We start from the raw sequence: 115,343 nt of genomic DNA, 5'->3' as shown, positions 1-115,343 counted from the left end.
TCCCGATGAAGCGTGACCTTCTTCAGACGCGGACAATATTTGCGGAGCTCGATCCGTTCCGGGTTGTTCCTTTTGTTTTTGGTCGTCGTATAATTGCGGTCCCCGGATTCCGTGCAGGCAAGCGTAACTGTGACTCTCATGTCCATTTTCCTCCTTGAATTTTCGATTCCGAATACTGCCCCAAAGAGCTCCCGCCCTCATTCTCTCCAAAACAAGCCATGCGGATCGAGCTCCACCTGCTCGAGCTGATGCTCAAAGTCGCCATGAAGAGGAATCATCGGGACCTCGCTCCAAGTTCCTTTTGCTTTCATGCATACCGCCCATTTGCCGTTCTTCAGCCGAAAATGCGCGATGTCCCTGCTGCGCCATCCCGATTCTGGCAGGGCGGGCCTCAGCTCGCTGAGCGTAAGGCCGTTCTCCTCCCAGCAATAGGCCAGCCGGATGTCGCGGGACATGCTGCCGGGAACTTTGAGCTGGATGTAGCCGTCCAGCAGCTTGCCGATCCGATACCGGCTGAGTTCATCCCGTTCAATGGCCGCCATGGCTCCGACTTACCAGCTGGCCTTTTTGACGCCTGGGATATGCCCCTTGTAAGCCAGCTCCCTGAAGGCGATTCGGGATACCTTGAACTTCCTGAGGTAGGCATGCGGCCTGCCGGTCATGGCGCAGCGGTTATGCAGCCGGGTCGGCGAAGAGTCGCGCGGCAGCTTCGCCAAAGCTTCGTAATTGCCCTCTTCCTTCAGCTTTTTCCGAAGCTCGGCATATTTTGCGACCAAAGCCTGCCGCTTGAGCTCTTTTGCGACCTTGGATTTCTTTGCCATGATCAATCTCCTTTAATCGTAAATTTTACTTATTATACCAGGGGATCCTCTAGAAGAAAAGACGATCATGCTCCCATGAAAGCGGCATGTTCACCCATCCAGCCATTGGAAGCCTTCATTTCCATCCGCCCCCGCGAAGCGAGCGCTCCTCGCCGTCTTCCTGCCGCTCAAGCAGCCTCGGCTTATACTCGGCATAGGAATCCTCAAGCATCGGCAGGGAGATCGACGCCTCCTCAATGATCGCCTTCCGCTTGGCTTTGAGCACGATTTGCTCCATATCGGCAAAGCTGCAGCCTTCCAGCAGCCGAGTGGCCGGCTCCAGCAGCTCTTCGCCGCCGGCGAACATGCCCATCAATTGGGTCAAATACGCCTCCCGCGAAGCTCGGTTCGGGTTGTCGTACCTCATCTTCGTATCGAAACGGCGCCAGATGGCATGGTCCAGATCCTTCTCCAGATTGGTGGCCGCCATGAAAACGCTGCTTCCGTCGAACTCGTCCAGGCACTGGAGGAGGGTGTTGACGACACGGGTCATCTCTTTCACTTCATCATTGTTTTCGCGGGTCCGGGCTATGGCATCGAACTCATCGAGAAACAGCACGCATGGGCTGGATCGCGCATGATCGAATATCTTCCGGAGATTCGTCGCCGTCTCGCCCAGATGGCTGTGGATGACGGAATCCAGCCGGACCAGAAGCAGAGGCATGTTCAGCCTTTGCGCCATGTAGAAGGCGGTCAGCGTCTTGCCCGTTCCCGGCGGGCCGAACATGACGATCTTGTTCGGAATAGGCACGTCATGCTCCTCGAATTTCTCCTTCATGTCCAGGATCCGGATGAATTCCTCCACAATGCGGTTGTTTTCGGCCTGTAGCACGATGCGCCTCACTTTGCGGGCGCAATCCTTCGATGAATAATAGGTAGCGATGTCTGTCCCCTTGGAACGGGGAAGCCTGCTCGCCGCTGCTGTCTTGCTCATGAAATGAACTCCTCTTACGGATGGATTAGACTCTGCTTGATTCGGCTTGGAACGACGGCAAAGGGTCCTTGAAATGGCGCCAGACGCTTTGCATTTCTTCTTCCGTGAGAAGCGCCCGGTCCAAGGAGCCGCAGATCCGCTCTTTGTCGAGGTCAATGCCGATGAACACGAGCTTGGTTACCCGGTCTCCCCATTGCTCATCCCAATCCGGCGATTTGGGGAAGTCGCTGCCGAAATAGGCATAACGCTCTTCCTCCGACAACGCCGCTACCCACAGTCCCGCAGGGGACAGCTGCCGGGAGACGCCGGCCTGGCTGAAGGATACGGCGGTATGGTTGCGGGTGGCGATCCACATGACGCCTTTGGAGCGGATCACTTCCTGAGGCCAGCTGGCGAGCTGCTGAAGCAGCCGCTCCGGATGGAAGGGGAGCTTCCGGGTGTAGACGAACGAACCGATTCCATACGCCTCCGTCTCCGGCGTATGCTCCTCCTTCAACAGCTCCTGGATCCAGCCCGCCGATTGGCTGGCTTTGTCGAAGTCGAACAGATGCGTGTTCAGGATGGCCTTCGGATCTACGTTTCCATAACTCGTCCGAATGATTTTCGCCGCAGGCTGCAGGCCCCGCAGCGCCTTCTCCAGCTTGTCGAGCTCCTCCGCGCCGACCATATCGCATTTGTTCAGAATCAGGACATCGCAAAATTCGATCTGGTCGGTCAGCAGGTGGACCACTCCCCGAGTATCATCGCCGCCCGCTTCCTGGCTGCGGTCCTTCAGCGATTCCCGGGTATTGAAATCCTGCCAGAAATGATAGGCGTCCACGACCGTCACCATGCAGTCCAGACGGGTGAGCTTGGACAAGTCGATATTCTGGTCCTCATCGACATACGTAAAGGTTTGGGCGACCGGAAGAGGCTCCCCGATCCCCGTCGATTCGATCAAGATGTAATCGAACCTCTGCTCCCTGGCAAGACGCTCGACCTCCTGCAGCAGATCGTCGCGCAGCGTGCAGCAGATGCAGCCGTTGGACATCTCCACGAGCTTTTCTTCCGTACGGCTCAGTCCTGCGCCGTCCCGGACCAGCTCCGCGTCGATGTTCACCTCGCTCAAATCGTTGACGATCACGGCGACCCTAAGGCCCTCCCGGTTGTTGAGCACATGATTCAGCACGGTCGTTTTCCCTGCGCCCAGATAACCGCTGAGCACGGTCACCGGTATTTTCTCCGCCATCTCCTGCGTCATTCCTCCAACTCCTTTATGGCTCCAAGGGCTTCATTGGATTTCTGAGAGTCACCCTTGATTGTAATAGTAATTATTACGATTAAAACCATCATACCTTCCGTTCCCTGGACCTGTCAAGCATGCCGGCCAAGGAAGTCAGGGAGGCGTATGCGGCCAATGCAAAAAAAGCCGGAGTCGTCCGGCTTTTTGTTTCCTATTCCTGCACCCTAGAGGACGGTCGTACGGTTTCTCCCGTTGGCTTTGGATTGATAAAGCGCCGTATCCGCCCTATGAATGAATTCCTTTGCCGAACCCCATTCCGGGCTGCAATGGGCGACCCCGACGGAAACCGTCAGCCGGCCTACAGGGTCAAATGCCGTCGCGGCAATCTCTTCGCGGATCCGCTCGGCCAGCAGCTCGGCCAGATGGACATCCGAGGTTCTGACAAGCACGCCGTATTCTTCGCCGCCATATCGGAATGCAACATCCCGAACTCCGGCAAGCGCGCGAATCTTGGATGCCAGCTCGATGAGCACCCGGTCGCCCATGACATGTCCGTACGTATCGTTGATCCGCTTGAAATGATCGACATCAAGCAGAATCAGCGAGAATCGAGTCCCCTCGTCGATCCATTCCGCGATCGTAAGATCGAACATTTTGCGGTTCCAGAGCCGGGTAAGTCCGTCCAGATGGGCTTCATCGGATAATACCTTCACATAATTGTCAAAGCTTTGCGCAAGCTGCTGAACCTCGTAAATGTACGTTCCGCGCAGCTTGGTCCTCACGGAAGGAACATGCCGCGAGGAGACAGCCGCTTCCTCCGATATTCTGGCGAGCTTATAGAGCGGAGATGAAATTTGTCTGGAAATCCACAACGCTGCGATCAGGATAAGAATGAACAACGGCAGCGCCTGGAGGATCATGGACTTTTCAAGCGTCCGGATAGGCTCGTCCAATATGGTTCTTGGGGTTTGGGATATAATTCCCCAACCGCTGTCAGGCTCATAGGCATACCCGGCGAAATAGCTCTCGCCATCGGCATTCTCGATCGTTTTGTAGCCGCTGTTGCCCGACTTGACCCGTTCGATGGCTTCATTGCCTTTCACGTATTCATTGATCTGGAATGGATTCGGATGGAAGATCAATCTGCCGTGCTTGTCCACGACGTAGACGTACGAGCCGTTGCCGTAGTAATGCTCGCTCAGCTGCCGGCTGAGCACATTATCCTCTTGAAGATAGATGGTGCCGCCGATAAAGCCCTCGTACTCTCCGTCCTTGTCGAATACAGGCGTCGAGATCAGCACAATAAGACGGCCGGATGCCCCTACATACGGATCGGAGATGAACGCCGTCCGCTCCGAAGCAGCCTGTCCGGAGGCGCTCGACGTCAGCTTCGTGCCGGCTCCGATGCCGACATTCGTCGGGCTGATGGCTTGGATCGTCTGATTGGCGTCGGCAAAAAACACGGAGTTGAAGTAGCGCCGGTTCGTTTGAAACCAAGTATCCAGCTCATTTTGATTGATCTTGTTCCGCCAGGATACCGCTGCCAGCGACACCAGGTTGCTGTGCATCAGATCGAGCAGCTCCTCGGTATTGGAAGCAAGCTTCTTGGCATATTGAGCGTTGTTTTGCAGGTAGCTCGAAGAAAGGGAGGCGCTGCTCGCGCGCACAGCCGCATAAACGCCGACGGATGCGGTAAGGAACATGGCACTGATCACCAGAAGGCTGAGTATATGGCGGAGTTTGATTTTTTTGTAGGGTCGCATAACCTTCAATATGAGCCTCTTTGCTGTCTAATTGGATGGAAACAAGTTCATGATGAACGGGATAGAGGAGAACCTGCCATCCCTCTTATTCATTGTATCTTATTCAAGCGTATTATCGGAAGCCGCGACGAGAATATGAATAACCATGGCGTTGGAGCAGCCATTACATTTCGATCATCGGCTTCCCGACAGCCATTATCCAACCCAAAAGCCGCCTAACTACCCATCGGGTAGTTAGGCGGCTTAATGAATGATAGAAGCATTAGTTGCGGATCAGATAGTCGAACGCGCCCAAAGCGGCATTTGCGCCCGATCCCATCGAAATGATGATCTGCTTGTACGGGCTGTTCGTGCAGTCGCCGGCAGCGAATACGCCCGGCAAGCTGGTAGCGCCGTGGTTGTTGACGACGATCTCGCCCATGCGGGTACGCTCGACGGCATCGCCGAGCCAATCCGTGTTCGGTACAAGTCCGATCTGGACGAATACGCCCTGCAGCTCGATATGCTTGACCTCGCCTGTTTCACGTTCGGTATACGAAACGCCGTTCAGCTTGTCCGTTCCGGTGAACTCTTTTGTCTGAACGTTCTTCAGCACCGTAACGTTGGGCAGGCTGTACAGCCGGTCTTGCAGCACGGCGTCCGCCTTCAGCTCCGAATTGTATTCGAGAACCGTCACATGGCTGACGATGCCTGCAAGGTCGATCGCCGCCTCGATGCCGGAGTTGCCTCCGCCGATGACCGCTACATGCTTGCCTGCGAACAGAGGACCGTCACAGTGCGGACAGTAGGCTACGCCCTTGTTCTTGAACTTTTCCTCGCCCGGCACGCCGACATTGCGCCAGCGGGCGCCCGTCGACAGGATGACGGTCTTGCTTTTCAGAACAGCGCCGTTTTCGAGCTCAAGCTCGATGTAGTCGCGCTTCTCCAGACGTTTGGCCCGTTGAAGCTTCATCACATCGACCTGGTACTCTTTGACATGCTCTTCAAGGCTTGCGGCGAGCTTCGGACCCTCGGTATATTTCACGCTGATGAAGTTCTCGATGCCTACCGTGTCCATGACTTGGCCGCCGAAGCGCTCCGCGACAATGCCGGTGCGGATGCCCTTGCGCGCCGCATAGATGGCGGCGCTGGCGCCGGCAGGACCGCCGCCGACGACAAGCACGTCGAACGGCTCCTTGTTGTCGAATTCCGATGCGTCCGGAGCTTCGACAATCTTGGAGAGGATCTCCTCGATCGTCATCCGGCCGCTTCCGAAGAATTCTCCATTCAAGAATACGGAAGGAACAGCCATGACCTCTCTGCTTTCCGCTTCTTCCTTGAAGGCGGAGCCGTCGATCATCGTATGCGAAATGCCCGGGTTGAGGATGCTCATCAGGTTCAGCGCCTGAACGACATCAGGGCAATTGTGGCAGCTGAGGCTGATGAACGACTCGAATTCGTAGCCGCCTTTGATGCCTTTGATCTGGTCGATCACGCTTTGCTCGACTTTCGGGGCTCGTCCGCTTACCTGCAGCAAAGCCAAGACGAAGGAAGTGAATTCGTGGCCCAAAGGAATGCCGGCAAACACGACGCCGGTCTCCTCTCCGATGCGATTGACGCTGAAGCTCGGCGTTCGGGTCAATTCGGCTTTCTCCACCGTAATCCTGGACGTCATGCCGACGATTTCATCCATGAGCTCCAGCATCTCTTTCGATACCGGATCGGATGCCGCGCTGACCTTGATCAGCACTTCGCCTTCCATAAGCTGAAGGTATTTGTTTAATTGTGACTTGATATCTTCGGTTAATACCATTCCAACAGCTCCTTAGATTTTGCCGACCAGATCAAGGCTAGGCTTGAGCGTCGCGCCGCCTTCTTGCCATTTGGCCGGGCATACTTCGCCTGGATTGCTGCGCACATATTGAGCGGCTTTGATTTTGTTGATCAGGGTGCTCGCATCGCGGCCGATGCCGCCGGCGTTGATTTCGACCGTCTGAATGACGCCGTCCGGATCGATGATGAACGTGCCGCGGTCAGCCAGGCCGTCCGCTTCGATCAATACGTCGAAGTTGCGGGAGATCGTATGGGAAGGATCGCCGATCATGATGTACTCAATCTTGCCGATCGTGTCGGTCGTGTCATGCCAAGCTTTATGGGTGAAGTGAGTATCCGTGGATACCGAGTAGACTTCAACGCCAAGCGATTTCAGCGTTTCGTATTGATCCTGCAGATCGCCGAGCTCAGTCGGGCATACGAACGTGAAGTCGGCAGGGTAGAAGCATACGACGCTCCATTTGCCTTTGAAGTCGGCATCGGAAACCTCGATGAACTTTCCTTTTTGAAAAGCGGATGCGTTGAACGGCTTGACTACAGTTCCAATTAGAGACATGAATGGTTCCTCCTGAGGATGATTATTTATTTGTAATTACTATAAACTAATAATAATTAACCGGAAATGACATGTCAAGTGTTTTGATGACTTTGTTCGACAAAATCTTGATTGTCGTAGGAAAAGCAGTTCGGGCCAGGCCGATTGAGTTCTAATGGCGATTTTCCCCGATAGAAAAGCTTCTCGCAGTTTCAGTTCTTTTCCCTCCTCATTCGCCCCCAATGAGTAATTACTCACTTTTTATTGACGAAAGGAATCGCCGAATGATATAACTGGATAATAAAAGTGATCACTCACTTTTTATGAGGTGGTGAATGATATTGATTCCGGCCCATTTGTTTCAGGAATTTCAATTGCCGCATTCCCCAAAACAAACCGAGAAACAGAAGCGGATTGCTGATGCCGCAATCAGACTGTTCGCCGAGAAAGGCTACTCCAACACATCGACAGCCGAAATCGCCAAAACGGCGAACGTATCCGAAGCGAGCATCTTCAAGCACTACGGAACAAAAGATAAGTTTTTGTTGTCCCTGATCATTCCCTACTTCAAAGAGATCTTCCCTTCTACAGCCGACGAGACGCTGAATAGAATGGTCAGCAGTTCGGACAGCTTTGAGGATTTCTTATTCTCCATGCTCAAGAATCGTTCGCAGTTCATTGCGGAGAATAAGGAGATCTTCCTGGTTCTCATAAAAGAACTCGTCTACAAAGAGGAACTCAAGAATGAATTCGTTTCTTATTTCTCGAGCTGCGTCACGCCACGCCTCATAAAAGCGATCGAGCTCTTCAAGGAACGCGATGAACTCGTTCCTGTCCCTGCGGAGCAAATCGTGAGGATGCTCTTCACTTTCGTCGGCGGATTTTTGATATCGCGCTATGCGCTGCTGAATGTGGAGTTCATTCCTGATGATGAGCTTAAAGATGCCGTCCGTTTCGTAATGGACGGGATCAGACAAAATTAGACTGGATGGTGGTCAACAATGAACCTATTCAAAAACAAGCTGGCGATTATGGCACCGATTATCGCTTTCTTGGTCATTTTCATTTTTTCCCTCACGCTTTTCCCTTCCGTCAAGGTCCAGCCCAAAAATCTGCCCATTGCCATTGTGAATGAGGATCAAGGCGTTGAAGCAGCGGGACAAACGATCCATATGGGGCAGACCATCATTGAGACGGTTAAGAAGTCGTCGTCATCGGCTTCCGGCGAAAGTCCCGCTGTAAAATGGGTGGAAGTAAAAAGCGCCGAGGAAGTGCGCGAAGGGCTCAACAACCAGAAGTATTACGGGGCGCTCGTCATTCCTCAAGACTTCAGCGCGAAGCAGGCATCGCTGCGCACGGCCGCTCCGGCTTCGCCGGAAGTTGAAATCTTCATCAACCAAGGCATGAATACGGCCGCATCCACTATGGCTGGGCAAATCCTGAATGGAATCGTGGACAATATCAACACCAATGTCCGTACCCAAGCACTGGAAGGTTTCAAATCTCAAGGATCGACGCTGACCGTTGAACAGGCCTCCAGCTTGGTGAACCCAATCACCAAAAAAGTGACCAATGTGAACGAAATCGGTACGAAGAGCGCCAACGGCAATGCGCCAATCTCCTTATTCCAGCCGCTGTGGATGGCATCCCTTGTATGCGCGGCGATTCTCTTTATGGTTGTAAGCAAGACCAGGACAACCAGCCGGGCGGAGAAATTCACCTTGGTCCTCATGCAGATTGTCATTGGTGCGGTCAGCGCGCTTGTCGTTGGATTCGGATTGACTTGGCTCGCTGAAAGCATGATCGGATTCCACATCCCGAGTTTCACGGATACCGCGCTGTTCCTGACGATCACGTTCTTCAGCTATTACCTGTTGATATCCGCCGTTGTGTCGTGGCTCGGCTTCAAGGGCATTCCCATTTTCGCTTTGCTGCTGTTCTTCGGCGCTCCGCTGCTCGCCTTGGCTCCGGAAATGATGTCCGCGTTCTATCATGACTATATCTACTCCTGGCTGCCGATGCGATTCATGGTGCAGGGACTGCGGGAGCTGTTCTTCTTCGGCAAAGGATTAAGCTGGAGCAGCAGCGTATCGACGCTTGTTTGGATCGGCTTGGCAAGCAGCGCTCTCCTGCTGTTATCAGCCCTGAAACCACAGAGAGGCCAGGAACTTCAAAACCAGAATGGATGACTATGAGCATGCGGATCGTTATGATTCGCATGTTTTTCTTCTTTTATGCCGGATACCTTTCTCCATATATAAGCCTTGACTTTGCCTCCTTTAATGAAGGCTCACCTTGACTGCCTGATTGATTTCGTTCCTTGCAGCCGCCCTCCGCGTTCATTGGTTACGCCGGGGTAACTATCCCACTTCAAAGTGCCTACTTACAAAAAGTGCGTAAAAATCCTAGAATGAACTGCATGCGGGAGCGAAAAGCCTGACTTGGGCTTATCGCCTGAAACCGACATTCATTCCGAAGGAGTGTTGAAATAGATGGAACTTCAACTTGCACTGGATCTGGTGGATATTCCGGAAGCCATAAAAGTCGTCGCCGAGGTGGCGGACTCTATCGATATTGTCGAAATTGGAACTCCGATCGTCATCAATGAAGGCCTTCACGCCGTCAAAGCGATGAAGGAAGCCTTTCCGCAGCTGCGGGTGCTTGCCGATCTGAAGGTCATGGATGCAGGCGGCTACGAGGTCATGAAGGCTTCCGAGGCGGGAGCGGACATCGTGACGATTCTCGGCGTATCCGACGATGCCACGATTCGCGGCGCCGTCGAGGAAGGGCGCAAGCAAGGCAGGCAGATCATGGTCGACATGATCAACGTGAACAATCTGGAGGAGCGGGCTCGCGAAGTGGATGCCATGGGCGTCGACTACATCTGCGTGCATGCAGGTTACGACCATCAGGCCGAGGGCAAAAACTCCTTCGAGCAGCTGCGCACGATCAAGAGCGTCGTGAAAAACGCGCGCACGGCCGTTGCCGGCGGAATCAAGCTGGCCACTCTGCCGGAGGTCGTGGCTGCCGGTCCTGACCTCGTCATCGTCGGCGGCGGCATTACGGGCCAGGAAGACAAAAAAGCGGCGGCGGCGCAAATGCGCGAGCTCATCGCTGCCGGAGCCTGAAGCCGTCATGAACACGACGGCTTACGCGAAGACTGTCGCCGCCGAGCTGGCCCTGTCGGCTGCCGGCATCGACGAAGCCGCTGCGGCGGCCTTCGCCGAAGCGGTGCTGCGCGCCGGACGCGAGGGCGGCGTATTCGTCGCCGGGGCCGGACGCTCCGGGCTGATGGGCCGCGCCTTCGCCATGCGGCTCGTGCATCTCGGGCTGACCGCCTATGTGGTCGGCGAGACGGTCACGCCGGGCATCAGCCCCGGCGGCCTGCTCGTCATCGGCTCGGGCTCCGGCTCGACCGCAAGCTTGCTGGCCATGGCCGCTCGCGCCGGCGAGCTCGGCGCCTCCGTCGCGCTAGTGACGACCAAGCCCGAATCGCCGATCGGAGCGTCCGCCGATCTGCTCGTCCAGCTGCCCGGAGCCGCCAAGGACGAGCAGGGCGCATCCACCATCCAGCCGATGGGAGCCCTTTTCGAGCAAGGACTGCTGCTGTTCTACGACTCCGTCGTGCTCCGGCTGATGGAGCTTCAGGAGCAGGACGGACGCCAGCTGTACGGCCGGCATGCGAACCTCGAATAGCCCCTTTGCAGCAGCCCGCACGGCGCCCCAGGCGCTGGCGGGCTTTTTGGCATGCAGAGGCCGTGATTAGGCCCACAGGGGCAATTGTAGTATGATTGGAAGTATAGAGACGAACAGACTGGAGGCCGGTGATATGGCCCATGAAGTGAAGGATCGCATCAACCTCAAGGAAATCAACTGCGAGAAGGAGCTGACGCTCGCCGTCATCGGCGGCAAGTGGAAGCTGATCATCCTGTGGCATCTCGGCACGGACGGGACGAAGCGCTTCAGCGAGCTGAAGAAGCTGATCCCCGCCATCACGCAGAAAATGCTGACCAATCAGCTGCGCGAGCTGGAAGAGGACCGTCTGGTCGCCCGCAAAATCTATCCCGAGGTGCCGCCGCGGGTCGAATACTCCCTGACCGGCTACGGAGAGAGCCTCATGCCGGTGCTGCGCCTCATGTATGACTGGGGCCGAAGGTACGGCGACGAAGTCATCGGCAACGGCCGGGGCTGGCCGGTCGAGCCTGCCTCATCGCAGCCGGCTTCAAGCCTGGACTAGAGCCTGCGGGCAGGTGCAGCGGGCAGGTGCACAGGCCAGCCGCCGAGGCTGAAATGCCCCCGGCTCGCATGAACGAACGGCAAAAAAGGGGACGCTATCCCGGAGATCGCGTCCCTTTTGCATATCTAACCATGACTTTGGCTGGTTCCAATTCCCCATCCGCTATCCGGCTTATACGCATAGCCGGGAAAACAGCTCTCGCTTTCTGTATTTTCGATCATTTGATAACGGCTCTTTCCTGACTTCACTCTTTCAATGACTCCCTTGTCTTCCAAGAGCTCATTTATTCGAATGGAATCCGGGGGACGAGTTTGCGTTCCTGTAATAAAAAAATTTTATTTATACAAGAGTTTCATGCCTATTCCGCCCTTGCTGCACCTTCTTTCCTTGATGCTTCATGTTCGGAGAAACGGAACCGCCTTTTTTAATCTCCTCTTGCGGTGTCGCTCTGATTGCCGCCATCCCTTGCATCATCTTCCGAGCATCGTGAAGGCGCACACAAGGCTGCGATGCGGAATAGGCTAGTGCAAATGCGAGGAGGTCAGGGCAACTATGCATCCGAACTATTCCTATCCAATGTATTATCCCTACTGGGGGCATCTTCACCATCAGCCGTATGCGCACAGATACGTCTATGGTCGCGACGGTTATTATCAAAGTCAAGGTGCGCACCATTACGGCCAGGGAACCCAAAGCTACAACGAACAGGGAACGCACAGCTACCAAGGCCATGTAGGCGCCTATGCAGGAGGCTACGGCATCGGTGGCCATGCGGGCGGCTTTTTCGGCGGACCCGAGCACCTCGGCATCAAGACAGGCGTTGATGTCGGAGGTCCCGCAGCCGGACTCAATGTAGACGGCCATCTGGGCGGGCACGGCGCAGGCGTGCAGGCGTACGGTCATCTGGGCTCCTACAAGTCCGGCCTGCAGTCTGGCCTCCATTGGGGACCGCACGGCGCCTACCATCAGGCTGGCGGCCATATCGGCTCCTATGAAGCGGGTTTAAACACCGGCCTGGATTGGCAGAAAAATGGCTTGAACGCTCATACGACCGGGCATGTCGGTCCCTATGAGGCAGGCCTGCAGGCCGGGGTCTCCGCAGGCGGATACGGTGAGCACGGCTACGGCATGAACGTGAATGCCGGCGGCCATCTCGGCAACCTGCAGGCTGGACTCGGCGGCGGCGCGCATGTCGATTCGCAGAGCATTGGCATCGAGGCCGAGTCCAGCTTGGGCAAGCACAAGCTCCACACGGGTTTCGGCTTCAATTGGGATTGACGGAGCATGCTTGCAATCGGCGATAAGGCCCTATTACCGTAGAAGCAAGGAGCGGTTTTCGCAGACGGCGGCTTCAGAGGAAGCCGGAATCTATATTTGCTCGCCTTGGCGGAGGACAGAATCGCTGCCAGCCATTCCAGCTTCCAGCTGCCGGACAACGCGATCCGCATCAACCATAGGGAATGTCATCCAGTTTTTGTCCATACATGTTGACATGTACTTGATTTCATAAAGCAAATAGCCGCAAGCTTTGCGGCTTTTCATGTTGCTATGTTCTTATTTCCCGGACTTGATGTTGCTATGTTCTTATCTCCGGACAATAGATTTGGTTATAATCTCATGCCTGTCGTTCGTCGCGATCCACTCCTTCTGGCAGGCCACGGCTTGGTCCGCATCCGGTCCGCTTGCCAACAGATCGGCCAGCTCCTCCGACTTTCCCCATTCCGCTCTCATCGATCCGAGTCCGATCCTACATCAAAGTTGCTAAGAGAATTCCTGAATCGTCAAGATATGTTGGGCGATGTACCTTGTCATGGCGCTTCCCCAGATTCTACACTTACAGCTATTGCTGAAAAATCACACGAGCTGTTAATCCATAAGTATGCTATACTCTATTTTAGTACCTGATACTAATACCTGATACCATAACAGGAGGTTGATTGCTTATGGCTAGCAAGGCCCCGATCACGACCGCCTACCGCACATCCGCCCGCATCACCGCAGTAGGCTCCTATTTGCCGGAGCGGGTGTTGAGCAATGACGATCTGGAAAAAATGGTCGACACCAACGATGAATGGATCGTTCAGAGGACGGGAATCCGGGAGCGCCGGATCGCCGCTGATGATGAGTATACCAGCGACCTGTGCTTCCATGCCGTGCGCGACTTGGTCGATCGCTACCCGGATCGGAGCCTCGAGGATGTCGACTACATTCTTGTCGCAACGGCAACACCCGACACCTTCTTTCCCCAGACGGCGGCGCGCGTTCAAGCCGAGTTCGGCATCCGGGCAGCGGGAGCAGCCGACGTTGCCGCCGCTTGCGCCGGCTTTGTCTCCGCCCTGCAGCTCGCCGGAGGGCTCATCGCATCCGGGATGCATCGCAAGATTCTGGTCATCGGCGCGGAAACCTTGTCTCGGATAACCGATTATGCCGACCGCACGACCTGCATCCTGTTCGGAGACGGCGCGGGAGCCGTGCTCGTCGAAGCCGGAGCCTCGGACAGCAAGCCCTCCTGGCTGCATTCCTATGCCCGCACGGATGGCGAGGACGGCCATCACCTCTACCGCTCCAGCCTGTCCCCCTCTATAGGCGATCATCGGCTCCAGCAGTCGGGCAAAATCGTCCAGAACGGACGTGCCGTGTTCCGCTGGGCGATCAGCCGCGTCCCCGAAAGCATTCTCGAAATGCTGGATGAAGCCGGAGCGGCCCCGGAGGATATCGACTGGTTCGTGCCGCATAATCCCAATATGAGGATTCTCGATGTCGTGAGCGAGAAGACGGGCATTCCTCTCGATAAAACGATCACGACTCTGGAGCGTACCGGCAATACGTCGGCGGCATCCATTCCTCTGGCTCTGAGCGAAGGCGTGCGCAGCGGCCGCATCCGCGACGGCCAGCTGCTGCTTCTGTACGGCTTCGGCGGCGGCTTGTCCCAATCAGGCCTGCTCATCCGCTGGATGGCTTGAGTTGGAGCCGGGTTATAAAATAACGCCATCCCGCAAGGGATGGCCTTAATTTATAGTGTTGGGTTACATTTACTCATGATATGGCTTATCTTATTATCGAAGATGAACCACTTATTCTTCCAACATATTAAAAACGGTTAGCAGGAAGCATTCACCCTGAATGAGGAGATGATACTATGACAGAAAATAAATTGCTAAGAATGGACAATGTCGGCATCGTTGTAGAATCCTTAGACAACGCAATCTCTTTCTTCGAGGAGATTGGCTTGAGTCTCGAAGGGCGGGCCCATGTTGAAGGCGAATGGGCTGGTCGCGTAACCGGACTAGGTTCTCAATGCGTAGAGATAGCTGTCATGGTCACCCCCGATGGCCACAGCCGACTTGAACTATCGAGATTTCTCACTCCATCGACGATATCCGATCATCGGACTGCTCCTGTCAACTCCCTCGGTTATCTTCGCGTCATGTTTACAGTCCAAGACATGGACGAAATGGTATCCAGACTCAGTAAGCATGGTGCTCAGCTCGTTGGCGAGGTGGTTCAGTACGAGGACTCGTATCGGCTCTGCTACATTCGTGGTATTGAAGGCCTTCTAATCGGTTTGGCGGAGCAACTCGGGAACAGAAAAGGGAGTGACGGTTTATAGAAAGACTTCTCTATGTTCGATATGATTTGATTTTCGGCACCTTGCCTTCTTTGATATCCAGTTCTGCAAGACAGATTGTGCGGCTGCCGCCGGGTACATGCCCTTCCCCCTCCTTACGCTTCGCCATACACTGCCTCAAAGAGCCAAAAGAGGGAGTGAAGGGTCCGTGCTGCCTTCGGTTACGGTCGTGATTCCGTTTTACAACTGTCCTTATATCGGCCAGGCAGTTGCCAGCGTACTGGGACAAAGCTACACCAACATCGAGGTCATTGTCGTCGATGACGGCTCCACGATGCATCAGCATCTGCTGGACCCCTACCGTTCCCGGATTGTCTACTTGCGGAAGAGCAACGGAGGAACCGCCAGCGCGCTGAATTACGGCATGCAGCGAGCGGCAGGACGCTACGTCGCCTGGCTCAGCTCGGATGACGTGTTCGTTCGCGACAAGATCGTGAATCAGGTTTCCTTCATGGAAGAGAAACGAGCGCAATACAGCTTCACCGACTACCACACCATCAATGCATCCAACCAGATCACGCAGTACTGCTCGACGATGAAGTTTCCGACGGAAAAGGCGTTCGTCTCCGCCCTGCTCGACTATTGCCCGATCAACGGCTGCACGGTCATGATGCTCCGGAACTTGGCCGAGGCGGTCGGCTGGTTCAATCCAGGCCTTCCCTACACGCATGACTACGACATGTGGGTCCGCATCGCGCTCAACGGCGTCGGCATGCACTTCCTGAATGAGCCGCTCACCCTGTACCGGAGGCATTCAGCTATGGGAACCATCCAACGCGGCAGCCAGGTCGCGGCCGAGTTCGAGTCCATGAGAGCCTATTATGCTCCAATGCTGAGACAGCGCCTGGCCGGCATGCCGGGTTGAGACAGAACCGTCCAATCGAAATTGGAGACTTATTCAAACATGAGCCTTCCGCATCCCCTAATCGGGATTCGCGAAGGCTTTTTCTTTAGGAATGGGAGTTCTTTGGGCGGCAGGAAGAGCCTATCCCAAAATGGCTGAACGTTACCGCACACTTCCCATCATTTCATATGGACTTGTTAAACATGGTTTGGCAGTCTAGATGGACTGGTAAAATCTGAGAGGAGATTGCCCATGACGTAACGATTAAAAGCAGCCGCGACCCTGCTGCTCCTGGCTGTTGCTCTTACGGCTTGCAGCCATTCCAATTCGGAACCATGGAATAAACTGAAAGCCAATGGGGACACGGCAATTCCCATCCGGATAGCCAAGAAAAGCCGATCGGATGTCGGAGCTGAGCTCCATCATGTCACGATCGAACCAACGAAAGAGGTTGATCATTCTTATGACCTTAAATACGATATCATGGTCAAAATATCGAATGAAAACAATGAGGTCAAGGACTATAAGGTTCCGGGTGAATCGACGGTCATTAGAGAAAAGGACCAATGGGTCATCAGCAGCATCGGGTCGGATCCGCGCGAGCTAAGCGTATTTTTCAATTAAAGAAGAGCCGCTCTCTCTGGAAGAGAACGGCTCTTTTTCGCGTCGTGAATCCGTGCTTCTAAAAGGAAGCTTGTGCAGCTGCCCGTCGAAAAGTCGGAAGCCGCTCCGGCATCAGGCTTGTCCGGCCAGCTCCTCCAGACGCTTGAACGCCTGATCCAGCTTCTCCGCCGGGATGCGGGCATAACGGTCGCCGATATGAATCTCACCTGCACAGGAGTCCGGGGAAGTCTCCTTCAGATAAGGCAGGAAAGCGACTCCGGTCTCCTTCGCCGTCTGCTCCAGCAGAGCGGATGCCTGCTCCATGGGAAGATCCAGATGCAGATGGAACATGTTGGACACCGGCTGCTCCGGCACGGTGCGCATGCGGCTGCAGCGGTTGAAGCGGGAGCTCAGATCGCGGGCTCCGTTCAGGTACGTCTCCATCAGCGGCAGACGCTTGTCCAGATAATGCTCTGAGCTGACGATGTACGGATAAAGGCTGACCAAATCCCCTCCATGGCGTCTTTTCCACACCTTCGATTGCTGCGCCAGATCGGCATCTCCTGCAAGAATGGCGCCTGCGATGCCGCCGACTCCCTTGTAGAAGGATACATAGACACTGTCGAAAAGGCTGCAGATCTCGGCTTCCGAACGGCCGTAATAAGGTACGATCTCGAACAGGCGCGCCCCGTCCAGATGGATCGGAATGCCCTGCTCCCGGCACCAGGCGGATATCGCCTGCAGCTCTTCATAGGAAGGCAGCTGGCCCCCGATCTCGCGCTGCGGCAGCTCCAGAAGCAGGCAGCCGATCTCCTCCCGGACCGCCTGGATATCCTCCAGCGTGATCAGTCGTTCCGAATTGCCCAGAAGGATGGACCGAATTCCATGCAGCTCATGCAGTCCCCTCTCCTCATGGATTTCCAGGTGGCATAGCGGGTGATAGGCCGCCGTGCGGAAGCCGCGGCGGTCGCACCAGATCCGAAGGGCGATCTGCTGAGCCATCGTGCCGCTCGGGAAAAATACGGCCGATTCCTTGCCTAGCAGCTTCGCCATCTTCGCCTCGAACGCTTCGATGACTTCTCCTCTTCCGTACATATCGCTGAACCGCGATCCATCTGCCTGCTCGAAAGCATCCAGCAGCACCTGCATGGAGCGCGGACCATGCCCGACGACCGGATAATCGGCCTCCTGATAGCTTAACGCCAAAGCGGATTCTTTCTTCATCCTGCACTCTCCCCTTCCGTGTACCCTCTATGCTGGTATATCAGAAAGGGGAGGTTGGGCGCAAGGACAGAATCAAGTTGTGATCAAGGTTTCAATCCCGCGATTTGTGATCAAGGTTTCAATCGGACACTGTTATTGGCCCATCCATCCTGTTCCCGCCAGCAGGCGGAACAGGGCTGCCGCGGTTTCGGCTCGGCTGGCCGCTTGGGCAGGAGCGAAGCGCCCGTCCGGCAAGCCGTTCATGACTCCGCTCGCCGCCGCCTGCCGGACGGAATCGGACGCCCATCCCGAGATGGAGGCGGCATCGGCAAATGCGGAGGTCTGAACAGCTGCATCCCCTTGCCGAAGATGAGCCAGCGCTCTAGCCAGCACGACGGCCAGCTCTTCCCGGGTCACCCTGGCCGCCGGATGGAACGAGGAGTCGGCGTAGCCCTGCATGAGTCCAGCATCAGCTGCGGCCGCAACAGCATCGGTGTACCAGCTTCCGGCGGATACATCCTTGAAGGCGGCCTCCTGTTTCGGCAGGTTCAAGTCGAGAGCCCGGACGATCATGGCCGCAAGCTCCGCGCGTGTGACCGGCTTGTCCGGAGCGAAGCCGGCTCCCGGAATTCCGCTTACGATTCCTTTGGATGCCAGGCTCCTCACCGCCCTCGCGCTCCAGTGGCCGTCAAGGCCGGAGATTCCGGAAGGCCGGATGGCGAGCATGAAGATGCCGCTGCGGCTGGTTCTTGCTGTCAGCTGCGTTTCTTGCTGATGGGATGCCGTTAGATTCGCAGGGACATAATGAGCGGAATTCAGAAGCTCGTCGTAGCGGATGACGGCCGAATCGGTTATATTCACGATTCCTGACTGCGAGAACGAATACGCGAATCGGATCCAGTCGCTTGGCTCCGCTTCCTTTCGTCCATCCGGCGTGGTCAGGAAGATGCTGAATTCAACCGGCGTTCCTTGCGGCTTCCAGCCCTTCGCCAGCGCGGCTTGCGTCGCCAGCCGCGCCTTGGCTTCATCCGGCTGGCGCAGCAGGAATTCAAGCGAGGTTGCCGGCTTGAGCGTGCTGGTCTGAGCGTGCAGGAATTCCGCAGCCTCCCTTGCCTTCAGGGTGATGAAGACGGATCCGTTCACGAGCTGCAGCACAAGCTCCGGCTGTCTTTTTGCCGCTTCCTCCAGCGCGCCGGCGCTGAACGTGATCTTGCCATCGCTTCCCGCAGGGATTTCCACGATGAAGAGCTTATCCGTCCAAGCCTTCTGCAGCGCTCCGTCTTGGCTGCCCGTTCCCGGAGCTGCGGAAGGCGCAGCGGTCGATGTCGGCGAAGGCGTTGGAGTCGCTATCGGGCCTGCAGACGGAGCGGATGTCGGCGTCGGCGCCGGGCTTCCGGTCGGTGTCGGCGCCGGGCTTCCCGTCGGCGTCGGCGTTGGACTTCCCGTGGGTGTCGGTGTCGGCTCAGCCGTCACGGGTTCGACGACCTGCACCGTATAGGCACGATGAATCTCACCGACCTGGACATCAAGATCGGCATCGCCTGCGGCGACAGCAGCAAGCTTGCCTTCCTTGAACGACGCCACCGCTTGCGGCGAGACGGAGATTTTGGCTTGAGCGGTCACATCCGCTCCCTCCTTGTCCAGCACCTGAACAGTCGTCGCCGAGCCCGGCACCATTCGGAACGGACCGGTCTGGCCGTCCGCCAGCCGGACCTCGAACGGCTTCGGATCCGATGCGAAGCCGGCGTTCACTTCGCGGAACGTGAAATTCGGAGATGCCGGATTGGAAACCCGTTGTATCCTCTCGCCGCGGATGATGAGATTATCCACCTTCAGCGAGCCTTTCATGTCGGAAGCAATCTCGACACCGCTCGTCCCGGCTCCGTCCAGAACGTTGTCCGCAAGCTCGACTCCCTGCACGCTCTTGCCTCCATGGACGATCAGGCCGGAGTAGGTGCTGTCGTAAGCGTTGTTGCCGCGAATGAGTATCCGGCTGGCTCCGCCGATATCGCTCTCCCCCGCGTACAGCCATAGAGCGCCGAGATTGACACCATAGCCGGAGTCGACGCTGCCCGTGCGGATCAGCGTGTTGCGCTCGACGACGGTCGCGCCTTGGAAAGGCTCGGCCGAGAAGCGGGTCGAGACGGCGATGCCGGCTCCATTGGCGATCGTATCCTTGGCGATGTTGTCCTGGATCTTGTTGTCCCGGCCGCCGAACACGACGATGTTGTCGGCCAGCCAAGGCAGCGAGACCGTATTGAAGCGGGCCGTATTGTTCACGCTCGGCGTTCTCTCCGCTCCGTTGACGTCCGCAAGCTTGGCGTCGGTGAACGACCACATCGCGATGCCGTCGTCTCCGGGATACCGGATGTCGCTCTGCTCCATCATGCTGTCCGACGTTCCGACGGCGAAGTTGATGCCGTCCGCCATCAGGTTGCGGATGCGCAGTGCGGCCATGTACAGGCCGTCCGTGCGCTTCTTCTCGCCGATCGGCTGCGTCAGCCACAGTCCCGCCTTCGTATGCTCGATCCAGATGTTCTGCAGCACCGAGCCCGGTCCGAACGCTCCGTGGAAGGCATTGTCGAACGCTTCGTCATCCCTTGCGTTGATGCCTCCGTCGATGAGCAGGTCATAGACTCTGACCTTGCCGCCGTGGCCGTAGAAGCGAGCCCCGTCCAGCTCGGTATGCCAGCTGCCGGCGCCGCGGATGACGGCGTCCTGAAGATCGATGACTTCATCCGAGAACGTGAACGCTCCCGCCGGGAACCACACGCCCTTGCCCTGCTTGCCCGCTTCCGCCAGGGCTGCCGTCAATGCCGCCGTGTCGTCCAAGCCGTCGTCCGCGGCCGCTCCGAAATCGGTGACGGCCAGGAAGCCTTCCGGCATGGAGTAGGCCGCATCCGTTTTCTCCAGCTCGACCAGGTCGATCGTGTAGGAAGCCGCTTCGTCGCCCTCGGCTTTTTCCAGCCGAACCGTCGATCCGGCCGGCACGTCTCCGATCCGAGCATGGATGTCGTCGTAGAACCGGTGCGCGCTGCCCTGCCTCGGATCGTTGGACCACGGATAGCTGCCGTATTCCCACGCATACTTGCTGGTCAGCTCAAGCTTCTGGCGGAAGACGCCGTCGACATACAGCGAGAGCGTCCGCTCATCCCCGCTGCCGTCCTTGCTGTCCGGAATCGAATAGCGGACCACGATAGAGTCGGCTTCGGCCGCTGTCTTGAATTCGATATAATCGCCTTGCTTGTTCAGCATGACGGCCTTGCGTCCCGAAGCCTCCGATGCCAGCTCCTTGTACTTGCGCGAAGGACCGATAGGCTGTCCGTTCGTCTCCGCATCTTCGGCTTCGTAGCTGATGTAGTTGACCGTTGCTCCCCGATAGGCAGGAGCCGAGCTGTCTGCAACCGTCAGGCTGTCGATCGAGGCTCCGCCTGGAAGTCCTTCGGCCGACACCGTATTGATGCCTGCGCGCAGCTTGAGCTTGAAGGCCGCTTCCGCGCTTCCCGTCCGGCTCTTCAGCTGGAAGGGCTGGACATCCAGTCCGTTGGCGTCGATGCCGGCTGCCGCCGCTTCGCTGCCGTCATAGCGGTAGCGGACCGCGACCGCGTAGGTACCGTCCACCGGCGCATGGACGGCGAAGCGGTAAGCTCCATCGCCATGGAAAGCGTCGCTGCCCTTGTATTCGACGCTGATCCGCACCGGATCCAGCCGCCAGCCGGCTCCGGCCTCCGTGCCCAGCTTCAATCCCTGCTCCAGGTACATGCCCGAGTCCGCGTTCCGGAGCTGCGTGTAACCTAACATCTCTTCCAGCTGCCACTGAGCGCCAGGAAGGCGCAAATCCGTCGCCAGAGCGAGGCTGCCGTCCGTTCCGGCGGCCAAATACTTGCCCGTGGACGCATTGCGGATGAGCTTGCGGCCGTTGAAATCCTGGACGAGCCAGCGGGCCGAAACTTGTCCGGCTCCTGCCGGAGCATAAGCTGCGGCTCCCTCCGTGTCGGCCAGCAGCTTGGAGGCATCGCCGGCGAGGGAGATTTCCACCGGACCGCCGTTATCCTGGACCGGCGTCGAGGTGTTTTTGTTCACGGGAACATCAATGGACGGAATTTCGCCGGATTCGGGATATTCGAATATCCAGCGGGAAGTGCCGAGGCTGTCCGCCACCAGCCCATGCTCGGCATAACCGGCTCCGCCGCCCGCATGGACGAGCTCGTCGCTGTAGCTTCCGTACAGGCTGCGGATGAGCCAGGCTCCTCCATCCGCCGTCCGGGAAACATCCCAGCTGGACGCTTCGGCCGCTTCTGCGCTGCCCGCCGCCTTGCTCTCGAGGAAGCTGTAGTCGCCGTTCAGCGTGAGGAAGTGCCCGGATGCGGCATTCCGGATTTTCACTCCGTCTTCTTCATTGACGATGATCCATTGGGAGTACGAGTTGGTTTCTTCCGGGCTGCCGTACAGCACGACGCCTCCGGCATTCTCATACAAATACCCTTTGCCGCCTGCCGACCTGATGCGCAGCAATTGTCCGGCTGGAGCTGTCGCCGGCGGCAGGACGACCGGCTCCGCCGTGAACAGCGCTTCCGGCCGATCTCCGGCTCCGGCGGCCTTGCTCAGCCGGATAGCCGGGCTGCCGCCGTCCGCGCTTTGCCCCGCAAGCAGATAGTGGCCGGCCCAGCCGCTCTTGAACGTCGTATAGACCTGATCTCCTACCGTCACGTCTTGCAGGCTCCATTTGACGCTGTCCCACGATGCGTTGATGTTCCCCCGGGTTTCCGGAGATTCGGCCGGATCATCCTCCGATTCATGGCCGGCGATGTTCTCCAGGGCGGCATAACGTCCGCTGGCCTGGTTTTTGAGCAGCATCTTGCCGGGGGCGCCGGAATCCTCCAAATACCAGACCGCCGAGTAGTCGCCGGCGTCCGCCTCCCCGTACGTCACCATGCCGACGGTCGCGCCGTTTTCCTGCGTTTCCTTCAAATACAAGCTATCCGACCCGTTGACCTTGTACCTGAACAGCCGCTGCTGATCCTCGGCCACCGCCACGAACTTCCATTTCGGGCTTCCCCAGCCCGGATTGATGATGCCGTATTCCGCGTATTTGGTCAGGTTCTGGAGAGAGACGAACTTCTCCGGCTGCTTGCCGGGCTCCTTGTCCGTCACGCTGCTGATGAGATTGGAGTTGCCTCCGGTGTCCCGCACCGTCCAGACGAAGCTGCGGTCCACGCTGCTGGGATCCGAGAGAGGACTGACCTGGATATGGCCGTCCGGCATGTCCGAAATGTTGATATAATGGCCGGTCCGCCTGTTCTGGAACAGCTTGCGCCCTTCATGCTTGCGGATCAGCCACTGGTCGCTGGCATCATCCCCGCTTCTGGCATTGCCGTATTTGAGCAAGCCGTCTGCCGTCTCATACAAATAGAAGGGCTGCCAGCCGTTCTGGATGCGCACATAATGATCGGCTCCGTCTGCCGGCAAGGATGGATCGACGAGCTGCCACTGGGCGCCCAGAGAAGAAGCATCCGCAGCGGCTTGAACCGTGCCGTCGGAATGGCCCGTGACGAAGCTGTCCAGGCTGCCTGCCGCTCCGATCGTCTGGTAATCGTCGTAGTCGTCGGACAGCGTAAGCGTCCACCGGCTCTCCGGCGTCCCGAAGCCGGCATCCAGAGCAGACAGCGTATCGCCGCTCCTCGTCAAATAGTGGCCGGTCGCGGAATTGCGGATCCGCTTCGCTCCGTCGTAATCCTCGACAAACCACAGATAGTCGGCCGCCCTCGCCGGATCGGCCGCCAGCGCGCCGTGTTTCAATGCGCCCGCTTCCTCGTAGAGGTAATCCGTCGGCGAGTTCGCGTCGGTATACGAGGCGATCCGGACCGGCTGCAGCGCCGAAGGGGAAACGATGCGCCACTGCGCGGACGGATTGTCCTTGGTTCCCGGCCAGCTGTTGGAGCGCGCGTCCCGGTCGTCCGGAAACTGCGCATTGAGCAGGTAGGAATCGAACCTGCCGTTGGCGAACGTCACATAGCCGAGCCCGTCCGACGAGCTTTCCTGCAGCCAATCGGTGAGTCCGGGCTCCGCAGGATCGGGATCTCCGGCAGGCATCGCCGCCCATTCCAGAGGCCCCTGCTTGATCAGATGGCCGGTCTCCCGGTTGCGGATCTGGATTTTGCCCGGCACGCTGCCGGGCTCGATGAACCACTGGGCATCGGCATCCTTGTCGCCTTTGGCGCCGAAGCCGACGACAGAAGCCTCTTGGCCGGCGATCTGCCCTTCATACTCGTACAGCACCATGCCCGGATGGAAGCGCGACTCGATCTGGACCGCTTCGACAGGCACAAGCATCCATTTAGGGCTTTCGAATTCCAGATTGATGTCCGAGCTCAGCTCGGCGAAGCCCAGCTGGTCCTCCTCATGGATCGCCCGCTTGCCGCTCGAGTCGGCGGCGCTCACGATGTTCACGAACCCGCTCGTCGCAGTGGGGTTGATGAGCCACTGCTCGGATGCCGAGGGGCCCGCCACTTGCCGGGCCTTCAAGGCATCCCTGCGCTGCGGCGTCTCCGAAGACGTGATGAAATGGCCAGTCTTGCTGTTCCGGATCAAGTAGGAGCCTCCGGCCGCCTCCACCTCCCAATGAGAGGATTCATCTCCCGGATTGGTCATGCCGTACCGTACGGTTCCGTCGGATGCCTCGTACAGATAGTTGTTCTGCCACATGTTCTTGATCCGCATCTTGCCGGCAGGAATATCTCCCGCCCCATTGCCGCCTTGCGCCGCCGCACCTGCCCCGTAAGCCGGCAGGCTGGCCAGCAGCAGCATCAGCGCCATCAGCGCCGCGGCCGCAGCCCGGAATCGCTTCATCCCAGAAGACCTCCCCGTATTTTCGCTTTCTCTCTCATTGTAAGATGCAACCGTTTTCATGGACGATGTGCGTTATTAGGGGAACAAGGTGCGATTCTACGAAAAGAGGAATAAATTTCGATCTCGGCCATAGGAAGAAAGCGGCATGGTATAATGGGGACTCTATCGGATGGCGAGATCACATCGTTTTCACTCAGCTGCAGGAAAGGATGGAAGCTTCAATGGTTGAGATTTCAGTCTGTCATTACGAAGCATTCAGCACGATTCCCGGCAAGGGCAATCCTGCTGGTGTCGTGCTTGAAGGAGAGAGCTTGTCCGAGCCGCAAATGCTGGCGATCGCCGCCAAGGTCGGCTTTAACGAGACCGCGTTTGTGCTGCCGTCGGACAGCGCCGATCTGCGGATCCGGTACTTCACGCCAGGCCATGAGGTGGATCTTTGCGGGCATGCGACGATGGCGACGCTGTGCGCGCTGGCGGAGCGGGGGCGGATCGCGCCCGGCCGTTCCTTCGCCGTGGAGACGAAGGCAGGCATTCTCCCGATCCGGATCGAGCGGAGGAGCGACGGATTCCTGGACATGACAATGAGGCAGGCGGAGCCCCGCTTCGTGCCCTTCGCAGGATCCAGGGCTGCGCTTGCGGAATCCATCGGACTTGCACAATCCGATCTGGACGACGAGCTGCCGGTCGTATACGGAAACACAGGAATCTGGACGCTCATCGTGCCGGTCAAGCAGCTGGATTCCTTCCCCCGCATGGTTCCTCGAAATCAATTGTTCCCGGACATCCTGACGGAGATGCCCCGCGCATCCGTGCATCCCGTCTGCCTTCATGCATTCGATCCCGAGGCGGATCTGCATGCCCGCCATTTCTCCTCCCCCTACTCCGGCACGGTCGAGGATCCCGTCACGGGTACGGCCTCAGGAGTCATGGGGGCATATTATGACGCTTATATCCGACCCGGCGGACCGCTTCCGCTGCAGCTGGTCGTCGAGCAGGGGCAGGAGATCGGCCGCGATGGCCGCGTGAACGTCGAGATCGGGGAGGAGGGCGGCGGCCGTTCCGTCCACATCACCGGCACAGCCGTATTCGTGAAGGAATGGACGTTGAGCGTCTGACAGAAAGATGTCCCTGCATCGTTTGTTTGTCCCGATTCCGCAGGGATCTTATGGTTCGATCCTTGCCGCGTTCATGACCGCGGTCTCAAATCATTCCTTTTGTCCAGAAAATTGCCGGCCGGGAGGTTTCCTTTCCATGCATGACATTGCGGTTCTGTCCGATATCCACAGCAATCGGCACGCTCTTGAGGCCGTTCTCCGCGACATCGATGCCCGAGGCATCCGCACCGTCGTCAACCTCGGCGACAGCCTGTTCGGACCGATCGATCCTGCCGGCACGGCAGAGCTCCTCATGCAGCGGCCGGATATGATCCACATTCGCGGCAACTGCGACCGGTACCTGCTGCAGGACGATATGGACTCCCCTACATTCCGGCATGCGAAGCCCCTTTTGGGAAACGAAGCGCTCCGATGGATCGCATCCTTGCCATCGAAGCCTCCCTTCGTGCCGGGCGCGAGGACTACGCCTACGCCATCCGCCACGGGCGGGCAATGATCTAAAAAACCAATCCTGGGAGTGATCCGTAATGGATGCAAGCCTGTTCGACCAGCTCGACTTCGTACGGAATCAGACGCTGGAAAGGCTGCAAGATGTCGACGAGCGATCCGCGGACGCCATTCCTCCGGGCTTCCGCAACTCGATCCGCTGGAATGCCGGCCATCTGTACGTCGTGCTGGAGCGGTTCGCGTTCCGGGCGATCGGCCTTCCGCAGCAGCTGCCGGAGGGTTTCGCGGAGCGTTACGAATACGGGACCTCGCCTGCGTCTCTGCCCGCATCTGGGCAAGCCGCCACGATGGAGGAGCTCCTCATGCTTCTGCAGGACCAGCCGGACCGCGTCCGTGCCGGCCTATCCGGCCGAATGCAGGAAAGCGCGGCTCCGTACACCACCTCGACCGGATTCACCTTGTCCACCCCCGAGCAGTTCATCCGGCTCGCGTTGTATCATGAAGGCATGCATTTCGGCATCATCAAATCGTACCGGACCCTGCTCGGCCTGAGTTGAGAACCGGTCCACTTGGAGCAGGAATGAACAGGCTGCCGGGTCTATAACCCGTTATGCTGGAGATGAAGGAGAGATCGGCTTGGATTGGCTGACGAGAATGAACCGGGCGCTGGACATGATCGAGAACAACCTGAGCGGGGAGCTGGAGCTCGGCGGGCTGGCCAAGGAGGCTTGCTCCTCCCCCTTCCATTTCCAGAGAATGTTCAGCGCTCTGACGGGCTGCACGCTGGCGGAGTACATCCGCAGGCGCAGGCTGACTCTTGCCGCGCAGGAGCTTGCCCTCTCGGATATCAAGGTCGTCGATGCGGCCTTGAAATACGGCTACGGGACGCCCGAAGCATTCGCCAAGGCATTCCGCAAGACGCTTGGCGTCACGCCTTCCATGGCTAAGCGGCAAGGCTCGCCGCTCATCGCCTTTCCCAAGCTGAGCTTTCATCTATCGCTGAAGGGAGACGTCCATATGAACTATCGCATTGAAAAGAAAGAAGCGTTCCATATTGCGGGGGCATCCATCGAGGTCGGCTGCGCCGACGGGGAGAACTTCCGCCGCATCCCGCTGTTCTGGCAGGAGAGCGGCTCGAACGGCATGATCCGCAAGGTCGCTTCGCTCCAGCCTGATCGTCCCATTATGGGCGCTTGCGTCGACCTCAGTCCGGACACCGATCGTTTCCGTTACATGATCGCGGTCGAAGCTCCCGCAGGAACGCTCGAGGCCGACAAGACGGTCGACGGCGTGGATTTCGTGGAGAGAGAAATCCCCGCCTCGACCTGGGCGGTCTTCACCGCCGTCGGTCAGCTGCCGGATTCCATCCAGTCGGTCACCAGGCGGATCTACTCCGACTGGTTCCCTTCCTCCGGTTACGAGCATGCGGGTACGGCTGATCTGGAAATCTACCTGGAAGACGGCGCGCCGGGCAAAGATTCCGTCAGCGAGATATGGGTTCCGCTGAAGAAGGCGGACTGAAAAGGCAAAAAACCACCTTTCCTGACATCCAGGAAGGTGGTTTTCACGTTTTCTTACGGAAACAGGCTCAGCCGACGAATCGATCCTATCCGTCTTCCGGCAGGCGAATGAAGCCATCCGGCGGCGAAGACGGCAGCCTTGCCATGGAAGGCCTCAGCACATACAAGCCAAGCGACAAACCAAGCACGCTCATGACGAGCACCCCGGCTATGACCGCCGCTTGAACGGTATACCGATCGGCAGCCAAGCCGAACCCCGCTGTCGCCAGCATGACAAGGATCGCCTCGAGAAATACGTTCACGCTTCCCACCCTCCCCATCATGCCGACAGGAATATGGTTCTGGTAGAACGTCGCAAAGCCCGTATTGGCGAACGCGAGGAAAAATGCCAGGATGAAGAAGCCCGCAGCAGCGCCGGCGAAATCCGCCGAAAAAGCGTAGACGAGGTAGCCGAAGCTGACGCCGATCGCGCCGAAGCCGATCTGCGCGGATGCGGCCAGCCTCCTGACGATGGCGGCGTTGACGGACGCCCCGGCGATGATTCCGGCTCCCGCTATGCTGACCAGCAGGCCGTATCCGCTGTCAGACAACCCCAGCACCTTCTGTGCGAAGGCGGCCTCCAGCGAGTCGACGGCCGTCGCCATGACGACCATGACAGCGCTGAACAGCAGGCAGACAATCAAGACGGCGCTGCGGCTCCGGTAAAATGCGATGACAGCCGACCAGTCCTGCCTGATCATGCTCCGGTCCACTCGCGCAGGCAAATCCGCGAACATCCCCTTCTCCAGATCGGGCATCAGCATCGTGACGCCTGCCGAGAACAGCAATGCGGCGGCATTGATGTAGATGGCCATCGTCGGCGAGCCGACCAGGAACAGCAGTCCGGCGATCGCCGGTCCGATCAGGAAGGCTCCCGATCCGATCAATCCGTTCAGCGAATTGAAGCGGGGCCTCTGCTCCGGCGGGATGAGCTTGGCGATATAAGTCCCGGAGGCCGGTCCGAACAGAGAGCCCGCCATTTGGATGAGGAACACGAGTCCGTACATGTAGGCGATGGAATCGAACAAAGGCAGCAGAAAGATGAGGATGGCCCGGAACGCATCAAGGGCGATCATCAGGCTTCGCTTGTTCATCCGGTCTATCAGGCTGCCTGACCAGAAGCTTGCCGCCATGGCGGCGAGAGGACGAAGCAAGTACAGGATCGATACCGCCATGGCGGACTTCGTTGCATCCAGCACGATCAAATTGAGGGCAATGAAATAAATCCAGCCGCCGATGTTCGCGACGCCGATGCCAAGCAGCAGGATCGAAGGGTACTTCCATGTTTCCATAAGTCTCTTTCGGTTCAAGGCCGCCTCTCCTCTCGTTGCTGTTTCCTTCCTTCCCTTTCCCGCTGTACCCAGGCAAACAAAAAAATCCCACCCCCAAGACCTAGGTCTTGGGGGCGAGACTTGTCGTCGCGGTGCCACCCCAGCTTCGCCTCCATGTCGCCATGCAGGCCTCGTCGAGTACGGCGATCCGGCTAAGGAAGGCTTATACTCCAGCTCTGTAACAGGAGCTCCCGTCACACCATCGCTCTGCCGCCTGGCAGGTTCCGATGTGAAGCTCGGAGGCTTGATTCGGCAAGCCGCTATCTGCTCCTTCCCAGCTGCCGGAGCTCTCTGACCGGGCTGCACAGCCTCTCGATTCCGGCTGTGGGGGCACGCGGGCCGCATGGAAAGCAGCATGCTTTCTGGCGGAGATAACGGGTCTGCTTACTCTTCTCTTCATCGCATTTGAGCCATCTTACCAGAAACGGAAGAAGATTGTAAACACCCTGCCATCCTGTGCCGAACGGCATGGCCTGACTTGTTGAAGAAGCGTGCCTATCACATGCTGCTTCCGGCATGGAATTCCTACTGTTCAGCAGCTGAAATTAAGCTTCATTCCGAGCGGCGTTACGGACCGTTCCCCCAGAACTGGGCCCCCCTTGTCTGAATATATTAGCTTGATTCCCCAAGGAGACGAAATATGGACCGCTAAGGAGGCTCACGCGTGCATGCCTATTAAAAATGGACTTCAATATAAGGAACGCCTGGATCGAAATCTGCCCGATATCCGGATCGGTGGGCACCAGGTAAGCGGGAAAATATCCGAGCATGCTGCTTTCAAAGGATTGATGGCGACGCAAGCCTCGATGTACGATATGCAGGGAAACGACATCTGGAGGGACAAATTGACCTACCCTTCGCCCCTTACAGGAGATCGCGTAGGACTTTCGTTTCTTCAGCCCAAAACAAAAAAAGATCTCGCCGCCCGCAGGATAATGATGCAGGCTTGGGCTTATGCCCACAACGGCTTCCTCGGCAGAGCCCCCGACTATATGAACACCGCCCTGATGGCCTACTCGTCCGCTGCCGGAGTTCTGGATAAGGATTATCCACAGTTCGCAGCCAATCTAAGGAATTATTACGTCTATTGCCGGGAAAACGATATTACCCTTTCGCATGTCTTTATCCAGCCCAAAGCCGCCCGGCTGTCCAATTTCCTCCTTACGCTGGAAGACCCACCGGCAGCCCGAGTCGTGGAGAAGAACAAGGACGGCATTATCGTCAGGGGAGCTTTCCTGCTGGACACCCAGGGAGCGACCTCGGATGAGATTCTCGTCTACCCGACGCCCTTCCCTACTTTCAATGAGGGAGAGAGTCCCTTTTCCTTTTTCTTTGCCGTGCCAAGCACCCTGCCGGGCATCCGCTTCGTGTGCCGGGAAAGCTTCGTAGGAGGCGAGTCGGCCTATGACTATCCCCTCAGCTCGAAGTACGAGGAGATGGATACCCTGGTTCTGTTCGAGGATGTCCTCGTTCCTTGGGACCGCGTCTTTCTATGCGGCGACGTGAACATGGCCTACCGTCTGTCGGATGAAAGCCGGTTCCACACGCATACGAGCACCCAGGTCATGTGCAAGAACATCGCCAAGACGGAGTTCTTTCTCGGAGTGGCGGAAACGATGGCGGAGGCGTCGGGCATCGACCAGAATGTCCACGTGGTGGAAATGGTGAGCGAGCTCCTCGTCATTCTCGAGACGCTCAAGTCGCTCCAGCTTGCGGCCGAGGTCGGAGCTAGGCGCGACAAGTGGGGAAGCATGCTGCCGGACCGCAAGCCGCTTCTTGCCGCGAATGCTTACTTTCCCAAGATGTACCCCCGCATGATCGAAATCATCCATCTGATCGGCTCCAGCGGAATCATCATGATTCCTTCGGAGGAGGACTTTAACGGTGATATCGGCAGCCAATTGAAGCGTTATCTCAAAGGCGTCGGCGTTGACGCCAAGGATAATGTGCAGCTGTCCAGGCTGGCCTGGGAGCTGAGCGTCAGCGCATTCGGGGGCAGGCAGAGCGTTTATGAGAAATTTTTCTTCGGAAATGCCGCTACGGTGACGAACCGTCTTTACAACGGGTATGAAGGAAGAGAGAAATACAAGCAGCGCATCCTTGATTTCCTGTCGGGAAAATAGCGCCATGACTCGCCCGCGAAAAAGTCCCGCTTCAAGACGGCCGTCTTGAGGCGGGACTTTTGATTCGCGAAGCTTCGCAGGCAAGGCTGAATTCCTTAAGCTCGGATTCAGCCCGTCAGGCCGTTGCCGTCTTGCTCGGCTGCTCAGAAAAATGTCCAGCTGCCGAACCACTTCAGGAAATGAACGGCATAATCCCGGCTGATCGTCTGTCCCGTCAGCACCGGATAGAACATCGCCATCAGCACGGCGGCCGCGCCAAGATAGGTCCACGTCGCCGCCCGGCCTTGCTTGACGCCGATTCGCTCCGGCAGCTGCAGCAGCACGTAGACGACACAGAGCAGCAGGAACGGCACAGTAGCGTAATAGTGATAGATGAAGGTCAGGCGCGGAATGCCCACCCAAGGAAGATATTGGGACAGGAGCCCGATCGTGACGACCTGCATCGCCCGTTCCTTCCTCTTCCATGCGGCGATGAAGGCGGCCGCGGCACAAGGAATGCCTGCCCACCAGAGCAGCGGATTGCCCAGCGAGACGATGCTCGCGATCCGCCCCGGCTCCAGTCCGGATCCGGAATAATACCAGATCGGCCGGCGGATGATCGGCCATTCCCACCAGGTCGAGGAGAACGGATGGGTCGCCACCAGCTTGGAATGGTAATCGTACATGAACTTCTGGAACTCGATGACGTTTTTCAGGCCATGGCCCGGCCCGGGTACCCTCATGAACGGAATATACGTAAGGATGTAGATGACCCCTGGAACGAGGACGAAGAACAGCAGCCCGGCTCCGATCATGCCGGCGATGAAGCTCTTCTCGCTTGCGCGGCTCGGCGCGGAGTCATTGCCTTTGCCGCCTGCCTGCTTCGCTTTCCTCTCCCGGTCGGGAATGGCTGCGGTCCGGGATGCCGCCAAGTGCCGTCTCACGAGCGAATAGAAGAAGATGGCCGCAAGGCCCGCTCCCGAATAGACGCCGACCCATTTGACCGAGGCTCCCAGCCCGAAGAAGATGCCGGCCAGGGCAAACGGCAGGAGCAGGCGTCGGAGCGGCGTTCCCGGCTCGTTGCGCTGGAAGAACCGGTTCATGTAATGGTAGCTCATGATGATGAACAGGACCGCGTACGTGTCGACGGTGCCGATCCTCGACTGCACGAGCGGCATGAAATCGAGGAAGATGAGCGCCGCCGCCAGCAGGCCCCCCTTGCGGGAGCGGAACAAGCCCCGTCCGAAGACGTACATGGCCGGGATCAGGAGCAGGCCGGCGATGCCGCCCATGACCCTCCAGCCGAAGGGATTCATGCCGAACAGCGCGATGCCGGCGGAGATGATGACTTTGCCGAGCGGCGGATGAGTCGTCTCGTACGGCTCGATCCGGTGCAGATGCTCATAGGCGGTGCGCGAGTGATAGATTTCATCGAAATACATGCTGTTGCGGTAGGAAGGCTTGTCCGGCACAAGCGCCTGCTCGTCGAACAGCGGCGAGCCTCCATCCGCAGCAAGAGCCAGCCTGACGCCGTCCGGTCCGAACAGTCCCGCCTCGTATACGACGGCGGTTCCGGTTCCCGTGATCCGGACCGCCTGCGCCGTCTGCCCCGTCAGCGGCACCGACTTCCACTGGAATACGGTGCCTCCGTCGAGCTTCTGCTCCACGGGAGCGTTCCAGGTCATGCCGTCGGGAGATACCGATACCTGGACGGTGCCGTCCCCGATGCCGGCATAGAGCAGGAGACGATCGACGGCCTGCGGCCCGCCCTGCACTTGCGCCGTGACGTCGGATGCAGGCTGCCACGCCGTTTTGGGAGCCTTGGCATCGCCCAGCTGCCAGAACATCATGACCGCGTATACGGCGACGATGGCGAGCACAGGCAGCCATTCCTTGCGCCATGGCAGAGAGGTCCTGTCCTCATACGGCTGCGGCTTGCGCTCCGCGCTGGGGGTGCCGGGGCTGTCATGCGCCGCTTCCGGAAGGACGAAGGAGCCGCTTCCGGACGCCGCAGCGAGGGAACCGAGTCTCTTGCCCTGCCATACCTGAACCGTCAAATACAGGAGATAAGCGCCGGCGGCCGTCTGGACGAGCGACACGAGCACCATGACGCCGTTGCCGTTGGCGATATAATAGTTCTCCTGCAGCGAGTCCCGGAGCACGTATGCGATGTTGGCCAGGACGGCCGCTGTAAGCGTGCCGTACAGCAGCAGCAGGCGGCGGCTTCCCGAGACGAGAAACGCGGCCAAGCCGAATGCCAGTGCCGGATACAGATACCGCTCATGCATGCCGGTCTTCAGCAGGAACACGAGGAGCGATCCGGCGAAGGCGGCCAGATAAAGGCCGCTGCGGCCTTTTTTGAAAGCGATGAGCCCCATGGCGGCAAGCGCCAGCGCGGCTCCGACGTTGCCCCAGACCGACAGCGGCAGCCCGAGCCAGTGCTTGGCCGCATCGATACCGTTCAGGCCGAGCAGCCCATAGATGTTGAAGGCGTTGAGCGTCGCGTATGGATAGGAAGCGAACATCGCTTGATAATGCTCCACGATCCAGAGCGGCTCCCTGCCGACGGCAAACGGAAGCAGCAGCAAGAGGGCAGCGGCGACGCCGGCTCCGGCAGCCTTCAGCCACTCCTTGCCGCTTCGGCTGATAATCAAGGCGAACAGCAGCAGCGGCAGGAAAATGACCGCTTGCGGCTTGACGAGAACCGCCGCCGCGAGCCATGCCGCTCCTGCGGCATGGCGGCTGCGGGACAGAGCCCGCACCGCGAGAAGGACAAGCAGCGTCATGACGGAATCGGCCTGCGCCCACAGCGCGGAGTCGAACCACACGGCCGGATTGAAGATGTACAGTCCGGCCGCCATCAGGCTGACGCGCTTGCCGAACCGCTCGCGGGCGATTCCATAGAGCAGCCGGCCTGCGGCGAGATCCGCCAGAATCGCCGGCAGCTTGACCAGCAGGATGACGCCGCCGCTTGCTCCGCTCAAGCCGAACAGATGCTTGAGCATGCCCACCACGTAGAGGACGTAAATATAGCCCGGCGGGTAGTCGGCGAACACGTCGTCGCTGAAAAATCCGTTCAGGCCGACCGAGTAGGCCCGGTCCGCCCAAATCGAAAAGTCTGGGAAGTCGATGGGATGGCCCTGCATCGTCGGCGCGAGCAGCAGGCGGAGCAGAAGTCCTCCTCCGAGCAGCAGCCACAGCGCCCTGCTTCCCGCGTGATCGCGGCCTTCCATGCGCAGCCAATGGATGGATGCCGTGGCTTCCTTCCGGGAGAAGAGAGCCCGATAAGCGATCGAGAAGGCGTACAGGAACGCCGCTCCGCCCAGAAACGCTAGAGGGATCAAATAGCCGGGAGCTTTATGCGCGGCAGCAGCCGGTTCCGCAGGCGCCGGAGCCGGTGCCGAGGAAGGGTCCAGGGAAATGACCGTCGCTCCGGCGGGAGCTTCCGCCGCCTCGGCGACGGAGACAGCCGAGAAATCGGCGATGCCGACATTCTCGCTTCCGTACCCGCCGAGACGGAGCAGCACGTCCATCGTGTCCTGGGACGGCCCCGTGCGCCCGTACAGCTCCAGCGGCTGCCAGGCTCCCGCCGTATCGTAGAGGGAAACCGACGTATCCACGGGACCGAGCACGGATAGATTCGCCCCGGTCTTGCCGGCTTCGGCGCCGGCGGCTCTGACGCTGGCGGATATCCGGTACAGCGTATCCGGCTTCACCGTCACGCGCTGCAGCCAGCGGGCGTCGTTCGGCTGAAGGTTCTGCACCCTCAAATAACGGGCAGGCTCCCCGCCCGCTCCCTGCTGCAGCGACCAGGAGGTCACCGATTCATCGAGCTTGTAGCCATCCTTGCTCCAGCCTTGCGGCATGTTGTCCGCGCCCGCCTCGAAGCCGGGATTGGCAAGCAGCTCGTCCGCCGCATAAGCGGTCATGCGGCCTCCAAGCAGAATGACTGCTGCCGCCAGCAGCAGAAGAATCGGCCTTATGTACGTAGGCTTCAATCGTCCAACCTTCCTCTCTCAAGCTCTGCATAGGTATGTTTTTAGAGTAGCATAGATAGGGCGCTGCTGGCACGCCAAAAAAAGACAGCTCAAGCCGCCTGCTTGCGGCCTCGCCCTAACATTGGTGGCCTCCATCCACAGTCAAAGGACCGAAACGATCCCTACGATCCACAAGGCAGCCGGAACAAGCAGCAGCTGCGCCAGCACCGTTCCTGCGAGCCGTGAGAGCATCAGCACGCCGAAAACCCGGCTCATCTCTCCGTTCGGCCGGTCTCCCCGCAGCACCTGGTCGGTCAGCAAGCCGATTTTGGGATCGATCAGGAGAGCAAGCATAATCGTTGCCATGCCGTTGATCAGGCCCGAAGCCTGCGAGGCCGAGGTCGAATAGGCCGCTGCGTAAGTGGAAGCCAGCAGCGCGGCTAGCACGCCGATGGTATATATGGCCGTGACAAGCATGTTGAGCAGGACAAGCCGGTAAGGAACGCCCCCTTTTCGGATAGGCGCGAGCATGGACAAGCGCGGCAGGGCGAGATGATAGCGGATATTCCGCACCGTATGCCGGCGAAGAAGGTACGGGAGCAAGCGGGGAATGGAGCCCGCCTGCTCCATATGGGCGATCAGGCGCGCGGACAGCCTTGTTGCGGAGGGGAACAGCATGATGGCCAGCAGCGTTCCGGCCGTCGCCGCCGCCAGAATGAATCTCATCTGTCCGGCCAGATGAAAGTCCGGGTGAAGCCGCGCTCCGTCAATGATCTTGCCGGTCATCGGCGCCTGGATCATGTTGGAGGTCCGGGAAATCAGCAGCACGATGCCGGACAGCGACATGGCGACGGCCAGCTTGCGCAGCCTCACTCCGGCGAGCCTCAGCGAATAGGTCAAGGTTTCGGCCATGTGGATCATCAGCGTGAAGAGGGATACGGCAGCGACCTGGGCGATCAGAGAGAGACACCTCCATAGGGATAAGCTCTGCATTCTCTGACGGGATCCGGCAGCGTTCGGTTGCTGAATCGGCAAAACAAAAAAGAAGAGACGAGAGCCTCTTCCCAACTCGACATCCATGGACAAACGAAGCCTGTCTCCAGCTCAGCCTCCCGCTTGACAGCCTGTCACAGGCTTAGCTTCCTCCCTCGTAAACCAGATGGAACCGGTAGCCCTCCAGCATGAAGGTTCCGCCGCCATTTCCGTCCTCCTTGTAAGCAATGCCGGATGCATACAGCCTGGAAGTGATCCCGCTCCAGTCGGAGGCGCTGTTGAAGCCGAGCGTCACGCGCACGCGCGGAGGCAGCGCGATCATGCCGATCGGAATCCAGCGGCGCTTCTTCGAGACGACGACCGCGTGTGCGGTCCCGCCGACAGCGAAGGTGAACATGTCGGTAGGCTGCCCTCGCAGCTCGAAGCCCATGAGATGCACCAGCTTCTGCCGGAACTCCGGGACGGATTCGACTGGAAACCCGACCTCACGGATGAAAAGAACCGGAAATTCCCCGGGAAGAGGCTCGGCAAGGCTTCTATCCCCGTCCCTCTCGGCGATGATTTCCAGCAGATGGCCGTCGCCGTCGCGGAAGTAGACGTTCTTGCCTGTCTCGTCATCATCGATGGCGCGGCCATCCTCCCATTTCAAAAAGGTCAGATGACGGGATTCGGCCCATGCGACTGCCTCTTCGAACCGGGAATAGGGAATCGCGAAAGCAAGATGGGCGGGAGAGATCGGCTCGAACGTTTCCACAAAGGACAGGATGCTTCGCTCGGCGATCCGGAAAGAGATCTCTCCCTCCGACCGGTGGACAACCGGAAGCTGCAGAAGCTCCCCGTAGAACTGCCTGACGCCCTCCAGAGACACCGTATGAAGCTGCACATTCGAGTAATGCGTAATCATGGCAGAAACCTCTTCCTTTTTCTAAAGATTTTTATTTAGTATATGGTTATCTTTAGAAAGTCGCAAATGAAGATTTCATGTGCATGTCCCTTCGCTTCCCGATGGCGATGCTGGCCGCAGCTCTCCGTCTCGGGCAGATAGGAAAAAGCCGGATCTGCGCGAGGCAGATCCGGCTTCTTGCTGCATGGGATGGATCTTATTATTGGACTTTGATCGCGTCGTAGTACTTGGTTTGCATCGTCTTGGCGGCCGCATCCAGCTTGGCTTTGAAGTCGACATCCTTCTTGGAGAATACCTCCTGGATGATGTTGGTCATCTCGGCATAGTATTCCTGCGTGTTGTACTGGGCTTCCGGGTTGCCGTCGAGCAGCTTGTTGGACTCGGGATCGTATTTGTACACGTTGGTGTACTTGTCATAGATCGCTTGAAGCTTCTTGCCGTATTCCGAATCCTCTTTGTAGTAGCTCATTTGCGGCGGGATATAGTATTTTTTGTCCGCTTGGCGGGACTGGATATCCTTTTCGACCGCGCTCAGGTAGCTGTCGGAGAAGTAGTCGAACGTGATGTAGCGGAACGCCATCTCCTGCTCATCCTTCGAAGCGTTCGGGTTGATGACGAGATAATCGCCGCCAAGAATGCCGGAATGCTTGCCGCCGGCTTCAGCCGCAGGCATCGGGTAGGTCGCTACGTCTTCAGGCTTCATGCCGCCTTGGTTGAGCGCTTGGTCCAGCACGCCTTCCGCGCCGGCGATGACCATGGCCGTGCGTCCTTGTGCGAACGCGCCGACCGCATCTCCCCAGCCGAGCGCCCAGTCCTTCGGAATGGCGTTGGCTTCCCAGCGCAGCTTCTGGTAGAACTGCAACGCCTTGACGGCTGCGTCGGAGTTGAAGGCGGCCGTTACCTTGCCGCTGTCCGTCGTCTGGATCTGGCCGCCTGCTTCGAACAGGAAGTTGGTCCAGTTCCAGCCCGATTCGTTGCCTTTGCCCATCGGAGCGATGCCGGCGACGCCTTTTTTCGGATCGGCGACTGCTTTGGCCGTGTTCAGCATGTCGTCCCAGGTCCAGTCGTAGGACGGAGCCGCTACGCTTTTGGCCTCAAGAAGCTTTTTGTTGACGACGGTAGAGGTCGAGTAGCCGTTCTGGACGATTCCGAACACTTTGCCGTCCTTGACGAACTGGTTCTGCAGCGTCGGATTGATGTCGTCCTTGAACTGGTATTTATTCCACAGATCCGTGATGTCTGCCGCCCAGCCGCGCTGCACGAGGAAGCCTGCCTCCGTCGCGAACGTGTTGAAGAACGTCGGAGCTTCGTTGGCCGCCATCTTCACGCCGATCTCGTCGACATTGTAATGCCAGTCCGATTTGACGATCGTGACGTTCGGGTATTCCTTCTGGAAGCGGGCAATCTTGTCGTCCTCGGATTTGCGCTTCTCCGCCTGGTCGGGGAGCGGATAATAGATGCTGATCGTGATTTTCTTGTCCTTGATGTCTTCTTCGGCCGGCGCAGCCGCTCCGTCATTGGAGGCGGTGTTGTTGGCCGGCTCGCTGACCGCCGGCGACGGGCTCGATGCTCCCCCGGTATTCGTGTTGCCGCTGCCGCTGTTGCTGTTGTTGCCGTTGCCGCAGGCTCCAAGCAAAACGCTGGTCGCCACCAGGCAGCTCAGGATCGCTGTCGATTTGCGCACGTGTAACTCCCCTTTTCTTGAACATGGATAATATGGCGTTCATCTGGAATAGCTTGCAAAACCATCATAATGGATGCGCATTCATTGTACGATGTGCGATTCTATGGTCATTATGTGTGTCTTTACGATGAAGCTAGCCTTTTACTCCGCCCAGATGCAGGCCGCGGATGATGAACCGCTGGAAGACGAGGAAGACGGCGATCGGCGGCAGCATGACGAGCGTCAGAATGGCGAATTTGATGTTGAGATTGAGCATCTTCGCCTGGATGACGTATTTGTAGATCGCCGTCGACAGCGGATAATGGCTGTCCTTGTGCATGATGAGCGACGGCCAGAACCAGTCGTTCCATGCGGTCGAGAAGACGAAGATGGCCAGCGTCGCGAAGATCGGCAGCGACAGCGGCACGGCGATGCGGATGAAGCAGCTGAGCTCGGAAGCTCCGTCGATCCTTGCCGCCTCGAAGATTTCCATGCTGATGCCGTCGAAGAAATTTTTGAGCAGCAGCAGGAAGAACGCGTTGGCTCCGGCCGGCAGCCAGAAGGCGAAGAACGAATCCAGCAGCCCGAGATCCTTCAGGTTGAGGAAGTTCGGGATCAGGTAGGTCGTCGGCGGAATGAACAGCGTGATCATGAAGAACATCTCGATGCTGCGGCGCTTGGGCACATTGAGGCGCGAGAGGCTGAAGGAAGCCGTTCCGAGCACCAGCACCGATACGATCATGTTGCCGCCGAATATGAGCAGCGTATTGCGGAGGAAGGTCGGAAGCGCGATGTAATTCCACGCCTCGTCGAAGTTGCCCCATTCCCATGTCTGAGGAAGGAAATGCGGCGGGAACGAATTGACCTCCGCGTTGTCCTTCAGTCCGTTGAATGCCGTTGTGAGAACCGGATACACCATGGATGCCGCCATCAGGAAAATGACGACGAGCATGATGATGTATCCCGTGCGGGTTCCTTTGCGCTTGAGATCGAATTCCGAGAGAATGCCTCTGTCCATGCTGCTCATGCTATCGGTCCCCTTTCCGGTCCAGGCGGTATTGTACGATCGCCAGAGCGCCCAGGACGATGAACATGAGCACGCCCATCGCGGAAGCGACGCCCATATCGAGACGGGTGGTCGCATACTTGACGATAAGCAGCGCGTAGGTCAGCGTGGCCTTGACCGGACCGCCGTCCAAAATCGCCAGCTGCGACTGGTAAGCCTGGGAAGTTCCGATGATCTGCAGCACGAACATGAGCAGGATCAGGCTGCGCAGGGAAGGCAGCGTGATATGCCAGATCCTCTGCCAGATGCCCGCTCCGTCGATCTCCGCCGCTTCGTACCAGTCGCGCGGGATGCTGAGCACGGCGGCCAGATACAGGAGCATGGCGGAGCCGAATTGCTGCCACGTCTCCATGAAGACGAGGGAGATCATCGACCACTTCGTATCGGTCAGGAAGCTGACGCCCTCTCCTCCGAACAGGCTCGTGATGCCGGCGTTGATCGGACCGACAGGATCGTACATCCATCGCCAGAGCCCGTACAGGACGACGACTGGAATGACGTTCGGCAGGTAGGCTGCGACGCGGAACACGCCCTGGAGCCGCTTGATCTCGGAGATTCCGATGGCGAACACGATCGGCACCCAGAAGCCCATGACGAGGCACAGCGCCATATAATAGAGCGTATTTTTCACGGCGGTCCAGACGTCGGGATCGCTGAAGACCGTCCGATAGTTGTCCAATCCGACGAATTCGTCGCCCTTGACGAAGTCGATATGGTAGAAGCTGTAGAAGAATCCCTTGAGGATCGGCAGCCACAAAAAGAGGATGAAGATGACGGCCGCCGGCAATAGGAACGCCAGGCCCCACCCGTATTTGCGAAGCAGGGTCCGGGCTTTGCCCCTGCCCGCCTGCGCCTGCGGCCCGGTGGCCGCAACGATGTCTTGACTCATGTTTTTCCCCGCTTTCTCCTGTTCTTATCTTTATCTATTCATTTTAGATTCCAGGAGAAAGGGAGAACATGTGCGTATCTATGCATATCGTAGCGAATCTTACTTCTATTTTTTCAACTCGCTCGGGCTGTGCCCATAGTACTTTTTGAATATTTTGCTGAAATGCTCGGGAGATTCGTACCCGACCCGCTCCGCGACCTCGTAGCGCCTCAGATCGGTCGTCATCAGCAGCCGGCGCCCCTCTTCCATGCGCAGCTTGATGACGTATTCCCACAGGTTGTTCCCGGTTATTTTCTTGAACAGGTAGCTGAGGTAATTGGGACTGACGTGGTTGCGCTGCGAGACCTCGTGCAAGGTCAGCCCCTTCTGCGCGTAGTGCTCCTCGATATAGCGCTTGGAACGCTCCACGATGAGATTGCTCTGCGCGGACAGCTCCTCGTCGCTGGCCTCCTGCTGCGGATCGCTCCAGCTGAAGTCGCCGTAGTAGAACACCTTCTGGTCCGGATGCTTGCCGCTCCAGTCCAGAGCGCGCGCCGCCTGGGCGCTGAGCATCGAGAGGAATTCGGCTCCCCGGGCGATCTGGCTGATGCCGAGCGTGACCGGAAGATGAAGGCAGCTGTCCAGATTATGGTGCAGGCTGCGGCCGATCATGTCGAGCTGGTTCACCTTGCTTACCGTCGTATCTTCGTACTTGGCCTCGCTCCAGCCGATCAAGGCGCCGACCTCCCAGCCGGGGAGCAGGCAGGGGATCGGGTCCCACTCCTGCTCCAGCAGCTCGCAGGAAATGTTCATCATCGCGTAGGCGAGCAGGTCCTTGTCCCGGGCGGAATAATTCCCTCCGCCGAAATCCGCGCGGATGCGGATCATGGCGAAGTAAGGGCCGGATGAAGCGATGCCCGCCTGCTCCATCAGCGCAAGTCCTTGCGCAGGTCCAGCCGGCGGCGCGACGAGCAGCTTCAGCAGGGCGGCGCTCTGGCCGCTGTCCGGCGCGCGCAGGCGGAACTGCGAGCTCGCCTTCGCCAGATAATCCTGATCCCCGGATACCGGCTTCTCGGAATTGAGCAGCGCGTTGCGGACCGAATCCAGCAGCTGGCTGCTGTTCAGCGGCTTGATCAGATAGTCCCTCGCTCCCAGGCGGATTGCCATCTGCGCATACTGGAACGTCTCGTGGGCGGAGACGACGATCGTCTGCACCCAAGGCTTGAGCAGCTTCGCCTGATGCATGAGATCGATTCCGTTCATTCCCGGCATCTGGATGTCGGTGATCATGAGGTCGACTTCCTCCATGCGCAAATAATCCAGCGCCTCATAGCCGTTGCTCGCCGTATGGATGTCGGTGATGCCAAGTCCCGCTCCCGCCAGAAGGCTGGCCAGCCCTTTGCAGATAAGCGGTTCGTCGTCCACGATCAATATTCGGTGCATGTCAATTGTCCTCCCCGTCTGATTCGATGCCTGCCTCGTTTGATTGCTGCTCCTGATCCGGCAGCAGGATGCTTACCTTCGTGCCTCCGCCAGGCCTCGGTCCGATCCCCAGTCCATACGGATAGCCGTACCGCAGACGGATCCTCTGGTCGATGTTGCGTATGCCGTATCCGATTGCCGGAGAGCTGTCCTGCTCCCCGAGCCAGCGCTCGATCGCGGCGTAATCAACGGCCTTGTAGCCGTTGTCCTCCACCGTCACGCGGATTCTTCCTTCTTCGTCCCGGACGGCTGCGACCCGGATGAGCCCGTCCTCGCCCATATGCTTGATTCCGTGGATGATGGCGTTCTCGATCAGCGGCTGCAGGGTGATCTTGGGAATGCCGATGCTCCCGAGCTCCTCCGGAACGTCCCACTCCATCTTGAAATCGGCTTCATATCTCCGCTGCTGAAGGGCCACATAGGCTGCGGCATGCTCGCGCTCCTCCGCCAGCGAGATGATCTCGCGGCCCCGGCTGAGGCTGATCTTCATCAGCTTCGACAAGTCCTTGATCATCTCCGCCGATTCGGAATTGCCCTCGAGCGAGCTTTTCCAATAGATGCTCTCCAGCGTGTTGTACAGCAGATGCGGATTGATCTGATGGTACAGGATCTGGAGCTGCGCCTCCTTCTGCCGGATCTCCATCTGGTAGCGGTCGTGGATGAGGCTGTTGAGCCTCCTCGCCATCCCGTATACGGCGGAGATGAGGACGCCGACCTCGTCGCTGCGCGATTGCCCCGGCGTCTCCGGCACCCGCTTGCCCGGCTCGTAGCGGCGCACGAACGTCGAGAGGCGCTGCAGCGGCGTCATGAGCGAGCGCCAGAAGTAGATCATGACGATGCAGCCGAGCAGCGTATACGCGATCGAGATGAACAGAATGACATTTTTGAGCTCCTTTTGCTGCTGGAGCAGCGATTGGACCGGAATCTCGTAGACGAGGCGCAGGTTCAGCGCATTGGCCGCGCTGACGACATAGATATCGTCGCTGTTCACTGCATGGTACGGCATGTCGCTTCGGGCGGATCTGGCCGCGGCGACGACCTCTTCCGGCAGCTCGACCTTGGTGCCGAGCTTGCCCTGGACGGTGGAGGACATGATCGTGCCCTGGCTGTCCGTCAGGAACATCTCGCCGTCGGGCAGATTCACCGAGCGCAGCGAATCGACGATCTTGCTGTCCATCTTGTACGCGACCAGGACGCCGATGACGTTCCCTTCGCCGATGTTGTTGACCGCGCGGATGTAGGCGAGCGTCTTCTCCTTGCTGAAGGCGGTGTTGTTGTCGATGACCTGCATGAAGCCGAGTCCCTTGTTCTCGACCGCCTTGTCGTACCAGGCCGGCTTGTTGTCGGAATCGAGGAAGTAGACGCCGTTCTGCGTCATCTGGATGGAGGGGGCGAAATAGAACTCGCTTGAGGGATCGTACACGTAAAGGGAATAGTAGATCGGATTCTCTCCATCCGTGCCGGTCGAATAAACCCGCAGCAGCTTGTCCATCGCCGCGTATTTCTTGACCCGGTCCAGCACCGGCTCCAGGCTGCCGGGAACGATGGCCTGCGTTGCGGGATTCTGGATGATCGTCGTCGTGATCCGGTTGATATTGTCCATGTCCTTGTCGATGATGACCAGATTCTGCTTGTTCAGCTCGGCATAGGCGTTCGTGATGTTGCGCTTCAAAATGCTTTCCGCTTTCATATTGCCGTAGACGAACAGCCCCAGAATCGGAATGGCCATCATCAAAAACAGCAGGATCATCTGCATTTTCACGCTGAGCCTGGTAAGGGGATTGTTCATCGTCCATGCCTCCGGAGTAAGTCGGTATTCCCGATTATGGGACGAACGGCATGGGAATTCAATGTTTTTTTGGCCTGGACTAAGGAAAATAAAAGCAGAGCATACTAGTCCTGTTATCCTTGCACGCCTCAACGAAAGAGTTCAAAGGAGTGATGAAGCCTGACAACCTCGGTCCTTTTGGAATACGCGTGGGTGCTTCTGGTGCTGATCGGATTGGAAGGAATTCTGGCTGCGGACAACGCGCTGGTCATCTCCATCATGGTCAAGCATCTCCCGGAAAAGGAGCGGAAAAAAGCTCTGTTCTACGGGCTCGGAGGAGCCTTCGTCTTCCGGTTCGCTTCCCTGTTCATCATCTCCTTCCTCGCCCATGTCTGGTATGTGCAGGCGCTCGGAGCCGCTTACCTGCTGTACATTGCGATCAGCCATATGGTCAAGCGGCTGTTCGTCAAGCAGGACAAGCTCAAGAAGGAAGCCGAGAAGAAGCCCGAAAACTTCTGGGTGACGGTGCTCAAGGTCGAGCTGGCCGACATCGCCTTCGCGGTCGACGCCATTCTCGCGGCTGTCGCGCTGGCGATCACGCTGCCGGCGACAACGCTGCCCCGGATCGGCGGCATCGACGGCGCCCAGTTCATCCTCATCCTGACAGGCGGCATCATCGGCCTGGTCATCATGAGGTTCGCCGCCACTTACTTCGGCAAGCTGCTGGTGGAGCGGCCCGGACTGGAGACGGCCGCCTTCGCCATCGTCGGCTGGGTCGGCATCAAGCTCGCGATCTATACGGTCGGCCACTCCGATGTCGCCCTCATCAGCTCCAGCTTCCCGAAAAGCGGCTTATGGAAGGGCATCTTCTGGACGGTGCTCATCCTGATCGCCGTCGTCGGCTGGTTCGCGTCCAAGCCGAAGGCGGGCAGCCGCGGCGATGGCGGCGACGACAGAGGCGGGCGCAGCGGCGGACGCGGTAGCGAGCGCAGCGGCGGGTCGCGCCAGCCTGCGCGGTAGCTTGCGCGGCAGGCAAGCGGCGCAGCGGCGATGTAGCGAGCGCAGCGGCGGGTCGCGCCAGCCTGCGCGGTAGCTTGCGCAGCAGGCAAGCGGCGCGGCGGCGATGTAGCGAGCGCAGCGGCGGCGACGACAGCGATGGTGCCGGCGCAGCGGCACGGCGGCACGGCGGCCGCAGGTTCCTGCAGCTTCAGGTTACAAAGCTAAACAGGACGAGCTGAACATGTTCAGCTCGTCCTGTTTTATTTCCCCCGCTAACAACTACTCGGTGATTGAACTACGTCATGATTCGAGCTTTATCGGACATACGATCCGTTATTTGAGCTTTGATTGAGTAGCTGCGATTTTATCGGACATACGATCCGTTATTTGTGAACAATTAGCGGGATATAGATATTAGCGGGATAAATAACGGAACTGATGTCCGTTAAAAAAAATGGAATGCTTATTTCGCACCAAATAACGGATCTGATGTCCGATAGATCAGCAGGCTCCTGTCGAATCGTTCCTTCAGCGGATCCCACTAGCATAGGAGTCGTCCGGGATTTAATCGGACAACGGATTTCATCACGCTGACACCGATTATTTTGTTTTTCACATGTTTATCTAGCAGATCAGTTTGAACAAACCGCTCCGTTTTTCCGTTGCCAATATTTACATTTCATAGGCAGGTCTACAACAAACCCTATTGTCTTTATCCGTCATTCTGAAATAGCTCGTCGAATGGCTGCAGATTATACGAACACGGGATGCACAGGGCAGGGCTGGGCTTCGTCCCGTCTTTAACGCTAGCAACTTATCGTTTGACCGCAACTTGCTTTCCAAGGAGCTGCGGCAACAAAGCTCCTTGGAAAGTTCTTAGAGAGTTTCTTGAAAGCTCCTTTGAAAGCTCCTTTGAAAGCTTCTTGAAAGCTCTTTTGAAAGCTACTTGAAACTTCTTGAAACTCCTTGGAAAGCTTCTTGAAACTTCTTGAAACTCCTTGGAAAGCTTCTTGAAACTTCTTGAAACTCCTTGGAAAGCTTCTTGAAATCCCCCCAGATATTCCTCAAATCAGCTTCAAAGCTTTGCGCTCCGACTCCAGCGTGTCCGCGACGGACCGCTCAAACGATATGACGGGAACCCAGCCAAGCGCCCGCAGCGAGGAGACATCCGCAGGCTGCGGCGAAGCGGCCGAACTGGAGCCGATCTCGATTTCGAGCGGGCAGGTAGCAAGGCTTTGGCAGATGCCGGCCAGCTCGCCCAGCGTCCGCATCGTTCCGGAGGCGATCGCGTAACGCCTTCCGGAGACGCCATGCCGGATGATGGCTTCATAAGCGCTGACGGCATCCCGGACGTCGAGAAAATCCCGCTGCTCCATCGAGGATGACAGCTTAAACACAGGAGGCGGCGCCCCGCCCGATGCCGCCGCCGCTTCGCAAGAAGCCGCATAACGGGCAAGCAAGGCGCAGAGGCCGGTCGAAGGACCCGGACCGGTCAGGTTGCCCGGATCGGCCACGATGATATCCATGCCGTACATCGAGTGCCAGCTCAACGCTGCCGCGAGTTGAAAGGTTTTGCTGAGGCTGTAGGGATGCGGAGGCCGGGGAAGCCCGGCTTCGGGCAGGACATAACCAAGCATGGAGCCCGCGACGACGATGCGGCATGAATGGCCTGCCTCGCGCACCGCCTCAAGCAGATGGACGGTTCCCATGAGGTTGGCTTGCAGAAAAGCGGCAGGCTCCTTCCACGAAGCGCCCGCATGGTTGGAGCCCGCCAAATGCAGCACGGCATCGGGACGAATCCGGTCGACCAGAACGCGCAGAGCGTCCATGTCCTCCAGATCGCATAGCTCTACATGGTGAGCTCCATTCTCTCGGCCTTCAGCAGTCCGCACGGAGCCTGGTCTGAACATCGCATGCACCTCGTATCCGGCGGCTGTGAAATGCCGCACCGCATGTCCGCCGCAGAAGCCTCCGGCACCGGTGACAAGCAGCTTGCTCCCAGGCAGTTCGGTTGAAATTCCGCAGATCTCCACATAGCTGATTTCCCCTGCCGGTTCCTTCTCCCCTGCCAGCTCCTTCTCCCCTGCCAGCTCCTTCTCCCCCGCCGGTTCCTTCTCCCCTGCCGGCTCCTTCTCCCCTGCCTGTTCCTGCTCCTTTACCCGTTCCTTCTCCCCTGCCGGTTCCTTCTCCTTTACCCGCTCCTTCTCCCCTGCCAGCTCCTGCTCCTCCGCCGATCCGGCTGATTCCTGCTCGCGCTTGCCGCCGATTCCCATCCTCTCCCCCCTCTGCGCCAAATGCCGAAGCGGTTGGCCGCTTCGGCATCGTTATGTGCAGCCCTGGTAACGACCAGAGCTTCTCTCACCCTGACCCGCCGGATCACGGAAATCAGCTCCGGCGCTCCCACTCCGCCATCTCCGCCACCATCTGCGCGATGCCGGGGGCCTTGTAGTCCCAGTCGGCGCGCACGGCAGTCAGCGTCCGGTCGATGAACGGCTCGGCAGTGGCCGTGATGTCAATGTCATTGCGGCCGTAGGCCTGCTTGAACATCTCCAGCATTTCCAGCTTGCTCGCCGGCGCCGCGGCCAGCAGATGCACGAGGCCGCCGATCTCCGGCCTCGAAGCCGCATACTCAACCGCCTTGGCGAGCTCCAGCGTCGTCACTCCGTTCCAGTATACGCGGCTGTAGCCCGATACCGAACCTTTCTGCTCCAGAAACCACTTCAGCAAGCCGATTCCCTTCGGATTCGCATCCGGACCGATGATGGACGTGCGGATCGTCAGATGCCCGGAGCCGCGCAGTTCCCCGAGAGCTTTCGAGCGCGCGTACACGCTCTTGCCGTCCGGAATATCCAGCTCGCTGTACCCGCCCCGGTCTCCCTCGAAGACGCAGTCGGAGCTGATGTGGATCAGCCTCGCTCCGATCTCCGAGGCGGCGAAAGCCAGCCAGTGGGGAAGCAGCCCGTTCACGATGTAAGCCTCGAGCGGATGATCCTCTGCGTCGCGGTTGAGCTTGCCGACGCAGTTGACGACGAGATCCGGGCGCTGGGATTCCAGCAAGCTCCGGACGGCCTCCAGATCGGAGGCCTCCAGAGGGAGCGAGCCGCCGCGGCCGCCGCGGGTCGTCCAGACGACTTCGAACCCTGTACGGCGGCGGAAATAGTCGACCATCATCGAGCCTGCCATTCCGCCGCCTCCGATGATGAGCAGCTTCATGAGAGGAAGCCGCCCCGCTTCAGCATATCCTGGATCTCCTGCTTGTTCATCAGATTCTCGCTGGAGCAGAAGCTGTCGAAGGCGACCGCTTCATAAGAGGCGTAATGGGCTTGCAGGCCGGGAATATCGAGCGGAGGCAGGATGACGAGATATTCCTTGTCGTAGATGACGGTGCTCTTGCTTTCGAATTCGGTGAGCAGGATTTCATGCAGCTTTTCTCCGGGACGGATGCCGGTCTCGATGACATCGGCTTTGACGCCGATATCCTCCATCAGCACCTCGGCCAGCTCCTCGATGCGGCAGGTCGGCATCGTCATGACGAAGATTTCGCCTCCGAGGCTTTCCTCCGAAGCCTTGAACAAGAGCGAGATCGCATCCTGCAGCGTCAGGAAAAAGCGCGTCATGCGGCGGTCGGTCAGGCGGACCTGGCCTTTGCCGCGGATCTGGTTCGTGAACAGGTGGATGACGCTTCCGTTCGTGCCGAGCACATTGCCGCCGCGCACGCAGACGAACTTCGTATCGGTGTGAAGCAGGTTCGCGTAGACGATCAGCTTCTCTCCGATCGCCTTGGTCATGCCGTAGAAGTTCGACGGATTGGCCGCCTTGTCGGTCGATATATAGATGACGCGCTTCACTTTGTTCGCGGTTGCCGCCTCGATGACGTTCTGCGTGCCGAGCACATTGGTCTTGAGCGCTTCATAGGGCTGCTCCTCGCAGACCGGCACATGCTTGAGCGCGGCCAGATGGAAGACGTAATCCATGCCCATCGTCGCCTTCGTCAGCGCATCCAGGTCGCGGATGTCGCCGATCCGGAACGTCAGACGGGAGTCTTCGAACGTGCGGCTCATCGTCACCTGGGCAGATTCGCTGCGGGAGAACACGACGATTTCCTTCGGATTTTGCGGCAGCAGCTGGCGAATCAGCTCATACCCCCAGGAACCGGTGCCTCCGGTAACGAGAATACGCGAGTTTTCAAACATTCCATTTCCCTCCAAGCAAATATTTCACTACGATGTCTGAAACGTCGGGGGACTGGTACCCTGCCGGAAGGGTCCAGCTTGGCGGAAGAGAAGTCATGACCTCGACGGCATCCGCGATATTGCCGGCACGGAGGCCGCTGACGACGTTGCTGCCGCAGTCCACCGTCTCGGGCCGCTCCGTCGTATTGCGGATCGTGACGGTCGGGACGCCGAGCAGGCAGCATTCCTCCTGCACGGTGCCGCTGTCGGATACGGCGCACCAGGCGCTCTGCTCCAGACGGACGAAGTCGAAGAAGCCGAACGGCTCATGGAATTCCACGAGCGGATGGGGAGAGACAGCCGTACCGCCGGATTCGATGCGGGATCGGGTGCGGGGATGGATGCTGCAGACGAGCCGCTTGCCGCTGCGGTCCGCGATCAGGTTCAAGCCTTCGAGGATGCCGTCGAGATGGGCGGGCACGTCCACGTTCTCGGCGCGGTGGGTCGTGACGAGGACATACTCCTTCTCCAGCAGTCCGAGCCGCTCCAGAATGCCGCTTGCGGCGATCCGGTCCTTGTAATGCTCCATCACTTCATGAATCGGATTGCCGGTCCGGACGATCCGGCCCGCCGGAAAGCCCTCGCGCAGCAGATTGCTCTTGCTGTACTCCGTATAAGGCATGTTGATGGTCGATACGGAATCGATGATCCGCCTGTTCTTCTCCTCCGGCACGGTGAGGTCGTAACAGCGGTTGCCCGCTTCCATGTGCACGACCGGAATGCCCATCCGCTCCGCGACGATCGCGCACAGCGCGCTGTTGGTGTCGCCGAGCAGCAGGACGACATCGGGCTTCTCCAGCCGGAGCAGCCGCTCCATCTCGCCGAACATGAGCGACAGCTGCCCTCCCAGCGAATGGCTGCCCCCTGTCATGACATGGTCCGGCTTGCGGATTCCCATCTCTTCGAAAAAGACATCATTCAGCGAAGCCGTATAATTCTGGCCCGTATGGACCAGTACATGGCTTGCCGCCAGCCGGTCCAGCTTGCCGATGATGAGGCTCAGCCGGATGATCTCCGGCCGCGTGCCGAGTACGGTCATTACGCGCACGTCATAGTCCCGCCTTTCTGCCCTCGTAATTTGCCGGACAGCCCCCGTCAGGCTGCCGGCATGCACTTGCGCTCAGCGCCGCTTCTTGCCTGCGGAACGCCGGCGCTTGCCGCCGCCTGCCCGGCGGCGGCCCGCTTTCCTGCGAGACGATCGGCCGGCGGAGAGCGCCCTTCCCTTGCGCAGCCTCATCCCGCCCTTGCGTCTGCCCCGCCCTTTCCTGCGGCGGCTCGCGCGGCGGCTTCCCGAGGAAGCCCGCCGGGAAGCCGCTCGGGCATGCCCGGCCGGCGGCGCCATTTCCTCCTGCGGCGGCGGATCCGAGCCGATCGGCTCGCCCTGGCCAAGCAAGGCCAGCACCGCATCGGGCATCTCCTGCTGCGCTTGGTGAGCATAACCGGCTTCCGCCAATGCTTGCGGGCTGCGGAACGGGCGCAGCTGCCAATTCTTCAACTCGCATACCTGTCCGCCGCTTCCGTGAACGATGCGCGGCGAAGTCAGGCCGGACAGCTGCAGCTGCCGGATCCGCTCGGTCAGCCGGCTGCGGTAGGCCGGCAAGCCGAAAACCTCCAGAGCGGCCGCTCCGCTCCTTGCGGCGACAGCCAGCCGCAGCGGCATGTTCGCGGTCAGCTGCGAGACGAGCGCAGCCAGCTCGTATGGATTGCCCGCGGCGGCCAGACGCTCCGCATTTCCCGTCGCGCGCATGATTTCGGCTAGTCCTCCCGATGCGTACGCGACGACAGGCTTTCCGAACATCATCCCTTCCAGCGCCGTCATCCCGAAGCCTTCCTCCACAATGCTCGGTACGACCAGAATATCGAGCGCAGGATAGGCGTTGCGGATGTCCGTCTCGAAGGGCAGCCAGCGGAACCGGTCCGCCATGCCGGAGGAAGCCGCCATGTGGAGGCATCGCTCCAGATAAGGCGGATCGACCGGATTGCCGGTCACCGCGAACACCGCATCGGGATGGCTGGCTCCGACATGCAGAGCCATCGCCATGAAGTGGTCGAGGCCTTTATTCTCATAGAGATGGGAAGCGATGAAGCCGATCAGGCATTGATGTTCGGCCACATTCAGCTCGGCCCTTCGCCTCGCCCGTCTGGATGTCCAGGTCCATGGCTCGAAATCCGAGCCGTCGACCGCCGGATAGAGGACGGACGATTTCGCGAGCAAGCTCGGGAAATGGATCGGCGACAACGTCGAGGCGGAGATTCCGACCAGCAGGTCGGTATGGGCTTCCATCAGCTCCTGTACGCTGCCGGTCCCTGCCGACGTCCTCATCGTCTCCGTCAAACACCAGATGACCGGCACTCCGAGCCGCGTCGCCGCGATGGCTGGCAGGGGGTGAACGCAGGTGTTGACCCATACCGCATGCGGCTTCACGGCGATGAGAAGACGGTACAGCGACTCCATGCCGGGGCTGTGGACGCCTCCGGAAACTTCCTCCAGGATGGCAGGATGGGCTTGATACATGGAATAGTAGATCGGGACCGCGCCCGTGACATGCACCTTTATTCCGGCCGCTCTCGCCCTTGCCGACAGGATGCCTTCCTCGGGCACGGCCAGAATGCATGCAGCCGCTCCGGCCAGCTCTGTCATCGTGAGCAGCAGCAGCTTCTCGGCTCCCGTTATCGCGTCAGGACTGCATATATGGGAAAAGAACAGGATGGTCGGGTTCGAAATCAATTTCTTCACCCCCTTCGGTCCGAAGCCGGCGCATCAGGATGGAAACATCGTCGCCAGCATGTAGTTCAGCCGATGCGAGTAGGTATGCTCCTTCATCGTCCGGTGCATGGAGCGCAGCGCGATGTCCTGCCTCTCTTGCTCGTGCTGGAGGTAATAATCGATCTTCTCGACCATTTCCTGCGGCGAGGAATAGGTGGCGATCTCCACCCCCGGTGTATAGAAGCTGGCCAAATCTTCCCTGACGTCCGTCAGCTGGAGGGTGCCGCAGGCGGCTATTTCGAACGTGCGGGGATTGGGGGAAACCGCGGTGATCATCTCGCTGTTGCTGTTGAACGTTTCGTCGTCATGGGCACGATGCATGTTGATGACGATCTTGGCGCCGTTGTACGTCGCCGCCGTCTCCAGCGGTCCCATCCAGTGGCCCGCACGGATGCGGGAGGAGAGGAGCGGATAATCGCGCAGCCGCTCCCACCAGAGACCGGAGATGATGATATCGCGAGTGGCGAGGTAAGGCGTGATCTGGTCGAAGAAGTCGACGCGCTTGTGATAGGCGGATCCGACGAAGCTGATTTCCCTGCGGAGGGACAGATCGGGATTGCGGGGGCGGAATTCGTCGGGATTGACGCCCAGCGGAAGGTAATGGACGTTGGGGCATCCGAGCCTGCGGTAGAACTCGACGCAGTTTTTCTCCAGCGTGAAGACGAAGTCGTAATGCGGGGCGAGCTTGCGGGTGATGTCGGAATAATAGGGATCATCCGTGAACCAGACGGCCGTCCGGATGCCGAGCGCCCGGATGGCGTCGACCTTCTCGACCGGAACCTGCAGGCCGTCCAGGAAGATCACCGCGTCGGGCCGCAGCGCTTCGGCCTGCTGAACGTAATTTTGAAGCGTGTCGCTCATGCTCAGCCTGGACGTCATCGATCGGAGCGAATCGGCGATGGAGGCATCCAGGGGAGAGTACGGATATCCTTTTGCGGTAGCGATGAACATGACATGAATCGGGAACACGGGGGGCGCGTAGCTCACCAGGGAAAGGCCGGCCTCGCATTTGCCGAACCAGCGGCCATGCTCCTGTCCAGTCGCGTAGCCTGCTGCCCTGCCCCTTTCCAGCTCCGGATTCGGAAGCATCGGGGCGACGGGTTGCAGGACGCGCTTCTTGCTTGCGCGGGAAGGCGCATGTCTGGCTGCGCGCCTGCCCTTGCGCAGGGATTTAACTGCCAACTTTAGTCCTCCTCTTTTGATTGCAGCTCTCACGCCGTCAGCCCAGAGGGAGCAGATCCAGAAGATCTCCGACGCGGCGGGCGAAAGTGTGTTCCTGAAGCGTGCGCAGCATCCCTTTCACGGAGACGGCTCGGCGCAGGTCTTCATGAAGAAGATAATGCCGTATTTTGCCGACAAGCTCGCCTGCGTCGCCAAAGGTGTCCAGCTCCTGTCCCGGCACGTAATAACGGCCGAGGTCATCGCGGATATCGGTCATCTGCAGCGTTCCGCAGGCGGAGATCTCATACGTCCTCGGATTGATGGAGGCGCCGCGGAGACCGTGGTCGTTGTGGTTGTCGACTCCCGGTTCCGTCGTCCGGTGGATGTTCAGCACGATGCGGGCGCCGTTGTAGTAGTTGACCGTCTCCTCGATCGGCATCCAGCCGGGAAGCAGCCGGCAGCTTCTGCGGGCTCTCGGGCTCAGACGCTCCCACTCCCCGCCCGCGATGACGACTCTAAGCCCTTGCAGCTGCGGCAGCACCTGATCCAGCAGCCTGATGCGGTTCCAGAAGCCTTGGCCGATGAAGCATACGTCGCTGCGGTATTTCCGCGGGACCGGCTTGGCATGGTACACTCCCGTATTGACGCCGAGAGGCGCGTAATGGACTTGCGGATGTCCCAGACGGCGGTAGAAATCGACCGCCTCGAGGTCGTGTGTGAAGACGTAATCGTAGCAGAACGCCAGGCTGCTCGTTTCCCTCGTGAAATAGGGATCGTCCGCGAACCAGATGGCGGCCGGTATGCCCAGATTCCGGATCGCGGCGATCTGCGAGGGCTGGTCGGCCGGAAACACGTGATGCAAGCCGTTCATGACGAGCACCAGATCCGGCCGGAGCCTCTCCGCGTCGACGAACATGGTGCCGGGACTGCTTACAGCAACCGAGCCGGCGTGCATCGCCAGCGCTTCCTGCACCCCTTGGTCGATCGCCGGGAACCCTTGAGGGACGTACATGACGCTCATGCTTCTCCTCGCTCCGGGCGTCCATACCCGCGCGGCGGATGCCGCGGCCTGGCAGGCGCCGTCCCGGCGGCCTTCCTCCAATCCGATCCGATGCCCCTCCTGCCTTCCCGCTTCAACCGTATGCGGTACCTGGCTTGGCATGCCGAATGCCTCCCTTCTTGACCTTGCTCTGCTCCTACTATATGTCCGGAGGCCGCTGTCTACTTGGTCTCTTGTCCTCGCGCCGCCAAAAATGGCGGATGACTAGATTAGCAGAATGAACGCCTGCGGAACTTCCCCTGCATTCGGCTTCGTCAATGGATGAATGCCCGGATTGCCGGACAGGAGCCGCATGAAGCCGTGTCGATGGCTGAAAAAAAAGCCGCCGGACGGCGGCCTTGAAGCTTTGAAATCAGCTCGGCTGGGTTTCATAGGCGAATTGCAATCCCTCTTCATAGCCCATGCCGAAGCCAGCCTGATACCCCTCCGTGTACGTCTGCTGGAATCCGGCCTGGAAAGCGGGGCTTCCCTGCATGATCGCGGGCTCCACGAACGTATGGACGGCTCGGCGCCGCGCAGCAGACTGCCGGCGGCGAGGCCTTTTTGCCGGCGATCGTCTGACGGAACGGACCTTCTTCTTTGCTGCGGACTTTCCTTTTTTCGTACCGGCTGCTTTTTTTCGCCGCCCGATCGGGGCGGACGGAAGCCGTTTTCTCGCGGCGCTTCTTTGTGCCTTCATGGAATATCCTCCTTTGAATCCTTGTGAGCCCTTGTTTGTGAGCACTTGCTTGTGAGCACTTGCCTGTGAGCACTTGCCTGTGAGCACTTGCTTGTTGGCCCTTGCCGGGCTGCATCGTTTCATAGACGCTGGAACAGCAGGGGGGGAGCAAGGATCGGCAGCCCGGCAGGAAGCAGCGAAGCAGCGGCTTCCGCCTCAGGCAGACGGGGCTTAAGCTGCAGCCCCCAGCGCTCCGCGGCCGCCGGATTGAGAACGGTCCTGCGCCGTCCCTCTTCCACATATACAAGGAAGCCATTCAGCAATGCCGCATAGGGCGGTGGAAAATCGCCGTTTGAAGCTTCCCCGTCCGGCGGCAGGGGCGGGGCGGACTTCTCGCTTCTCCAGCGGGAAGCCGCGACGCCGGAAGCGATCGTTGCCGCCGCCAGGCGGTATCGGCTCAGCACTGGCCTTCCCAAGCGGACGGATGGCAGCTCCCAGCCTCCCTCGATCTTCCAGCGAGCTCCCCTTTCCAGCCACCAGACCGTTCCGTCGGCTCCTTCCGCAGCGACTCCGCCGGGATAGAAGGATGCCTCTCCGGCCGGCTTCGCCTGCTCCAGCCCCTTCGCCTCGAGCGCCGGGAGAACACCCGCCGGATCGTCCCATTTGGCCTTGTAAAAGAGGCGGTTGCTGTCGGTTATGGCCGCCATGCGGGCTTCCTCCCGCACCGTGACGCTGCCGAAATGATGGATGAAGCAGTCTCCCGCAATGTACAGCCTCAAGCTCAGCAGCCTCGCGCGAAGGCCGTAATCATCGTCCTCGTAGTTCCCGACCTGATAGCCCTCGTCGAAGTACCCGATCGCCTCCCATAAGGAGCGGCGCATCAGCATGCAGAACCCGGTCAGTCTCGCCGTCTCTTTCCACCGCCGCGGATCCGGCTTGTTGCGGCTTCGGGCCCAGGCATTCATCCCCTGGATCGAACGATAGGGAACCTTCACGCGCTGGCTGCCGCTGATGAAGTTGGTGACGGGGCCGACGATGCCGGCGGAGGGGCTCCTTTCCAGGCAGGCTGTCAGATTATCCAGCCAGCGCTCCGTCACCAGCGTGTCGTTGTTGAGCAGCAGCAGCCTGTCGCCTCTGGCCATCATGAGGCCGCGGTTGACCGCTCCCGCAAAGCCGAGATTGCGGTCCATGACCCGGAAGCGGAGCTTGCCCGCGCCAAGCATCAGCGAATAGTTCTCCAGCATGGCGGCCGTTCCGTCCGCCGAGGCATTGTCTACGACTATGATTTCGTATGGCTCCGGCGTATGCCTCCGGATGCTGTCGAGGCAGCGGACCAGGTAGTCCCGCTTGTTGTAGGTCGGAATGATGATGCTCGTGCCCGGCCATGGCTGTCCCAAGGCGGCCTGCCCGGCCTCGAAGCCGCGCTCATAGCCTTCCCGCCATCCGGGGGAGGGCGTCTGCGGCGCCGCCTCTGGCCCATCCGCCGCCGCATCTGCCGCTGCCGACGTCATGGACGGGACCCTGCCCATCGCATCCTTAACGGCTGAAGGAGCGGCTTGGAAAGCGCCGCGCCGCACGCTCATGGAGCTGCGGCCTCCATAGCCCCGCTTGCAAAGCCGCTCCGGGAACCGGCTCTCATTCCTGTCCCTCTCCAGCCTTCTTGTGCTGGGCCGCTTCAAGAAGCGAGTCGAACGTCCCGGCATCCGCCCACCAGCCCTGCAGCATCGCATGCGTCAGCTTGCCGGCGGCCGCATAGACATTGTTGACGTCCGTGATTTCAAGCTCTCCTCTTCCTGAAGGAGCGATCGAGGCGACGACATCGAAGACGCTCCCGTCGTAGAGATAAATGCCGGTGACGCTGAAGCTGCATGCGGGAGCAGCCGGCTTCTCCTCGATTCGGAGTATCCTTCCGCCTTCATCGAATACCGGCACCCCGTACCTTTCCGGATCGGGAACCTCCTTGAGCAGTACCATCGCGCTTCCGGCAGCCTCTTTCTCGTAAGCCTCTACGAAGGGCTTGAGGGAGTCGTCGACCAGATTGTCGCCAAGCAGCATCAGGAACTTCTCTTCCTTGCCGACATATGGCTTCGCCAGCTCAAGAGCTTGGGCGATGCCCCCCGCTTCCTCCTGGATCAGATAGGTTATCGATGCCCCGTGATCGCGGCCGCCGCCGAAATACTCAATGAACATTCCAGCCGAACGGCGGCCCGTAATGAAGAGAATTTCATCCGCTCCCGCCGCCGCGAGCGTATGCACCGCGTAGTGGATCATCGGATAGTTGTACACTGGGAGCAAGTGTTTGTTCATCAGTCCCGTCAGCGGCATCAGCCGGGTACCGGTTCCTCCTGCAAGCAGAATGGCTTTCAACAGACGTTCACTCCTTCTCTTCTTTCAAGCAAATGAGCTGATCGGACTCTTTCACCGCAACATCGCGGCGGCGGTCGTAATCCGGGAAGGCGGATCTTGGTCCGCCTTTCCTGTCGAGAATCCGTACAACGGCTTGGGCGTAGCGGGCGCCCTCCTCCGGGAGCGGCTTCCATGCGCGCGCGCTTCCCGCAGCGGCTGCCGGCGCCGATACCGCGGCAGCCGTCCCCCCGGCCGCCAGCAGCGTCGCCAATGCTTCGGCCGGATCGGCAAGAGCATCTCCTTCTAGCAGCTCCAGGGCTTTGCGGTTCAGAGCGAATACGGCCCGTTCCATCGACGCGAAGCTTCTCGACTCGCCTCCGAGCGACCAGTGCATGAAGGCGCTCAAAACCATGGACTTGCTCCAGCTCGAGAACGGGATCGCGCCGCTTGTGCTTGACAGAACCGCGGCGCAAGGCCGGCGGGAGGAAGCGGCTTTCGCAACCAGAGCCTGCGCCGGAAGCCGGGCAACCGTATCGGCTCCGAGTCCGGCATCCGCATACAGGACGGCATCCCTCTCCGAGGCGGCCGCATGGACGGAACCAGCCGCCAGCGCTTCATGGACATGACGGGCATCGGGAACGAGATGGCGTGCGGCAGCTCCGGACCGGTCCGAAGCTTCAGCCCCCGCGTCTCCGCCAATTCGGCTGCCGGCACCGTAGAGCATTTCAATGACCGGGCTGAACCCTTTCTGCCGCATGATCTCCGCCGCTTCGGCCAGCTGCCCGGAATCGCTCCCGGCCACGACCGCAGCGGCGGAAAGAGGCTTCCAGCCGGAATGAGCCGCGCTTTTGCCCTTGCTGCTGCGATAGCGGGTTTGATCGGCCTTGCTGCTGCGATAGCGGCTTCGACCGGCTTTGCTGCTGGCATCGCCTTTCCCCTTCGAACGCATGATATTTCCGGCTGCCTTAGCCCTGCCGGTCTTTCCTTGTCCGGCCACGGTCTTTCCTTGTCCGGCTCCTCTGCCGCCCTGTCCTCCCGTCCCTTGGCGGACGGATTTGCCGCCCTGCATCATTCCGCCCCTCCCCCATGACCGGTTTTTTCCGCATTGTCGGGTTCAGGAAGGACAGGAGCTTCTTTTTCGGCCGCGGCTTGCCTCGACAGCCAGGCGATCGCTTCGAGATGATCTCCGATTATGAGACGGTGAAGCGGCCTTAACCGCTCTCGCTCGCGGCGCGGCCGGTTGCGGCGGCCGACATCGACCCGGATCGGCAGGACGATTCGAAGTCCCGCCGCTGCCGCCTTGGCGTGGGCAAGCGGCGGAACAAGCAGCGATTCCGTTCCGATAACCGCCAATGCGCGCCTCGACATCGCGTGAGGGACGGCGGTGAGCGAAGTTCCTTTGAGGTCCGGGCGGCGCAGCATCTCGTTGAGGGCATGCTTCGCCAGCACGACGGGATGGACCCGGGATGTATGGACAGGACCGGAATAATCGTTCAAGGCGACATCCGCTCCGCCGCGGGCGATCGCATCGACAAACGGCCTTAGCTTGGCGGCGGACAACACCATGTCCCCGTCCAGGAAAAGGAGGATCTCTCCTTGGGCCGCACGGGCGCCTACGGCGCGGCCGACATCATGTCCGAGAGGACTCCGGTATCGGATCACCTTGGCGCCGCAGCGTTCGGCCGCTTCCGCGGATCCGTCGGTGGAGCCGTTGGCGACGACTATCAGCTCCGTGTGCGGATGGATTTTCGCAGCCTGCTTCAACACGGCTGCAATCGTGCGCCGTTCATTCATGACCGGAACAATGACCGACAAGAACGGCGGTGCGCCGTCTGAATCGCGGGCTTCCGCTCCGGATGCGGAAGTCGGGCCGGAGGCTGGAGGCTTGCCTGCCGATCGGCGCCCATTCCTGCCCTTTCCCGTACCGGCAGGCCGGACTTTGGCCGCGAAGCCGCCAGATTTCCAGGCGCCTTCGTTCCCTCGCTCGGCTCCTGTCCCTTCCCGACGTCCGCCTTGGCTTCTCGAGCGTGCGTCTCTCATCATTTCACCTCACTACTTGCCAGCTTATGAGAGAGCAGGAACGATGGCACGGCATTTGTACAGGCGGGATAACCGGGGAGGGGAATTAAAAAAGAGCTGCGCGGAATTCATCCCGGGATGAATTCCGCGCAGCTCTTCCAGCAGCCTGTTTTATTCGCTTATCGATTCGACTTCGGCCCATCCGTCGATTCGGCCATCTATCCACTCCTCTATTCATTGGTTGATTTATGGGGTCATTCACTCGTGCAGCATGGAATGCCATGATCCATGAATCCGTTCATCCCTCCATTACCGGGACATGGAGACGGCTCCGCCCGGCCGCTTTCAGGACCCGTCCTGCAGCCTGCCGGCGGCGATCCAATCGATTCGGCCTCGTGCATTGCCCTCTTCCTGCGTGCGGATGAGGGTGACCACCGCCTCTGCCGTCAGCTTGGCGCGCACGACAGCGTGGCAATGCGGAACATCGAGGGAGCAGACGAACGAATACCCGCTGTCCAGGAAAGGAGTCTGCAGCGGAATGATCAGGTCGATCCTGGCGCGGTCCCGGAAAGCGAACGGAATCGTTCCGTGCTGCACGCAAGCACCCTTCACAGTCTCCCTTGCGGCGTCATCGGGAGAGGCCGGCCCGATCTCTTCGGCCAACGCCTGCCGCGGCAGCAGCCGCGCCGGCCCCGGAGCGCGGACGGACAGAGCCGAGCTGTATCGGATCTCGCTCACGTCATATCCGGGCCGATCTTTTTCCGCCAAAATCTCTTCACGCTGCTCCCTATAACCCGACAGGGCGGCCTCTGCTGGCGCCGATGGCTTGAACTCGGCTTCCGGCTCCGTTCCGGCCCAGGGCAGCGTGTCCGAGACGCGCTCCAAGGCAACGCCGTGAAGCTTGACCTTGGGGACTCCGCTTTCCTTGGCCTCCAACGGGACGCGGACAGGGGCCGGAATATCGTCCAGCCAATCGATCTCCGATATGTTGGGATTGTCATAGTGGTACAAAGGCCTGGAAGATTGCTTGCCTTTGCCTCCCTGCTGGCTCCTGGCTTTCGGCGCGAGCGGCGCCCCGCCGGGTACATAAGGTTTGCTGCCCTTTGCGGGCCTACCGTTCGTCTTCATCGTCAAGCTCCTCCACCCATGCATAGTACTGTTATCCTATGCGGCTGCCCGGCAGGCGGATACCATGACGTTGCAAGCAGCGCGGAACCTCAGCTGTCCGCACTGCGCCAGGCGGCATGCCAGAGCGCGCCGGTGCCTGCTCCGAGCGGCCCGCCCGATGCGATCGCCGCAAGTGTGAACGCCTTGGCCCCCCTCGCCGCCTCCTCCATGTCCAGGCCTCTTGCGAGCAGGGCGGCAAGCGCGGAGGCGATCGTGCAGCCGGTCCCATGGGTATGGACCGTCGGAATGCGCGAAGCTGTCAGCACGACGGGGCCGTCCGGAAGAGAGGCGGACAGGAGAACGTCTGCGGCGGCTTCCGACCCGGCCAGATGGCCGCCTTTAAGAAAGACATGCCTGCACCCGAATTTCAGCATTTCCTTGGAAGCGTCCTTCATCGCCTCGAGGCTCCCGATCTCCTTCTCCTTCAGACCGAGCAAGGCGCAGGCTTCCGGAATGTTAGGCGTAACGACCTCCGCCAGAGGCAGCAGCCGCAGACGAAGCGCTTCAGCCGCATCCTCCCGCAGCAGCCGGGAGCCATGCTTGGAAATCATGACGGGATCGACCACGAGCTTGAGGGCCGCGACCTTCTCCAGCCTCGAAGCTGCCGCATGGATGATGTCCGGCGAGAACAGCATGCCCGTCTTGACGGCATCGGCTCCGATATCGCCCATGACGGCGTCGAGCTGAGCCTCCACCGCTTCAACCGGGAGAGGGTAGACCCCGTGCACGCCGACTGTATTTTGCGCCGTCACCGCGGTGATGACGCTCATGCCGAATGTGCCGAGCTCCTGGAACGTCTTCAGATCCGCTTGAATGCCCGCGCCTCCTCCGGAATCCGAGCCTGCGATCGTCAGCACCTTCCTAATCCCGCCTCCCCGCAGCCCGTCGCCTTGCCCGGCAGCCGTCTCTAGCAAAGGAATCCCTCCCTGACCGAAATGCCTCTGGCCGCTTCCGCTCCGCCCCTTGCCGCTGGCGCGAACCGTTCCGGGGAAAAGGAAGCGATCCGATCCGGCTTCGTTCCATCCAGCAGCTCCGTGACGGCCGCTGCGGTCGCAGGAGCAAGCAGAATGCCGTTGCGGTAATGGCCGGCCGCCACGATGACCTGAGGATGATCGCTCAAGGCGCCGATCAGCGGACGCCCGTCGCGGGTGGCCGGCCTCAGCCCGGCCCAGCGCAGCTTGGGACGCGCGCCTTCCAGGAAAGGGAATATCCGGCTGCTCCACCGCTCCAGCCGCCCGATTCCCTTCTCCGTGACCGAGGCGTCGAATCCGGCGACATCCTCAGAAGCGCCGCATGCGAGGGCATTCCCCGATTTGCCGACCCAGTAGGCCTGACTTGAAAACACCATATGCCTGACCGCGCCGTCTGGCACGTCGAAGGCGCAGATCTGACCGCGGATCGGATGGATGGACTCCGGCAAGCCGAACATCCGCTCGAATTCCCCGGACCAGGCGCCTGTGCAGATCAGCAGCCTGTCGGCCTCGTGTTCTCCCGAATAATCCGTCGAGAGAGCGACGGACCGCTCCCCGGAACCGGCTGTCGGCAAGGCAAGCTCCCGCAGGCTGCCGGCTCCGCTTATCATCCTGATTCCGGCCAGCCTGCAAGCCTCCGCCAGCGCCGCAGCGAGGCGGGGCGCCTCGACGTGGGCTTCGGACGGCGTGTAGATGCCGCCCGCCGCTCCCCGCGCGAGCAGCGGCTCCAGACGGGCCAGCTCGGCGGCGCTCAGCAGCTCGGCTCCGCTGCCGGCCGCCCGCTGCCAGTCCAGCCTCGAGCGCAGCGGGAGCAGATCCGCTTCATGATAAGCGACGCCGACGCTGCCGGTGCGCTTGAGCTCGACCTTCATGCCGCTGGCTTCCTCAATGTCTGCCGCCCAATCCGGATAACGGAGCAGGCTGTCGGCGCACAGCTGGAAGAAAGCATCCGGCTGCTCGGCATTTTCCGAGTACGGTGCCAGCATGCCCGCCGCCGCTCCCGTTGCCTGCCCGCCGAAGCCGCCCTTGTCGATGATCGTCACCTCGCGGTTTCCGTCTCTTGCCGCCTCGTAAGCGCAGCTCAGCCCGATGATGCCGCCTCCGAGGATGAGCACCCTTTCCCTCACTGCCTCCACGCTCCCGAGCGATCGGCTTGGCGCGGGTACAGGGCGCCGGCTTCCGTGCTGCTCGCGGAGGCATAGGGAAGCGCGGGGATGCGGCCGGCGAGCCTGGCCAACCGGCCGGCGCGGATCGCGAGCGCCATCGCTTCGGCCATCGCCACGGGATCTGCCGCCCGCGCCACCGGCGTATTGGCCAGCACGGCGGATGCCCCGAGCTCCATCGCCAGAGCGGCGTCCTTCGCCGAGCCGAGTCCGGCGTCCACGATGACGGGAACCGGCGATTCCTCCGCGATCAGCCCGAGGTTGTACGGGTTCAGGATGCCGAGTCCGGTCCCGATCGGGGCTCCTCCCGGCATGACGGCCGCCGCTCCGGCTTCGGCCAGACGACGGCAAAGGACGGGATCGTCCGAGATGTAAGGCAGCACCGTGAAGCCTTCGGCCGCAAGCCTATCCGTCGCTTTCAGCGTCTCCAGCGGATCGGGCAGCAGCGTGCGCGGATCCGCGCTGATCTCCACCTTGATCCAGCTGCCAAGCCCGGCCGCTCTGGCCAGGCGCGCGATCCTCACCGCCTCGTCCGCATTGCCTGCGCCCGACGTATTGGGAAGGTAGATCAACTTTTCTTCGGGCAGATGCTGCAGGATCGAATCGTCTTCAGGCTGCTCCAGATTGACGCGGCGGACGGCGAACGTAATGACCTCCGCACCGCTTGCCCGCAGCGCCTGCTGCATGACGGCCGGGCTCGGGAAGCGGCCCGTTCCGAGGAAAAAGCGCGAGGAAAGCCAGGTCTCGCCCACCTTCCAGGCATCCCGGTCCAGCCCCCGCTCCGGCTGAGGCTTCGCATGGCCAGCGATTCGGACAGCGGCAGGACCATCGGTTCGAGCTTCGGTTCGATACTCGGTACGGGACTCTGTCCGAGCCTCTGTCTGGGACTCTGTCCGAGCCTCTGTCTGAGCCTCTGTTCGAGTCTCTGTTCGAGTCTCTGTCCGAGACTCTGCATGAGCCGCTGCATGAGCCGCTGCTTGAGCCTTCATTTCATCATCCATCACTCAGCCTCCCCCTACAAAGTGGACCAGCTCGATCTTCATTCCATCCGCCAGCCGATGCCGGCTCCAATCGCCGCGCGGCAGGATGATTCCATCCGCTTCGGCGACAATCCTCTGGCCGGATAGGCCATGCGACTCGACCAGCTCCTGAAGCGTTGCCGATGGCGTAAGGATTTCCTTGCCGTTCAAGGTGAGCCGAAGCGGGCTGCCCGGTCGGGAAGCAGCTCCCGATGAAGCGTTCAAACCGGCTGCAGCCTCGCTTGCGGCAGCGATGAGGCTCCTCAGCTCCCGGCAGACGGCTGCGGGATCGGAGCTGCCGACAACCGCGGAGACGGCGCACAATCTCCTGGCCCCTGCGGCGAGCACCTCGCCTGCATTGCCGGGATGGATGCCGCCGATTGCCGTCCAGGGGATGCGAACATGCCGCGCCGCCTGGCGGACGTAGTCCAGCGTGACCGCCGCCCGGCCCGGCTTGGTTGCCGTCGGATACACCGGCCCGACTCCGATATAGTCGGCGCCGGCCGTCTCGGCCTTCAAGGCCTGCTCCAGGCTGTGGGTGCTGATGCCGACGATCCGTTCCGGACCGAGCAGCTCCCGCGCATCGGCGATGGATAGATCGTCCTGCCCGAGATGGACGCCGTCGGCATCGGATTCAAGCGCGAGCAGCGGATGGTCGTTCACGATGAACGGCACTCCGTACTCCCTCGTAAGCCTGCGCAGCAGGCCCGCTTTCTCTCCCAGCTCCCGCAGCGAAGCTTTTTTGTCCCGCAGCTGCAGGATATCCGCTCCTCCCTCAAGCGTCTCCCGCATGACATCCTCCAGCCTTCTTCCGGGATGGCAGCCCTCGCCCGTAATGACGTACAGGCTGAACTCAAGCTTCTTCATCCTTGGCCTCTCTCTCCGGCGCTTCCGCGCCCAAATAATGACGACACCATTCCCAGGCCGTGTCAGCGTCCGCGGCGCCTTGCGCCAGCACTCTGCCGTCCGGGAACACAACGAGCTTCCCGTTGTCCGGGAGCACTGCCCGCAGCAGATAAGGATTGAGCGTCAGCCGGCAGCCCAGCCTCTCCAGCCTTTTCTCATACGTTCCGGGTTCGGCAGGCTCCAGCTGCAGCTGGAACGTATCGCGGCCGCACAGAACGGCCGCGTGCTGGCGGCGGCTGCTTCCGGCTGCTTCCGAGGCTGCTTTCGGAAGGAACTCTCGACCTGTTCCCCATAAAGACTCCGCTTCCTCATCCTCCCGCCAAGCATCCTGCGTTCCCGAACGCGTCCCTCCCCCGCTCCGTTCCTGCACCGCTCCTGCGCAGCCGCAAATCGAACAGAGCCTTGACGGTCCGGGCAGCTTCGTCTCGCGCATCGCGTATGGCCACACAGAGGCAGAGACGAGCGTGCGGCGCATTCCTTCCCTATCGCCTGCCAGCCACTTGAGCGCTTCAGCCGCCTGCAGCGCGGCGACCATCTCCACGGCCGGCGAGATCATGCCCGCCGTCTCGCAGGTCTGTCCGCTCTCCTGCTCCTCCTCGCCCCCGATGAGGCAGCGCAGGCAGCAGGTCGCGCCGGGAATGAGCGGAGCGCTCATACCGGCCGCGCCGGCGACGCCGCCGTACAGGAACGGAATGCCGGCACGGAAGCAGTAATCGCTCAGCACAAGCCTGGCCGCGGCATTGTCCGTACCGTCAAGCACCAGATCGCACCCGCCCGCGATCTTCTCCAGCAGACCGGGAGCCGTGAAATCGGCGGCAAACGCCTCGAGCTCAATTATGCCGTTGATCCGCCTCAGCTTCCGTGCGGCGGCCTCCGCCTTGGGAAGCGCCAGCCGCGCATCCTCTTCGTCGAACAGCATCTGCCGCTGCAGATTGCTGAATTCCACGTAGTCGCGGTCGGCAAGCCGCAGCTCGCCTACCCCTGCCCGGGCCATATGCTGCGCCAGCGAAGCTCCGAGCGAGCCGGTGCCGGCGACAAGCACGACGGCCTGGCCGATCCGCCGCTGCCCTTTCCAGCCGATGGGAGCGAAGCGGATTTGCCGGGAATACCGTTCCTGAATGGCGTCTTGCGCCTCGGATCGGCTTGTTGCCGCCGGATCAAGCATAGATGCTGCCGCCTCCGGCCTTGAACGCCTCCGACTGCTCCTTCATGCCCGCCTCGATCGCCTCCGCCGTGTCCAGCCCTTCCCTCTCCGCGTAATCCCGAATGTCCTGCGTGATCCTCATGCTGCAGAACTTCGGCCCGCACATGGAGCAGAAATGCGCGCTCTTGGCGCCTTCCGCGGGGAGCGTCTCGTCGTGGTAGCCCATCGCCCGCTCGGGATCCAGCGACAGATGGAACTGATCGCGCCAGCGAAATTCGAATCTGGCCTTGGACAGAGCGTCGTCGCGCTTTCGGGCCTGCGGATGGCCCTTGGCGAGATCGGCGGCATGCGCGGCGATCTTGTACGTGATGACGCCTTCCTTCACATCCTCCCGGTTCGGCAGCCCCAGGTGCTCCTTGGGCGTCACATAACAGAGCATCGCCGTGCCGAACCAGCCGATCATCGCCGCCCCGATCGCGCTTGTGATATGGTCGTAGCCCGGCGCGATGTCCGTCGTGAGCGGACCGAGCGTGTAGAAGGGAGCCTCGTCGCAGACGGCGAGCTGGCGGTCCATATTTTCCTTGATCAGATGCATCGGAACATGGCCGGGACCTTCGATCATGACCTGCACGTCATGCTTCCAGGCGATTTTCGTCAGCTCGCCGAGCGTGTCCAGCTCCGCGAACTGCGCCTCGTCGTTGGCGTCCGCGATCGACCCCGGCCTCAGCCCGTCGCCGAGCGAGAAGGTCACGTCGTAGGCTTTCATGATTTCGCAGATATCTTCGAAGTGCGTGTATAGGAAGTTCTCCCTGTGATGGGCGAGGCACCAGGCCGCCATGATGGACCCTCCCCGGCTGACGATGCCCGTAAGACGCTTCGCGGTCAGCGGCACATAACGGAGGAGCACGCCGGCATGAATGGTGAAATAATCGACCCCCTGCTCCGCCTGCTCGATCAGCGTATCGCGGAACACCTCCCAGCTGAGGTCCTCGGCTTTGCCGTTCACCTTCTCCAGCGCCTGATAGATCGGCACGGTCCCGACCGGAACCGGAGAGTTGCGGATGATCCATTCTCTCGTCGTATGGATGTTCTTGCCGGTGGACAGATCCATGATCGTATCGGCTCCCCAGCGGGTCGCCCACGTCATCTTCTCCACCTCCTCCTCGATCGAGGAGGTCACGGCGGAGTTGCCGATGTTGGCGTTGATCTTCACGTGGAAATGCCGTCCGATGATCATCGGCTCGCTCTCGGGATGGTTGACGTTGGCCGGAATGACCGCCCTTCCCGCCGCGACTTCGGAGCGTACGAACTCCGCTTCCATCCCCTCCCTCAGGGCGATGAACTCCATCTCGGGAGTCACGATGCCCTGCCTTGCATAATGCAGCTGGGTAATGTTGCCCCCTGCGAGAGCTCTCAGCGGCAGCCTGCCGGATGGCGGGAAAATTTCCGCTCCCCTCTCGGCGGCTTTGCCTGCGTCGGAGAAGCCGTTGTCCTCGGGCTGGACGATCCGGCCCTGATAGGCCTCGGTGTCTGCCCTCTCTGCGATCCAGCCTCTTCGCATGGGCGGCAAGCCTATCGCGACATCCGCCTCGTAATCGGTGTCCGTGTAAGGACCGCTTGCGTCATAGATTCGCAGAGGCGCATTGGGAATGGACTCTCCGCGCACCTCGCTGTCCGAGAGCGAGATTTCCCTCATCGGAACCATGATATCCTCCCGGCTTCCCTGCATGTAGACTTTGCGGCTGCCCGGCAGCGGCTCGGTATGTATGGCCATGGAAAATCAAAAGCCCCCTTAACGGATCATGATATCCGCCAGGGGGCTGCACGCTTGGAAATGCCGGTCATGCCTCAAGTTCCGGTTGTCTGCGTTGAAAAAACGCAGGCTGTCCAGGACATTCTACTCGCCGCATCCGCCTTCATCGGCAGATTGCGGTTAGCAGATCGGGTGCGCCTGCTCTTCCTCCGCTTTCCGCCGGAGGACGGCAAAAAGCCGCCTCCGGTCTGGAAGCGGCGAAAAGAGGCACAGGCCAAATAAAAGGCATGTTCGACCACTTTCCTACGCTGGCATGACCCAGATCAGGTTCGAAGGGACCAAAGCTTGCGCTTTATCTCAGCCCGTGCGGGCGCCCCTAGTGGATATCTTGGTATGACTATAAGCCGGGTGGTGGAAGTTGTCAACCAGTGGCCCGCTCCATTAAATTAATAAACCAAATAAAAATAATCAGAAAATATTAATATAAAACTCATTTCTATAGGTGTCTTTATATATGAAAGTAATTCTATACCCTAAATTTCTTTATTTTAGAGAACACTAAAAAACCTTGAAAGGCTTGAAGCCAAGGTCAGTTCAAATATTAAATTTCAATCATTTCACATAATTCAAATATTGTTTTTTCATCTATTCATGCATTTTTAAGCAATTCTTCTGCTGTAAGAAAGGATTGTGTAAAAGAGTTCTTTCCTTGAGTTAGATAGAGACCATCTTTATTTCTACTAATCCAGAACTCATCACCTAGATAATAGAATGGAACTCTTCACCCCATCCTACACGTTGGACAAGCTCAGTGTATCCCACTTTCTAATCTCTCCTTTTAATTTCTAGATGGATTACCATCTTTATCATAAGTCCAAGTATGCTCATGCGGTGCTTCTGGATGAGTTTTAGCGTTTATATGATGGGTATAATCTACATGTCTGATAGCTCTACCATCTGCCCCATACCATCTTCTTATTAACAACTCTCCAGTTATTGGACAGATTTAGATTAACCAGCCACCAGATCCGTTTTAGAAAGTTGATTTCCATCCGAACTCCATGTATAGGAATGACGGTTTATAACCGTAGACGCCCCTTGCAGCTGCGTCAAGTCGCTTGAATCGTACCCATTGTAATTCATCGTGCTGGATGTTCCATTTTCCAACCTGATGACTTTTAACAATCCGTTTGAATGATAGCTATATTCAGCGATTGCAGTTGTTTCGGTTTGCCCGACTTTTTTAAGCCGGTTGAGTTCGTCGTAACCGTACTAAAGCTTCAGAACAATCGGATCTGTCATTGTGCCTTGGAGTCCGTGTTTGTTATAAGAAAACTCTATTTTTTTACCATCTGGGAACAGGAGATTGCGGCTATAAACGTATCAATTCCGGAAATGTCCTGCGCTTGTTCATTGAACCTGACAAGAGAAGCCATCGGCATAATATTCTGATCGACTCTCTCTGTTCTCTTGCCAACCGGGCATCACCGCTCCGAAAAGCCGCTAGAGACGACCATTGTCGTCCCAAGCGGCTATTTACGTTCAGTCAACGACTGACCTTTCCCGAAGTCTCTCGCCATCGTATTAGATAATAATTACTGTTAATATAAATCTATACAAAGGAGGAATTCTATTGAACCAATCCGCTTTTAAGACTTTTGGCTGGCTGAACGAAAGCAGCATTCGATTCGACTCGGACCGGATCATCCTGCATGCGCCGGAAAAAACCGATTTCTTTTGTCCCCATGGTACGGAATCCGAAGAAGGGACGCTGCCCGAGAGCCTTCTCAACGCGCCATTCTACTACACCGAAGTCACTGGAGATTTCGTCATGCGCGTCAAGGTCGAGCATGCGTTCACGAGCATGTACGATTCGGCCTCGATCATGGTCATGAAGGATCTGGACGTCTGGGCGAAAGCCTGCTTCGAACTGACGGACTTCGGCACGCATGCCGTCGTCAGCGTCGTCACCAACTCGGTGTCGGACGATGCGAACGGCTGCGACATCGAGGGGAACTCCGTCTGGCTGCAGGTCGCCCGCACCGGCCCTTCCTTCGCTTTTCATTATTCGCTTGACGGCATCCATTTCTTCATGATGCGGTATTTCACCCTGCCCGTGAAGGAGACGGTGAAGGTCGGACTGCTGCCTCAATGCCCGACCGGATCTGGCGGCGATCGGATTTATTCCGGCTTCGTCCTCGAGAAGAAGACGCTGAAAAACATCCGGTCAGGGAAATGACGCCGGCACGATGAAAAGCCTGAATGCAATGACCGCATTCCCCGTACGAGGGGGATACGGTCTTTTTCGCGTTGCCGGGGGTACGCTTTAACGCTGCAACCCGTTCCGTCCTGTTCGGCGGCCTCGCCGAAGCCGTCCTTGCCGCCTCGCACCCGCTCAGGGATGCTCCGCAGCTTCCGCAAGCACCTCCAGCCAGCGCTGTGCCGTCGCCTCCCAGGTGTAGCGCTGCTCCACCCGCTCGCGGCCGGCGCGGCCCATCCGCTCCCTCAAGTCCTCATCGCGCAGCAGTGCGAGCAGCCGGTCGCAGAGTTCCTGCTCGAGCCGCGCCGGATCGGCCAGATACCCGGTCTCCCCGTCGACGATGATCTCGCGCATGCCCCCGGCGCGGGAGGCGACGACCGGGATGCCGCTCGCCATCGCCTCGACGTTGACGAGGCCGAACGCCTCCCGCGCTCCCGAGGGCACGACGGCGGCATCCGCCGCCAGGAACCAGCTCGGCACTTCCGGATAAGGAACATAGGGGATGAACCGGATGTGCCGGGGATAACGCTTGCCCAGCGCCTGCAAGGCGCGGCTGTAGCGGGTCGTCCGGTGCGAGCCGTAGAACGGGCTTCCGACGACGGCGAGCAGCACATTGGGGTGCAGAGCGATGATTTCCGGCATGATCCGCAGCAGATGATGCACGCCCTTGAGCGGAATGATCCTTCCCATGAACAGAAGCACGTCCCTGTCCTGCCAGCCCCTCGCCCGCCTCAACGCTTCCCTGCGCGCGGCTCCTTCCGGCTCCCAGCGGGAAAGAAAGCGCGCCGTGTCCACGCCGATAGGCACGACTCTCAGCTTGTGCGCGGCCTCGGGAACCCGGCCTGCCACCGTATCCCGCAGGAACTCGCTGTTGACGATGATTTTTTCCGCGGCCGCAAAGCTCCTCTTCAGCCTATCCCTGCCGATGGCTTTCGGTCCAATGAAGGAGGAGGAATGCAGGTTGATCCATATTCTCGCATCGGGATGGCTCCGCTTCATCTTGAGCGCATAGCCGGGACGATTTTCCACTTCAATGAGGTCCGGCCGGAACAGACGGATAGACCGGCTCACTTTGCGGAGATAAGCCGATTTGTCGCCTGCAGGAAAGCGTTCGCAGCGGACGCCTCCGATCTGTCCGACAGCTCCTAGCCCCGCCCCCGAGCGGCCATATATCCGGGCCTCCGCTTGTACCGCCACCAGAGGCGCCATCTTCTCGATGACGCGTTCCACGGAGCTGCTGCCCGCTGAAGGGATGGGAAAGGATCCCGGAGTGACAAAAGCGACCTTCGGCCTCTGCAACCTGCTTCTCCCCTTCCTGCATGAAAGCTTGCTGCTTCAGAATATTCTCCGACTGGCGAGCCCGAAAGGGCCAAGCGTCCTGCCGTGGCAGAAGCCGCGCCATTCTAGGCTTCAACGTGAAATAACCGCAATGTCCGAAGGCCGGACGCTGTCCGAGCCAGCCGTACCGGATGGCTGCACCGGACGGCTATCTCACTGCAAAGAATGGTTGGGCACTTCTCCATTCGGTGAATATATACCAATGAGTATAATATTTTCATCCTGATCCGAATTCTGAACAAATCCCGATCCAGAACCAGTTCCAGATCGCACCGGATCGAACTGAGCCAAGGAGGAAACCCAATCATGAGTCCATCCCCAACGTCCTTGCCCCGGACCAGCCCTGCATGGAAGGCTCTCAACACGATCGCCTTCGCCCTGGTAATCGTCATGAACGCTCTCGCCGTCCTGCTCCCTCTGGGTGGAAAAACGACCAAGGAGCTGTCCGACCAATACCCGCTTCTGCTCACGCCGCCGGGTTATGTCTTCAGCATCTGGAGCCTGATCTACCTGCTCTTGGCCGGGTTCATCGTCTACCAATGGACTCCGCAGGGCAGCTCGCGCAGCAGCGTCCGCTCCATCGGCTTCTGGTTCGTGCTGAACGGGCTGGCCAACTCGGCATGGATCGTCGCCTGGCATTACGAGCATGTCGGGCTCAGCGTCCTCATCATGCTGATTCTGCTCGCGTCTTTGATCGTCCTCTATGTCGAAACACAGCGCCAATCGTCGAGTGCGACGGCAGGGGAGCAGCTGCTGGCCCAGCTTCCGTTCAGTATCTACATGGGGTGGATCAGCGTCGCGACGATCGTCAACGTCTCTGCCTGGCTGTACAGCCTGGATTGGAACGGCTTCGGCTGGGGAGATGCGGCTTGGGCTCTGATCGGACTTGCAGCAGCCGCCTCGCTCGGCTTGGCCGTCGGCTGGATTTTCCGGGATCCCTATTATGAGCTTGTGCTCGTATGGGCCTTCATCGGCATCGCCGGGAAGGACGTCCAGCCTGACGCGGTCTCCTCGGCAGCCTGGGCTCTTGCCGCTCTCCTCGCGGCGTGGGCCGTCCTTCAAGCCATTCGCCGCTATCGCTTCCATTCGTTGAAATAACTCCCTCATACGCCCGAATTCATTGCTTTGTCCATGCGGATGTGGCACACTAGTCGGGACGGCCTATGCCGGCATAGGTCCGCAAGAGCAGCGGGCCGAGACCGCCGCATGGCTGACAGCGAAAGGACGTGAAGAGCGGAGGCATGTGGACCTGGTTATTCCGCCATATGACGGAGCTCGGATCCCGCAAATGGATTTCCCGCCTGACGGGAAGCTTTGCTAAATCCAGAGCCAGCCGGGGATTTATCCCCCGTTTTGCCCGCACGTACGGCATCCGTACCGAAGAAGCGGAGCGAGCAATCCAAGAATACGCGACATTGAATGAGTTTTTCACCCGCAGGCTGAAGCCCGGCATGCGCCCCGTGGACGATACGGCGGACATGGCGGTAAGCCCGGTCGACGCGCTTGTGACGGGAGCCGGCCCTATCCAGGACGGCACGATGCTGGGCATCAAGGGACAGGACTATACGGTCGAGGAGCTTCTCAACGGCTCGCCCCGCATCCAGAATTATCGCAACGGCTATTATGCGGTTCTTTATTTGAGCCCGACCGATTATCACCGCATCCATGTGCCGGCTGACGGCGTCATCGTGGAGCGGGAGCATCTGCCTGGACGCGTCTATCCGGTGAACGAATTCGGCCTCACGAGAATGCGCCGCGTGCTGAGCCGCAACGAGCGGCTCGTGACGTACATGACCCACAATGGCGGCGAGATCGCCATCGTCAAGGTCGGCGCGCTCAACGTCAGCAGCATCCGGTACACCGAGCCTCAGACCGCCGATGTCCGGCGCGGCGACGAGCTGGCCTACTTCGAGTTCGGCTCCACCGTCGTCCTGTTGTTCGAGGACGGCACGTTCGAGCCCCGTACAGACCTGGCCGTCGGCCTCAAGGTCAAGATGGGCGAACAGCTCGGCAAGCTGTCAACAACCTGAATGAACGGCAAAAAGCCGCTCCGCCTGCGGATTCTCATCCGTGCGGAGCGGCTTTTTTGAGCTGGATAGCTGCGCGCAGATTAGACGCAGGCTGAGAAGACCGCTCAGATCCAGAAGGTCGGATACCTTCGATCCGGGTCCAGATTGTTCACGATCAATGCGGCCAGCACGATGACGATGGAGCCGATCAGCACCGGCATGACGAGGAAGCTCCATCCGCTGCCGGCCGTGATGACGATCAGCGGATCGGCCCCGGCTGGCGGATGCGTCGTGCGTGTCAGCATCATGAGGCCGATCGCAAGCCCTACGCCGGCAGCCATGACCCATACGCCCCCATGGAACAAATGAGACAGGATCAGACCGATCAGGGTCGACAGCAGATGGCCGCCGACAATATTTCGGGGCTGCGACAAAGGCGCGTCCCAGACGCCGAACGCAAGCACGCAGCTGGCTCCGAACGAAGCCATGAGCCACGCCGACGAGGAGGCTTGCGTGAGCAGGGCGAGCACTGCGATGACGGCAAAACCTCCTGCGGCGCCGATCGCGGCATTTCTGGGGCTTGCCTTCAAGGCGCTTCTCCCGCCGCCCTTCATTTTGGACCAAAAATTTCCCGCTTCCATTGCACACCTCGCTTAAAATCACCATTGCCTCGTCATATGGTTATAGTTGAATCCAATTCCCCTGTCAATCTATCGACCTCTTCCTTTTCATGGGATTCAGTTTCGGACTCAAACAGCTTAATCCTCCTAGGACTGCCGCCGGCGGCAGCCTTCACTTGCCATGGGGACTGCCCGGCAAAAAGACGCCCTGAACCGCTAAATCCGGTTCAGGGCGTGCTCATGATCCTATACCGCCGTCAGCTTCACGACCATGCTCTTGAAATCGCCATGCAAGTGGGGAAGCGGAATGCCGTGATGCATGAGCCTGTCTCCGGCCCATGCCGTCTCCGTTCCCGGCAGCTTGGCGGCGGCCGGCTCTGCGCCCGCCGTCTTCAGCTCTTCCATCCGGTAGGAAGCTTCCGGATCCAATCCGGACAGCCGAAGCCTGCGCAGCGGAGCGTTCGGCTCCGCCAGCGTCCGGAACCAGAATACGGCCGCTTCGCGCCGGTCCTCCGACACCATCATCCAGGCGGTCTCGTTGCCCTGGAACGGACTCTGCAGCCGGTAAAGGTCGCCTGACTGAATCAGGCTCCGCAGCTCCTTGTAGGCGGCAACCTGTCCCTTCACGATCTCTTTTTCCTGCTCGCCGAATTTGGTCAGATCGAGCTCGTAGCCGAAGTTGCCCGACATCGCCACGTCGCCGCGCATTTCCAGCGAAGCCGTCCTTCCGACCTGATGGTTGGGCACATCCGATACATGCGCGCCGATCGAGCTGACCGGATAGACCATGCTCGTGCCGTACTGGATTTTGAGGCGCTCGACCGCATCCGTATCGTCGCTCGTCCATGTCTGCGGCATGTAATGGAGCATGCCGGGGTCGAAGCGGCCCCCTCCTCCGGAGCAGCTTTCGAACAGAACGTCCGGGAAGGCGGATACGATCCGCTCCAGCAGCTCATACAAGCCGAGCATATAGCGGTGGGCGACCTCCATCTGCCCCTCCGCCTCCATGAGCGCGGAGCCGATCTCCGTCATGTTGCGGTTCATGTCCCATTTGACATACGTGATCGGACAGCTTCCCAGAATGCCGCTGATGGCATCGAACAGGTAATCCCTCACATCCCTGCGGGACAGGTCGAGGATGAGCTGGGAGCGTCCTTCCGTTCGCCTGCGGCCTGCGGCATGAAGGCACCAGTCCGGATGGGCCTTGTACAGCTCGCTGACCGGAGACACCATCTCCGGCTCGAACCAGAGGCCGAACTGCATGCCGTGGCCGTTGACGCGGCGGACGAGATCCTCAAGGCCGTCCGGGAGCTTGACGCGGTCTACGACCCAATCGCCCAGCGAGCTGTTGTCGCTGTCCCGCTTGCCGAACCAGCCGTCGTCGAGCACGAACAGCTCGATGCCCAGCTCGCTTCCGGCCTTCGCGATCGCCTCGATCTTCTCCGCATTGAAGCTGAAGTAGGTCGCCTCCCAATTGTTGACGAGAATCGGGCGCGGCTGATCGCGGAACTTGCCGCGGCAAAGACGGGTGCGGTACAGGCGGTGGTAGGCCCGGGACATTCCGCCGAGCCCTTCGGAGGAATAGACCATGATCGCTTCAGGCGTCTGGAAGCTCTCGCCAGGCTCCAGCCGCCAGGAGAAATCAAACGGATTGATGCCGATGCTCACCCGGGTCATGCCGAATTGATCCACTTCCGCTCCCGCCAGGAAGCTGCCGCTGTAGACGAGGCTGAAGCCATAGGCTTCTCCCTGCTCTTCCCCCGTATCCGCCCGGACAAGAGCGGCGAACGGGTTCTGCTGATGGGAGCTCGACCCGCGGCGGCTTTCCAGAGACGTAGCCCCGGCCGCGACGGGCCTGCGAACGACATGCCGCTCCCTGGTCCACGCGCCGGACAGGTAGACGAGCTCATAGTCCTGCTCATGGAAATCGACGCTGGCGCTCAGCGCCCGGAGAATCTGGAGCGGACGGGCGGACGGATCCAGCCGGAGCCGGGATGAGCGGGCCAGAATGCCGGCATCCTTGAATACGGTGTAGGAGAGAATGATGCTGAGTCCGGAGTAATCGTCGCGCAGCACCAGCTCCAGCGTGTCGGCTTCCTCGTCCGATTCGGCATAGACGGCAGGCAGCCCCTCCAAACCAGGCTTGCCCTTGGATATCGTGTGCGAATCGTAGCGCAGCTCCGTGATCCGGGTCCCGTCTTCAAGCTGGACCTGGTAGGCCGGAGCGCGGAAATCGCCCGTACCGTACTGGGGATATTCCTGAGGCAGCGCATCCAGGGAGATCGTCCGGTCCTCCGGGAACGGAGTCGGGGAGAAGGAAGCTCTCTCGACCCTGCACAGCATGTTCTCGAATCCCGCTTCGTCCCGCAGGCGGCGACCCCAATACAGATGGAGAGGATAGCCGTTCAAGATTTGAATGACATAGCTCATCTTGCTGGAGTATAAATGAAAGACTTGTTCCTTTTCATGGTAGGATACCGGCATGAGAACTCCCCTATTTGAATGATTTGGCCTCTGCTCCGCAGCTTTCGCGGATGATGAGGCGGGTATTGACCATAAGCTGCAAGGAAGCCTCCCTGCCTCCAAGTCGATCGAGAAGCAGATGGACCGCGGAGCGGCCGATCTCTTCCGGGAACGCTTGGACGGTCGTCAGAGGGGGCTGGAGATAACCCGATACTTCCATATCGTTGAAGCCGACGAGCGCCATCTCCTCCGGCACCCGGATTCCGCGTTCCTGCAGCGCCTTCAACGCTCCCACTGCGATCGGATCGCTGCTTGCGAAGCAGGCTGTCGGCCGCTCCCCCGAATCCAGCAGGCTTTGCATCGCCGCATAACCGCCGGCCGGGCTCCATGCCGCCGTCCGTATCCACTCCGGGCGCAGCAGCCCCTTTTCCTTCATCGTCCGTTCGAACTGGACTCTCCGGAAGTCATGGAGAACGGGAGGCTCCGGGCTTGCGCTCATGCGGACCGGATACTCTTCTCCCGCCAGCAGGCCGATCCTGTCGCGGCCAAGCCCCAGAAGATGCTCCAGCACGCCATTGACGGCTCCTTCAAAATTCAGCCGGACGCTGTCATGCCTGCCGTCGTCGAAGTGATTGTTGACGAGGACCAGCGGAGCTCCTGGAGGAAGAAGGCGCTCCAGATCCTCCGGCATGAAGCTGCCTGCCGCGATCCAGCCGTCGACTCCGGATAGATCCGGCTCTTCTCCGCCCGTATAACGCTGGACGACAGGCTGCGGCAAGCCAAGCTCCTCCGTGCGCAGCTCCATGCCTTTGCGGATAAGCGAGAAATAGGAATCCTGCTGCTCGTCATCCGCAGACAATGTCAGCAGCAATCCAAGCCGCTTCGCGGACGCTGTCGACTCCTCCCGGTTCCTCTTCATCTGCCTCGGCTTGTAGCGCAGCTTCTCGGCGGCGGCAAAGATGCGCCGCCTCGTCTCTTCGCTTACGGAAAGCGTAGCGTCGTAGTTCAGCACCCGGGATACGGTGGCGGCAGACACCTTCGCTTCGGCGGCAATTTCTTTTAGAGTGGCCATAAACGCACATCGCTTTTAGTAAATTTTTTAGTAAATATTTATCTACTACTCTACCAAAGATAGAGATCGGTTTCAATCTCTTCTTTCTCCCAATCAACGAAGGGCCGAGTCGGACGGAAGCAGGATCAAGCCCGACGGCTGCCTCCCGCATTCCCGCCAAGCCCGTTCCACTGTTCGGCGATGGCCTGCATGCCGCGGCCGATCTCCTCCTCCTCCAGATGCGCAAACCCGAAAAGAGCGAAGCGCTTGTCCTTGTTTCCTCCGGGCTCGCCCGCTGAATAGCCGCTCCCGTCATGCCAGGCGACTCCCCTATTCCGGCAGCCCTGCAGCAGCCGGTCGTAATGATCTCTGCTGCCCGTCCATTCCGCATATTGATGCAGGCCTGCATCGGACGGGCGGAAGCGGAATGGAGCTCCCTCCAGCTCGTCGAGCCCCCGGTGGAGAGCTGCCAGCCTGCGTTTGTACTGGCGTTTCATCCTTCTCAGATGCTTGGCGTAGGAGCCTTCCGCGATGAAATTGGCCAGCGCCATCTGCTCCAGCTGGCCGGAAGCGTAGGGCTCATAAAACGCTTTGGCCTGAGCGAGCCGTGAAGCCATCCAAGACGGAACGACAGCGTAGCCGATCCTCAGCCCGCTGTACATCGTGCGGGAGAAGCTTCCCAGATAGACGACACGCCCGTTGCGATCCATCGCTTTGAGAGGCTCGCCCAGCCTCCCCGAATAGCGGAACTCGCTGTCGTAATCATCCTCAATGATGATCGCGCCGCGGCGCTCCGCCCAAGCAAGCCATTCCTTCCTTCTCTCGGCGGACAGAACCGTCCCGGTCGGGAACTGGCGGTTCGGCGTCAATGCCGCTATCGCGGCATCCCAATCGCCCGGAACCGCTCCGTTTTCATCCACTGCCGCCTGGATCAGCTCCGCCCCGGTTACGGAGGCCGCTTCCCGGATGCCGCCATAACAAGGATGTTCCAGCACGATGCGCCGACCCGGCTCAGCCAGAATTTGAACCAGCAAGGCCAGCCCCTGCTTGGAGCCGCTCGTCATGACAATCTCCTCCGGAGAAGCCGCGATCCCCCTCTCCCTATAGAGCATGGCGGACACCGCCTCCCGGAGCCGGAATAGACCGGAGCCGGGTATTTCCCTGTAACAGTCAGGGAGATTCTCCTGCATGCATTCCCGAACGGCGGCATGAAGCGCGATCTTCCATTCCTTGACGGGAAATAGGCGGAAATCCGTCTGTCCGGACTGGAACAGCTGCGGCCCGAACGAACGGCCTGCTTGCCGCGATTCAGGAGCAGCGGGAGGATAACCTTCTTTGTCCGCTTTCAGTTCTTCCAGCCTGTTGAACCATGCCGACATCCGCTCGGAGGGCTGCTCCACGCGCTCCAGCCCTGCCGAAGGATAAGGGATCCGCTGTGCGACATACGTGCCGCTGCCCCGCGCTCCCTGAATGTAGCCTTCCGCGTACAGCATGTCATAGACCTGAGTAACCGTCCCTCTCGATATTCCGTACAGCTCGGCAAGAGAGCGGGAGGACGGAAGACGCTCCCCTTCCTTCAGCTGCCCGCTCCGGACGGCATCGCGCAGCGAATCGTAGAGAGCCGCTCTCTTGCTTCCGGATTGGAGGAAATAGCGTTCAAAAGCCAATCGGATCTCCATGCCTCTTCCTTCTCCTCATCAAGTGGTCTATTGGAATGAACTCTAATTGGATCTTATCATTTATCCACTGTAGTTGTAATGTTCAGCTAGAGCAAGGCGCACGGCTTCCTTGCACCCTGCTTCCGAAAGGACTTGCATCTGGAGCCGGCGGTACATGGCTGCGGCATAACGGCAAGACAGAATTAACGAGGGGGAATAGAGAATGAGAAGGAAAGAATTCGATCAAAGCCGCGACCAGATCGAGCTGGAGGCTTTCTTGAAGGAAATGACATTCGGCTTCATGGCCAGCATCCGGCCGGACGGAACGCCGGGAATAACGCCGCTTAATTTCGTGTACCACAATGGACATCTGTATTTTCACGGGAGCAGGGCAGGGGAAAAAATGAAAAGCATCGCGGCTTCCGGGGAAGTCAGCTTCTGCGTGGCCAAGGAATACGCCCTGATCCCTTCCTATTTCTCGGATCCGCTCCTCGCTTGTCCGGCTACCGCTTACTTCAAGTCGGTGCTTATACGCGGGACGGCGGCTCCGCTGGATGATCTGGAGGAGAAAGCCGAGGCGCTCGAAGCGATGATGGCCAAGCTGCAGCCGGAAGGCGGCTACAAAACGATCGCCGCCGAAGAGCCTGATTACGTCCCTCGCCTCAAGGGCGTTGCCGTCGTCAAGCTGACGGTCTCTTCCCTGTCCGCCAAATTCAAATTCGGACAAAACCTTGCGGATGAGGAACGGGAGGATATTGCCGGCCAGCTGGAGCGGCGCGGCTGTCCGTTCGATCATGAAACGGCATCGCTGATGCGGCATTATGCCCCGGGAAATAATGACGGGCTTCAGGACTAGAATGCTTCTCCAAGAACAAAAAAAGTGCGCCCCTGCCATCACGAGATGACAGAGGCGCACTTTTTTTAATGATGGAGCTTAGGAAGCTTGCAGCAGGCGGGAGATGATGACAGCCGCTTGAGCACGGTTGGCGATGCCTTTCGGTGCGAACTGGCTGGCGTCAACGCCGGTCAGAATGCCCGCATCGGTAAGCTGGGCAACCGATTCCTGAGCGTAGGAAGCGATTTTGCCTTTGTCCTTGAATTTGGACAGAGCGGCGTTTTGGTCGACCTTGGCAAGCTCATGCTGAAGCTTCAGAGCATTTGCAGCCATGATCGCCATTTCTTCACGCGTAATTACGCGGCTTGGCTCGAACTTGTTGTTGCCGGTTCCCTTCACGATGCCGGCTTTGACAGCCGCTGCGATCGCTTCGGTATACCAAGCGTCTTTCTTGACGTCGGTGAACGTTACCGTTCCCGCATCGTTCAGGCCGTAAGCGCGAACGAGCATCGTGATGAACTCGGCACGGGTCAGGTTTTTCAGAGGAGCGAATTTATTTGCGTCTACGCCCTTCAGAATGCCTTTTGCCACGAGCTCTTCGATGGCCGACTTAGCCCAAGCGACGTTGCCGAGGTCGGTGAATGCAGGTACCGGAATCGGAGTGGCGCTCGGTGCTGGCGTTGCGGATGGCGCAGGCGTTGCGGATGGTGCTGGTGTTGCGGATGGTGCTGGTGTTGCGGATGGTGCAGGTGTTGCAACGGAACCTCCTCCGTTGGATGGAGCCGGTACCGTATCTTGAATATTGTTGATGCGTCCTTCGATTGCAGCTTTGATTTGTCCGCCTTTGAACGTTTTGACGATGTAATCGTAGAATACGTCCAGATCGGTAGGACCGATCAGCTGCTTTTTGTCTTCGGTCAGCACTTGATAGTTGTCGCCGCCGGCAGCCATGAAGTTGTTGACGACAAGGCTGTAGGTTTTGTCGATGTCGATCGGAGTGCCGTCGGACTTGCTCATGGAGCCTACGCGCTCGCTCACAGGAGATTTCATGTAAGCCGTGTATTTCAGGCCGGAAATCTGCAGCGTCTTCGTATTAGGCGTTCCATCCGCATTTGTACCCCATTGCTGTTGAAGCAGCGTTCTGATTTGAGCTCCAGTCAGATGCAGCTTGACGAGAGTGTTGCCGAAAGGCTGAATTTTCGCAAGATCGCCGAAAGTGACATCGCCCTTTGGAAGATCGGCACGGATGCCGCCCGGATTCATGAACGCGAAGTCTGCAGCCTTCTCTCCGTCTCCGAAGTCAGCTGTGCGCATAGCATCAGCAATCAGGTTGCCCAGAGCGGACTCGTTGTTGTAAGCGTCCGTTCTTGTAATCGTACCGTCGGTGTTGCCGACCGGCTTCGTCAGTTCCGGATGACGGGAGATAGCTTCATTGACGAGTTTAGCCGTTGCAGAGTCAGGAGCGATGCTGTCCTGATAAGTGGATTGCACCGTTGCGGACTTTTTCAGGACCTTGCCGGTCTCAGGGTCGATCGTCAGCTTGATGTCCTCGAATGCCGTACCGTACGAGTAAGCTTGAACAACCAGCTTGTCGCCTACGAGACCGTTGGCAAGGGCATGGTTGTCGCCAGCGACGATGACGTCGACCGGAGCATCGGCGATCGCTTTGGCCAGATCGGCGGCTTCGCCAGTCGTTACGCCTGTAGATGCGTTGGTGGTCGCAGGATCATGCGCCAGGACGATGATGGTGTTGACGCCTTTCGCCTTGATCTCCGCAGCGTATTTCTTCACAGCAGCAGCTTCTTCTTCGGCAGAAAGGAACGTTACTCCGGCTGTGCCGGACGGAGCCACCTTGCTTGGCGTCAGTTTGGTCACAAGTCCGATGAAGGCGATTTTGACTCCGCCTACTTCTTTGATGACATAAGGATCGATGAGCGTTTTGCCAGTCGATTTTTCAATTACGTTCGCATTGACATAAGGGAAGTTCAGCTTATTGAACGTAATGCTCGGATCTTTTGGATCCTTGCCGCCGTAGATTTGAGCTTTGAGGGCATCCACGCCTTGGTCGAACTCATGGTTGCCAAGCGTACCTACGTCGAACTGCATCAGATTCATCCAATCCAACGTCGGCTTGTCCCGCTCCAGGGAAGAAGAAGGAGCGCTGGCGCCAACGGAGTCTCCGTTATGGACGAGCAGAGAGTACTGGGTGTTGTAGCGGGCTTCGTTTAGATATGCGGCAAGCGTGGAAGCTGTGCCCACATTGCGGCCGCCGACAACAGACGTCGTATCCAGCTGACCATGGAAATCGTTGATTCCGATGATATGCACGTCTACCGGAGGATTCATGTTCATTTGGTAGACCGAGAAGCCTTTTTCATCAGACTTGTTCAAATCCACGAACTTGTTCGGAGAATCCTTCAGATATTTTTTCGCCTCAGGAGAGCTCGTAAATGTGACATTCAGGCCTTTTTCCGTGATCGGCTTGAAGATCCAGTTGCCGTCTGCAGGAGCGGTAACCGTTTTTTGAGCCTGGATGTACTCCATCAGCACTTCGCGATTCTCTTTTTGGGTATCCATGACCAATTTGGTCGAGGCGTCCTTGATGCCCGGGAAGTTGCCTCCGCCGGAAGCGCGGTAGTTGTTGGTTACGATCAGGAACTTTTGATCGTCCTTCACCGGCTGGCCCTTGAAGTTCAGCTTGGAGATGCGGCTGGAGCTTGCATTGGCTACCGTTCCGTCCGCATTGTATTTTGCTGGCTTGGTAACGTCAATCTCATACGTAACGCCATCGATGACGTCGTAGTTGTATACAGCGAATTTGCTGTTCAGGAGCGGCTGCTCCGTCGTAGCGTTTGGATCGATCGTGTTGAATGCGCCTGCAGACATCTCCAGCCATTCGCGCACGGTTTTACCCGTCACTTCAAGCGTTTTGAGCGTGTTGTCATACAGGTACAAGTCGCTCGCGCTGCGGATCGTAAGATCTCCGGCAGCTACGTCCGTATATTCTGCAGGACCGTTGCGGCCAGCTTTGAATGGCGCACCTACGCTGAGGACAGGAATGTCTTTCAGAGCGGCGTCATTGCGAATGGCATCTTCGACATACCATTTTTGAGCCTTCGTCACGATTTGGATAGTCGGATCATCCTGCACCATGCCGAAGTAGCTGTGGAGCGGAGTCGTCGTCTTTCCGAGCGTTTGGCCCGTATAAGCAATCGTTGCTTCATGCTCCGTTTTGACAGCATTGACGATATCCTGGTTGGCTGCGACTGGCTTGCCTTCGATTTGTTGAGTAATCGAGAGCGTGGAAGCCATGGAGTCGCCTTTGTCGACGGTCCAGTGGTCGCCCGATTGGACCAGCTCAAGGTCGATGAGGCCCAAGTTGCCGCCTCCGAAACCGGCTTGAGTGGCGAGGGTGCCATTGATTTTTCCGTTCACGTTGTCCACGACGGACAGCGGCTGCTTCGTCACCGCGTCCTTGAAGGAAGCGTCAAGCGATGTGTTGTTGCCGTTGGTCGGGAATACCTTGTGAGTATGGGAGAATGCGACGGCATCAAGATCCTTCACTTTCGTGAGGTTGATGATGTCGTTTTCGTTGTTCTCTCCAGCAGGAGCAGCCGAATCAAATCCAGAGTGAGCCAAGGCGACGATTACATCTGCGCCTTCCGCTTTCATTTTTGGAATGAACTTCTCCGCCGTTTCCGTAATGCCTTTAGCCGTTACATGGCCCTTGAGGTTGGCGGCATCCCACTCCATGATCTGTGGAGTCACGAGACCGATCACGCCTACGTTGACGGTGCCGACTACGGCGCCGGTATCGTCTTTAAGCTCTTTTTTAATGATCTTGTATGGCTCGTATGCATTTACAGTATCATTGCTCGTATTACCGTCAGCGCCTTCATCTACATAGATGTTGGCGTTCACATACTCAAGCTCGGACGTTTTCAGGGCGCGGTCCAGATAGTCCAGCCCATAGTTGAATTCATGGTTGCCGAAAGTCGCCAGATCATAGCCCATGATCTTCATGGCTTTGTATACAGGATGGACTTGGCCGTCCTTAAGCGGGTTCACCTTGGCCATGTATGTTCCAAGCGGAGTGCCTTGAATCAGGTCGCCGTTGTCGAACAGCAGGCTGTTCTGTACTTGGCTGCGAGCATACGTAACCAAAGTTGCCGTCTTATCTAGACCGACTGACGCGGAGGGTGCATTCTTGAAATAATCGAAGTCCATGATATTCGTGTGAATGTCCGTCGTGCTCATCAGGCGAAGCTTGACCGGTCCTGCAGCAGAAGCAGCTGCGTTGACATCGCCTGCCTCTGCGGCATGTGCCTTGCCCGTAACCAGGACGCCTGCACCAAGTACCTGCGCGGACAGCACGGCGGCCGCCAGCACGGAAGCGGTCGGCTTGTTCCATTTCGGCTTCCAATTCATAGAAATATGAGTCCTCCCTTATTGTTTCGTACTTCGACATTATAGCAGTCGAAGAAAAACGAAAATCATAGAAAGCATAAATTATTCCTAAAGGTTATGTAAAGAAAAATATCATCAAGGCCCGAAGAAAATTGTAAGCGCATAAACATGCATGAATTAGTTTGTAAATTTAATGTGATCCATTCCGTTATCACGGGTCGAAAAACACGTGCCTGCTATATGCAAAAAACCTTGCATCGTCCAGTGGACGTTGCAAGGTTGAATGCGGTGCTGCCGCCACGGGGAAGCCGGAAGGCCGATAGCTCGAGCCGTCCACGAAGTCGCCGGAGCGATGCAGCCCTATGTTCATAAGAGCTTCATGCGGCAGAGAGCCGCATGAACCGACAAAAAGCAGCAGCTCGCTCGCGCGACGAGCTGCCGTCGCGCGGCTGGTGGCGAGCCGAAGATCATTTCAGGCCCGAAACGGCACTCTCGTCGCTTTCACTTTGTTCCATTATAATGGTAACGCTTTGAACCCCCGAATTCCCGAGCAGTCGGATACGCGCTCCGCGACCTTCATCCGGTCCGGGAGACGCTCCGTTGATTCTCGCCCGGCTTTTGGAGGCGGGGAGGCGATGCGGATTCAGGACGCGGATCTCCGTCCGCGATCCGCCGTAGCGGTAGGTGAGGCTTACGGAAGGCCAATCCGCCGGGAGGCACGGCTCGACGATCAGCTCATCCCCCTCGCGCCTCAGACCGAGAATCCATTCCAGGCCCGCCTGGTACATCCAGCCGGATGCGCCCGTGTACCACGTCCACCCCGCCTTGCCTCCGTAAATATCCGTCGTATAGACATCCGCCGCCATGACGTAAGGCTCGCCGCCATATCTCCTCACATCGCCTGGAGACTTGGCATGGCTGACCGGATTCAAGAGCCGGAACAGGTCCGCCGCCTTGTCGCCTTCCCCCAGCTTGGCCCAAGCCACGATGCTCCAGATGACGCCATGCGTATACTGGGCTCCGTTCTCCCTAAGGCCCGGCGGATAGCCTTGAATATAACCCGGGCTTGGATGCGTCTTGTCGAACGCGGGAGTAAGCAGGCGAGCAAGCATCAGATGGCGGTCGACAAGCTCGCGGTCGAACGACCGCATGGCCATGGAGGCCCGCTCGCGCGGAGCACCGCCGGAAATGACCGACCAGGACTGCGCGATCGCGTCGATGCGGCATTCGGCGCTTCGGCTGGAGCCCAGCCAAGCCCCCTCGTCGGTGCAGGCCCTCCGGAACCACTCGCCGTCCCAAGCATGCTCATTGATGGCGGCGGCGATCCGGAGCCGCTCCTTGCGGTAATGGGCGGCCCGCAGCTCGTCTCCGCGGAGCTCGCAGACAGCGCCGAATTTCTCCAGCACGACGCACAGGAACCAGCCGAGCCATACGCTTTCGCCGCGGCCCTCGTCGCCGACCGAGTTCATGCCGTCGTTCCAGTCGCCGATTCCCATCAGCGGAATGCCGTGGCGGCCGGAAGTGAGGCCTTTGTCGACAGCCCGTACGCAGTGCTCGTACAGCGTTCCCTCCTGGCCCGAGAGAACGGTCGCTTCGTACCGCTCATGCTCCTCGGGACCGAGGGGGGCGCTTGCGATGAATGGCGCTTTGTCGTCGAAAACATCCCAGTCCCCCGTATGAACGGCATAACGGGCCGATGCATAAGGGAGCCAGAGCAGGTCGTCGGTGTAGCGCGTCCGGATTCCCTTATGCGTTTCTTCATGCCACCAGTGCTGGACATCGCCCTCCTCATACTGGTGCGAGGCGTTCAGCAGCAGCTGCCGGCGCGTCAATTCCGGCATGGCGTGGAGCAGCGACATCGAATCCTGGAGCTGGTCGCGGAAGCCGTAGGCGCCTCCCGCCTGGAAAAACGCCGTCCGCGCCCAGACGCGGCAGCTGAGCGCCTGGTACAGAAGCCAGCCGTTCATCAGCAGGTTCATCTCCTTGTCCGGCGTCTCCACGACCGTCTGCTCCAGCTTCTCCTTCCAGAAGGCGGCTGAAGCCGGCTCCACGGCCGAGCAGCTGTCCGGGCTGCGGTAGCGCTGCGCCAGCTCCAGCGCTTCCTCCCGGCTTGCGCCCGCCCCCAGGGAGAGATAGACGGTCCGCGTCTCGCCCGGCGCCAGCGTCAAAGCAAGCCGGACCGCTCCGCAGCTGTCGGCGAAAACTCCTGTTTCCCCGCTCAGGCCCGCGGTTCCCATGCCTGCCGGACAATATACGGTATGGCCGCTTCCGATGAACTCCTTTCGGTTGGCCGTGAAGCTGATGTCTTCATGGAGGCTGCCCGTCCGGTCGGAGCTGATCCTCAGGAAAGCCGACGCCTCCCGGAACGTGTCCTGGTACGCGTTTCGCGCAAGCAGCGATCCGGATTGCGGATCCCACTCCGTGACGATATAGGAGGCCGAAGAATCCCGGCTCACGCCAAGCACCCAGCTGCACATGCCGGTCACGGACAGCCGCCGGCTACGGCCGCTGTCATTGGTCAGGCTGACTGCGGTCAGCTTGACGGGGTCGGAAGGATGGACCGAGACGGATATGGACTGGCTCAGTCCCTCCATCGCCGTCTCGAAACGGCTGTATCCGCGTCCGTGAGCGACTCGGAATTCCCGCGTGTCCGAGGGGGAGGGAAAGGCGGTCCAAAAACAGCCCGACTCCTCGTCGCGGACGTAGGCAAGCTCGCCCGGAGGATCAAGAACGGGATCGTTCGACCAAGGGGAAAGCTTGAATTCGCGGCTGTTGCTCCACCAGGTATAACCCGTTCCCCGCTCGGTCACGAGCGTTCCGAAACGCGGGCCTGCGATGACGTTGCTCCACGGCACGGCCAGCGGCTCGCCCGGCTTGAGCCGGATCACGTACTCGCCGCCATCCGCGGTAAAACCTCCCCAGCCGTTGAAAAACTGGAGCTCCCCGGGTTCCGGAGCCAGCGGCAGCGGCACGACGCAGGCCTTTCTCCTTGTCTGCAGCGAAGCCTCGTCCCAGCCTCCCGTGCCGGCTTCCTCCACCCCGCTGCCTGCCTCGTCGGCTTGTTCCGCATCATCGCCGGCGGACCGCAGCGGACGGCTGCGTAGCTGGGCTCCGAGGCTCGGTCCCCCCGCATCAAGGGCGACCCGAGCGGAAGCGGCCAGCAGGTCGAGGCTCTCCCCCGAGAGCTTGGCCGCATCCAGCGGATACAAGCCGCCTCCTACGGAATAAGGAGGATAGGACACCGCAGCCTGCACGGATGCCGAGAGAGCATGGTGGAGCTCCTGCTGATAGCCTTCGCTGCTCTCGTTCAGCAGCACCAGATCGCTTGCGATGCCCAGTCGCCGCAAGTATCCATGGCCATCAATGATGCGGTCCGCAAATCCGAGCTGCGACAGGTCACCGATGCGGAGCAGGACAATCGGGAGATCGCCGGATATGCCCATGCTCCATAATCCCGGCTGGCCGGACTTGTTGCGGCGGATGGCTTCAGCCCGCTCTCGTCCAAGAGGCGGCACATAGAGCAGCCTGGCCGCCAAGGTTTGCATCGCCGCGGCTTCCGCTGGCTGCAGCCTGTGCTGCCGCAGCGAGATTCCCGCCAGCGTCCAGGCCAGATCGGCCGCCTTGTCCATGCGCTGGATGCCGCGCAGCTCGCGCACCATCTGCAGCGCCTCGCCGCGCGAGCCGGACATGCCGCTCACAGCCTGCAGCACTGCCTGCTCTCCGGGCTGGAGGGTCAGCTTGCGGCGCAGCACGAAGGCGGGATCGAGCACCGCTCCTGTCGTTCCGCTGAGCCGTTCTCCGGCGCTCCGCGGAGCGGCGAGAGAATGGCCGCGGCCGATGAACTTCGCCCGGTCCGTTTCATATTCAAGCGGAGCCGTCTGTTCTCCATCGACAATCAAGGCATGGACGCCCCACACCTGCTTCTCTTCGGGCGAGCGGGGCCGCCGGAAGGCGAGCAGCGCGCCGGTGTCGCTGTCATAGGATGTTTGGACGAACAGCTTGCTGAATGCCGGATGAGCGTCGTCGACGGCTGGAGGAGCAAGCGCCAGCTCCAGATAAGTCGTGATTTCCAGCAGGCGCGGCTCCCGGCTCTCGTTCACCAGCCGCAGCAGCCGGATCTCCGCCGGGTGCTCGGGAGCGGCGAATACCTCCATGACGGCCGCGACGCCGCCTTCCTTGCGGGAAAACTCCGCCTTCTCCAAGCCGAACTTGGCGGAGGCTCCTTCCCCTTCCGATCCGACGGGATAGAAACAAGGCGACCAGAACAGACCGCCAGTAAGATCCCGGATATATACGGCCGGACCGTACGATTCCGTGAGCGCATCCTCCCGCCACCGGGTCATGTTCACGCCGCCGCTGCGGATGACGCCGCTGCCCGCTGCCGTCACAATCGTCGTGAAGGAGCCGTTGGACAGCACGTTCACCTCCGGCACGTCCGTGACCGGATGGCGGAACTCGCGGATGTAACGGCCGTCTTCCGCCGGCGCGCTGCGCGCCGATCCCGGCTTGAGCGCCTGGGGCGCGATGACGGCCGCCTTTTCCGGAATGCGTTCCTGCAGGATGAGCTCGGCGGCCTCTACGCGCGGATCGGCGTGGAATCGTTCGGTCATGGGACGCTCCAGCAGCAGATTGCCGAGCGTGAGCAGGCTCATTCCCTGATGGTGGGCCATGAAGCTGCGGACGACGCGGTGCTTGTCGCCCTCCGGCAATCGGGACGGAGTCATGTCCACCGCCTCGCAGAATCCGTATGGACCGACAGCTCCGATCTCCTCGTAGCGCCGAAGATTGTCCATTCCGTCCTTGATGTCCCAAGGCAGCGCCATGATCGCCGCATACGGGGCCAGGACGAGTTCCTTTTCAAGTCCCCTCTGGAATCCGAGCCCCGGCACTCCGAATGCCTTGTATTGATAGTTCATGTCGTAATCGAAGGCGTAGTAGCCCGACTCCGAAATGCCGTAAGGCACTCCGCGTTCCCGCGCATATTCCTTCTGTCTGGCGACTACGGCCCTGAACGTGCTGTCCCATATCGACCCCCGATAGGTTTTCATCAGCAAGGCCGGCATCAAGTATTCGAACATCGTGCCGGACCAGCTCAGCAGAGCCGGATTCCGTCCGATCCGGGTCAGTCCGCGGCCCAGCCTGAACCAATGCGACACGGGAAGCTGGCCGCTGGCGATCGCGAGGAAGCTCGCCTGTCTCGCTTCCGATGCCAGCAGATCGTAGAGGATGTCGTCCCGTCTGTCCTGATCGGCGTTGTAGCCGAGCGACAGCAGCTGCGCCTCGCTGTCGTAGAGCGGCCGGAAATCGGTCTCGGCCGCCAGTTTCTCGAGCCTTTCCGCCAGCCGGACAGCCTTCTCGACCGAAGCGGATATTCCGGACCCGGTCCCCGATTGGGGCTCGGTCCCCGATCCGGACACGGACTCCGATTCGGATACAGCCCCCGATTCCGACTCAGGCTCCAGCTCCAGCATAGACGTAGAGGATGAGACCGGCGCAGGCTTGGACTCAGACGCAGCCGCTGTATTCGCGTTCAACCGGGCCCGCCCGTCCCGCCAAGCTCCGCTCTCCCTCTGCGCCCATTCCAGCACTCCTTGCCTGACCGCGATCAGATAAGCGACGAGATTGCCGGAATCGACCGTCGATACGTACCGGGGATAGAGCGGCTGCAGCGTGCCCGTGTCGTACCAGTTGAAGAAATGCCCGTGCCAGCGGTCCATCTTCTCCAGCGTGTCGACCGTCAGCGAGATTCGCTCCACCATCCGCTCGAAGGAAATGAATCCGAAATCCCGCGCCGTGACGGTGCAGGCGAGCAGCAGGCCGATGTTCGTCGGCGAGGTCCGCCTTGCCGCCCCTTTGTCCGGATCGAGCTGGACGTTGTCGGGCGGCAGCCAGTTGTCTTCCGCCGTGACATGATCGGCGTAGTAAGCCCAGATGTTCGCGGCCAGGCTGCGCAGCTTGTCCCGTTCCGCATCCGACAGCCGCTCCTCCCGCACCGTCGGAGCGCCGTTCAGCCAGACGACCAGCAGCGGAGCGGCCAGCCAGGCCGCTGCGGCCAGAATGGAGGCAGCCTGCCAGCCGGCCGCAGCGCCGGACAGCCAGCCGGCAACGGGCAGCAGCAAGGCCAGCACGGTTCCCGGAATCCGGAACGCGATGAGCTTCCCGCCGCTGGTCCTGTCCGTCTCTGCCGCGCTCGTCCATTCCAGAAGCCTTTTGCGGGATACGTTCAGCCGGTACAGGGTTCGCAAGACGGCATCGGCCATCATGGCCGCCTGATAGGGCAGCAGCAGCACCGACAGGCAGGCTTGCAGGACGGCGGCTTTCAGCTGTCCGGGATGGCGCACCAGGTAGCCCGGAGCGGCGAGAGCTTGAAGCAGCGGCAGGCAGGCCGTGAGAAGAGCCGCCGCCAGCAGCGTCCATCTGGCTCCGGGAGGCAGCAGCAGCCCGATGACGAGCAGCAGGTAAAGCGCCGGCGGAAGCAGGCTCCGCCTGAGGTTGTCGACGATCTGCCAGCGGGTGATCGCGCTGAGATCGACTGGCCGCGGCGTGCCGGAGCAGTCGCGCACCTTGGGCTTCAGCCAGCACAGCAGCTGCCAGTCTCCCCGGACCCAACGATGCAGCCGCAGCTGCCAGGAACGGAACGTCTTCGGATGCCCGTCGACAAGCTCGATGTCGGAAAGCAGGCCGCTCCGCAGGAATCCGCCCTCCAGCAGATCGTGGCTGAGAACGGCATTGTCCGGAATCCGGTCCGCCAGCAGCCGGCGGAACAACCGCGCGTCGAATATTCCTTTTCCCGTAAAAATGCCCTGGCCGACACCGTCCTGGTACGGATCCGACACCGCGAACGCATACGGATCGATGCCGGGGTTGCCTGCCCAGAGCGCGGCCAGGCGGGAGCTGGCGGCGGATTCCCGGCTGATCGCGATCCGCGGCTGCAGCACCGCATACCCTTCCGCCACCCTCGTGCCCTTCTCGTTGAGGCGCGGCCGATTGTACGGAAGATGCATCGTGCCGACCATCCGCTGCGCGCTTCCGATGGGAAGCTGCGTGTCGGCATCCAGCGTAATGACGTAAGCGATCCGCGGAAACACGGAAGCATCGGACTCGCTCAGCGAGAATCCGGTCTGCTGCCCGCCCTCCAGCAGCCTCGCGAACTCGACGACCTTGCCGCGCTTGCGCTCCCAGCCCATCCAGACGCCTTCCCGCTCGTTCCAGGTCCGCTTCCGCTGGAGCATGTGGAACGTGCTTCCTTCCGCGCCGTATTGCCGGTTGAGCCTTCGGATTCCTTCCGCTCCGGCTTCCGCAAGCTCCTTGTCCAGCTCTGTGTGCTGGCTCTCCGCATCGGGATAGTCGCCCAGCAAGGCGAAGTGGAAGCGCGCGTCCCGGTTGGCCAGATAATGAAGCTCCAGCCGATGGACCAGCTCCTTCACCTCGGCGATGCTCGACCAGATGACCGGAACGACGATCATCGTGTCCGCTCCCGGCGGAATTCCCGTCGCGAAATCGTATCGGAGCAGCGGCCTGGTCGGCATGAATTTCCCGATCAGCCCATGCAGCAGGACGACAGCCCATTCCGAGGCCGGAAGCGCAAGCAGCAAGGCGGCCAGAACCCAGCCTCCTGCACGGAGTCCGCCGGCCGCCCCCGCCCAGATCGTGAGGATCGAGACGGCAGCGGCGAACAGGACCGCCAGCAGCGAGAGATAGGTGCTTGTCCGATGCCGGAGCAAGCCGTTTTCAGGCAGTCTCCGGGCTTTTGCTGTTCGGCGAGCCTCCCGGCGCAGCAGCTGCCTGCCTTGAGGCTCGAGCAGATAATAAGCCGCGTACGCGGTTCGAGGAAGCAATGGAAGCTCCTGATGGGCTTGCTCCCCAGCCTTCTTGCGGAGCTCCGCAACACCGCCGGGACCCGGAGCGCTCTTCCCCGATAAAGGAGCCGAGCTGCCCTCCGGGTTCCCGCTTGCCGGCAGCCCATCGCCGTCCGCCGCTTGCCATCCCGCTTTTCCGGCCTCCGCATCCGCCAGCCGGACCGCGCAGGTCGCGACCAGGCTCTCCGGCAGACCAAGCCGCGCCGCCAGCCGCGCCGTGCTTGCCCGCAGCGTCGCCCTGCTCTGCGCATCCATGAGAGGATAAGTCCCTGCCGCTTCGCTTTTGAGCATCGCATCGGCCATGCTGAGATGCTCCAGCTCTTTCTCCCAGGAAGTCCGCTCGGCAGCTCTCAGGCTGCCGATCAGACGGCCTGCCTCGCTTTGATACCGGGCTTGAAGCCTCGCTTCATAAGCGTTCAGCCTGGCCAGGCTTTCCGTTCCGTTGTCCAGGCGCAGCAGCAGCCAGCGCCGCACATCCTCGGAATCGTCCGCCCATTCCCGCAGCCGCGAGGTCAGATGGGCCACGACCGCTCCCGAGAGCATGATGTCCCTGCCGGCTCTGTCGAGCGCTTCCGCCAGAGGCAGCGCTTGCGGCCCTCTGCCGCCGGCAAGCGCCTGCTTCAGGATTCGCTCCGCGCCCATGCAGGCGTCATGCCGCTGGCGCACCTCTCTGAACACTTCCGCAAGACGCCTGAAGAGGCATGTCTTCAGAGCGAGCGGCAGCGACCACGTCTCCGCGATCGTAAGCACGGCGACCTCCTGGTACGCCTGGATGAAGGCGACGAACGTATTCCGGTCGTAGCTTCCGCCCGAGGCGTCCAAGTACCCGTCGCAGACGGCTTCCACCCGGGCATGGCCCGAGCGCCGCAAATAAGGAAGGCCGGCAAGCCCTCCCTGCCTCAGCTCCATCGAAGCATGATAACCCTGCTCCTCGATGAATTCCGAATGGTCCAGCAGCCATTCGGCGGCAGGCTGCGAGCAGCCGCATTCGTCCGCGCGCAGCTCCTCGGCGAATTCCTGCAGCTGCCTGAGCTGGGCAGCGAGCGCCCGCCTTTGCCGGGAGGCCTTTCTCCCTCTAGCCGTATCATGAGTCAGGGCGAGCTGTCTAGCTGCCTGTATATAGGATTCCGTAGTCGTCATGAGTCCCCCTGGGTCGCTTAGCTTAGTCTGTCCGCGCCGGAGTACGCTCCGCTATGCGCTTATCCACCTCAACTAAATATTCCCAAAGGGGCCGTATTTTATGACCTCTTCTCCGATTCCCCTGCTCCGGCCCTCTTCCCGTACCGCTGCAGCCCATTAAAAAAAGATCCGGCGGCTACCGGATCTCGGACGGGCTCCTGCCCGTGTACTGCTTGAACTGCCTGCTGAAGAAAAAGATGTCCCGGTAACCGAGCGCGTCTGCGACCTCCGTCACATTGAGCCCTCCGTGCATGAGCAGATGCTGGGCCCGCTCGATGCGCGTCCGGATCATGTACGTCTGGACCGGGGTTCCGATGATCTCCTTGAACTTGATCGAAAAATACCGCGGAGACAAGCCGGCTCGTCCGGCCAGATCCTCCACCCGATGGGAGATGCCCGGATTCTGGCGGATGAAGTTGGCGATTTCCTGGATCGCCTCCGTCAGCTGGTTGCTCGCCTTGCGCTCCAGCACCGGCTGCCTGTCCGCGCGAAGCAGGTGGATCATCATCTGCTTCAGGATGAGCTGCGCTTCTTCCTCGGCGGCAAAGGTCTTCACCAGGAAGAGGCGGACATAGCGGGAGAGCATGTTCTCGAATTCCACCGTCTCCTCCAGCTCGCGGTAGCGTGCCGGAATATCGAGCGGTTCTCCTTCTATGGCAAAATGGATATAAGACAGCACGAGCGGCCGCTGCGGATTATGGACGGCGCTGGTGTAGTCCCCGGGGCGGAACAGAAAGCAGCTTCCCGGTCCGACGGGATAAGGCTCTCCATTAAGCGTAAGCTCTCCTTCTCCGCTCCAGACATAAAAAAGGTCGAAATTGGCCATCGGCTTCTCCCGGCGCGGCCACTTCCAGCCCGGCTCGCAGACGATCTTGGCGAATGACGGCAACAGCTTGAACGATGAGGGCGGTACTTGCAGCATTCGGCCTCCGATGCTCCTCTTGGGCGAGATTAGATTGAAGGATAGACAGCCCCATGGCGCAGATCAACCTAATCAGCCTAGTTTTTTTTCGCCATCATACCCCAGCATCGAGGGGACGCGCAAGCTTCATAAAAAATGTCCGAACCCTCCCTCCGCCGCGCAAATAATGATATAATAGCACCCGAAGAAAGCATGCGCATGACCGGCATTCCACTCGCGGCCCTTCGGGACGGCAACAGGGACGGTCGCGCAGGCAGCGAGCAGTTGATGCATCAGCCCGCCGGGACCCTCAAGCGGCCCGGACACATCGACCCCCGGAAGGACGGAATCGGAATCATGAATCCACTTGCCCAGCAGTTGAACACCGCGCTGGAAAAAGGCAATGCCCATGTGTACGCCATGTTGTCAGGCCTGGGACGCAAGCTTTATTTTCCGAAGGAAGGCATTCTCAGCCAGTCCGCCGAGGCCAAGGCCAAAGCCACGAAGTTCAACGCCACGATCGGAATCGCCACTGAAGGCGGAGCTCCGATGCACTTGAAGGCTATCCAGGAAACGCTGTCGGCCTATGAGCCGAAGGATCTGTACGAATACGCCCCTCCTGCCGGCAAGCCGGAGCTGCGGGCCGCATGGCGCGGGAAGATGATCAAGGACAACCCGTCCCTCGCCGCCAAGTCGTTCGGCAATCCCGTCGCGACCAACGCTCTCACGCATGGCTTGAGCATCGTGGCCGATCTGTTCGCCGATGCCGGGGACGCGGTCATCATACCGGATAAAAACTGGGAGAACTACGAGCTCACCTTCGGCATCCGCCGCGGGGCCGAAATCGTGGAATACCCGCTCTACACCGCCGAAGGACGCTTCAACGCCGACGGCCTGCGCGAGGCGCTGCTCGCCCAGCGGGAAAAAGGCAAGGCGATCGTCATCCTGAACTTCCCGAACAATCCGACCGGCTACACCCCCGGTCCGGATGAATGCCGGGAAATCGTCGCCGCCCTCAAGGCTGCCGCCGATGAAGGCATTCTCGTCGTTGCCGTCACGGACGACGCCTACTTCGGCCTGTTCTTCGAGGATTCCATCCATGAATCGCTGTTCGGCAGCCTCGCAGGAATCCATGAGCGCATTCTCCCCATCAAGGTGGACGGCGCCACCAAGGAAGAATATGTATGGGGCTTCCGGGTCGGCTTCATCACCTACGCCTCGGATTCCCCCGAGGTTCTGGCCGCGCTGGAGCAGAAGACGATGGGCATCATCCGCGCGACGATCTCCAGCGGTCCGCATCCATCCCAAACCTTCGTGCTCCGCGCCTTGCGCTCGCCTGACTTCGAAGCCCAGAGAGCGGAGAAATACGCCATCATGAAGGGACGCGCCAACCGGGTCAAGCAGCTGCTGGACAGCAGCCGCTACGACGGCGATTGGACGTACTACCCGTTCAACTCCGGCTACTTCATGTGCCTGCGCCTCATCGGCGTCAGCGCCGAAGAAGTGCGCCAGCGGCTGCTGAACGAATACGGAGTCGGCACGATCGCTCTCGGCGAAAGTGATCTCAGGGTGGCGTTCAGCTGCACCGAGGAGTCCAACCTCGAGGAGCTGTTCAACCTGGTGCATCAGGCGGTACGGGACTTGAAGACGAACGGAGTCCGATAAGGAACAGGCATGCAGACCATCGCAGGATGGTCCGGCATGCCTGTTTTTTTGTCTGGAGGCCATTCACGGCAAGCGGTCCGCAAAAGAAAAAGCCGCATTCCGAAAATCGGAATGCGGCTGGAGGTCAATCCTCGTCTTCGTCCGCGAGCACCCGCTTCGTCAGCCGCCGTGGCCGCAGAAGCAGGATGTATCCGGCCCCTGCAGCGGCGGCCGCAGCGGCCGGCAGCGGCTTGCCCTGCAGCAGCAGAGGCAGGCTGCCGGCGAGCCAGAGCAGCAGCAGGACGATCAGCAGCGCGAGCCTGTCCACTTGGATGAGCGACTTCAGCCTCTCCTTCTCCGGCAGTGGATACACATGGCGCCATACCGTGTATTGATGCCACGAGCCGAGAGAAGAGGTCTGGAGGCCGGCGATCAGCAGGAACAGCAGCTGTGCGGCGGCCGTTCCCCAGCCTCCGAGCCAGGCGGCTTCGCCAAGCCAGTAGCAGGACAGCATGCCGAGCAGCGTCAGGCGCAGCAGCATGCCCCCGAGCTCCGTGCGGGCCATGCTGAGACTGTACAGGTACGTATAGGCGCTCTGTCTGCGCAGCGGCACGAGCTTGGACAGCCAGCTCAGATAAGGCCGGGAGCTGACGGCCGAGCCGAGCGCCGGCACATCCGTGAACCAGCCAAAAAACCGGTAATAGCGCATCTGCGTCCGGCCTTCCTCGCGGATCAGCGTTTCCCACGGAAGGCTCTGGCGGGCCGCCAGCCGTGAAGCCGCCCACCAGAGAGCTCCGGAGACAGCCGTGAAGGCTGCGGCCTTCCAAGGAAGGAAGGCAAGCCAGGCTGCAGCCGCCCAAGCGGTCAGGAACCAGCGCAGCAGCCGCAGCGCCCAGCGGGCCGACGGCCAGGCCGCCTGCCTTTCCCGCCAGGCAGCCGCGCTGTTGGCCGCCTTCATGGCCAGCACGGCGGCAAGCGTGATCCAGAGACCGGGCTTCCAAGCGCCGGACGATTCGGCCGCGCCTGCGAGTATCGGCCAGAACAGCAGCAGGACGATAGCGGCAAGCGCAAGCCCTCCCGGAAGATTATGGCGGAACGATCTCCGGATATAAGCGCCCATATGCGCTTCCCTCGGCATGAGAAAGACGAGATCGGCAGGCTGTAGCCAAGTCCGCAAAGGGCTCCAGGCGACAAGCGGCGTCAGCAGGACGGCGCCTGCGGCGATGACGGGAAAGTCGGCCGGCACCTGCTTGATGAATTCCGTATAGTAAACGGCGCTTACGATAAGGACAAGAAAAAGGACAAGCGGAACGCCGCTCCGGAGCATATAGCCGACATAGGGCATGGAGTCGCGGTAGAAGGCCGAGGCCCTTTTTTTCCAGATCGATTCAAGCGTCTCGCCCATCGGCGTCACTCTCCTCCACGATGCCGTAGAAGATGCTCTCCAGCGATTGCCCTTCGGCTCCGCGCGAGCTTCTGACCTGCGCCAGCGTCCCGAGCTCCTTGACCCGCCCTTGGTGCAGGATCATGAAGCGGTCGCAGTAAGCCTCGACCGTCGAGAGGATATGCGTGCTCATGAGGATGGCCGCCCCGCGCTCCCTCTCTTCCACAAGCCGCTCCAGCAGCGAACGGATGCCGAGCGGATCGAGACCGAGAAACGGCTCGTCGATGATGTACAGATCCGGCCGGGCCAGCAGAGCGTTCATGAGCATGACCTTCTGCTTCATCCCTTTCGACAGATGCGCAGCCCGCGAGCCCCGCTTGGGACCCATTCGGAATTCCGCGATCAGCTTCTCCGATCTTTCCCGGAAATCCTCCTCCTGCAAGCCGTAAGCCATCGCCGTCATCCGCAGATGCTCTTCGACCGTGAGCTCCTCGAACAGCACCGGCGACTCCGGCACATAGGCGAATGCACCCCGATAGCGTTCCGGCTGCTCCTCCAGCTTGACGCCGCGGATCCGGACCTCTCCCTGCTGCGGCGCCATCAAGCCCAGAATATGCTTGACTGCCGTGCTTTTGCCGGCCCCGTTGAGGCCGATCAGCCCCATCATCTCCCCGCGTCTGACCGTAAAGTCCAGATCATGCAATACCGGCCTGCGCGGGCTGTATCCTCCTACTAGATGACTGACCTGCAGCACGTTTTCCTCTGCGAATGCCTCTGCCACTATCGTTCCCTCCCATGCCTGCGGAATGTGCAGGAACAGGCTTCCGCATCATGCGCTGCGAAAGCCTGTCTGCGTGAAGGCTAGAAATCCCGGCTTGCTGCGCCGGAACGGTTATTGATCGGGCTGGTCCCGCTTGGCTTTCAGCCATTTGGGAGCCCCTTTGTTCTTGTCCGCCTTGGCTTTCCGCGCTTTGGCTCCCGGCCCGGAAGATGCCGCCGCCTTCGGCTTGACGCCTCCTGCGGCAGGCTGAGCTTCGCGCCTGCGGTCCGCTTCTGCGGGCTGTCCGCCGGGTGAATCCGGCGCCTTGCTCCGGCTGCCCGCGGCGGCCGCCCGGACTCCGGAGACGGCAGCCTTGGCGGCAGATGCCGGCTGTTGCCCTGCCGCGGGGCCTCTTGCGGGTCTCGCCTCTTGCACGGGACGGGACTCCAGCGGAGCATGACGCTCCTGGGCGGGACGGAACTCCAGCGGATCACGCGGCTTCTGGCCGGAACCGGACCCCGACAGCTGATCCAGCAGCGGCGTCCGCGACGGCGTCGTGCGGGCCTTCTGCGATGGAGCCGCCGCTCCTCTCGCAGGCGACGGCCTGCGGTGGACATCCGCCGGATCGACCAGCTTGCCTTTGTACATGGCCAGCTCCGGGATGTCGACATCCAGCTTGCGCTTGTACTTGTCGATCAGATAACGTTCGCCCGGCGCTGCGATGGTGAACACCTGGCCTGCCCGGCCCATCCGGCCCGTACGGCCGGAGCGGTGGACATACTGGTCCGCGTCCGCCGGAGGCTCCAGGTTGATGACGAGCGGAAGTCCGGGAATGTCGAGCCCTCTCGCCGCGACATCCGTGGCGAGCAGCAGCTGGCAGCGCCCTTCGCGGAATCTCGCCAGCGTAGCGGCGCGGCGCTGCTTGTTGGCATCCCCGTACAGCGTCTCGACATTGAAGCCTTCATAGGACAGCTTGGCCTCATAGTTGGCGATCTGGTCCGTATCGTTGATGAACAGCAGCGCCGAGGCGGGGTTGAGCAGACGGATGAGCTTGCGGGCCGTATCCAGGCGGTCGCGCCATTCGCAGCCGATGAACGCATGCTCGATCGTGCCGGATACGCGCTGGGCAGGCTCGATGTCGACGCGCTCCGGATTTTTCATCCAGCGCTTCTCCAGCGTCTTCAGAACTTGCGGATAGGTGGCGGAGAAAAAAGCGACCTGCTTGTCTTTGGGCGCCGCCCACAAAATGGTCTCCACCTCGCTCGTCGAACCGAGCCCGAAAACCTGGTCCGCCTCGTCAACGATGATCGTCCGGGTTTCGGACATCTTGAGCTTTCTCAGCTTCAGCAGCTCATGGATGCGCCCAGGCGTTCCGATGACAAGCTGCGGATTCAGCTTCAGCTTCTCGATCTGCCGTTTGACCGCGGCTCCCCCGATCAGCTGCTGCACGCGGACACCATAGGCCTCGCCGTACATCTCCGCCACACGCACGATCTGCATCGCGAGCTCCTGGGTAGGGGAGAGGATGACGGCCTGCACCGACTTGCTCGCCGAATCGATCCGCTGCAGCAGCGGCAGCATGTAGGCGAGAGTTTTGCCCGTTCCCGTCTGCGACCCGGCCGACACATCCCGTCCTTCAAGCAGGAGAGGGATGGCCTGCGCCTGTATGGGGGTCGGCTCCCCGATGCCGTTCTCCGCCAGCTTGCCTGCTGCGGCTTCTTCAATTCCAAGCTGTTTCCAAGTCTCTAATGACATCTTGTCTAGTTCTCCTTGTTCGCTCCGCCTCCCCTTGCTCGGGCGAAGGCGAATGCTTTATTTCTTGTTCAGCATCGGTCCGGCGATCCGGTCAGCCAGCCTTGGGAACAGCCGGTACAGCCTCGCTCCGGCGGCGGCAAGCCAAGGCAGGTCAAGCTCCGCACGAGGCTTTTCGACCAGTTGCACGATGCGGTCCGCAACCTTCTCCGGCTTCAGCATGAGCCAGCTTACGTTCTTGACATAAGAACCGTCCGGATCGGCCTGATCGAAGAAAGGCGTATCGATGGGACCCGGATTGACGGCGGACACGAAAATGCCCTGACCCCTTACCTCCTGCCGCAAAGCGTCCGTCAAGCCGACGACCGCATGCTTGCTGGCCGAATATCCGCTTGATTTTGGCGTAGCGAGCTTGCCGGCCAGCGAAGCGATATTGATGATATGTCCGCTTCGATTGTCCAGCATGGAGGGAAGAACGGCCTTGGTGCATCTCACGATGCCCATATAATTCGTATCCATCATGGATTCGAATTCCTGAACGGAACTGTCGGCAAACGTCTTGAACAGACCGTAGCCGGCATTGTTGATCAGCACGTCGATTCGGCCGAACTCTCGGAGCACGCTGTCCATCACGGCCTGGACGGCCTCGTTGTCCGTCACGTCGAGCCGCCTGCATCCGCATCGGCCCGCAATGGCTGCAGCCGCCGCGGCAAGCCTTTGTTCATTGCGTCCGCAAAGCACCGGAACGGCGCCTTTGTCGGCGAGCCTGCGGGCGATCAGCTCCCCGATGCCGCTGGTCGCTCCTGTAACCACGATTACTTTATCGCGAATCATTGTTATCACCTGCTACAAGTGTACTTTATAAGCGATATGATAGCAAAGCTGGGCGGCTTGCTCCCCATCTCGAAGAAGGCGTCCGGCCGCCCGGCAGGGCCGGCCTTCTCGCCGACCGCCGAAGCCACAAAAGGAAGCTCCCCGGGGAGCTTCCTTTTGTCATGGAGAAACGATGTTCCTTCGCTTCCGTCCTTTATCCCTTTGTCCGCGCCGGCATCAAAAAAGACGGCGCGGCCGGCAGGCTTATGTTACGATGCAAGTAATACCTGGATGTCCAGCTGGCCGATTCCTTCGAGAATGAGAGGCACGGACAGCGCCTGGCGCCTTTCCAGGAAATCAAGCTCCGCTCCCTGCAGCAGCGCCGGAGGGGTAATATCGACATGCACTCCCTGGCTCGACAGCTTCGTGCTGGCGTTGCCGCTGATCATATTGCTCAGTTCCGATATGGCGCTGCGGCCGATCTCGTCCAGCGCGTCGACCTGGAAACCGCCCATCATCGCCGAAACGATATTCAAGGCATCCACCTCGCTCATGCCGAACATGATGTCTCCGCTTACTTGACCGATCAATTGAATTCGAATCCATAAAAAATCGTTGGCGCCGCTCAGCACCTTCAGGCCAATTGGCCCAGGCATGGGTTTGATCTGGACGACCTGCTCCAATACCATGACTGCGGACTCCAGGAACGGATTGATAAATTCGGCTCTCATCGGCACTTAAGCTCCTTATAGACCAAGTTTCACGTCAACCTTATATTGGTAGCAATTATACTAAAATAACTAGTGCAAGTATACCAATATAACCATTAACGCTACTAAAGACCTATAACGTCAAGGTGAGCAAGGTTCTAATTTTGGAAAGGCGGAGGATCGCTCATGCCTGGTATATGGACCCATATCCGATTCGGCCGAATGGTGCTTGAGCAGTCCGGGGAGCAGCGCCTGCTGTCTTCGCCGGAGTTGGAAAGATGCTTCGTCCTGGGATGCCTCGGTCCGGATTTTCTTTATTGCCGCCGGCTGATGCCGTGGCCCAAACGATCTCTCATGAACGTGCTGGCCGACCGGCTTCACCGGCAGGATCCCTTGCCGATGCTGCTGGATCTGCTCGACGGTGTCTCCGGATGTCCCCGCGATGGCTCGGATGCTGACGAGGCCGTCGTCTACACGCTCGGCTTCATCCTCCATCTGCTGCTCGATGCCGCCATGCAGCCCGACGGAAGCCTCTCTCCCAACGGGGAGGAAGCCGTCAGGCGCAGCTTGAACCTCGATGACCAGACGCTGGACAGGCATGAGAGCCTGGAGGCCGAAGCCAGGCTCGACGCCTGGATGCTTCAGGCAGCCGCCGGTCCTCTGCCGGAAACCGTAATCGAAAATTATGAATGCATGATCGCCGTCCATCATGCGGATCTTGCTCCTTACGTGAAAAAGGACGACTGGAACAAGAGCATGCGCGGGATGCTGGCCGCCTTGAGGCATCTGCAGAATCCACGGGGTCTCAGGAGCATGATCGCCTCGCGCTTCATCGCCCCGGAAGCCTATTCGCGAGTCCGCAGGGACGGGCTGGACTCCGTGCATTCGGCCGGTCCATCGACTCCGCATTCGTCCGGAGAGCCCGGACAGGCATGGGAAGCTTATCTTGGCCTTGTGGATCCGGCCGCCGGCCTGCTTGCGATCGTCGTCCGCTGGCTGAGGGCTTCCGCGTTCCGCGGCGAAGCGGCGCTGTCCGTCGCGGCCAGACAATCGGCAGCCGCCGCAGAGGATTTCGGCTGGCACGAGGCGGAGCTGCGCACGGCGCTCGTGCGCCGCTTGGAGGAATGGTTCCGGGACCCGCCGGGCACTCTCTGAATCGGCTATGGACGGCCCTCTGCCTCCTTTGGCTGCCTGGCAAGCGCCAGCCTGACGACATGCGCTTGCGTCACATTGCTTCGAGGCTGCCGCCTCCGCCGGCGGCGCTGCGGCGGAACCGCATCCGGACCAGGCGAAGCCGGTCATAGATCAGGTCGACCTTGGCCGAGGGTGCCGGCTCCGCGCCATAAACCTTTTGGAGGATCGGCTTCAGGTACTTGTCCCCTTCCTCCTTCAGCGCTTCCCAGATGCGCTGCTGCTCCTCCTGCGATATTCCTTCCAGCTCCTTGGCGATCAAGGGCTCCAGATCATAGCCTTCCTGTTCCAGCTGCTCGATCCTTTCCATGAGCTCCCTTCTCTGCAGGCCGGTATCCGCCAGCAGCTGCTCCAATGTCCGCTCCTGATTGATTCCTTCCAGAATGAGACGGCCGCACTGCTGCCTGTCCATCTTGTTCTTGAATTTGGTCTCCTTCTGCTTGTAGAGCCACTGGATATAGGCTTTCGGCTCGAGAGCCTCGCTCACCCAGCTTAGAGGGAAAGCCCTTGCTTGAGCGCGCGCTCCCGTAAGCTCCAGCACCTCCTTTCCATATTCGCGGCTTTTGCCCGGTCCCCATCCCGGAATCTGGGCGAGCTCCTCGAGCGTATGCGGGACAAAGGAACTGATCATGAGCAAGGTGCGGTTCGTCGCCACGAGATAGGCCGATTTCTTCTCGGAGGAAGCCTTGATCCGCCTCCAGTCGCGTAGCGCCTCGAACAGCTCGTGGTCGGCATGAAGCTCTCCGTAGCATTGCTGCATGGAAATGATTCCTCCCTTGCCGGCCGGCCGCTCGTCCAGCATGCCGTCGATGAGCGGCGTGAATCCTTCGCCCATCCGCACCGCGACGCCATGACGGAAGGCGGTGATCATCTCCTCCCAGGAGCTTCCCTCATACCATACGGATGAGGGCTCCGCGCTGCCGTGCCGGGCTCCGTTCCATACGACGGACCAAGTTCCCTGCTGCTCGCAGATGGACAGCTGGGCGTTGTCGATTCTCCCGTCTCCAAGCGGTTTCTCGAATGAATTCAAAAAGACGATCTGCATTTTTCGCGCACCTCCGATTGTGGTCCAGATCAAGACGCCTCTATTCTGCAAACGCAAAAAAGCACCTCTCCCGCCCGCAAATGCAGGCAAGAGAGGTGCTTCCTCCCGGTCGTTCGGTTCTTGTTCTGGTAGATTCATCCTATCATACGGCCCGGCATCTGTGCAATGCCTTATTTATCCTCCTTGCGAGCGGCGGCAGCACAGCATCCATGCTATACTGGATCGGACCCGTTTTACATCGGATGAGAAGGAGGTACGGATCCACTTGCAGCTGAAAGATTATGATTTCATGTCCGATTCGACCGAGCAGACCTCGACTCGTTTCGTCACCTTCATCACGCCTGGCCTCAAGCGCTTCGACCTGGCCGTCACGACGACCAACCGCTTCTACGGCAAAAAGCTCGTCACCGATCTGCAGAGCGGCAAGACAGCCATCATCGGCCAGGACGACCTGGAGGAGGAAGGCTATCTGGAGCATACGTTCAAGCTGGACGAGGAAGAAGCGTCCGAGCTTGGCGGCTTCCTGTCGCTGGTCGTCGGCGAAGTGAATTTCACCGACTGATTGGGAAAAGCTAGTACAGCTGCCTTCACGCAGGGGAGCATGACCCCCGGCAGCAGAGAGGGGCTGTACGAAGGATGGACAACGACATTCGGCGCGGCGACACCGACTTCGCGACAGAAGAATCGCGGCAAGAGAAATACACCGATCTATCCACGGTCGAGTCGCAGCGCAACGACCTTACGTTCGAGGAGTTTCCGGAAGGCCCTTACGGAGCTGTTCTCCATGAAGAGCAGCCGGTAAAAAGCACCCCTTGGCGGCCGGAGCAGAGGCAGCCGAACCGTTTCGGCTATGAAAACCGCGCCCTGCACGGCAGCAAGGAACGTGATTATCCCGGCGACGACCGCAGCGGAGCCGACAGCCGGGCTGTCCAAGAGGACAAGTAGCGTCCGCCGAGCTGTTTATGAGGATCCGCAATCCTCTCCAGTCTGCTTTTTCCCGAATCGCGTCGCGGCTTCGGTGATAGAGCGCGCAAGAAGCCGCCCTCCCTGTTCAAGGAAGGCGGCTTCTTTTTTTTCATGACTTCTTGCTTTCCTTGATCAGATCATGCCTACTCCATCAACCGCGTGCCTGTTGACTTTCGCTTGCTCGCGCGCCTAGACGACCCAGCCGAGCAATGTCAGCAGAATGCCCACCAGGAAACCGCAGACCGCCCCGTTTACCCGGATCCACTGCAAGTCGCTTCCCACCTTGGATTCCAGAAGCTCGACCAGAGCCTTATTGTCCAGGCTGTTCAGGTTTTCGCGGACAAGCAATCCGAGCCGGTAATGGTTGGCCTCGATCGTGCTCACCAGGACGGCCGACAAGCGCTCCTCCCAGCTGCGGACCAGCTCCTCCTCGCGTTTCAGCCGCTCGTTGGCTGCATGGGCGATGCGGACGAGGCTTCGCCCGCCTTCTTCCTTGTCCCTTTGCAGCCATTGCAGCACGAAAGCCTTCAGCTCGGACAGGCGGGCGACGAAAAACGCCTCCGCTTCTTCCGAATCGACCTTGCCCTCGAGCCAGCCCTTGACAGCGGCGAGCTTCTCTTCATCCTCGGCAATTCCGATCACTCGCGAGCGGAATTCCAGCAGCAGGTTGTCGCGCTGCCTGCTTCCCGGGGTGCCGAGATCCTTGATGCCGGACAGCAGCATGTGCTGAAGCATCGCACCCATTTTCTCCTCGTTCATGAAGCCAGCGAACGCTTGGACGGCAAAGCCCATGAAACCGCCCACCTGCAGCTCCTGCAGCTTCTTCTGAGCGATCTCCCCCAGCATTTTTCCGGTAGACGGCTTGGCTACCCAGTCGACGGCCTGGTCGAGCGCGTAGTCCAGCGCCTTCTCGTCGAGACCGTCGCGGATGATCGCCGATGCCGCTCCTTCCACCGCCGGTCGTAGGTCCATGCCTCTCGCATAACCCGCGAGCCCGCTGCGCACAGACGCTGACAGCCGTTCAAGCGGCAGCCGCTCCACAACCGCCATCGCGGCGCCGATCACCGCTTCCCGGTTGGACCGCTTGGCCAGCTGCTTCACGATGAACCGGCCCGCTCCCCCGATGAGATTGAGCCGGCGAAGCCGCGCGCTGATGCTTTCCTTGTTGAGCAGCTCGTTTTCCAGCGCCGACACGAGAGCGTTGACCATTTTGTCCTTGTTGCGGATGATGAGGTTCGTATGCGGAATCCGCAGCCCGAGAGGATGGCGGAACAGCGCCGTCACTGCGAACCAGTCCGCGATTCCCCCGACAAGCCCCGCTTCAAAGCCGCCTTGAAGCAGCGACAGCGCGTTGTGCTGCTCGCTGGTGAAAATCGTCGTCAATATAAAGCCGCCCGCCATGATGGCGAGGGACGTGCCTGCGGCATACTTCGTTTTCATGCCTGTTCCTCCGATCGACAATAAACGTTCTCCTTGATTATAAACAATTCGGGCTGTAATCAAAATCTGCCTATTTCAGGGCAAAAGAAAAGGCCGCCTGGCGACAGCCTCTTCATTTGCAGGTTATTCGTTGCTTTCTCGGCCTTTTCCGATTGCGATCCAGTTGATGCTGCCGGCCGGCACCGGACCTATGCGGGTACGGACGATCGTAAGGACGGCGCGGTCCCGATCCTTGGCCTTGATCGCCGCGTAGCAGTACGGATGGTCCGCGTTCGCGGTAAGGGCATAGGAGGCATCCTCGAACGGCTCGCTGAAGGCCACTTCAAGTTCAAGCTGATCGTCCCGGTCGTCGAAAGCGAAGGCCGTCAGCCCGAATTGCTGGTTGAGATCGCTGCTTCTATGCGACGGAGCCGGCTCCGGAATCGGCACAGCCGGAAGCGTCAGCTGCCGGAGGACTTCCGCCGCAAGATGCGCGAGCGTCACGCTGCCTGCGGCCAGCTGCCCGCTTCCGATGCTCGCCGGCGCGATGTGGTCGCTCGTAACGCTGCTTGCGGCCAATTGCTCGCCGCTTACGCTAGAGCGCGCGATATGCTCCGTCGTCACGCTGCCTGCGGCCAGCTGCTGACTTCCTATGCTCGACGGCGCAATATGCTCGCCGCTCACGCTCCAGGCGGCCAAATGCAAGCTTGTTACGCTCTCCTCAGCCAATTGGACGGCGTTTACGCTGCCTGGCGCCAATTGACGGCCGGTTATGCTTTGCTCCTGGACCAAGCTTCCATTTATGCTCGAAAGGGCAAAATGCTCGCTCGTCACACTGCCTGCCGCGAGCTGCTCGCCGCCTACACTGCCTGAGGCCAAATGCGAGCGGGTCACGCTCTTTTCCGCCAATTGAATGGAATTCACACTGCCAGGCGCCAGCAGACGGCTTGTTATGCTTTGCTCTGCGAGCAAAAGGCCGGTTATGCTCGATGGCGCAATATGCTCGCTCGTTATGCTGGCCGGCGCCAAATGCCCGCTTCCTATGCTTGAAGGCAAAATGTGGTCTCCGCTCACGCTGCCGGCAGCCAAATGCGCGCTGGTCACGCTCTCTTCCGCCAATTGAATGGAGTTCACACTGCCAGGCGCCAGCAAACGGCTTGTTATGCTTTGCTCTGCGAGCAAAAGACCGGTTATGCCCGATGGCGCAATATGCTCGCTCGTTATGCTGGCCGGCGCCAAATGCTCGCTTCCCACGCTTGACGGCAAAATATGGTCTCCGCTCACGCTGCCGGCAGCCAAATGCGCGCTGGTCACGCTCTCTTCCGCCAGCTGGACCGAGTTCACGCTGTTCGGAGCCAAGTGGCGGCCGGCAACGCTTTGTTCCAAGAGCATGCTGCCCGATATGCTCGATGGCGCGATATGCTCGCCCTTCACGCTGCCTTCGGCCAGCTGCTCGCTGCTCACGCTCGACGGCGCGATATGCTCGCCCTTCACGCTGCCTGCGGCCAGCTGCTCGCTGCTCACGCTCGATGCCGCGATATGCCCGCCCTTCACGCTGCCTTCGGCCAGCTGCTCGCTGCTCACGCTCGATGCCGCGATATGCTCGCCCTTCACGCTGCCTTCGGCCAGCTGCTCGCTGCCCACGCTTGATGGCGCGATATGCTCGCCCTTCACACTGCCTGCAGCCAGCTGCTCGCTGCTCACGCTCGACGGCGCGATATGCTCGCCCGTCACGCTGCCTTCGGCCAGCTGCTCGCTGCTCACGCTCGATGCCGCGATATGCTCGCCCTTCACGCTGCCTGCGGCCAGCTGCTCGCTGCTCACGCTCGACGCCGCGATATGCTCGCCCTTCACGCTGCCTGCGGCCAGCTGCTCGCTGCCCACGCTCGACGGCGCGATATGCTCGCCCTTCACGCTGCCTTCGGCCAGCTGCTGACTTCCCACGCTTGACGCCGCGATATGCTCGCCCTTCACGCTGCCTTCGGCCAGCTGCTCGCTGCTCACGCTCGACGGCGCGATATGCTCGCCCTTCACGCTGCCTTCGGCCAGCTGCTCGCTGCTCACGCTCGACGGCGCGATATGCCCGCCCTTCACGCTGCCTTCGGCCAGCTGCTCGCTGCCCACGCTTGATGGCGCGATATGCTCGCCCTTCACACTGCCTGCAGCCAGCTGCTCGCTGCTCACGCTCGACGGCGCGATATGCTCGCCCTTCACGCTGCTTGCGGCCAGCTGCTCGCTGCTCACGCTCGACGGCGCGATATGTTCGCCCTTCACGCTGCCTTCAGCCAACTGCTCGCTGCTCACGCTCGACGGCGCAATATGCTCGCCCTTCACGCTGCCTTTAGCCAGCTGCTCGCTGCTCACGCTCGACGGCGCAATATGCTCGCCCTTCACGCTGCCTTCGGCCATCTGCTCGCTGCTCACGCTCGACGGCGCGATATGCTCGCCCTTCACGCTGCCTTCGGCCAGCTGCCTGCTTCCCACGCTCGACGGCGCGATATGCACGGCCGTCACGCTCTCTGCGGCCAACTGCTCGCTTCCTACGCTCGACAGCGCGATATGCTCGCTGTTCACGCTCTCTGCAGCCAGCTGCTGGCTTCCTACACTCGACTCCGCGATATGCTCGCTCTTCACGCTGCCCGCAGACAGCTGAGCCGAGCTTACGCTGCCCGGCAGCAAATGGCGGCCGGCGACGCTTTGATGCGCAAGCTGGCTGCCCGCAATGCTGAGCGGCGCGATATGCTCGCTGCCGATGCTTGACGGCGCGATATGCTCGCCGGCGACGCTGCCGGCAGCAAGCTGCCCGCTGCCCACGCTCGACAGCGAGATATGCTCGCTGCTTACGCTCCCGGAAGCCAAATGCAAGCCGGTCACGCTGTTTTCCGCCAGCTGAAGCGAATCCACGCTGCCCGGCGCCAAGTTGCGGCCGGTGATGCTTTGCCGCGCAATCAGGTTTCCGGTAATGCTCTCCTGGACCAGATGCTCGCCGTCCACGCTGGCTCGGGCGATATGCCTGCTCTCCACGCTGTCCGCAGCCAAATGGCTGCTCTCGATGCTCGAAGGCGCGATATGCCCGCCATTGACGCTGCCTGCTGCCAATTGCCCGCTGCCGACGCTTGATGGCGCGATATGCTCGCTTCCTACGCTGTCTGCGGCCAGCTGGCCGCTGCCGATGCTCGAAGGCGCGATATGCCCGCTTCCCACGCTGCCGGTGGCCAGATGGCCGCTGCCGATGCTCGAAGGCGCGATATGCTCGCCGCCGACGCTGCTTGCCGCCAAGTGCGCGGAGCCGATGGAACGGGCTCGAAGATGCCTGGCTTCCACGCTGCCTTCATGCAGCTGCTCCGCTCCGATCGCTCCCGCCGAAATGTGGTAGCCGAGCAGCGAAGCCGGCTTGAGATGCTTGCCCGCCAGCGTCTCCAGCCCGACGTGGAAGCCGCTCACGGCGCCGCCTTTGATATGATCGGACTGAATTGCGCCCTCCTTCACATGGGAAGCGTCGATGCTTGCCGGAGCGATCTGCTGCTCTCCTGCCGAGTGTCGGGCAAGATGCTCCTGTCTGACGCTGCCCGGCTCCAAATGCTCGGAGGCGACGGCGCCAGGGGAAATATGGGCCGACTCGACCGCCTGCTCCCTGAGCTCCCTGGAGCTGACAGCTCCTGCCTGGAGCTGTTCCTCCCCTACCGTTCCTGCAGCCAGATGCTCCTGGCGGATGGATTCCGGGGCCAGATGCACAGGACGGATGAGCTGCGGCGTCAGGTGCAGCCCGAGGATGCTTTCCTGGGCGATGTGGACGCTTTGCACCGCTTCCGGGGCGATCGCTTTGGCATGGACGCTGTTCGACTCCAAATGCCTTTCCTTCACGGCCTGGTCGGCCAGAGCATCCGAATCGATAAGGCCGCCTGCGAGATGAATGGATGTTACCGCCCCGGCGCGAAGGTGAGCGCTGCCGACGGATGCGTCCTGGATATGGTCGGCTCCGACGGAGGAGGTCTTCAAATGGCTGCTTCCTACGGAGCTGTCGGCCAGCTTCGACTCGGTCACGCTTCCCGGCGCGATTTTGGATTCGGTTACGGAAAACTCCGTCAGCTTGTCGGATGTTACCGACTCCGGAGACAGCTTCAGCGAGTTCACCATATAATCGGCCAAATGCCTTGCGGTCACGGCTCCTTCGGCCAGCGCACGGCCGCTCACCGAGCTGTCGGCCAGCTTCGCCTGGCTCACGGAGCCGTCCGCAAGGGACGCAGTCCGGATCGAGCCTTGCGCGATATGCCTGGCGTCGACGCTTCGGTCCGCCAGATGTCTTCCCGCGATCTGGGCTTCGCCAACCGCCTCCGACGTCACCGCCGACGGTCCGATCTGACGGGCGCGGACGGAGCCCGGCGCAAGATGGCTGAATCCGATGCTGTCGTCGGAGACATGGCGGCTTTGCACGCTCTCCGCGGCCAGATGCTCCGATCCGACGGAATCCTCGGCCAGCTTGGACCGGACGACAGAAGCATTCCCGAGCTGCTTCGCCGTTACGGAGCCGTCCTTCAGATGCCCGGTTCCGACGCTGTTTCCGGCGATCTTCTCTTCCGTCACCGCATCGTCCGCCAGATGCTCCTCGAGGATCGAGCCGTCCTTCACATGGAAAGAAGCGACCGATTCAGCGGCCAGATGGCGTTCCGACACGCTTCCGGAAGCAAGCTTGGAGCCGTCCACGGCATCGGCTGCCAGATGTTTCCTGGACACCGCCTGATCCGCGATCTTGGCCTTGCTTACGCTCTGGTCCGCCAGTTTGGACGACGTGACGGCGTGGTCGGCAAGCTTGATCGTCGTGACCGAGTCCGGCTGCAAGTTCACGGAGCCGACGCCTGCATCCGCCAAATGAACGGACGACACCGCTCCCGGCGAGATATGGTCTCCGGCAACGGCGAAAGGCTGGATATGCTCGGGACCGACCGCATTCGGCTCCAGCGCATTGGAGCCGACCGCTTCATCCGCCAATTCCCTGGAGCCGACGGCTCCCGCTGCCAGATGCCTTCCTTCCAGAGATGCGTCGGCGACATGGGCTCCCTCCACGCTCTGCGGAGCCAGATGGCTGCCCTCGATGGAAGAAGGGGCGATATGGGAGGCGTTCACCGCCTCCTCAGCCAGCTTGGCTGAAGTCACCGCCCCGTCTCGAAGCTTCGACTCCGTGACGGATTCGGCCGCAAGCTTGGCGTTGTCCACGGCTTCATTCGCCAGCGCGGGCGTATCGACGGACTCCAAGGCAAAATGGATCGACTGGATCGACGATTCCGCCAGCAGCTCTCCAGAGAAGGCTCCCGCCTTCAAATGCCGCGCCTCCAGGCTTCCTTCGGCGATCTTGTCGCCAATGATGGAGCGGTTCGCCAGCTTGTCGGAACCGATGCTGCCGGAGCGGAGCTTGGCTCCGGAGATGCCTCCGTCCGCGATGATCGCTCCGGAGACGGCTCCATCAGCGAGATGCTCGCGCAGCACCGTCTTATCCGCGATTTTATCCGATGTGACGGCTCCGTCCCGGAGCTTGGCGTTGTCTACGGCGCCGTCCGCGAGAGCCTCCGAGCTTACCGATCCCGGCTGCAGCTTGCTGCGTGACACTGACGCCGACGCCAGCTTGGCTTCGCTCACGGAACCGTCGGCCAGATCGGAGGCATAGACGATCGGCGCCGAGCTTCCGCTTCTCCGCCGCTCGGCCAGCCGCCGCTCCGCTGAGGCGGCCGTTTCCTCGCTGGCGGCAGGAGCGGGCGCCCCCTCCTTCGTCTGTGCCCGAGCCTCCGGCTGTTCCGTCCCCTCCGGGCCCCCGGGCTTGCGCGCGCTCTCCAAAAGATCGGCCTTCTCCGGGATCGCCGCCTTCTCCGACTGCCCGTTCTTCTCCGTTATTTCCGGATGGCCTGCCTTCTCCGAATGCCCGCTCTTCTCCGTCGCTTCCGGATGGCCCGCCTGCTCCGGCAGATCCGTCTCCGGCTTCTCCAGCGCTTCCGAGTGAAGAGCCTCCGTGGAATCAGCTGGTGCAGGAGGAGCCTCGACGCTGCTGACCGCCGCCGTTTCGGAGCTGTCCCTGATCTCCCCCTCGCTTTTCTGAGCCTTTTCTTCCTGAATGAGCCCGCTGTTTCCGCTGATCTGCGCCGTATCCCCGCTTTCGCCTTCGCCTTCCTCCGCCTCATCGAGCCAGTTGATTTCCGATATCGAGGAATCTTCCACGAAGAACACTTTTCTGGCCTTCGGCCTTTTCGCTTTTCTGCTGTTCGCCATAACCTCTGTCCACTCCTTGTTGCCCGGCTTCATTATCGCTACTATATGCAGAATGCTTGGGCTTTTGACTCCATATGGGACAGCTGATCGCAAAAAAATAGGCAGGCCTCGGCAAAATCCGGCGCTTCCTCGAGCGATGCGGCTCTCATGATCAAGGAGCTCGCAGCATGCCTGAATGCGGATGCCTGCAGGATATTCCGGTCCGTTCAACCCGACCCGGCGGCGAAGCCGGCTTTATCGCGGCTGAACCCGCATAAAGCAAAAAAGGGAATCCGAGATGTCCACGGATTCCCTTTTTCGACTCCGCCCTGCCGCACGGAGCATCGATTTCGCATCTGAATCAAGCTAAGCTTTCTCCAGCAACAGCTCGTACGTCAAAAAAACCGTGTCGAGCTCATACCCTGCCTGTTCGTAAAGAGATCTTGCCGCCGAATTGTCCGCAGCGGTCGAGAGCTGGACCGATCTGGCCTCTCCCGCAGCCGCGTAGTCCCGAACCGCCTGCAGCAGCAGCTTGGCAGCCCCCCGCCCGCGCCATTCCGCATGCACGTACAAGTCGTTCAGAATCCACACTCTCCTCATGGATACCGACGAAAACACCGGATACAGCTGGGCGAACCCGATCGGAACGCCTTCCGCCGCTGCGGCGAACAGGACCGATTCTCCCCGCTCGAGCCTTGCCTGCAGGAACAGGCGCGCCCCTTCCTCATCGGAAGGCTGGCCGTAAAAGATCCGGTACTGGTCGAACAGCGGAGCGACGGCATGGGCTGCATCGCATCGGCTGACCGTAATGGAATCGCTTGTCCTATTCATCTTGGTTCCGCCTCCAGAAGCGTTTTCCCAACTATAAGGCGTCTGAGCACTGACAGCCATGGAGGCAGGCGACAAGAATTTGGACTTTTGATGCTACGCCTTCGGCTGGAAGCCCTCTTCCTGCAAATATTCCTCGGCTTCCTCGAACGTCTCGAAGGCCATCTCCAGGCTCAGGCCGGCATACAAATACCAGAGATCGTCCTCGCACCTCAGCTCCAGCTCATCGCCCTCCGGGCTTACCCAGGCCGTTCTCGCCATGCGCCGCTTGCGGGCGGCCCTGCTTTGGCCGGGCTCGCGCGCAGGTCCGGACGGCGGCGCCGACAAGGACTCAATCGAAGCGGCCGCAAGCTCCCGCAGCTGCTCTTCGTTCAGGTCGCGGATGCTTGCATACCCTTTGTCGTCGGTATCGTATCCCTTCAGCAGGCCGGCATATATATATCCGCTTCCGTTCGGATGCAGCCGGTATCCGACGGTTTTCTTCTCATGCTGGCTTCCTTCAAAGTGGAAGTTGACCCGTCCCATCGACACGTCGTTGCGCGTCAGCTCCGGGAACGAGGATAGGATGTCTAGCTTTTCTTGGAACGATAACATGTGAAACCTCCGGTAATGGGATTGTACTGTGCATTATAGCATAAGATGCCGGCTGCCGGCCTTGCAAGCCTGTCCGAAGCGCCGTGTCCGTGATAGAATGGAATGTTGCCGCTGAATGGGACGGTCTCGGCATTCGAACCGTCGTCTACAGCAGGCCAGGAGAGGGGAGCGACAATGAACATCAGCGATTACAGCCTGGACAGGCTGGCGTCGGGAACGCCGGCACAGCGCTCGGCGGCTGCCGCGCTGCGCGAGCTGAATCTATTCGCCATTCTGGAGGCATATACTCCCGTGCTTGCCGGCACGGTTCCCATCGACGTGGACATCCCCTCGAGCGATCTCGATGTCATCTGCGAAGCAGGCGACCTGGATCGTTTTCTTCGAGACACGGAAGCGAATTTCGCTCATATGGACGGATACTCTTCACGGAGGCATCTCTCCCAAGAGCTGCCGTCCGTCGCCGTTTCCTTCCGCTGGAAGGATTGGACGGTCGAGCTGTTCGCGCAGCCTCGCGAGGCTGCCCGGCAAAACGCCTGCCGCCATATGGCCGCGGAAGCCAGGCTTCTGGAGCTGTCCGGAGCCGAAGCGCGCTCGGCCATCCGAAGGCTCAAGGAGCAGGGCATGAAAACGGAGCCGGCATTCGCTTGCCATTTCCGTCTCAGCGGCGATCCTTATGCCCGGCTGCTGGAGCTGGCGGATGCAGGCGACGGGGAGCTGCGGGCGATTGTCGAGGCAGGGATGGATTGGGGGCTTGAAGGAAGCCTTGAGAAGCAGAAAATGGTGAAGAAGACCGAGGCGTATGTGCGGGAGCAGCTGAAGCATGACTTCAGCGGCCACGACTGGTTCCATATCAGCCGGGTCGCCAGGACGGCCGATGTCATCGGACTGGAGGAGCAAGCCAACCGCTTCGTCTGCCGGCTGGCGGCGCTGCTCCATGACTTGGCGGACGACAAGCTGCGGGACGGAGAGGAAGCCGGGCTACGGGAGGTCGAAGAATGGCTGGAACGCATCCATGCCGACGAAGGTACGGTCGCCGCCACCCTGGAAATCATTTCGACGATATCCTACAAGGGGGGCGGAAGGCCGCCCATGGCGACCCTCGAGGGGCAGGTTGTCCAGGATGCGGACAGGCTGGACGCGATCGGAGCCGTCGGCATCGCCCGCGTGTTCGCCTATTCCGGCGCCGTAGGCAGGCCCATCCATGATCCCGGCTTCTCTCCGCGGGCTGCCCTGACGCCCGAGGAATACCGCGGCCGCGACGGAACGGCGATCGCGCATTTTTATGAGAAGCTGCTGAAGCTGAAGGACGGCATGAACACGGCGGCAGGCCGCCGCTTGGCCGCAGAGCGCCATGCCTTCATGCTGGCTTACCTGGAGCAGTTCTACGGGGAATGGGACGGCCGTCGTTAAGAGAACATGCGCAGCCTGAATAGAGCCGCCGGACTTCCCGGCTGCTCTATTCAGGCTGCTTGCGCATCGGCCGGAAGCTTCCTTCCCGACCGGGTCCGCAGATCAGCTCCCCGTGCCGGGAGCCCGGACATGCCGTTCAAAGCCTTTGTACCTCGTTCCCTGGTAAGTCAGCTCTCCGACGTCTCCGACGACGGCCAGTCCGTATTCGTCCGCAGGCATTCTCAGCTCCACACGGCTGCCGTCTGCGAATTCGAAGGTAGCATAATAGGCGGTGTCCGCGCTGCAGTCCACGCCTCCGCCCGATGCTCTCGTCCTCTTGTCGACGACTTTGCAGCTGTTCGTGAGCATCTCGACTGCGTTGTTGCTGCCCCACGTGAACAGCCCCCTGCCGATGGCAAGGACGAAGCTTCCGATTAAGATGACAAAAACGATGACGATAAATACAGGCCCGAACGAGTCCATGAAAGTGAAAGTCGGATTGGGACCGAACTGTCCTCCCACTTGCAGACACCTCCCTCCATATCCCTAGCCGATGTTCTGCGCTGCTCTTCCGGTTCGTTCCTGTCCTGCTCCAGACTTCTCCTGGCCGGCTCATGCATGGCGCCAAGCTCCATTCAAGCGCGGTCCCGCTTCAGCATGGAGAAGACGGCCGCGTCGACAAACATTCCTTTTTCGAAGAAATAATCTCTGAGCAAGCCTTCTTCCTTGAGGCCGCATTTCTCCAGCAGCCTGCGGGAGCCGGCATTGTCCGGATCAATGAACGCCTCCGCGCGGTTCAAGCCCATCGCGCCGAAGCCGAAGTCCAGCATGGCGGACACAGCCTCTGTCATATAACCCTGCTGCCAATAGCGGGGATGCAGCTCATAGCCGATCTCGGCGC

85 protein-coding genes and 1 riboswitch (2 of these 86 only partly in view) are annotated in these 115,343 nt (G+C 60.0%); of the genes, 25 read left to right on the top strand and 60 right to left on the bottom strand.

Translation table 11 applies throughout. The features are described 5' to 3' along the window. The 8 genes from rpmG to ahpC all read right to left on the bottom strand — a co-directional run. On the bottom strand, positions 1-140 hold the 5' portion of the coding sequence (gene rpmG, locus CIC07_RS08070; protein WP_021879594.1) for a 50S ribosomal protein L33. It extends 10 nt beyond the left edge of the window; 140 of the gene's 150 nt are visible here — the first part of the coding sequence; it begins with the start codon at positions 138-140; the stop codon falls past the left edge of the window. Positions 141-197: 57 nt separating this feature from the next. Next, the gene (locus CIC07_RS08065; RefSeq protein WP_076358318.1) at positions 198-542 is read right to left on the bottom strand and encodes a DUF3024 domain-containing protein; all 345 of its coding nucleotides are present in this window, start codon (positions 540-542) and stop codon (positions 198-200) included. Positions 543-551: 9 nt separating this feature from the next. Further along, positions 552-821 (bottom strand): 30S ribosomal protein S14, encoded by a 270-nt coding sequence (gene rpsN, locus CIC07_RS08060; protein ID WP_076358319.1) that lies wholly within the window; start codon positions 819-821, stop codon positions 552-554. Positions 822-936: 115 nt separating this feature from the next. Further along, on the bottom strand, positions 937-1,794 hold the full coding sequence (locus CIC07_RS08055; RefSeq protein WP_076358320.1) for an AAA family ATPase: 858 nt from the start codon (positions 1,792-1,794) through the stop codon (positions 937-939). 25 nt (positions 1,795-1,819) lie between these two features. Continuing rightward, positions 1,820-3,034 carry a GTP-binding protein gene (locus tag CIC07_RS08050; RefSeq protein ID WP_076358321.1) on the bottom strand — a complete coding sequence of 405 codons (1,215 nt, stop codon included), beginning with the start codon at positions 3,032-3,034 and terminating at the stop codon, positions 1,820-1,822. A gap of 206 nt (positions 3,035-3,240) precedes the next feature. After that, positions 3,241-4,719, bottom strand: coding sequence for a sensor domain-containing diguanylate cyclase (locus tag CIC07_RS08045; protein ID WP_234993010.1), 1,479 nt, complete (start codon positions 4,717-4,719; stop codon positions 3,241-3,243). Between the two features lie 322 nt (positions 4,720-5,041). Then, positions 5,042-6,571 (bottom strand): alkyl hydroperoxide reductase subunit F, encoded by a 1,530-nt coding sequence (gene ahpF / locus CIC07_RS08040; RefSeq protein WP_076358323.1) that lies wholly within the window; start codon positions 6,569-6,571, stop codon positions 5,042-5,044. 12 nt (positions 6,572-6,583) lie between these two features. After that, positions 6,584-7,147, bottom strand: a complete 564-nt coding sequence (gene ahpC, locus CIC07_RS08035; protein ID WP_076358324.1) for an alkyl hydroperoxide reductase subunit C — start codon at positions 7,145-7,147, stop codon at positions 6,584-6,586. A 314-nt stretch (positions 7,148-7,461) separates the two neighbouring features. Here ahpC and CIC07_RS08030 point away from each other — a divergent pair, with 314 nt between their 5' ends. From CIC07_RS08030 to CIC07_RS08005, 6 genes are all read left to right on the top strand, one after another. Further along, the gene (locus tag CIC07_RS08030) at positions 7,462-8,109 is read left to right on the top strand and encodes a TetR/AcrR family transcriptional regulator (RefSeq protein ID WP_076358325.1); all 648 of its coding nucleotides are present in this window, start codon (positions 7,462-7,464) and stop codon (positions 8,107-8,109) included. 18 nt (positions 8,110-8,127) lie between these two features. Beyond that, positions 8,128-9,315 (top strand): YhgE/Pip domain-containing protein, encoded by a 1,188-nt coding sequence (locus CIC07_RS08025; RefSeq protein ID WP_076358326.1) that lies wholly within the window; start codon positions 8,128-8,130, stop codon positions 9,313-9,315. A 303-nt stretch (positions 9,316-9,618) separates the two neighbouring features. Further along, positions 9,619-10,254, top strand: a complete 636-nt coding sequence (gene hxlA, locus CIC07_RS08020; RefSeq protein ID WP_076358327.1) for a 3-hexulose-6-phosphate synthase — start codon at positions 9,619-9,621, stop codon at positions 10,252-10,254. Between the two features lie 7 nt (positions 10,255-10,261). After that, positions 10,262-10,822 carry a 6-phospho-3-hexuloisomerase gene (gene hxlB / locus CIC07_RS08015; RefSeq protein ID WP_076358328.1) on the top strand — a complete coding sequence of 187 codons (561 nt, stop codon included), beginning with the start codon at positions 10,262-10,264 and terminating at the stop codon, positions 10,820-10,822. A gap of 133 nt (positions 10,823-10,955) precedes the next feature. Continuing rightward, positions 10,956-11,363, top strand: a complete 408-nt coding sequence (locus tag CIC07_RS08010; RefSeq protein ID WP_083688402.1) for a winged helix-turn-helix transcriptional regulator — start codon at positions 10,956-10,958, stop codon at positions 11,361-11,363. 552 nt (positions 11,364-11,915) lie between these two features. Continuing rightward, positions 11,916-12,641 carry a hypothetical protein gene (locus CIC07_RS08005; RefSeq protein ID WP_076358330.1) on the top strand — a complete coding sequence of 242 codons (726 nt, stop codon included), beginning with the start codon at positions 11,916-11,918 and terminating at the stop codon, positions 12,639-12,641. Positions 12,642-12,731: 90 nt separating this feature from the next. On the opposite strand, the gene CIC07_RS08000 is transcribed toward CIC07_RS08005, so the two are convergent. Further along, entirely contained in the window at positions 12,732-12,905 is a 174-nt protein-coding gene (locus CIC07_RS08000; RefSeq protein ID WP_157742058.1) for a hypothetical protein, read from the bottom strand. 42 nt (positions 12,906-12,947) lie between these two features. Beyond that, entirely contained in the window at positions 12,948-13,094 is a 147-nt protein-coding gene (locus tag CIC07_RS07995) for a hypothetical protein (protein ID WP_157742056.1), read from the bottom strand. A 212-nt stretch (positions 13,095-13,306) separates the two neighbouring features. Between CIC07_RS07995 and CIC07_RS07990 the strand changes: the two genes are divergently transcribed. The 3 genes from CIC07_RS07990 (at position 13,307) to CIC07_RS07980 (ending at position 15,856) form a co-directional block, all read left to right on the top strand. Next, entirely contained in the window at positions 13,307-14,326 is a 1,020-nt protein-coding gene (locus CIC07_RS07990; protein ID WP_076358331.1) for a ketoacyl-ACP synthase III, read from the top strand. Positions 14,327-14,502: 176 nt separating this feature from the next. After that, the gene (locus tag CIC07_RS07985; RefSeq protein ID WP_076358332.1) at positions 14,503-14,973 is read left to right on the top strand and encodes a VOC family protein; all 471 of its coding nucleotides are present in this window, start codon (positions 14,503-14,505) and stop codon (positions 14,971-14,973) included. Between the two features lie 166 nt (positions 14,974-15,139). Then, positions 15,140-15,856, top strand: coding sequence for a glycosyltransferase family 2 protein (locus CIC07_RS07980; RefSeq protein WP_076358333.1), 717 nt, complete (start codon positions 15,140-15,142; stop codon positions 15,854-15,856). Positions 15,857-16,570: 714 nt separating this feature from the next. On the opposite strand, the gene CIC07_RS07975 is transcribed toward CIC07_RS07980, so the two are convergent. Both CIC07_RS07975 and CIC07_RS07970 read right to left on the bottom strand, forming a co-directional pair. Continuing rightward, entirely contained in the window at positions 16,571-17,662 is a 1,092-nt protein-coding gene (locus tag CIC07_RS07975; RefSeq protein WP_076358334.1) for a threonine aldolase family protein, read from the bottom strand. 132 nt (positions 17,663-17,794) lie between these two features. After that, positions 17,795-24,490, bottom strand: a complete 6,696-nt coding sequence (locus CIC07_RS07970; protein WP_159442442.1) for an S-layer homology domain-containing protein — start codon at positions 24,488-24,490, stop codon at positions 17,795-17,797. A 221-nt stretch (positions 24,491-24,711) separates the two neighbouring features. Between CIC07_RS07970 and CIC07_RS07965 the strand changes: the two genes are divergently transcribed. From CIC07_RS07965 to CIC07_RS07950, 4 genes are all read left to right on the top strand, one after another. Then, positions 24,712-25,605, top strand: coding sequence for a PhzF family phenazine biosynthesis isomerase (locus CIC07_RS07965; RefSeq protein ID WP_076358335.1), 894 nt, complete (start codon positions 24,712-24,714; stop codon positions 25,603-25,605). Positions 25,606-25,741: 136 nt separating this feature from the next. Further along, positions 25,742-26,101 carry a metallophosphoesterase family protein gene (locus CIC07_RS07960; protein ID WP_076358336.1) on the top strand — a complete coding sequence of 120 codons (360 nt, stop codon included), beginning with the start codon at positions 25,742-25,744 and terminating at the stop codon, positions 26,099-26,101. Between the two features lie 31 nt (positions 26,102-26,132). Then, positions 26,133-26,609, top strand: coding sequence for a DinB family protein (locus CIC07_RS07955; protein WP_076358337.1), 477 nt, complete (start codon positions 26,133-26,135; stop codon positions 26,607-26,609). Positions 26,610-26,688: 79 nt separating this feature from the next. Further along, positions 26,689-27,573, top strand: a complete 885-nt coding sequence (locus CIC07_RS07950) for an AraC family transcriptional regulator (protein WP_175619202.1) — start codon at positions 26,689-26,691, stop codon at positions 27,571-27,573. Positions 27,574-27,658: 85 nt separating this feature from the next. On the opposite strand, the gene CIC07_RS07945 is transcribed toward CIC07_RS07950, so the two are convergent. Further along, on the bottom strand, positions 27,659-28,921 hold the full coding sequence (locus CIC07_RS07945; protein ID WP_083688408.1) for an MFS transporter: 1,263 nt from the start codon (positions 28,919-28,921) through the stop codon (positions 27,659-27,661). Between the two features lie 689 nt (positions 28,922-29,610). On the opposite strand from CIC07_RS07945, the gene hpaB reads away from it, so the two are divergent. Next, positions 29,611-31,065, top strand: coding sequence for a 4-hydroxyphenylacetate 3-monooxygenase, oxygenase component (gene hpaB, locus CIC07_RS07940; RefSeq protein WP_076358340.1), 1,455 nt, complete (start codon positions 29,611-29,613; stop codon positions 31,063-31,065). 143 nt (positions 31,066-31,208) lie between these two features. Here hpaB and CIC07_RS07935 read toward each other — a convergent pair whose 3' ends face one another. From CIC07_RS07935 to CIC07_RS07900, 8 genes are all read right to left on the bottom strand, one after another. After that, on the bottom strand, positions 31,209-35,042 hold the full coding sequence (locus CIC07_RS07935; RefSeq protein ID WP_083688410.1) for a glycosyltransferase family 39 protein: 3,834 nt from the start codon (positions 35,040-35,042) through the stop codon (positions 31,209-31,211). Between the two features lie 141 nt (positions 35,043-35,183). Then, the gene (locus CIC07_RS07930; RefSeq protein ID WP_076358534.1) at positions 35,184-36,014 is read right to left on the bottom strand and encodes a lipid II flippase family protein; all 831 of its coding nucleotides are present in this window, start codon (positions 36,012-36,014) and stop codon (positions 35,184-35,186) included. A gap of 142 nt (positions 36,015-36,156) precedes the next feature. Next, on the bottom strand, positions 36,157-36,918 hold the full coding sequence (locus CIC07_RS07925) for a VOC family protein (protein WP_076358341.1): 762 nt from the start codon (positions 36,916-36,918) through the stop codon (positions 36,157-36,159). A 199-nt stretch (positions 36,919-37,117) separates the two neighbouring features. After that, positions 37,118-38,602 carry an ABC transporter substrate-binding protein gene (locus CIC07_RS07920; protein ID WP_076358342.1) on the bottom strand — a complete coding sequence of 495 codons (1,485 nt, stop codon included), beginning with the start codon at positions 38,600-38,602 and terminating at the stop codon, positions 37,118-37,120. Between the two features lie 133 nt (positions 38,603-38,735). Then, the gene (locus CIC07_RS07915) at positions 38,736-39,608 is read right to left on the bottom strand and encodes a carbohydrate ABC transporter permease (RefSeq protein ID WP_076358343.1); all 873 of its coding nucleotides are present in this window, start codon (positions 39,606-39,608) and stop codon (positions 38,736-38,738) included. Between the two features lies 1 nt (position 39,609). After that, a complete protein-coding gene (locus CIC07_RS07910; protein ID WP_076358344.1) occupies positions 39,610-40,536 on the bottom strand; it encodes a carbohydrate ABC transporter permease in 927 nt (308 codons plus the stop codon). 105 nt (positions 40,537-40,641) lie between these two features. Next, entirely contained in the window at positions 40,642-41,958 is a 1,317-nt protein-coding gene (locus tag CIC07_RS07905) for a response regulator (RefSeq protein WP_076358345.1), read from the bottom strand. Between the two features lies 1 nt (position 41,959). Then, a complete protein-coding gene (locus tag CIC07_RS07900) occupies positions 41,960-43,786 on the bottom strand; it encodes a cache domain-containing sensor histidine kinase (RefSeq protein ID WP_076358346.1) in 1,827 nt (608 codons plus the stop codon). Positions 43,787-43,945: 159 nt separating this feature from the next. Here CIC07_RS07900 and CIC07_RS07895 point away from each other — a divergent pair, with 159 nt between their 5' ends. Beyond that, on the top strand, positions 43,946-44,785 hold the full coding sequence (locus CIC07_RS07895) for a TerC family protein (protein ID WP_094248371.1): 840 nt from the start codon (positions 43,946-43,948) through the stop codon (positions 44,783-44,785). Between the two features lie 1,043 nt (positions 44,786-45,828). Here the strand turns inward: CIC07_RS07895 and CIC07_RS07890 are convergent. From CIC07_RS07890 to thiC, 19 genes are all read right to left on the bottom strand, one after another. Next, positions 45,829-47,037 carry an NAD-dependent epimerase/dehydratase family protein gene (locus CIC07_RS07890; RefSeq protein WP_083688412.1) on the bottom strand — a complete coding sequence of 403 codons (1,209 nt, stop codon included), beginning with the start codon at positions 47,035-47,037 and terminating at the stop codon, positions 45,829-45,831. 112 nt (positions 47,038-47,149) lie between these two features. Continuing rightward, positions 47,150-47,977, bottom strand: a complete 828-nt coding sequence (locus CIC07_RS07885; RefSeq protein WP_076358348.1) for a dTDP-4-dehydrorhamnose reductase family protein — start codon at positions 47,975-47,977, stop codon at positions 47,150-47,152. Beyond that, positions 47,974-48,957 carry a polysaccharide biosynthesis protein gene (locus tag CIC07_RS07880; RefSeq protein ID WP_076358349.1) on the bottom strand — a complete coding sequence of 328 codons (984 nt, stop codon included), beginning with the start codon at positions 48,955-48,957 and terminating at the stop codon, positions 47,974-47,976. Before CIC07_RS07880 ends, CIC07_RS07885 begins: the two co-directional genes overlap by 4 nt. Next, positions 48,950-50,044, bottom strand: coding sequence for a non-hydrolyzing UDP-N-acetylglucosamine 2-epimerase (gene wecB, locus CIC07_RS07875; protein ID WP_076358350.1), 1,095 nt, complete (start codon positions 50,042-50,044; stop codon positions 48,950-48,952). The genes CIC07_RS07880 and wecB overlap by 8 nt, the downstream gene beginning before the upstream one ends. 72 nt (positions 50,045-50,116) lie before the next feature. Beyond that, positions 50,117-51,724, bottom strand: a complete 1,608-nt coding sequence (locus CIC07_RS07870; protein ID WP_076358351.1) for a glycosyltransferase family 4 protein — start codon at positions 51,722-51,724, stop codon at positions 50,117-50,119. A gap of 33 nt (positions 51,725-51,757) precedes the next feature. Continuing rightward, the gene (locus CIC07_RS07865) at positions 51,758-52,945 is read right to left on the bottom strand and encodes a CgeB family protein (protein ID WP_234993009.1); all 1,188 of its coding nucleotides are present in this window, start codon (positions 52,943-52,945) and stop codon (positions 51,758-51,760) included. Between the two features lie 37 nt (positions 52,946-52,982). Then, positions 52,983-54,086, bottom strand: a complete 1,104-nt coding sequence (locus tag CIC07_RS07860; protein ID WP_076358352.1) for a CgeB family protein — start codon at positions 54,084-54,086, stop codon at positions 52,983-52,985. A gap of 250 nt (positions 54,087-54,336) precedes the next feature. Next, the gene (locus tag CIC07_RS07855; protein ID WP_076358353.1) at positions 54,337-54,663 is read right to left on the bottom strand and encodes a hypothetical protein; all 327 of its coding nucleotides are present in this window, start codon (positions 54,661-54,663) and stop codon (positions 54,337-54,339) included. A gap of 119 nt (positions 54,664-54,782) precedes the next feature. Further along, entirely contained in the window at positions 54,783-56,225 is a 1,443-nt protein-coding gene (locus tag CIC07_RS07850; RefSeq protein WP_157742054.1) for a glycosyltransferase family 2 protein, read from the bottom strand. A gap of 52 nt (positions 56,226-56,277) precedes the next feature. Continuing rightward, positions 56,278-57,009, bottom strand: coding sequence for a sugar phosphate nucleotidyltransferase (locus CIC07_RS07845; RefSeq protein ID WP_076358354.1), 732 nt, complete (start codon positions 57,007-57,009; stop codon positions 56,278-56,280). 7 nt (positions 57,010-57,016) lie between these two features. Then, the gene (locus CIC07_RS07840; RefSeq protein WP_094248370.1) at positions 57,017-58,060 is read right to left on the bottom strand and encodes a hypothetical protein; all 1,044 of its coding nucleotides are present in this window, start codon (positions 58,058-58,060) and stop codon (positions 57,017-57,019) included. Beyond that, the gene (locus tag CIC07_RS07835; protein WP_346775658.1) at positions 58,057-59,031 is read right to left on the bottom strand and encodes a glycosyltransferase family 2 protein; all 975 of its coding nucleotides are present in this window, start codon (positions 59,029-59,031) and stop codon (positions 58,057-58,059) included. Before CIC07_RS07835 ends, CIC07_RS07840 begins: the two co-directional genes overlap by 4 nt. A gap of 321 nt (positions 59,032-59,352) precedes the next feature. Then, positions 59,353-60,135 carry a WIAG-tail domain gene (locus tag CIC07_RS07830; protein WP_076358357.1) on the bottom strand — a complete coding sequence of 261 codons (783 nt, stop codon included), beginning with the start codon at positions 60,133-60,135 and terminating at the stop codon, positions 59,353-59,355. Between the two features lie 89 nt (positions 60,136-60,224). Beyond that, positions 60,225-61,088 carry a bifunctional hydroxymethylpyrimidine kinase/phosphomethylpyrimidine kinase gene (thiD, locus tag CIC07_RS07825; RefSeq protein ID WP_234993008.1) on the bottom strand — a complete coding sequence of 288 codons (864 nt, stop codon included), beginning with the start codon at positions 61,086-61,088 and terminating at the stop codon, positions 60,225-60,227. Then, the gene (gene thiO, locus CIC07_RS07820) at positions 61,082-62,272 is read right to left on the bottom strand and encodes a glycine oxidase ThiO (protein ID WP_076358358.1); all 1,191 of its coding nucleotides are present in this window, start codon (positions 62,270-62,272) and stop codon (positions 61,082-61,084) included. Before thiO ends, thiD begins: the two co-directional genes overlap by 7 nt. Then, positions 62,269-63,060: a thiazole synthase gene (locus tag CIC07_RS07815; RefSeq protein WP_234993007.1), complete on the bottom strand. Its 792-nt coding sequence runs from the start codon at positions 63,058-63,060 to the stop codon at positions 62,269-62,271. The genes thiO and CIC07_RS07815 overlap by 4 nt, the downstream gene beginning before the upstream one ends. 252 nt (positions 63,061-63,312) lie before the next feature. Further along, complete coding sequence (gene thiE / locus CIC07_RS07810) at positions 63,313-64,194, bottom strand: thiamine phosphate synthase (RefSeq protein ID WP_076358359.1); 882 nt, start codon at positions 64,192-64,194, stop codon at positions 63,313-63,315. Beyond that, positions 64,181-65,398: a ThiF family adenylyltransferase gene (locus tag CIC07_RS07805; protein ID WP_076358360.1), complete on the bottom strand. Its 1,218-nt coding sequence runs from the start codon at positions 65,396-65,398 to the stop codon at positions 64,181-64,183. Before CIC07_RS07805 ends, thiE begins: the two co-directional genes overlap by 14 nt. Beyond that, complete coding sequence (gene thiC / locus CIC07_RS07800) at positions 65,391-67,151, bottom strand: phosphomethylpyrimidine synthase ThiC (RefSeq protein ID WP_076358361.1); 1,761 nt, start codon at positions 67,149-67,151, stop codon at positions 65,391-65,393. Before thiC ends, CIC07_RS07805 begins: the two co-directional genes overlap by 8 nt. A 54-nt stretch (positions 67,152-67,205) precedes the next feature. Here thiC and CIC07_RS07795 point away from each other — a divergent pair, with 54 nt between their 5' ends. Further along, positions 67,206-67,412, top strand: coding sequence for a hypothetical protein (locus CIC07_RS07795; RefSeq protein ID WP_076358362.1), 207 nt, complete (start codon positions 67,206-67,208; stop codon positions 67,410-67,412). 1 nt (position 67,413) lies between these two features. After that, positions 67,414-67,518: riboswitch (TPP riboswitch) on the bottom strand. Between the two features lie 1,245 nt (positions 67,519-68,763). After that, positions 68,764-69,369 (top strand): DUF1349 domain-containing protein, encoded by a 606-nt coding sequence (locus tag CIC07_RS07790; protein WP_076358363.1) that lies wholly within the window; start codon positions 68,764-68,766, stop codon positions 69,367-69,369. A gap of 156 nt (positions 69,370-69,525) precedes the next feature. Here the strand turns inward: CIC07_RS07790 and CIC07_RS07785 are convergent, their stop codons facing one another. Further along, on the bottom strand, positions 69,526-70,689 hold the full coding sequence (locus tag CIC07_RS07785; protein ID WP_076358364.1) for a glycosyltransferase family 4 protein: 1,164 nt from the start codon (positions 70,687-70,689) through the stop codon (positions 69,526-69,528). Between the two features lie 345 nt (positions 70,690-71,034). On the opposite strand from CIC07_RS07785, the gene CIC07_RS07780 reads away from it, so the two are divergent. Together CIC07_RS07780 and asd are read left to right on the top strand one after the other, a co-directional pair. Continuing rightward, positions 71,035-71,826 carry a TspO/MBR family protein gene (locus CIC07_RS07780; RefSeq protein WP_083688418.1) on the top strand — a complete coding sequence of 264 codons (792 nt, stop codon included), beginning with the start codon at positions 71,035-71,037 and terminating at the stop codon, positions 71,824-71,826. Between the two features lie 143 nt (positions 71,827-71,969). Beyond that, entirely contained in the window at positions 71,970-72,758 is a 789-nt protein-coding gene (asd, locus tag CIC07_RS07775; protein WP_076358366.1) for an archaetidylserine decarboxylase, read from the top strand. A gap of 104 nt (positions 72,759-72,862) precedes the next feature. On the opposite strand, the gene CIC07_RS07770 is transcribed toward asd, so the two are convergent. The 4 genes from CIC07_RS07770 to pdxR form a co-directional block, all read right to left on the bottom strand. Then, positions 72,863-73,378, bottom strand: coding sequence for an HPP family protein (locus CIC07_RS07770; protein ID WP_076358367.1), 516 nt, complete (start codon positions 73,376-73,378; stop codon positions 72,863-72,865). A 225-nt stretch (positions 73,379-73,603) separates the two neighbouring features. Then, positions 73,604-75,841 carry an alpha-galactosidase gene (locus CIC07_RS07765; protein ID WP_076358368.1) on the bottom strand — a complete coding sequence of 746 codons (2,238 nt, stop codon included), beginning with the start codon at positions 75,839-75,841 and terminating at the stop codon, positions 73,604-73,606. A 10-nt stretch (positions 75,842-75,851) separates the two neighbouring features. After that, complete coding sequence (locus tag CIC07_RS07760) at positions 75,852-76,892, bottom strand: LacI family DNA-binding transcriptional regulator (protein ID WP_076358369.1); 1,041 nt, start codon at positions 76,890-76,892, stop codon at positions 75,852-75,854. A 125-nt stretch (positions 76,893-77,017) separates the two neighbouring features. Continuing rightward, the gene (pdxR, locus tag CIC07_RS07755) at positions 77,018-78,550 is read right to left on the bottom strand and encodes a MocR-like pyridoxine biosynthesis transcription factor PdxR (RefSeq protein ID WP_076358370.1); all 1,533 of its coding nucleotides are present in this window, start codon (positions 78,548-78,550) and stop codon (positions 77,018-77,020) included. 202 nt (positions 78,551-78,752) lie between these two features. Between pdxR and CIC07_RS07750 the strand changes: the two genes are divergently transcribed. Then, positions 78,753-79,385: a pyridoxamine 5'-phosphate oxidase family protein gene (locus CIC07_RS07750; RefSeq protein WP_076358371.1), complete on the top strand. Its 633-nt coding sequence runs from the start codon at positions 78,753-78,755 to the stop codon at positions 79,383-79,385. A 78-nt stretch (positions 79,386-79,463) separates the two neighbouring features. On the opposite strand, the gene CIC07_RS07745 is transcribed toward CIC07_RS07750, so the two are convergent. From CIC07_RS07745 to CIC07_RS07735, 3 genes are all read right to left on the bottom strand, one after another. Continuing rightward, complete coding sequence (locus tag CIC07_RS07745; RefSeq protein WP_076358372.1) at positions 79,464-83,792, bottom strand: bifunctional 2',3'-cyclic-nucleotide 2'-phosphodiesterase/3'-nucleotidase; 4,329 nt, start codon at positions 83,790-83,792, stop codon at positions 79,464-79,466. Between the two features lie 446 nt (positions 83,793-84,238). Then, positions 84,239-92,770 (bottom strand): GH36-type glycosyl hydrolase domain-containing protein, encoded by an 8,532-nt coding sequence (locus CIC07_RS07740; protein ID WP_076358373.1) that lies wholly within the window; start codon positions 92,768-92,770, stop codon positions 84,239-84,241. Positions 92,771-92,945: 175 nt separating this feature from the next. After that, entirely contained in the window at positions 92,946-93,731 is a 786-nt protein-coding gene (locus CIC07_RS07735; protein ID WP_076358374.1) for an AraC family transcriptional regulator, read from the bottom strand. A gap of 336 nt (positions 93,732-94,067) precedes the next feature. Here CIC07_RS07735 and CIC07_RS07730 point away from each other — a divergent pair, with 336 nt between their 5' ends. Further along, positions 94,068-95,375 carry an aminotransferase class I/II-fold pyridoxal phosphate-dependent enzyme gene (locus CIC07_RS07730; protein WP_076358540.1) on the top strand — a complete coding sequence of 436 codons (1,308 nt, stop codon included), beginning with the start codon at positions 94,068-94,070 and terminating at the stop codon, positions 95,373-95,375. Between the two features lie 124 nt (positions 95,376-95,499). Here the strand turns inward: CIC07_RS07730 and CIC07_RS07725 are convergent, their stop codons facing one another. The 5 genes from CIC07_RS07725 to CIC07_RS07705 form a co-directional block, all read right to left on the bottom strand. Next, a complete protein-coding gene (locus tag CIC07_RS07725) occupies positions 95,500-96,759 on the bottom strand; it encodes an ABC transporter permease (RefSeq protein ID WP_076358375.1) in 1,260 nt (419 codons plus the stop codon). Further along, positions 96,743-97,519 carry an ABC transporter ATP-binding protein gene (locus CIC07_RS07720; RefSeq protein ID WP_076358376.1) on the bottom strand — a complete coding sequence of 259 codons (777 nt, stop codon included), beginning with the start codon at positions 97,517-97,519 and terminating at the stop codon, positions 96,743-96,745. Before CIC07_RS07720 ends, CIC07_RS07725 begins: the two co-directional genes overlap by 17 nt. Positions 97,520-97,630: 111 nt before the next feature. Further along, positions 97,631-99,253 (bottom strand): DEAD/DEAH box helicase, encoded by a 1,623-nt coding sequence (locus CIC07_RS07715; RefSeq protein ID WP_076358377.1) that lies wholly within the window; start codon positions 99,251-99,253, stop codon positions 97,631-97,633. A 57-nt stretch (positions 99,254-99,310) separates the two neighbouring features. Further along, on the bottom strand, positions 99,311-100,084 hold the full coding sequence (locus tag CIC07_RS07710) for an SDR family NAD(P)-dependent oxidoreductase (protein ID WP_076358378.1): 774 nt from the start codon (positions 100,082-100,084) through the stop codon (positions 99,311-99,313). Positions 100,085-100,332: 248 nt separating this feature from the next. Continuing rightward, positions 100,333-100,794: a chemotaxis protein CheX gene (locus CIC07_RS07705; protein ID WP_076358379.1), complete on the bottom strand. Its 462-nt coding sequence runs from the start codon at positions 100,792-100,794 to the stop codon at positions 100,333-100,335. 165 nt (positions 100,795-100,959) lie between these two features. Here CIC07_RS07705 and CIC07_RS07700 point away from each other — a divergent pair, with 165 nt between their 5' ends. Next, entirely contained in the window at positions 100,960-101,928 is a 969-nt protein-coding gene (locus tag CIC07_RS07700; RefSeq protein ID WP_076358380.1) for a hypothetical protein, read from the top strand. A gap of 70 nt (positions 101,929-101,998) precedes the next feature. Here CIC07_RS07700 and CIC07_RS07695 read toward each other — a convergent pair whose 3' ends face one another. Further along, a complete protein-coding gene (locus tag CIC07_RS07695; RefSeq protein ID WP_076358381.1) occupies positions 101,999-103,009 on the bottom strand; it encodes an HRDC domain-containing protein in 1,011 nt (336 codons plus the stop codon). Positions 103,010-103,298: 289 nt separating this feature from the next. Here CIC07_RS07695 and CIC07_RS07690 point away from each other — a divergent pair, with 289 nt between their 5' ends. Together CIC07_RS07690 and CIC07_RS07685 are read left to right on the top strand one after the other, a co-directional pair. Continuing rightward, a complete protein-coding gene (locus CIC07_RS07690; RefSeq protein WP_174806355.1) occupies positions 103,299-103,571 on the top strand; it encodes a DUF3055 domain-containing protein in 273 nt (90 codons plus the stop codon). 74 nt (positions 103,572-103,645) lie between these two features. Further along, entirely contained in the window at positions 103,646-103,954 is a 309-nt protein-coding gene (locus CIC07_RS07685) for a hypothetical protein (RefSeq protein ID WP_076358382.1), read from the top strand. Positions 103,955-104,164: 210 nt separating this feature from the next. On the opposite strand, the gene CIC07_RS07680 is transcribed toward CIC07_RS07685, so the two are convergent. From CIC07_RS07680 to CIC07_RS07665, 4 genes are all read right to left on the bottom strand, one after another. Next, complete coding sequence (locus tag CIC07_RS07680; RefSeq protein WP_076358541.1) at positions 104,165-105,415, bottom strand: DUF445 domain-containing protein; 1,251 nt, start codon at positions 105,413-105,415, stop codon at positions 104,165-104,167. A gap of 123 nt (positions 105,416-105,538) precedes the next feature. Continuing rightward, positions 105,539-111,652 carry a WIAG-tail domain gene (locus CIC07_RS07675; RefSeq protein ID WP_076358383.1) on the bottom strand — a complete coding sequence of 2,038 codons (6,114 nt, stop codon included), beginning with the start codon at positions 111,650-111,652 and terminating at the stop codon, positions 105,539-105,541. Between the two features lie 345 nt (positions 111,653-111,997). Next, entirely contained in the window at positions 111,998-112,462 is a 465-nt protein-coding gene (locus CIC07_RS07670) for a GNAT family N-acetyltransferase (RefSeq protein WP_076358384.1), read from the bottom strand. Positions 112,463-112,555: 93 nt separating this feature from the next. After that, a complete protein-coding gene (locus CIC07_RS07665; protein WP_076358385.1) occupies positions 112,556-113,053 on the bottom strand; it encodes a hypothetical protein in 498 nt (165 codons plus the stop codon). 174 nt (positions 113,054-113,227) lie between these two features. Here CIC07_RS07665 and CIC07_RS25755 point away from each other — a divergent pair, with 174 nt between their 5' ends. Next, on the top strand, positions 113,228-114,463 hold the full coding sequence (locus CIC07_RS25755; RefSeq protein WP_159442441.1) for a DUF4269 domain-containing protein: 1,236 nt from the start codon (positions 113,228-113,230) through the stop codon (positions 114,461-114,463). A gap of 102 nt (positions 114,464-114,565) precedes the next feature. Here the strand turns inward: CIC07_RS25755 and CIC07_RS07655 are convergent, their stop codons facing one another. Both CIC07_RS07655 and CIC07_RS07650 read right to left on the bottom strand, forming a co-directional pair. After that, positions 114,566-114,964 carry a DUF2500 domain-containing protein gene (locus tag CIC07_RS07655; protein ID WP_234993006.1) on the bottom strand — a complete coding sequence of 133 codons (399 nt, stop codon included), beginning with the start codon at positions 114,962-114,964 and terminating at the stop codon, positions 114,566-114,568. A gap of 113 nt (positions 114,965-115,077) precedes the next feature. Further along, positions 115,078-115,343, bottom strand: the 3' end of a protein-coding gene (locus CIC07_RS07650; RefSeq protein ID WP_076358386.1) for a GNAT family N-acetyltransferase. The gene runs 289 nt beyond the window's last position; the window shows 266 of its 555 coding nt (coding positions 290-555); its start codon lies off the right edge, out of view — the gene reads right to left on this strand; it ends in the stop codon at positions 115,078-115,080.

This window comes from Paenibacillus sp. RUD330 (assembly GCF_002243345.2).
In the GTDB taxonomy this organism is placed as follows: Bacteria; Bacillota; Bacilli; order Paenibacillales; family Paenibacillaceae; genus Paenibacillus_O.
This window is presented reverse-complemented; position numbering and strand designations above follow the sequence as displayed.

Bases quoted from the DNA above. Each gene is read 5' to 3' on its own strand.
- CIC07_RS08065 (WP_076358318.1), bottom strand. From the start codon at position 542: ATGGCGGCCATTGAACGGGATGAACTCAGCCGGTATCGGATCGGCAAG.
- rpsN (WP_076358319.1), bottom strand. From the start codon at position 821: ATGGCAAAGAAATCCAAGGTCGCAAAAGAGCTCAAGCGGCAGGCTTTG.
- CIC07_RS08055 (WP_076358320.1), bottom strand. From the start codon at position 1,794: ATGAGCAAGACAGCAGCGGCGAGCAGGCTTCCCCGTTCCAAGGGGACA.
- CIC07_RS08050 (WP_076358321.1), bottom strand. From the start codon at position 3,034: ATGACGCAGGAGATGGCGGAGAAAATACCGGTGACCGTGCTCAGCGGT.
- CIC07_RS08045 (WP_234993010.1), bottom strand. From the start codon at position 4,719: ATGTTCCTTACCGCATCCGTCGGCGTTTATGCGGCTGTGCGCGCGAGC.
- ahpF (WP_076358323.1), bottom strand. From the start codon at position 6,571: ATGGTATTAACCGAAGATATCAAGTCACAATTAAACAAATACCTTCAG.
- ahpC (WP_076358324.1), bottom strand. From the start codon at position 7,147: ATGTCTCTAATTGGAACTGTAGTCAAGCCGTTCAACGCATCCGCTTTT.
- CIC07_RS08030 (WP_076358325.1), top strand. From the start codon at position 7,462: ATGATATTGATTCCGGCCCATTTGTTTCAGGAATTTCAATTGCCGCAT.
- CIC07_RS08025 (WP_076358326.1), top strand. From the start codon at position 8,128: ATGAACCTATTCAAAAACAAGCTGGCGATTATGGCACCGATTATCGCT.
- hxlA (WP_076358327.1), top strand. From the start codon at position 9,619: ATGGAACTTCAACTTGCACTGGATCTGGTGGATATTCCGGAAGCCATA.
- hxlB (WP_076358328.1), top strand. From the start codon at position 10,262: ATGAACACGACGGCTTACGCGAAGACTGTCGCCGCCGAGCTGGCCCTG.
- CIC07_RS08010 (WP_083688402.1), top strand. From the start codon at position 10,956: ATGGCCCATGAAGTGAAGGATCGCATCAACCTCAAGGAAATCAACTGC.
- CIC07_RS08005 (WP_076358330.1), top strand. From the start codon at position 11,916: ATGCATCCGAACTATTCCTATCCAATGTATTATCCCTACTGGGGGCAT.
- CIC07_RS08000 (WP_157742058.1), bottom strand. From the start codon at position 12,905: ATGAAAAGCCGCAAAGCTTGCGGCTATTTGCTTTATGAAATCAAGTAC.
- CIC07_RS07995 (WP_157742056.1), bottom strand. From the start codon at position 13,094: ATGAGAGCGGAATGGGGAAAGTCGGAGGAGCTGGCCGATCTGTTGGCA.
- CIC07_RS07990 (WP_076358331.1), top strand. From the start codon at position 13,307: ATGGCTAGCAAGGCCCCGATCACGACCGCCTACCGCACATCCGCCCGC.
- CIC07_RS07985 (WP_076358332.1), top strand. From the start codon at position 14,503: ATGACAGAAAATAAATTGCTAAGAATGGACAATGTCGGCATCGTTGTA.
- CIC07_RS07975 (WP_076358334.1), bottom strand. From the start codon at position 17,662: ATGAAGAAAGAATCCGCTTTGGCGTTAAGCTATCAGGAGGCCGATTAT.
- CIC07_RS07970 (WP_159442442.1), bottom strand. From the start codon at position 24,490: ATGAAGCGATTCCGGGCTGCGGCCGCGGCGCTGATGGCGCTGATGCTG.
- CIC07_RS07965 (WP_076358335.1), top strand. From the start codon at position 24,712: ATGGTTGAGATTTCAGTCTGTCATTACGAAGCATTCAGCACGATTCCC.
- CIC07_RS07960 (WP_076358336.1), top strand. From the start codon at position 25,742: ATGCATGACATTGCGGTTCTGTCCGATATCCACAGCAATCGGCACGCT.
- CIC07_RS07955 (WP_076358337.1), top strand. From the start codon at position 26,133: ATGGATGCAAGCCTGTTCGACCAGCTCGACTTCGTACGGAATCAGACG.
- hpaB (WP_076358340.1), top strand. From the start codon at position 29,611: ATGCCTATTAAAAATGGACTTCAATATAAGGAACGCCTGGATCGAAAT.
- CIC07_RS07930 (WP_076358534.1), bottom strand. From the start codon at position 36,014: ATGCAGAGCTTATCCCTATGGAGGTGTCTCTCTCTGATCGCCCAGGTC.
- CIC07_RS07925 (WP_076358341.1), bottom strand. From the start codon at position 36,918: ATGATTACGCATTACTCGAATGTGCAGCTTCATACGGTGTCTCTGGAG.
- CIC07_RS07915 (WP_076358343.1), bottom strand. From the start codon at position 39,608: ATGAGCAGCATGGACAGAGGCATTCTCTCGGAATTCGATCTCAAGCGC.
- CIC07_RS07910 (WP_076358344.1), bottom strand. From the start codon at position 40,536: ATGAGTCAAGACATCGTTGCGGCCACCGGGCCGCAGGCGCAGGCGGGC.
- CIC07_RS07905 (WP_076358345.1), bottom strand. From the start codon at position 41,958: ATGCACCGAATATTGATCGTGGACGACGAACCGCTTATCTGCAAAGGG.
- CIC07_RS07900 (WP_076358346.1), bottom strand. From the start codon at position 43,786: ATGAACAATCCCCTTACCAGGCTCAGCGTGAAAATGCAGATGATCCTG.
- CIC07_RS07890 (WP_083688412.1), bottom strand. From the start codon at position 47,037: ATGGGAATCGGCGGCAAGCGCGAGCAGGAATCAGCCGGATCGGCGGAG.
- CIC07_RS07885 (WP_076358348.1), bottom strand. From the start codon at position 47,977: ATGAAGCTGCTCATCATCGGAGGCGGCGGAATGGCAGGCTCGATGATG.
- CIC07_RS07880 (WP_076358349.1), bottom strand. From the start codon at position 48,957: ATGTTTGAAAACTCGCGTATTCTCGTTACCGGAGGCACCGGTTCCTGG.
- CIC07_RS07860 (WP_076358352.1), bottom strand. From the start codon at position 54,086: ATGCCAAGCCAGGTACCGCATACGGTTGAAGCGGGAAGGCAGGAGGGG.
- CIC07_RS07855 (WP_076358353.1), bottom strand. From the start codon at position 54,663: ATGAAGGCACAAAGAAGCGCCGCGAGAAAACGGCTTCCGTCCGCCCCG.
- CIC07_RS07850 (WP_157742054.1), bottom strand. From the start codon at position 56,225: ATGAGCGTGCGGCGCGGCGCTTTCCAAGCCGCTCCTTCAGCCGTTAAG.
- CIC07_RS07840 (WP_094248370.1), bottom strand. From the start codon at position 58,060: ATGATGCAGGGCGGCAAATCCGTCCGCCAAGGGACGGGAGGACAGGGC.
- CIC07_RS07835 (WP_346775658.1), bottom strand. From the start codon at position 59,031: ATGATGAGAGACGCACGCTCGAGAAGCCAAGGCGGACGTCGGGAAGGG.
- CIC07_RS07830 (WP_076358357.1), bottom strand. From the start codon at position 60,135: ATGAAGACGAACGGTAGGCCCGCAAAGGGCAGCAAACCTTATGTACCC.
- thiE (WP_076358359.1), bottom strand. From the start codon at position 64,194: ATGAAGAAGCTTGAGTTCAGCCTGTACGTCATTACGGGCGAGGGCTGC.
- CIC07_RS07805 (WP_076358360.1), bottom strand. From the start codon at position 65,398: ATGCTTGATCCGGCGGCAACAAGCCGATCCGAGGCGCAAGACGCCATT.
- thiC (WP_076358361.1), bottom strand. From the start codon at position 67,151: ATGGCCATACATACCGAGCCGCTGCCGGGCAGCCGCAAAGTCTACATG.
- CIC07_RS07780 (WP_083688418.1), top strand. From the start codon at position 71,035: ATGAGTCCATCCCCAACGTCCTTGCCCCGGACCAGCCCTGCATGGAAG.
- asd (WP_076358366.1), top strand. From the start codon at position 71,970: ATGTGGACCTGGTTATTCCGCCATATGACGGAGCTCGGATCCCGCAAA.
- CIC07_RS07770 (WP_076358367.1), bottom strand. From the start codon at position 73,378: ATGGAAGCGGGAAATTTTTGGTCCAAAATGAAGGGCGGCGGGAGAAGC.
- CIC07_RS07765 (WP_076358368.1), bottom strand. From the start codon at position 75,841: ATGCCGGTATCCTACCATGAAAAGGAACAAGTCTTTCATTTATACTCC.
- CIC07_RS07760 (WP_076358369.1), bottom strand. From the start codon at position 76,892: ATGGCCACTCTAAAAGAAATTGCCGCCGAAGCGAAGGTGTCTGCCGCC.
- pdxR (WP_076358370.1), bottom strand. From the start codon at position 78,550: ATGGAGATCCGATTGGCTTTTGAACGCTATTTCCTCCAATCCGGAAGC.
- CIC07_RS07750 (WP_076358371.1), top strand. From the start codon at position 78,753: ATGAGAAGGAAAGAATTCGATCAAAGCCGCGACCAGATCGAGCTGGAG.
- CIC07_RS07745 (WP_076358372.1), bottom strand. From the start codon at position 83,792: ATGAATTGGAAGCCGAAATGGAACAAGCCGACCGCTTCCGTGCTGGCG.
- CIC07_RS07740 (WP_076358373.1), bottom strand. From the start codon at position 92,770: ATGACGACTACGGAATCCTATATACAGGCAGCTAGACAGCTCGCCCTG.
- CIC07_RS07735 (WP_076358374.1), bottom strand. From the start codon at position 93,731: ATGCTGCAAGTACCGCCCTCATCGTTCAAGCTGTTGCCGTCATTCGCC.
- CIC07_RS07730 (WP_076358540.1), top strand. From the start codon at position 94,068: ATGAATCCACTTGCCCAGCAGTTGAACACCGCGCTGGAAAAAGGCAAT.
- CIC07_RS07725 (WP_076358375.1), bottom strand. From the start codon at position 96,759: ATGGGCGAGACGCTTGAATCGATCTGGAAAAAAAGGGCCTCGGCCTTC.
- CIC07_RS07715 (WP_076358377.1), bottom strand. From the start codon at position 99,253: ATGTCATTAGAGACTTGGAAACAGCTTGGAATTGAAGAAGCCGCAGCA.
- CIC07_RS07710 (WP_076358378.1), bottom strand. From the start codon at position 100,084: ATGATTCGCGATAAAGTAATCGTGGTTACAGGAGCGACCAGCGGCATC.
- CIC07_RS07705 (WP_076358379.1), bottom strand. From the start codon at position 100,794: ATGAGAGCCGAATTTATCAATCCGTTCCTGGAGTCCGCAGTCATGGTA.
- CIC07_RS07700 (WP_076358380.1), top strand. From the start codon at position 100,960: ATGCCTGGTATATGGACCCATATCCGATTCGGCCGAATGGTGCTTGAG.
- CIC07_RS07695 (WP_076358381.1), bottom strand. From the start codon at position 103,009: ATGCAGATCGTCTTTTTGAATTCATTCGAGAAACCGCTTGGAGACGGG.
- CIC07_RS07690 (WP_174806355.1), top strand. From the start codon at position 103,299: ATGTCCGATTCGACCGAGCAGACCTCGACTCGTTTCGTCACCTTCATC.
- CIC07_RS07685 (WP_076358382.1), top strand. From the start codon at position 103,646: ATGGACAACGACATTCGGCGCGGCGACACCGACTTCGCGACAGAAGAA.
- CIC07_RS07680 (WP_076358541.1), bottom strand. From the start codon at position 105,415: ATGAAAACGAAGTATGCCGCAGGCACGTCCCTCGCCATCATGGCGGGC.
- CIC07_RS07675 (WP_076358383.1), bottom strand. From the start codon at position 111,652: ATGGCGAACAGCAGAAAAGCGAAAAGGCCGAAGGCCAGAAAAGTGTTC.
- CIC07_RS07670 (WP_076358384.1), bottom strand. From the start codon at position 112,462: ATGAATAGGACAAGCGATTCCATTACGGTCAGCCGATGCGATGCAGCC.
- CIC07_RS07665 (WP_076358385.1), bottom strand. From the start codon at position 113,053: ATGTTATCGTTCCAAGAAAAGCTAGACATCCTATCCTCGTTCCCGGAG.
- CIC07_RS25755 (WP_159442441.1), top strand. From the start codon at position 113,228: ATGAACATCAGCGATTACAGCCTGGACAGGCTGGCGTCGGGAACGCCG.